The sequence below is a fragment of the Pseudomonas sp. TWR3-1-1 genome (assembly GCF_049896545.1).
In the GTDB taxonomy this organism is placed as follows: domain Bacteria; phylum Pseudomonadota; class Gammaproteobacteria; order Pseudomonadales; family Pseudomonadaceae; genus Aquipseudomonas; species Aquipseudomonas weihenstephanensis.
In genome coordinates, this window is record NZ_JAFCUO010000003.1 from 284838 (window position 1) to 399344 (window position 114507).

Annotated in this window: 104 protein-coding genes, 1 tRNA gene and 2 pseudogenes (2 of these 107 running past the window's edge); 47 read left to right on the forward strand and 60 right to left on the reverse strand. The window is 57.8% G+C overall.

Annotation, left to right across the window (positions count from 1 at the left end; genetic code table 11):
• From ACP7A4_RS09965 to ACP7A4_RS10010, 10 genes are all read left to right on the forward strand, one after another.
• Window positions 1–955, forward strand: partial view of an ornithine carbamoyltransferase gene (locus tag ACP7A4_RS09965; protein ID WP_059764681.1) — the 3' portion only. It extends 56 nt beyond the left edge of the window; 955 of the gene's 1011 nt are visible here — the last part of the coding sequence; its start codon lies beyond the left edge, outside the window; the stop codon is at window positions 953–955.
• Window positions 956–1038: 83 nt separating this feature from the next.
• The gene (arcC, locus tag ACP7A4_RS09970) at window positions 1039–1968 is read left to right on the forward strand and encodes a carbamate kinase (RefSeq protein ID WP_059764679.1); all 930 of its coding nucleotides are present in this window, start codon (window positions 1039–1041) and stop codon (window positions 1966–1968) included.
• Between the two features lie 55 nt (window positions 1969–2023).
• Window positions 2024–2383 carry a DUF5064 family protein gene (locus tag ACP7A4_RS09975; protein WP_203303204.1) on the forward strand — a complete coding sequence of 120 codons (360 nt, stop codon included), beginning with the start codon at window positions 2024–2026 and terminating at the stop codon, window positions 2381–2383.
• Between the two features lie 164 nt (window positions 2384–2547).
• Window positions 2548–4065, forward strand: a complete 1518-nt coding sequence (locus tag ACP7A4_RS09980) for a sigma-54-dependent transcriptional regulator (RefSeq protein ID WP_059764675.1) — start codon at window positions 2548–2550, stop codon at window positions 4063–4065.
• A 330-nt stretch (window positions 4066–4395) separates the two neighbouring features.
• Window positions 4396–4779, forward strand: coding sequence for a glycine cleavage system protein GcvH (gene gcvH, locus ACP7A4_RS09985; RefSeq protein WP_048399932.1), 384 nt, complete (start codon window positions 4396–4398; stop codon window positions 4777–4779).
• A 10-nt stretch (window positions 4780–4789) separates the two neighbouring features.
• Entirely contained in the window at window positions 4790–7648 is a 2859-nt protein-coding gene (gcvP, locus tag ACP7A4_RS09990; RefSeq protein ID WP_426246617.1) for an aminomethyl-transferring glycine dehydrogenase, read from the forward strand.
• A gap of 84 nt (window positions 7649–7732) precedes the next feature.
• Window positions 7733–9109, forward strand: a complete 1377-nt coding sequence (locus ACP7A4_RS09995; RefSeq protein ID WP_059764672.1) for an L-serine ammonia-lyase — start codon at window positions 7733–7735, stop codon at window positions 9107–9109.
• Window positions 9110–9126: 17 nt separating this feature from the next.
• The gene (gene gcvT, locus ACP7A4_RS10000) at window positions 9127–10251 is read left to right on the forward strand and encodes a glycine cleavage system aminomethyltransferase GcvT (RefSeq protein ID WP_059764670.1); all 1125 of its coding nucleotides are present in this window, start codon (window positions 9127–9129) and stop codon (window positions 10249–10251) included.
• Window positions 10252–10638: 387 nt separating this feature from the next.
• On the forward strand, window positions 10639–10851 hold the full coding sequence (locus ACP7A4_RS10005) for a cold-shock protein (protein ID WP_048363410.1): 213 nt from the start codon (window positions 10639–10641) through the stop codon (window positions 10849–10851).
• A gap of 96 nt (window positions 10852–10947) precedes the next feature.
• Complete coding sequence (locus ACP7A4_RS10010) at window positions 10948–11439, forward strand: RDD family protein (protein ID WP_048363409.1); 492 nt, start codon at window positions 10948–10950, stop codon at window positions 11437–11439.
• A 70-nt stretch (window positions 11440–11509) separates the two neighbouring features.
• On the opposite strand, the gene ACP7A4_RS10015 is transcribed toward ACP7A4_RS10010, so the two are convergent.
• The 4 genes from ACP7A4_RS10015 to rpoE all read right to left on the reverse strand — a co-directional run bounded on the left by ACP7A4_RS10015 (window position 11510) and on the right by rpoE (window position 15301).
• The gene (locus ACP7A4_RS10015) at window positions 11510–12946 is read right to left on the reverse strand and encodes a DegQ family serine endoprotease (RefSeq protein WP_048363408.1); all 1437 of its coding nucleotides are present in this window, start codon (window positions 12944–12946) and stop codon (window positions 11510–11512) included.
• Window positions 12947–13127: 181 nt separating this feature from the next.
• On the reverse strand, window positions 13128–14090 hold the full coding sequence (locus tag ACP7A4_RS10020) for a MucB/RseB C-terminal domain-containing protein (RefSeq protein WP_059764666.1): 963 nt from the start codon (window positions 14088–14090) through the stop codon (window positions 13128–13130).
• A gap of 7 nt (window positions 14091–14097) precedes the next feature.
• The gene (locus ACP7A4_RS10025; RefSeq protein ID WP_048363406.1) at window positions 14098–14688 is read right to left on the reverse strand and encodes a sigma-E factor negative regulatory protein; all 591 of its coding nucleotides are present in this window, start codon (window positions 14686–14688) and stop codon (window positions 14098–14100) included.
• 31 nt (window positions 14689–14719) lie between these two features.
• Entirely contained in the window at window positions 14720–15301 is a 582-nt protein-coding gene (rpoE, locus tag ACP7A4_RS10030; protein ID WP_047277106.1) for an RNA polymerase sigma factor RpoE, read from the reverse strand.
• Between the two features lie 518 nt (window positions 15302–15819).
• Here rpoE and nadB point away from each other — a divergent pair.
• The gene (nadB, locus tag ACP7A4_RS10035; protein WP_059764661.1) at window positions 15820–17436 is read left to right on the forward strand and encodes an L-aspartate oxidase; all 1617 of its coding nucleotides are present in this window, start codon (window positions 15820–15822) and stop codon (window positions 17434–17436) included.
• Here the strand turns inward: nadB and ACP7A4_RS10040 are convergent.
• Both ACP7A4_RS10040 and ACP7A4_RS10045 read right to left on the reverse strand, forming a co-directional pair.
• Window positions 17405–17857 (reverse strand): protein YgfX, encoded by a 453-nt coding sequence (locus ACP7A4_RS10040; RefSeq protein ID WP_426246622.1) that lies wholly within the window; start codon window positions 17855–17857, stop codon window positions 17405–17407. The genes nadB and ACP7A4_RS10040 overlap by 32 nt on opposite strands.
• Window positions 17841–18095 carry a succinate dehydrogenase assembly factor 2 gene (locus ACP7A4_RS10045; protein WP_048363403.1) on the reverse strand — a complete coding sequence of 85 codons (255 nt, stop codon included), beginning with the start codon at window positions 18093–18095 and terminating at the stop codon, window positions 17841–17843. Before ACP7A4_RS10045 ends, ACP7A4_RS10040 begins: the two co-directional genes overlap by 17 nt.
• 149 nt (window positions 18096–18244) lie before the next feature.
• Between ACP7A4_RS10045 and ACP7A4_RS10050 the strand changes: the two genes are divergently transcribed.
• Window positions 18245–19186, forward strand: coding sequence for a YgfZ/GcvT domain-containing protein (locus ACP7A4_RS10050; RefSeq protein WP_059764657.1), 942 nt, complete (start codon window positions 18245–18247; stop codon window positions 19184–19186).
• A 32-nt stretch (window positions 19187–19218) separates the two neighbouring features.
• The gene (locus tag ACP7A4_RS10055) at window positions 19219–20040 is read left to right on the forward strand and encodes an HDOD domain-containing protein (RefSeq protein WP_426246624.1); all 822 of its coding nucleotides are present in this window, start codon (window positions 19219–19221) and stop codon (window positions 20038–20040) included.
• On the opposite strand, the gene ACP7A4_RS10060 is transcribed toward ACP7A4_RS10055, so the two are convergent.
• Window positions 20033–21442 carry a sensor histidine kinase gene (locus tag ACP7A4_RS10060; protein ID WP_059764653.1) on the reverse strand — a complete coding sequence of 470 codons (1410 nt, stop codon included), beginning with the start codon at window positions 21440–21442 and terminating at the stop codon, window positions 20033–20035. The two genes, ACP7A4_RS10055 and ACP7A4_RS10060, sit on opposite strands and share 8 nt — an antisense overlap.
• Window positions 21435–22106: a response regulator gene (locus ACP7A4_RS10065; protein WP_059764650.1), complete on the reverse strand. Its 672-nt coding sequence runs from the start codon at window positions 22104–22106 to the stop codon at window positions 21435–21437. Before ACP7A4_RS10065 ends, ACP7A4_RS10060 begins: the two co-directional genes overlap by 8 nt.
• 490 nt (window positions 22107–22596) lie before the next feature.
• Here ACP7A4_RS10065 and ACP7A4_RS10070 point away from each other — a divergent pair, with 490 nt between their 5' ends.
• The 4 genes from ACP7A4_RS10070 to ACP7A4_RS10085 are packed head-to-tail and all read left to right on the forward strand — an operon-like array spanning window position 22597 to window position 26628.
• Entirely contained in the window at window positions 22597–23574 is a 978-nt protein-coding gene (locus ACP7A4_RS10070) for a Bug family tripartite tricarboxylate transporter substrate binding protein (protein WP_048363399.1), read from the forward strand.
• 55 nt (window positions 23575–23629) lie between these two features.
• The gene (locus tag ACP7A4_RS10075) at window positions 23630–24088 is read left to right on the forward strand and encodes a tripartite tricarboxylate transporter TctB family protein (protein ID WP_059764648.1); all 459 of its coding nucleotides are present in this window, start codon (window positions 23630–23632) and stop codon (window positions 24086–24088) included.
• 1 nt (window position 24089) lies between these two features.
• Window positions 24090–25604, forward strand: a complete 1515-nt coding sequence (locus ACP7A4_RS10080) for a tripartite tricarboxylate transporter permease (protein ID WP_426246628.1) — start codon at window positions 24090–24092, stop codon at window positions 25602–25604.
• Entirely contained in the window at window positions 25597–26628 is a 1032-nt protein-coding gene (locus ACP7A4_RS10085) for an AbrB family transcriptional regulator (protein ID WP_059764644.1), read from the forward strand. The genes ACP7A4_RS10080 and ACP7A4_RS10085 overlap by 8 nt, the downstream gene beginning before the upstream one ends.
• A 17-nt stretch (window positions 26629–26645) precedes the next feature.
• Here ACP7A4_RS10085 and ung read toward each other — a convergent pair whose 3' ends face one another.
• A complete protein-coding gene (gene ung / locus ACP7A4_RS10090) occupies window positions 26646–27338 on the reverse strand; it encodes a uracil-DNA glycosylase (RefSeq protein WP_203303211.1) in 693 nt (230 codons plus the stop codon).
• A gap of 149 nt (window positions 27339–27487) precedes the next feature.
• On the opposite strand from ung, the gene ACP7A4_RS10095 reads away from it, so the two are divergent.
• The 4 genes from ACP7A4_RS10095 to ACP7A4_RS10110 all read left to right on the forward strand — a co-directional run bounded on the left by ACP7A4_RS10095 (window position 27488) and on the right by ACP7A4_RS10110 (window position 29567).
• Complete coding sequence (locus ACP7A4_RS10095; protein ID WP_426246630.1) at window positions 27488–27712, forward strand: cysteine-rich CWC family protein; 225 nt, start codon at window positions 27488–27490, stop codon at window positions 27710–27712.
• A 33-nt stretch (window positions 27713–27745) separates the two neighbouring features.
• On the forward strand, window positions 27746–28438 hold the full coding sequence (locus tag ACP7A4_RS10100) for a pseudouridine synthase (RefSeq protein WP_426246632.1): 693 nt from the start codon (window positions 27746–27748) through the stop codon (window positions 28436–28438).
• A 103-nt stretch (window positions 28439–28541) separates the two neighbouring features.
• Window positions 28542–29426, forward strand: coding sequence for an alpha/beta fold hydrolase (locus tag ACP7A4_RS10105; RefSeq protein WP_426246634.1), 885 nt, complete (start codon window positions 28542–28544; stop codon window positions 29424–29426).
• Window positions 29427–29493: 67 nt separating this feature from the next.
• Window positions 29494–29567 (forward strand) — tRNA-Gly (locus ACP7A4_RS10110).
• A 304-nt stretch (window positions 29568–29871) separates the two neighbouring features.
• On the opposite strand, the gene ACP7A4_RS10115 is transcribed toward ACP7A4_RS10110, so the two are convergent.
• The 4 genes from ACP7A4_RS10115 to ACP7A4_RS10130 all read right to left on the reverse strand — a co-directional run bounded on the left by ACP7A4_RS10115 (window position 29872) and on the right by ACP7A4_RS10130 (window position 33760).
• Window positions 29872–31158, reverse strand: a complete 1287-nt coding sequence (locus tag ACP7A4_RS10115; RefSeq protein WP_426246636.1) for a diguanylate cyclase domain-containing protein — start codon at window positions 31156–31158, stop codon at window positions 29872–29874.
• An 82-nt stretch (window positions 31159–31240) separates the two neighbouring features.
• Complete coding sequence (locus ACP7A4_RS10120) at window positions 31241–31876, reverse strand: LysE family translocator (RefSeq protein ID WP_048399970.1); 636 nt, start codon at window positions 31874–31876, stop codon at window positions 31241–31243.
• Between the two features lie 137 nt (window positions 31877–32013).
• Window positions 32014–33168 carry a phospholipase D-like domain-containing protein gene (locus ACP7A4_RS10125; protein ID WP_059764582.1) on the reverse strand — a complete coding sequence of 385 codons (1155 nt, stop codon included), beginning with the start codon at window positions 33166–33168 and terminating at the stop codon, window positions 32014–32016.
• 1 nt (window position 33169) lies between these two features.
• The gene (locus ACP7A4_RS10130) at window positions 33170–33760 is read right to left on the reverse strand and encodes a YceI family protein (RefSeq protein WP_059764580.1); all 591 of its coding nucleotides are present in this window, start codon (window positions 33758–33760) and stop codon (window positions 33170–33172) included.
• A 263-nt stretch (window positions 33761–34023) separates the two neighbouring features.
• On the opposite strand from ACP7A4_RS10130, the gene olsB reads away from it, so the two are divergent.
• Together olsB and ACP7A4_RS10140 are read left to right on the forward strand one after the other, a co-directional pair.
• Window positions 34024–34779, forward strand: a complete 756-nt coding sequence (gene olsB / locus ACP7A4_RS10135; protein WP_426246639.1) for an L-ornithine N(alpha)-acyltransferase — start codon at window positions 34024–34026, stop codon at window positions 34777–34779.
• Complete coding sequence (locus ACP7A4_RS10140) at window positions 34779–35573, forward strand: lysophospholipid acyltransferase family protein (RefSeq protein WP_203303216.1); 795 nt, start codon at window positions 34779–34781, stop codon at window positions 35571–35573. Before olsB ends, ACP7A4_RS10140 begins: the two co-directional genes overlap by 1 nt.
• Here the strand turns inward: ACP7A4_RS10140 and ACP7A4_RS10145 are convergent.
• Window positions 35570–36166, reverse strand: a complete 597-nt coding sequence (locus ACP7A4_RS10145) for an ACP phosphodiesterase (protein ID WP_426246641.1) — start codon at window positions 36164–36166, stop codon at window positions 35570–35572. The two genes, ACP7A4_RS10140 and ACP7A4_RS10145, sit on opposite strands and share 4 nt — an antisense overlap.
• Window positions 36167–36322: 156 nt before the next feature.
• Between ACP7A4_RS10145 and ACP7A4_RS10150 the strand changes: the two genes are divergently transcribed.
• Genes ACP7A4_RS10150 through ACP7A4_RS10160 form a run of 3 tightly spaced genes read left to right on the forward strand, consistent with a single transcriptional unit; the run spans window position 36323 to window position 38873 of the window.
• Window positions 36323–36625 (forward strand): ArsR/SmtB family transcription factor, encoded by a 303-nt coding sequence (locus ACP7A4_RS10150; RefSeq protein ID WP_048363384.1) that lies wholly within the window; start codon window positions 36323–36325, stop codon window positions 36623–36625.
• An 11-nt stretch (window positions 36626–36636) separates the two neighbouring features.
• Window positions 36637–37803 carry an MFS transporter gene (locus tag ACP7A4_RS10155; RefSeq protein WP_426246644.1) on the forward strand — a complete coding sequence of 389 codons (1167 nt, stop codon included), beginning with the start codon at window positions 36637–36639 and terminating at the stop codon, window positions 37801–37803.
• Between the two features lie 20 nt (window positions 37804–37823).
• Complete coding sequence (locus ACP7A4_RS10160; protein ID WP_426246646.1) at window positions 37824–38873, forward strand: alkene reductase; 1050 nt, start codon at window positions 37824–37826, stop codon at window positions 38871–38873.
• A 601-nt stretch (window positions 38874–39474) separates the two neighbouring features.
• On the opposite strand, the gene rpoS is transcribed toward ACP7A4_RS10160, so the two are convergent.
• The 8 genes from rpoS to ACP7A4_RS10200 all read right to left on the reverse strand — a co-directional run bounded on the left by rpoS (window position 39475) and on the right by ACP7A4_RS10200 (window position 46628).
• Complete coding sequence (rpoS, locus tag ACP7A4_RS10165) at window positions 39475–40479, reverse strand: RNA polymerase sigma factor RpoS (protein ID WP_203303218.1); 1005 nt, start codon at window positions 40477–40479, stop codon at window positions 39475–39477.
• Between the two features lie 103 nt (window positions 40480–40582).
• Window positions 40583–41407, reverse strand: coding sequence for a peptidoglycan DD-metalloendopeptidase family protein (locus ACP7A4_RS10170; protein ID WP_059764567.1), 825 nt, complete (start codon window positions 41405–41407; stop codon window positions 40583–40585).
• 206 nt (window positions 41408–41613) lie between these two features.
• Window positions 41614–42249 (reverse strand): protein-L-isoaspartate(D-aspartate) O-methyltransferase, encoded by a 636-nt coding sequence (locus ACP7A4_RS10175; RefSeq protein WP_165599949.1) that lies wholly within the window; start codon window positions 42247–42249, stop codon window positions 41614–41616.
• A gap of 41 nt (window positions 42250–42290) precedes the next feature.
• Window positions 42291–43040 carry a 5'/3'-nucleotidase SurE gene (gene surE, locus ACP7A4_RS10180; RefSeq protein ID WP_426246648.1) on the reverse strand — a complete coding sequence of 250 codons (750 nt, stop codon included), beginning with the start codon at window positions 43038–43040 and terminating at the stop codon, window positions 42291–42293.
• Complete coding sequence (gene truD / locus ACP7A4_RS10185) at window positions 43028–44086, reverse strand: tRNA pseudouridine(13) synthase TruD (RefSeq protein WP_203303220.1); 1059 nt, start codon at window positions 44084–44086, stop codon at window positions 43028–43030. The genes surE and truD overlap by 13 nt, the downstream gene beginning before the upstream one ends.
• On the reverse strand, window positions 44083–44556 hold the full coding sequence (gene ispF, locus ACP7A4_RS10190; RefSeq protein WP_048363376.1) for a 2-C-methyl-D-erythritol 2,4-cyclodiphosphate synthase: 474 nt from the start codon (window positions 44554–44556) through the stop codon (window positions 44083–44085). The genes truD and ispF overlap by 4 nt, the downstream gene beginning before the upstream one ends.
• A gap of 62 nt (window positions 44557–44618) precedes the next feature.
• On the reverse strand, window positions 44619–45464 hold the full coding sequence (gene fghA, locus ACP7A4_RS10195) for an S-formylglutathione hydrolase (RefSeq protein WP_426246651.1): 846 nt from the start codon (window positions 45462–45464) through the stop codon (window positions 44619–44621).
• 51 nt (window positions 45465–45515) lie between these two features.
• Window positions 45516–46628 (reverse strand): S-(hydroxymethyl)glutathione dehydrogenase/class III alcohol dehydrogenase, encoded by a 1113-nt coding sequence (locus tag ACP7A4_RS10200; RefSeq protein ID WP_426246653.1) that lies wholly within the window; start codon window positions 46626–46628, stop codon window positions 45516–45518.
• A gap of 108 nt (window positions 46629–46736) precedes the next feature.
• Between ACP7A4_RS10200 and ACP7A4_RS10205 the strand changes: the two genes are divergently transcribed.
• Window positions 46737–47633, forward strand: a complete 897-nt coding sequence (locus ACP7A4_RS10205) for a LysR substrate-binding domain-containing protein (RefSeq protein ID WP_059764548.1) — start codon at window positions 46737–46739, stop codon at window positions 47631–47633.
• Window positions 47634–47713: 80 nt separating this feature from the next.
• On the opposite strand, the gene ispD is transcribed toward ACP7A4_RS10205, so the two are convergent.
• From ispD to rpsB, 23 genes and pseudogenes are all read right to left on the reverse strand, one after another.
• Window positions 47714–48424 (reverse strand): 2-C-methyl-D-erythritol 4-phosphate cytidylyltransferase, encoded by a 711-nt coding sequence (gene ispD / locus ACP7A4_RS10210; protein WP_048363372.1) that lies wholly within the window; start codon window positions 48422–48424, stop codon window positions 47714–47716.
• Entirely contained in the window at window positions 48421–48699 is a 279-nt protein-coding gene (gene ftsB, locus ACP7A4_RS10215) for a cell division protein FtsB (protein WP_048399993.1), read from the reverse strand. The genes ispD and ftsB overlap by 4 nt, the downstream gene beginning before the upstream one ends.
• Before the next feature lie 167 nt (window positions 48700–48866).
• Window positions 48867–50156, reverse strand: a complete 1290-nt coding sequence (eno, locus tag ACP7A4_RS10220; RefSeq protein WP_059764546.1) for a phosphopyruvate hydratase — start codon at window positions 50154–50156, stop codon at window positions 48867–48869.
• Window positions 50157–50309: 153 nt separating this feature from the next.
• Entirely contained in the window at window positions 50310–51155 is an 846-nt protein-coding gene (gene kdsA, locus ACP7A4_RS10225; RefSeq protein WP_048363369.1) for a 3-deoxy-8-phosphooctulonate synthase, read from the reverse strand.
• Between the two features lie 6 nt (window positions 51156–51161).
• Window positions 51162–52793, reverse strand: coding sequence for a CTP synthase (locus ACP7A4_RS10230; protein ID WP_059764544.1), 1632 nt, complete (start codon window positions 52791–52793; stop codon window positions 51162–51164).
• Window positions 52794–53065: 272 nt separating this feature from the next.
• Complete coding sequence (gene tilS, locus ACP7A4_RS10235; protein ID WP_426246658.1) at window positions 53066–54382, reverse strand: tRNA lysidine(34) synthetase TilS; 1317 nt, start codon at window positions 54380–54382, stop codon at window positions 53066–53068.
• A gap of 68 nt (window positions 54383–54450) precedes the next feature.
• A complete protein-coding gene (locus ACP7A4_RS10240; RefSeq protein WP_048400000.1) occupies window positions 54451–55398 on the reverse strand; it encodes an acetyl-CoA carboxylase carboxyltransferase subunit alpha in 948 nt (315 codons plus the stop codon).
• A gap of 184 nt (window positions 55399–55582) precedes the next feature.
• Window positions 55583–59104 (reverse strand): DNA polymerase III subunit alpha, encoded by a 3522-nt coding sequence (gene dnaE / locus ACP7A4_RS10245; protein WP_059764540.1) that lies wholly within the window; start codon window positions 59102–59104, stop codon window positions 55583–55585.
• A 78-nt stretch (window positions 59105–59182) separates the two neighbouring features.
• The gene (gene rnhB, locus ACP7A4_RS10250) at window positions 59183–59800 is read right to left on the reverse strand and encodes a ribonuclease HII (protein WP_203303223.1); all 618 of its coding nucleotides are present in this window, start codon (window positions 59798–59800) and stop codon (window positions 59183–59185) included.
• 11 nt (window positions 59801–59811) lie between these two features.
• Window positions 59812–60942 carry a lipid-A-disaccharide synthase gene (gene lpxB / locus ACP7A4_RS10255; protein ID WP_426246661.1) on the reverse strand — a complete coding sequence of 377 codons (1131 nt, stop codon included), beginning with the start codon at window positions 60940–60942 and terminating at the stop codon, window positions 59812–59814.
• 2 nt (window positions 60943–60944) lie between these two features.
• Window positions 60945–61721 (reverse strand): acyl-ACP--UDP-N-acetylglucosamine O-acyltransferase, encoded by a 777-nt coding sequence (gene lpxA / locus ACP7A4_RS10260; protein ID WP_059764536.1) that lies wholly within the window; start codon window positions 61719–61721, stop codon window positions 60945–60947.
• Window positions 61718–62158, reverse strand: coding sequence for a 3-hydroxyacyl-ACP dehydratase FabZ (fabZ, locus tag ACP7A4_RS10265; RefSeq protein WP_048363361.1), 441 nt, complete (start codon window positions 62156–62158; stop codon window positions 61718–61720). Before fabZ ends, lpxA begins: the two co-directional genes overlap by 4 nt.
• Before the next feature lie 109 nt (window positions 62159–62267).
• Window positions 62268–63322, reverse strand: a pseudogene (lpxD, locus tag ACP7A4_RS10270) (UDP-3-O-(3-hydroxymyristoyl)glucosamine N-acyltransferase).
• Window positions 63323–63324: 2 nt separating this feature from the next.
• Complete coding sequence (locus ACP7A4_RS10275; protein WP_003440444.1) at window positions 63325–63828, reverse strand: OmpH family outer membrane protein; 504 nt, start codon at window positions 63826–63828, stop codon at window positions 63325–63327.
• A 43-nt stretch (window positions 63829–63871) separates the two neighbouring features.
• The gene (gene bamA, locus ACP7A4_RS10280; protein ID WP_059764534.1) at window positions 63872–66217 is read right to left on the reverse strand and encodes an outer membrane protein assembly factor BamA; all 2346 of its coding nucleotides are present in this window, start codon (window positions 66215–66217) and stop codon (window positions 63872–63874) included.
• Window positions 66218–66292: 75 nt separating this feature from the next.
• Complete coding sequence (gene rseP, locus ACP7A4_RS10285; RefSeq protein ID WP_048363359.1) at window positions 66293–67645, reverse strand: RIP metalloprotease RseP; 1353 nt, start codon at window positions 67643–67645, stop codon at window positions 66293–66295.
• 44 nt (window positions 67646–67689) lie between these two features.
• On the reverse strand, window positions 67690–68877 hold the full coding sequence (gene ispC / locus ACP7A4_RS10290; protein ID WP_059764532.1) for a 1-deoxy-D-xylulose-5-phosphate reductoisomerase: 1188 nt from the start codon (window positions 68875–68877) through the stop codon (window positions 67690–67692).
• Window positions 68874–69680 carry a phosphatidate cytidylyltransferase gene (locus ACP7A4_RS10295; protein ID WP_203303226.1) on the reverse strand — a complete coding sequence of 269 codons (807 nt, stop codon included), beginning with the start codon at window positions 69678–69680 and terminating at the stop codon, window positions 68874–68876. Before ACP7A4_RS10295 ends, ispC begins: the two co-directional genes overlap by 4 nt.
• On the reverse strand, window positions 69680–70435 hold the full coding sequence (gene uppS / locus ACP7A4_RS10300) for a polyprenyl diphosphate synthase (RefSeq protein ID WP_059764527.1): 756 nt from the start codon (window positions 70433–70435) through the stop codon (window positions 69680–69682). The genes ACP7A4_RS10295 and uppS overlap by 1 nt, the downstream gene beginning before the upstream one ends.
• Window positions 70436–70450: 15 nt before the next feature.
• The gene (frr, locus tag ACP7A4_RS10305) at window positions 70451–71008 is read right to left on the reverse strand and encodes a ribosome recycling factor (protein WP_059764525.1); all 558 of its coding nucleotides are present in this window, start codon (window positions 71006–71008) and stop codon (window positions 70451–70453) included.
• Window positions 71005–71748: a UMP kinase gene (gene pyrH, locus ACP7A4_RS10310; protein WP_048363355.1), complete on the reverse strand. Its 744-nt coding sequence runs from the start codon at window positions 71746–71748 to the stop codon at window positions 71005–71007. Before pyrH ends, frr begins: the two co-directional genes overlap by 4 nt.
• 207 nt (window positions 71749–71955) lie before the next feature.
• Window positions 71956–72825 (reverse strand): translation elongation factor Ts, encoded by an 870-nt coding sequence (tsf, locus tag ACP7A4_RS10315; RefSeq protein ID WP_048363354.1) that lies wholly within the window; start codon window positions 72823–72825, stop codon window positions 71956–71958.
• A 206-nt stretch (window positions 72826–73031) separates the two neighbouring features.
• The gene (gene rpsB / locus ACP7A4_RS10320; protein ID WP_048363353.1) at window positions 73032–73772 is read right to left on the reverse strand and encodes a 30S ribosomal protein S2; all 741 of its coding nucleotides are present in this window, start codon (window positions 73770–73772) and stop codon (window positions 73032–73034) included.
• 338 nt (window positions 73773–74110) lie between these two features.
• On the opposite strand from rpsB, the pseudogene map reads away from it, so the two are divergent.
• The 3 genes and pseudogenes from map to dapC all read left to right on the forward strand — a co-directional run.
• Window positions 74111–74926 (forward strand): annotated as a pseudogene (gene map / locus ACP7A4_RS10325) (type I methionyl aminopeptidase); the annotation flags it as partial.
• Between the two features lie 56 nt (window positions 74927–74982).
• The gene (locus tag ACP7A4_RS10330) at window positions 74983–77685 is read left to right on the forward strand and encodes a [protein-PII] uridylyltransferase (RefSeq protein ID WP_203303228.1); all 2703 of its coding nucleotides are present in this window, start codon (window positions 74983–74985) and stop codon (window positions 77683–77685) included.
• Between the two features lie 26 nt (window positions 77686–77711).
• Window positions 77712–78911: a succinyldiaminopimelate transaminase gene (dapC, locus tag ACP7A4_RS10335; RefSeq protein ID WP_426246668.1), complete on the forward strand. Its 1200-nt coding sequence runs from the start codon at window positions 77712–77714 to the stop codon at window positions 78909–78911.
• 79 nt (window positions 78912–78990) lie between these two features.
• Here dapC and ACP7A4_RS10340 read toward each other — a convergent pair whose 3' ends face one another.
• Entirely contained in the window at window positions 78991–80637 is a 1647-nt protein-coding gene (locus ACP7A4_RS10340) for a Na+/H+ antiporter (protein WP_426246670.1), read from the reverse strand.
• 249 nt (window positions 80638–80886) lie between these two features.
• On the opposite strand from ACP7A4_RS10340, the gene ACP7A4_RS10345 reads away from it, so the two are divergent.
• Genes ACP7A4_RS10345 through ACP7A4_RS10360 form a run of 4 tightly spaced genes read left to right on the forward strand, consistent with a single transcriptional unit; the run spans window position 80887 to window position 84000 of the window.
• The gene (locus ACP7A4_RS10345; protein ID WP_059764516.1) at window positions 80887–81249 is read left to right on the forward strand and encodes an ArsC family reductase; all 363 of its coding nucleotides are present in this window, start codon (window positions 80887–80889) and stop codon (window positions 81247–81249) included.
• Window positions 81250–81297: 48 nt separating this feature from the next.
• Window positions 81298–82332 carry a 2,3,4,5-tetrahydropyridine-2,6-dicarboxylate N-succinyltransferase gene (gene dapD, locus ACP7A4_RS10350; protein ID WP_203303230.1) on the forward strand — a complete coding sequence of 345 codons (1035 nt, stop codon included), beginning with the start codon at window positions 81298–81300 and terminating at the stop codon, window positions 82330–82332.
• Between the two features lie 58 nt (window positions 82333–82390).
• Window positions 82391–83596: an aminotransferase class V-fold PLP-dependent enzyme gene (locus ACP7A4_RS10355; RefSeq protein WP_059764512.1), complete on the forward strand. Its 1206-nt coding sequence runs from the start codon at window positions 82391–82393 to the stop codon at window positions 83594–83596.
• Entirely contained in the window at window positions 83593–84000 is a 408-nt protein-coding gene (locus ACP7A4_RS10360) for a SufE family protein (protein ID WP_426246673.1), read from the forward strand. Before ACP7A4_RS10355 ends, ACP7A4_RS10360 begins: the two co-directional genes overlap by 4 nt.
• Window positions 84001–84090: 90 nt before the next feature.
• Here ACP7A4_RS10360 and tcdA read toward each other — a convergent pair whose 3' ends face one another.
• Window positions 84091–84972, reverse strand: coding sequence for a tRNA cyclic N6-threonylcarbamoyladenosine(37) synthase TcdA (gene tcdA / locus ACP7A4_RS10365; RefSeq protein ID WP_426246675.1), 882 nt, complete (start codon window positions 84970–84972; stop codon window positions 84091–84093).
• A 277-nt stretch (window positions 84973–85249) separates the two neighbouring features.
• On the opposite strand from tcdA, the gene ACP7A4_RS10370 reads away from it, so the two are divergent.
• The 4 genes from ACP7A4_RS10370 to ACP7A4_RS10385 all read left to right on the forward strand — a co-directional run bounded on the left by ACP7A4_RS10370 (window position 85250) and on the right by ACP7A4_RS10385 (window position 90394).
• On the forward strand, window positions 85250–87841 hold the full coding sequence (locus tag ACP7A4_RS10370) for a glycosyltransferase (RefSeq protein WP_048363344.1): 2592 nt from the start codon (window positions 85250–85252) through the stop codon (window positions 87839–87841).
• Window positions 87842–87975: 134 nt separating this feature from the next.
• On the forward strand, window positions 87976–89127 hold the full coding sequence (gene dapE, locus ACP7A4_RS10375) for a succinyl-diaminopimelate desuccinylase (protein WP_059764508.1): 1152 nt from the start codon (window positions 87976–87978) through the stop codon (window positions 89125–89127).
• Window positions 89127–89936: a putative RNA methyltransferase gene (locus ACP7A4_RS10380; RefSeq protein ID WP_426246677.1), complete on the forward strand. Its 810-nt coding sequence runs from the start codon at window positions 89127–89129 to the stop codon at window positions 89934–89936. The genes dapE and ACP7A4_RS10380 overlap by 1 nt, the downstream gene beginning before the upstream one ends.
• An 80-nt stretch (window positions 89937–90016) precedes the next feature.
• Complete coding sequence (locus tag ACP7A4_RS10385) at window positions 90017–90394, forward strand: hypothetical protein (RefSeq protein WP_203303232.1); 378 nt, start codon at window positions 90017–90019, stop codon at window positions 90392–90394.
• Window positions 90395–90514: 120 nt separating this feature from the next.
• Here the strand turns inward: ACP7A4_RS10385 and ACP7A4_RS10390 are convergent, their stop codons facing one another.
• Complete coding sequence (locus ACP7A4_RS10390) at window positions 90515–90724, reverse strand: cold-shock protein (protein ID WP_048363340.1); 210 nt, start codon at window positions 90722–90724, stop codon at window positions 90515–90517.
• A 241-nt stretch (window positions 90725–90965) separates the two neighbouring features.
• Here ACP7A4_RS10390 and plsB point away from each other — a divergent pair, with 241 nt between their 5' ends.
• The 3 genes from plsB (at window position 90966) to ACP7A4_RS10405 (ending at window position 94509) form a co-directional block, all read left to right on the forward strand.
• Window positions 90966–93461 (forward strand): glycerol-3-phosphate 1-O-acyltransferase PlsB, encoded by a 2496-nt coding sequence (gene plsB / locus ACP7A4_RS10395; RefSeq protein ID WP_059764503.1) that lies wholly within the window; start codon window positions 90966–90968, stop codon window positions 93459–93461.
• A 121-nt stretch (window positions 93462–93582) separates the two neighbouring features.
• Window positions 93583–93972 (forward strand): hypothetical protein, encoded by a 390-nt coding sequence (locus tag ACP7A4_RS10400; protein WP_426246681.1) that lies wholly within the window; start codon window positions 93583–93585, stop codon window positions 93970–93972.
• Window positions 93973–94104: 132 nt separating this feature from the next.
• Window positions 94105–94509, forward strand: a complete 405-nt coding sequence (locus tag ACP7A4_RS10405) for a YbaY family lipoprotein (RefSeq protein WP_059764499.1) — start codon at window positions 94105–94107, stop codon at window positions 94507–94509.
• A 69-nt stretch (window positions 94510–94578) separates the two neighbouring features.
• On the opposite strand, the gene ACP7A4_RS10410 is transcribed toward ACP7A4_RS10405, so the two are convergent.
• Together ACP7A4_RS10410 and ACP7A4_RS10415 are read right to left on the reverse strand one after the other, a co-directional pair.
• On the reverse strand, window positions 94579–97650 hold the full coding sequence (locus ACP7A4_RS10410; protein WP_059764497.1) for an efflux RND transporter permease subunit: 3072 nt from the start codon (window positions 97648–97650) through the stop codon (window positions 94579–94581).
• Between the two features lie 5 nt (window positions 97651–97655).
• Window positions 97656–98756, reverse strand: a complete 1101-nt coding sequence (locus tag ACP7A4_RS10415; RefSeq protein WP_426246683.1) for an efflux RND transporter periplasmic adaptor subunit — start codon at window positions 98754–98756, stop codon at window positions 97656–97658.
• A gap of 90 nt (window positions 98757–98846) precedes the next feature.
• Here ACP7A4_RS10415 and ACP7A4_RS10420 point away from each other — a divergent pair, with 90 nt between their 5' ends.
• Window positions 98847–99485 (forward strand): TetR/AcrR family transcriptional regulator, encoded by a 639-nt coding sequence (locus ACP7A4_RS10420; protein WP_426246685.1) that lies wholly within the window; start codon window positions 98847–98849, stop codon window positions 99483–99485.
• A 9-nt stretch (window positions 99486–99494) separates the two neighbouring features.
• On the opposite strand, the gene ACP7A4_RS10425 is transcribed toward ACP7A4_RS10420, so the two are convergent.
• Window positions 99495–100277 carry a class I SAM-dependent methyltransferase gene (locus tag ACP7A4_RS10425; protein WP_059764492.1) on the reverse strand — a complete coding sequence of 261 codons (783 nt, stop codon included), beginning with the start codon at window positions 100275–100277 and terminating at the stop codon, window positions 99495–99497.
• A gap of 93 nt (window positions 100278–100370) precedes the next feature.
• On the opposite strand from ACP7A4_RS10425, the gene ACP7A4_RS10430 reads away from it, so the two are divergent.
• Window positions 100371–100991, forward strand: a complete 621-nt coding sequence (locus tag ACP7A4_RS10430; protein ID WP_203303235.1) for an energy transducer TonB — start codon at window positions 100371–100373, stop codon at window positions 100989–100991.
• Here the strand turns inward: ACP7A4_RS10430 and ACP7A4_RS10435 are convergent.
• From ACP7A4_RS10435 to ppc, 5 genes are all read right to left on the reverse strand, one after another.
• A complete protein-coding gene (locus tag ACP7A4_RS10435; RefSeq protein ID WP_203303236.1) occupies window positions 100988–101857 on the reverse strand; it encodes a DUF72 domain-containing protein in 870 nt (289 codons plus the stop codon). The two genes, ACP7A4_RS10430 and ACP7A4_RS10435, sit on opposite strands and share 4 nt — an antisense overlap.
• 3 nt (window positions 101858–101860) lie before the next feature.
• Complete coding sequence (locus tag ACP7A4_RS10440; RefSeq protein WP_048363330.1) at window positions 101861–102157, reverse strand: hypothetical protein; 297 nt, start codon at window positions 102155–102157, stop codon at window positions 101861–101863.
• A gap of 209 nt (window positions 102158–102366) precedes the next feature.
• Window positions 102367–103053 carry a tRNA (adenosine(37)-N6)-threonylcarbamoyltransferase complex dimerization subunit type 1 TsaB gene (tsaB, locus tag ACP7A4_RS10445; protein ID WP_048400025.1) on the reverse strand — a complete coding sequence of 229 codons (687 nt, stop codon included), beginning with the start codon at window positions 103051–103053 and terminating at the stop codon, window positions 102367–102369.
• Window positions 103054–103145: 92 nt separating this feature from the next.
• Window positions 103146–103793, reverse strand: coding sequence for an adenylate kinase (adk, locus tag ACP7A4_RS10450; RefSeq protein ID WP_059764485.1), 648 nt, complete (start codon window positions 103791–103793; stop codon window positions 103146–103148).
• Window positions 103794–104080: 287 nt separating this feature from the next.
• Window positions 104081–106711: a phosphoenolpyruvate carboxylase gene (gene ppc, locus ACP7A4_RS10455; RefSeq protein WP_059764482.1), complete on the reverse strand. Its 2631-nt coding sequence runs from the start codon at window positions 106709–106711 to the stop codon at window positions 104081–104083.
• A 416-nt stretch (window positions 106712–107127) separates the two neighbouring features.
• Between ppc and ACP7A4_RS10460 the strand changes: the two genes are divergently transcribed.
• The 4 genes from ACP7A4_RS10460 (at window position 107128) to ACP7A4_RS10475 (ending at window position 111661) form a co-directional block, all read left to right on the forward strand.
• Entirely contained in the window at window positions 107128–107541 is a 414-nt protein-coding gene (locus ACP7A4_RS10460; protein ID WP_048363326.1) for a DUF4398 domain-containing protein, read from the forward strand.
• Window positions 107542–107606: 65 nt separating this feature from the next.
• Window positions 107607–108386 carry an OmpA family protein gene (locus ACP7A4_RS10465; protein WP_059764480.1) on the forward strand — a complete coding sequence of 260 codons (780 nt, stop codon included), beginning with the start codon at window positions 107607–107609 and terminating at the stop codon, window positions 108384–108386.
• Window positions 108387–108834: 448 nt separating this feature from the next.
• Window positions 108835–110226 carry a glycosyl hydrolase family 18 protein gene (locus ACP7A4_RS10470; RefSeq protein WP_426246690.1) on the forward strand — a complete coding sequence of 464 codons (1392 nt, stop codon included), beginning with the start codon at window positions 108835–108837 and terminating at the stop codon, window positions 110224–110226.
• Between the two features lie 46 nt (window positions 110227–110272).
• Window positions 110273–111661 (forward strand): lytic polysaccharide monooxygenase, encoded by a 1389-nt coding sequence (locus ACP7A4_RS10475; RefSeq protein ID WP_426246692.1) that lies wholly within the window; start codon window positions 110273–110275, stop codon window positions 111659–111661.
• A 46-nt stretch (window positions 111662–111707) separates the two neighbouring features.
• Here ACP7A4_RS10475 and ACP7A4_RS10480 read toward each other — a convergent pair whose 3' ends face one another.
• The 4 genes in view from ACP7A4_RS10480 to ACP7A4_RS10495 are tightly spaced (at most 52 nt apart) and all read right to left on the reverse strand, a layout consistent with a single transcriptional unit that may run on beyond the window.
• Window positions 111708–112034, reverse strand: a complete 327-nt coding sequence (locus tag ACP7A4_RS10480) for a hypothetical protein (RefSeq protein WP_059764474.1) — start codon at window positions 112032–112034, stop codon at window positions 111708–111710.
• Window positions 112031–112945: an alpha/beta hydrolase gene (locus ACP7A4_RS10485; protein ID WP_426246694.1), complete on the reverse strand. Its 915-nt coding sequence runs from the start codon at window positions 112943–112945 to the stop codon at window positions 112031–112033. Before ACP7A4_RS10485 ends, ACP7A4_RS10480 begins: the two co-directional genes overlap by 4 nt.
• 52 nt (window positions 112946–112997) lie before the next feature.
• Window positions 112998–114275 carry a flavohemoglobin expression-modulating QEGLA motif protein gene (locus tag ACP7A4_RS10490; RefSeq protein ID WP_203303239.1) on the reverse strand — a complete coding sequence of 426 codons (1278 nt, stop codon included), beginning with the start codon at window positions 114273–114275 and terminating at the stop codon, window positions 112998–113000.
• A 24-nt stretch (window positions 114276–114299) separates the two neighbouring features.
• Window positions 114300–114507 carry the final stretch of a hypothetical protein gene (locus tag ACP7A4_RS10495; protein WP_426246697.1) on the reverse strand. The gene runs 341 nt beyond the window's last position, so only the last 208 of its 549 coding nucleotides appear in the window; its start codon lies off the right edge, out of view; it ends in the stop codon at window positions 114300–114302.

Here is a 114507-nt window from a genome sequence, read left to right on the forward strand (position 1 = left end):
CGAGCTTCACTACCTGCTGGATCTGTCTCGCGATCTGAAGCGCGCCAAGTACACCGGTACTGAAGAGCCGCACCTGAAAGGCAAAAACATTGCGCTGATCTTCGAAAAAACCTCGACCCGCACCCGTTGCGCGTTTGAAGTGGCAGCTCACGATCAGGGCGCACACGTCACCTACATCGACCCGGTGTCTTCGCAAATCGGCCACAAAGAAAGCATGAAAGACACTGCCCGCGTTCTGGGTCGTATGTTTGATGCCATTGAATACCGTGGTTTTGCCCAGGAAATCGTCGAAGAACTGGCCAAGTTTGCAGGCGTGCCGGTGTTCAACGGCCTGACCGCCGAGTTCCACCCGACGCAAATGATCGCCGACGTGCTGACCATGCGCGAACACAGCGACAAGCCGCTGCACGACATCAGCTACGCCTACCTGGGCGACGCCCGTAACAACATGGGTAACTCGCTGCTGCTGATCGGCGCCAAACTGGGCATGGACGTGCGCATCGCCGCACCAAAAGCCCTGTGGCCTGAAGAGTCGTTCGTTAAACAATGTCAGGCATTCGCCAAGGAAAGCGGTGCCAAAATCACCCTGACCGAAGACCCGAAAGCTGCAGTCAAAGGCGTGGACTTCATCCACACCGACGTGTGGGTATCGATGGGCGAGCCGGTGGAAGCCTGGAACGATCGCATCAAGCTGCTGCTGCCTTATCAGGTCAACATGGACTTGATCAAAGCCGCCGAAAACATCCGTGTGAAGTTCATGCACTGCCTGCCTGCGTTCCACAACAGTGAAACCAAAGTCGGCAAAGACGTGGCCGAGCATCATCCAAACCTTAAAAACGGCATTGAAGTGACTGAGGAAGTGTTCGAATCGCCTTTCAACATCGCCTTCGAACAAGCGGAAAACCGCATGCACACCATCAAGGCCATCCTGGTAGCTGCGCTGGCTGATATCTAAGGCCGTGCACCTGTGGGAGCGAGCCTGCTGGCTCCCACAGAACCCGGTTGTTTGTGCCCTTCCCCTCTTTTAAGGAATGACCTATGCGTATCGTCGTTGCACTGGGCGGTAACGCCCTTCTGCGTCGCGGCCAACCCATGACCGCTGAAAATCAACGCGAAAACATCCGCACCGCCACCGCCCAAATCGCTCGCGTCGCTCCTGGCAACGAACTGGTCGTGGCCCACGGTAACGGCCCCCAAGTCGGCCTTCTGTCCCTGCAAGCCGCAGCCTACACCGACGTCAGCCCTTACCCGCTGGACGTGCTGGGCGCTGAAACCGAAGGCATGATCGGTTACATGATCGAGCAAGAGCTGGGCAACCTGTTGCCACCGGACGCACCGTTCGCCACCTTGCTGACCCAGGTTGAAGTTGACCCCAAAGACCCGGCTTTCCAGAACCCGACCAAGCCTATTGGCCCGGTCTACAGCGAATCTGAAGCCAAGAGCCTGGCCGCTGAAAAAGGCTGGAGCATTGCACCGGATGGCGACAAATTCCGCCGTGTGGTGGCCAGCCCAAAACCCAAACGCATCTTCGAAATCCGTCCGATTAAATGGCTGCTGGAAAAGGGCACCATCGTGATCTGTGCAGGCGGCGGCGGTATTCCGACCATGTACGACGAAGACGGCAAACTCAAAGGCATTGAGGCGGTGATCGACAAAGACCTGGCCTCCTCCCTGCTCGCGCAGCAACTGAACAGCGACCTGCTGGTCATTGCCACGGACGTGAATGCAGCCTTCATTGACTGGGGCAAACCTACCCAGAAGGGCATTGCCCAGGCGCACCCGGACGAGCTGGAAAAACTCGGTTTCGCCTCGGGTTCAATGGGTCCTAAAGTCGAAGCCGCGTGTGAGTTTGCCCGCAAGACCGGCAAGACCGCTGTGATCGGCGCACTGGCGGATATCGAAGCAATCGTTCAAGGTAAGGCCGGTACTCGAGTCAGCACCGAGAAATCGGGTATCACTTACTTCTGAACCCTGGGGCAGGCCTTGGGGTCTGCCCTTTTTTTTTGCATCAAGGAGTACGCCTATGGCCTCGTTCGAACCCGGTCACCTGCATATCCAACGCGAAGCGCTGCAACCCGGCGATTTCGGGTATGACATCAAGATTGATTACCAGGTCGTTCAGGATCCCAAGGAAGGCAAGTCGATGCAGTTTGATATGCACGGCCAGATCAACGGCAAGGACTTCAAGGACTCATTCACCCTGCCCAAGGACATGGCCTATAACTTCGCCCATGACGCGTTCCGGATTGCAGTGAAAAACGGCATTCCCAAAACCGCAGACATTCGCTCGATGCACGGTTTCTACGACAAAATGTTTGCCGACGTTTTAGCCCAGCTCAACCACAAGCCTGGCGACCCGATCAAACCTGAACACCTCGGATAACCAGCACCCCGTAGGAGCGAGCTTGCCTCGCGATCTTTTGATCCTTTAGAAGATCGCGAGGCAAGCTCGCTCCTACAGGTTGTCGGTAAACGACCTAAGTTTCACCATCCCTCCCTGCCAAGGCATACTGGCCGCCCCGCTGGCCAGAAGTGTTGCTCGTTCCCATGCGTATCCATGTCAGTTTTATCGACCGTGTCGGCATCACCCAGGAAGTACTGGCGTTGCTCGGCGCACGGAACCTCAATCTGGATGCCGTGGAGATGGTGCCGCCCAACGTCTACATCGACGCGCCGACGTTAAGCCCGCAAGTGCTCGACGAGTTGCGCGAAGCCTTGTTCCGCGTGCGGGGCGTGCAATCGGTGAAGATGGTGGACATCCTTCCCGGCCAGCGCCGGCACCTGCAACTCGACGCGCTGCTGGCGGCCATGACCGACCCGGTATTGGCACTCGACAGCGAAGGCCACGTGCTACTGGCCAACCCGGCGCTGGTGTCGCTGTACGGCCGCGAACCTGGTGGTGAAAGCATCAGCGCGTTGTTCAGCGACCCCGGCTTGCTGCCTGCGCTGCTGGAAAACGGCTTTCGCCTGCCACTGCGTGAAGTCACCCTCAACGGCCATCCGCTGATGCTCGACGCCACCCCCATCACTGATGCGGGGGCGCTGCTCACCCTGTACCAACCGAGCCGTATCGGCGAACGCCTGGCAGCCCTGCATCACGACCACGCTGAAGGCTTCGACGCCTTGCTCGGAGACTCACCCGCGATCCGCACCCTCAAAGCCCGCGCTCAACGCGTGGCGACCCTGGATGCACCGTTATTGATTCAAGGTGAAACCGGCACCGGTAAAGAACTGGTGGCCCGCGCCTGCCATGCCATCAGCGACCGCTTCGGCGCGCCTTTTCTGGCCCTCAACTGCGCCGCCCTGCCTGAGAACCTGGCCGAGAGCGAGCTGTTCGGCTACGCCCCCGGCGCTTTTACCGGCGCGCAACGCGGGGGTAAGCCGGGGTTGATGGAGCTGGCCAATCACGGCACGGTGTTCCTCGATGAAATCGCTGAAATGTCGCCTTACCTGCAAGCCAAGCTGCTGCGTTTTTTGAATGACGGCAGCTTTCGCCGCGTGGGCGGCGAACGCGAAGTGAAGGTCAATGTGCGCATCCTCAGCGCCACGCATCGCAACCTCGAAAAAATGGTCAACGACGGCACCTTTCGCGAAGACCTGTTCTATCGCCTGAATGTACTCAACATCGACGTCCCGCCGCTGCGTGAACGCGGGCAAGACATTCTGCTGCTGGCGCGCACCTTTATGCAGCAGGCCTGCACTCAAATCCAGCGCCCGGTGTGCCGCCTGGCGCCCGGCACCTACCCCGCCCTGCTGGGCAACCGCTGGCCGGGCAATGTGCGACAACTGCAAAACGTGATTTTTCGCGCCGCGGCCATTTGCGAAAGCAACGTGGTCGACATTGGCGATCTGGACATCGCCGGAACCTCAGTGGCACGGCAAAACGATGGCGAAGTGCTTACCCTGGAACACGCTGTCGCCTCGTTCGAAAAAGCCCTGCTGGAAAAGCTCTATGTCGACTACCCTTCCACCCGCCAGTTGGCCAACCGCCTGCAAACCAGCCACACCGCGATTGCACAGCGGCTGCGGAAATACGCAATCCCCGGCAAAAATCCTGCTTCGTAGGTGCTGCCCAAGTCTGCACACTTTTGGTCTGATCACCTGACACGACCAAACAACCGTATCGAATTCGATACACCGGAACGATTCCAATACGCACGTTGCCTGACGCACTGCTGCAAGGCTTTGATCCGCTTCGATTTTTTAAACCCATCATACCTGTAGCGATTTCGCTACAGCTAGCGTCATGCTGCCGCCTGTCGAAACCACCAATTCATTGATAAATATGGCCTTTTACAAATTGGCAGCCATCTTGCAATGCACTCCTCAAAGCGCTCGACCTTGCACGAGCAATCAACTGCGACTACCAGATGAGTCTGGCCCTGAGGAGTTTCCATGAGCGAATTGCGTTTTACTGAAGACCACGAGTGGCTGCGCGCCGAAGCCGACGGCAGCGTGACCGTGGGCATTACCGCATTTGCGCAAAACGCTCTGGGCGACGTGGTGTTTGTTCAATTGCCAGAACTACAGGCCTACGACAAAGGCGCAGAAGCCGCCACCGTTGAGTCGGTGAAAGCTGCCAGCGGTGTGTACATGCCACTGGACGGCGAGGTGCTGGAAGTCAACCCGGCGCTCGATAGCAGCCCGGAACTGGTCAACGAAGACCCGCTGGGTGAAGGCTGGTTCTTCCGCTTCAAACCCACCGATGCCAACGCAGTGAGCCAGTTGCTGGATCAGGACGCCTACGACCGCCTGATCAAAGCCAACGCTGACGCCTGAGGAACTCGCCATGACCACTAAACTCAGCACCGCCAATGAATTTATCGCGCGCCACATCGGCCCGCGCCAGGCCGATGAACAGGCCATGCTCGCCACCTTGGGCTTTGAGTCTCTCGATGCTCTGAGCGCCAGCGTGATCCCTGAAAGCATCAAGGGCACCAGCGTGCTCAACCTGCCAGCCGGACAAAGCGAGGCGGATGCGCTGGCCTCGATCAAAGCCATCGCCGCCAAAAACCAGCTGTGCAAAACCTACATTGGCCAAGGTTATTACAACTGCCATACGCCTTCGCCGATCTTGCGCAACCTGTTGGAAAACCCGGCCTGGTACACCGCGTACACGCCATATCAACCCGAGATTTCCCAAGGCCGCCTTGAAGCCCTGCTCAACTTCCAGACCCTGATCAGCGACCTCAGCGGCCTGCCGATTGCCAACGCCTCGCTGCTCGATGAAGCCACCGCCGCCGCGGAAGCCATGACCTTCTGCAAGCGCCTGAGCAAAAACAAGTCCAGCAACGCGTTCTTTGCTTCCCGTCACTGCCACCCGCAAACCCTCGATGTGTTGCGCACCCGCGCTGAGCCGCTGGGCATCGACGTGGTGGTGGGTGATGAACGTGGCCTTACGGACCTGTCGCCGTTCTTCGGCGCCCTCTTGCAATACCCGGCCAGCAATGGCGACGTGTTCGATTACCGCGAACTGGTTGAACGCTTCCACGCCGCCAATGCGCTGGTGGCCGTCGCAGCTGACTTGCTGGCGCTGACCCTGCTGACTCCGCCGGGCGAGTTCGGCGCCGACGTGGCCATCGGCAGCGCCCAGCGTTTTGGCGTGCCACTGGGTTTCGGTGGCCCGCACGCCGCTTACTTCGCCACCCGCGACGCGTTCAAACGCGACATGCCGGGGCGTCTGGTCGGCGTCTCGGTCGACCGCCATGGCAAACCGGCGTTGCGTCTGGCCATGCAAACCCGCGAGCAACACATTCGACGCGAAAAGGCCACGAGCAATATCTGCACCGCGCAGGTGCTGCTGGCCAACATTGCCAGCATGTACGCCGTGTACCACGGCCCTCACGGCCTGACGCAGATTGCTCAGCGCATTCATCAACTGACCGCGATTCTGGCCAAGGGCCTGACTGCACTGGGACTGAACGTCGAACAGAGCGAATTTTTCGACACCCTGACCCTGCACACCGCCGGCAAAACCCAAACCCTGCACGCCAACGCACACGCCAAACACATCAACCTGCGCGTGGTGGATGACGAGCGTGTGGGCGTGTCGTTGGACGAAACCTGTGGCCCGTCCGATGTGACCGCGCTGTGGGCCTTGCTGGCCGCCGACGGTCAAGCGCTGCCGGACTTCGATGCCCTGGCTCACACCGTGAGCGGCACCTTGCCGGCCGCGCTGCTGCGCCAGTCGCCGATCCTCAGCCACCCGGTGTTCAACCGTTACCACTCTGAAACCGAACTGATGCGTTACCTGCGTCGTTTGGCTGACAAAGACCTGGCACTGGATCGCACAATGATTCCGCTGGGTTCCTGCACCATGAAGCTCAACGCTGCCAGCGAAATGATCCCCATCACATGGGCCGAGTTCGGCAGCCTGCACCCCTTCGCACCGGTCGAACAAAGTCAGGGCTACCAGCAACTGACCCACGAGCTGGAGGCCATGCTCTGCGCCGCCACCGGTTACGACGCTATTTCGCTGCAACCCAATGCGGGCTCCCAGGGCGAGTACGCCGGGTTGCTGGCGATTCGCGCCTACCATCAAAGCCGTGGCGAAGAACGTCGCGACATTTGCCTGATCCCCTCTTCTGCACACGGCACCAACCCGGCCACCGCCAATATGGCGGGCATGCGCGTGGTGGTCACGGCCTGCGACGCACGCGGCAACGTCGACATTGAAGACCTGCGCGCCAAAGCCATCGAGCACAGCGAGCACCTGGCGGCATTGATGATCACCTACCCTTCGACCCACGGCGTGTTCGAAGAAGGCATTCGTGAAATCTGCGGCATCATTCACGACCACGGCGGCCAGGTGTACATCGACGGCGCCAACATGAACGCGATGGTGGGCTTGTGCGCACCCGGCAAGTTCGGCGGCGACGTTTCCCACCTCAACTTGCATAAAACCTTTTGCATTCCCCATGGCGGTGGTGGCCCGGGCGTGGGTCCGATTGGCGTCAAGTCGCACCTCACGCCGTTCCTGCCGGGCCACGCCAGCCTGCCACGCAAGCAGGGCGCGGTGTGCGCAGCGCCGTTCGGCAGCGCGAGCATTCTGCCCATCACCTGGATGTATATCCGCATGATGGGCGGCGAAGGCCTCAAACGTGCTTCACAAATGGCCATCCTCAACGCCAACTACATCGCCCGCCGCCTTGAAGAGCACTTCCCTGTGTTGTATTCGGGCAGCAACGGCCTGGTGGCACATGAATGCATCCTCGACCTGCGCCCTCTCAAGGACAGCAGCGGCATCAGCGTGGACGACGTGGCCAAGCGCCTGATCGACTTCGGCTTCCATGCCCCGACCATGTCGTTCCCGGTGGCAGGCACGCTGATGATCGAGCCGACCGAAAGCGAGTCCAAACAAGAGCTGGACCGCTTCTGCGACGCCATGATCCGCATCCGCGAAGAGATCCGCGCCGTGGAAAATGGCGCGCTGGACAAAGACGACAATCCGCTGAAAAACGCCCCGCACACGGCCGCAGAAATGGTCGGTGAATGGACCCATCCGTACAGCCGCGAACAAGCGGTGTACCCGGTTGAGTCGTTGATCGAAAGCAAGTACTGGCCACCAGTGGGTCGGGTCGACAATGTGTTTGGCGATCGCAATCTGGTGTGCGCGTGCCCCTCGATTGAGAACTATCAGGAGGCATAGACCACTAACCCCCCTGTAGGTGCGAACGTGCCTACAGGGCATCTGTATTTAATGCCAATAACCCATAAGAAACCGGAGAACCCCATGTCGTTAAGCGTGTTCGACCTGTTCAAAATTGGCATCGGTCCTTCAAGCTCTCATACCGTCGGCCCCATGCGGGCCGCCGCACGGTTTGTTGAAGGTCTACAGCGTGATGAGCTATTGCACACAACCGCCTGCGTCAAAGTGGAACTGTATGGCTCGCTCGGCGCCACCGGCAAAGGCCACGGCAGCGACAAAGCCGTGCTCCTGGGCCTGGAAGGCGAGCACCCGGACACCGTCAACACCGAAACCGTGGATCAGCGTCTGGCCGCGATCCGTAGCAGCGGGCAATTAAACCTGCTGGGCCAACACCCCATCGCGTTCAATGAAAAGCTGCACCTGGCAATGATCCGCAAACCCCTGCCCTACCACCCTAATGGCATGATTTTTCGTGCCCTCGATGCCGCTGGCATACAAATCCGCAGCCGCGAGTATTACTCGGTCGGTGGGGGGTTTGTGGTGGATGAAGGCGCCGCTGGCGCTGACCGCATCGTGGAGGACAGCACTGAACTGAAGTACCCGTTCAAGACCGCCAAGGACTTGCTGCGCCATTGCGTCACCCACCACCTGTCGATCAGCCAGGTGATGATGGCCAACGAAAGTGCATGGCGCCCGGAAGCCGAGACCCGTAGCGGTCTGCTCAACATCTGGCAAGTGATGCAGGATTGCGTCAGCGCCGGTTGCCGCCATGAAGGCATCCTGCCGGGCGGCCTGAAGGTCAAACGCCGCGCCGCGGCCCTGCATCGCCAGCTCTGCGCCAACCCCGAAGCCTCATTGCGCGACGCCCTGTCAGTGCTGGACTGGGTCAACCTGTACGCGTTGGCGGTCAATGAAGAAAACGCCAACGGTGGCCGCGTGGTAACAGCGCCCACCAATGGGGCCGCGGGGATTATTCCGGCCGTATTGCATTACTACATGCGCTTTATCGGCGGAGCCAATGAAGACGGCGTGGTGCGGTTTCTGCTGACAGCTGCGGCCATCGGAATTTTGTACAAAGAAAACGCCTCCATCTCTGGCGCCGAAGTGGGTTGCCAGGGCGAGGTCGGCGTGGCGTGCTCAATGGCGGCGGGCGCGTTGTGCGAGGTGCTGGGCGGTAGCGTGCAACAAGTCGAAAACGCCGCCGAGATCGGCATGGAACATAACTTGGGGCTGACCTGCGACCCGATTGGCGGGCTGGTGCAGGTGCCGTGCATCGAGCGCAATGCAATGGGCTCGGTCAAAGCGATCAACGCGGTGCGCATGGCGTTGCGCGGTGATGGGCAGCATTTTGTCTCTCTGGACAAAGTGATCCGCACCATGCGCCAGACCGGCGCCGACATGAAAAGCAAATACAAAGAAACCGCTCGCGGCGGTCTGGCCGTCAACATTATCGAGTGCTGATTTTTAAGGAGTCACGAATGTCCACCGAACAACTGCTTAAAACCCCGCTGCACGCGTTGCACCTGGAACTGGGTGCGCGCATGGTGCCGTTTGCCGGTTACGACATGCCCGTGCAGTACCCGCTGGGTGTCATGAAAGAGCATCAGCACACCCGTGAACACGCCGGGCTGTTTGATGTGTCGCACATGGGGCAAATTCGCCTGAGTGGCGCGCAGGCGGCCAAAGCCCTGGAAACCTTGGTGCCGGTCGACATCATCGACCTGCCAGTGGGCATGCAGCGTTATGCCATGTTCACCAACGAACAAGGCGGCATTCTGGATGACCTGATGGTCGCCAACCTGGGTAACGATGAACTGTTTCTGGTGGTCAACGCGGCCTGCAAAGAGCAGGACCTGGCGCATTTGCGTAAACACCTGAGTACCCATTGTCAGATTCAGCCGCTGTTTGAAGACCGCGCCCTGCTCGCCTTGCAAGGCCCTGAGGCGGTCAAGGTACTTGAACGCCTGGCGCCGGAAGTGGCGAAAATGACCTTTATGCAGTTTGCCCCGGTGACGTTGCTGGGCGTGGAATGCTATGTGAGTCGCTCCGGGTACACCGGTGAAGATGGCTTTGAGATCTCGGTGCCGGCAGAGCACGCAGAGGCTCTGGCACGTCACCTGCTGGCTCAACCTGAAGTGGAAGCGATTGGCTTGGGCGCGCGCGACTCGCTGCGCCTGGAAGCGGGTCTGTGCCTGTATGGGCATGACATGAACGAGAAAACCACGCCGATTGAAGCCAGCCTGTTATGGGCCATTTCTAAAGCTCGTCGGGCAGACGGGCCGCGGGCGGGCGGGTTCCCCGGCGCTGAAACGGTGTTTGCCCAACAGCAAAGCGGCGTTGCTCGTAAACGGGTCGGCCTGCTGCCCCAGGAGCGCACGCCGGTACGTGAGGGGGCCGAGGTTGTAAACGCGGACGGCAACGTGATCGGCAGTATCTGTAGTGGCGGTTTCGGTCCAACCCTGGGTGCGCCTTTGGCAATGGGCTACCTAGACACGGCCTATACACCCCTCGATACCGACGTATGGGCAATCGTTCGCGGTAAACGTGTACCCATGAAAGTGTCGAAACTGCCGTTTGTTGCGCAACGTTATTACAGAGGGTAAAGACGCCTGGTTTGAAACACAGTTGCATGTTCACGACACTTAAGTGTCATGCAACTGCCACAAAACAGTCCGCACTTTTCGAGCGTGAAAGTATCGAAAAGAACACGAACACAATTGAACATGCCTCTCCAAAAAACGCGGCTTAAATCGACGTTACATCCTTTAAAACACAGGGACAGACGGCGTATTGGCAGGGCTTGTTTTTACAACCTTGGTTGTCGTAGAGTTTGCGCACTGTGTTTGCATGGGTCGCTGGAATCGTGACCTGGGCAGTAGCTCTAAGTTTGCTACACCCGTTCGGCGTCTCTTACTTTCCTGCAACCCAGCACCAGTTCTCTTTCATAGCAAAGAGACTGTCATTAATTGTTAGCGTCAAGGAATTAAGAAATGTCCCAACGTCAAAGCGGTACCGTCAAGTGGTTTAACGATGAGAAAGGGTTTGGCTTTATTACCCCTGAAAGCGGTGCGGATCTATTCGTGCACTTCCGTGCCATCCAGGGCAACGGTTTCAAAAGCCTGAAAGAAGGCCAGAAAGTGACATTCGTCGCCGTACAAGGCCAAAAAGGCATGCAGGCTGACGAAGTACAAGCCGAAGCCTAATCTTTATTGCAGTGAAAAGCCTCTGATGGTGACATCAGAGGCTTTTTTATGGGCGCAATTCCGTAAGATGGCTTTTTTCCTTCACGAGACCCTGCCATGTCGAAACAACCACTAAGCCCTCAAGGCGCGTTTCCAGCCGCTGGCCTGGGGCGCCGCCTGGCAGCCATGTTCTACGATTTCTTGTTGTGCACAGCACTGATGATCGTCACCACCTTTATTTACAAACTGATTTTGATGGGCTTTATCGGTGAAGCCAAAATGCGCGCACTCTCGGAGTCCGGCGCACTGGACGGCGACCCGCTGTTGTCCACCCTCCTGTTTTTTGTGCTGTTCGGCTTCTTTGCCAAGTTCTGGACCCACTCAGGTCAAACTCTGGGCATGCAGGTATGGGGGGTGCGCGTACAGAACGCGGACGGTACGGCAATCAGCCTGTGGCAAGCGTTGCTGCGTTTTATCGTATCGATTGGTTCATGGCTGTGTTTCGGTCTGGGCTTTGTCTGGTCGCTCTTCGATAAACAAAAGCGCACCTGGCATGACATGTACTCCAACAGCCAATTGGTCAGAGTCCCCAAACAGAAGAAAAAATAAGCCGCACAAAAAAGCCCGTATCACTCGATACGGGCTTTCTCATTACCTCAACGTATTGCCTATACCAGCGTTACTCCGCCAGTTTGAAGGTAATAAAGCTGGCACGACCTTGACGCAGCACGCGCATCGACACCGAACGGTTTTTTGGCAGCGCCTTGGCAATGTCAGTGAACTGTTTGGCATCGGTAATCGCCTGGTTGTTCAAGTGTGTAATGACATCACCTGGTTGCAGGCCGATCAGGGCCGCAGGGCCGTCCTGAACATCCTTGATGATCACGCCACCCTTGATGTCGTTGGCTTTCTTCTGTTCCTCGCTCAGGTCCACCACAGAAACACCCAGACGGTTGCTGCTGCGCTCGGCACCGCTCGGCGAGTCCATCTCTTTGCCTTCGTCAGGAATCGCGCCCACGGTCAGGTCCAGGGTTTTACGCTTGCCGTCACGCACCACTTCAAGGCTTGCCTTGCTGCCCGCCTTGAGAGCACCCACCAGATGCGGCAGGTCGGCAGACATCACAATTGGCTGGCCATTCATGCTCAGGATCACGTCACCCACTTGCAGGCCGCCTTTGGCTGCCGGGCCGTCATCGAGCACTTGAGCCACCAGCGCACCGGCTGGCTTGTCCAGACCGAAGGATTCAGCCAGGTCTTTGTTGACCTCTTGAATCACCACACCCAACCAGCCACGGCTGACTTTGCCACCGCTTTTAAGCTGGTTGGACACGTCCATCGCTACGTCGATAGGGATGGCAAACGACACGCCCATGAAACCACCGGAGCGGGTGTAGATTTGCGAGTTGATACCCACAACCTCACCGGCCAGGTTGAACAGCGGGCCGCCGGAGTTACCCGGGTTGATCGGCACGTCAGTCTGGATAAAAGGCACGTAGCTTTCGTTCGGCAGGCTGCGGCCGATGGCGCTGATGATGCCCTGGGTCACGGTGTGGTCAAAACCGAACGGTGAACCGATCGCTACCACCCACTGCCCTGCTTTGAGGTCTTGCGACTTGCCCAGTTTCAGAACTGGCAGGTTTTTGCCTTCGATTTTCAGCAGCGCCACGTCAGAGCGTGGATCGGTGCCAACCAGCTTGGCTTTCATTTCGCTGCGGTCTGAGAGACGCACGATGATTTCATCTGCATCCGCCACGACGTGGTTGTTGGTCAGGACATAGCCATCAGGCGAAATGATAAAACCCGAACCCAACGATTGAGCTTCGCGCTGACGCCCGCCGCCGCTGCGTGGTGCTTGCGGCATGCTACGCTCGAAAAAGTCCCGCAAACCGGGCGGCAGCCCTTCCAGGTCTGGCATTTGCCCCATGCTTGACACACGGCGCTCAGGTAATTTTTGCGTGGTGCTGATGTTCACCACCGCCGGGGAGGCTTGTTCAACCAACTGCGTGAAGTCGGGCAACTGCACCAACGGCGCATCCGCCAAGGCCGGAACTGCCTGCCCGAGCATCATCACGGCCGCAAGAATGGGTAAGTAAGGTTTCAATCGAGGCATCGACATACAGCTCCCGTTAATAGCAAGCAGAGTTAAGCGGCTGGCATCCAAAAACCAAGCCCAAAGCATAGACCGTATTTTTGGACACCCACAAACAAACAAGGCCAGAGCCTTTAGGGCTCTGACCTATAGAAAAATATAAAACGTTTGGCAAATGAAAATCTTCACCAGACATGTCGGCGCACCACTAAGGCTTGACCTGCGGCTCGGCTTTACCGGTACGCATGGAAAGCGCAATGCGTTCTGCAGTGCCGATTGGAATCTCGCCCACCACGGTAGCCAGCATATCGCCGTCATTGGTCGTCAGGTGCCTTGAAACGGCAGCTGTAGGGCCCAGTTGAACTCGCGTGTCAGGTGCAGAGGCGCCATTGAGCGGCTCCAGGAAGACTGAAAAGCGGGCTAGACCGTCGTCATACAACAGGCTGGTGACTTCGGACTTGGTCTTCGGGTCTCGATTGACCGTGCTGTTGACCAGTTCAAACCCCGGAGGCAGCCAGTCTGAATGCCAGGCGTGAGTCACTGCGCCGGTTTGTTCGACAGGCGGCTGGAGCGAAACCGACTGACACTGTCCACTGGGTTTGAGCAGTGCACTGTCAGGCGTTTGAGTGTCCAGCTCAGTGAACTGAAAACGCTCCAGCAGTTGCGCCTTATCATTGAGCAGCAATGATTTAAGCGGCAAACCGGTGTCGCGATCCAGATACAACTCAACGCCGTAACGGTGCTGATCACGCGGCGTCAGGGAAATAATCACCGCCCGGCGACCCGCTACGCGTGAATCTCCGGTTTTGGTCACTGCGTACCAGTTGCTGAGTTTTTCGGTCTCCAGCGTTCTGACCGACGCTGCCGATGTACCGCGTAGCCCCGAAACCAGCTGGCCAGTGACACAGAGGGTGCGCCCATCGGCGCGGACAACCTCTTGAGCAGGGCCATCGAGTTGCAGCAGTCGTTCACGAACGTTCCCATCCTGCACGAGGTGCCAGATGCTGTGGGTAGAAAAACTACCGTTGCGTTCATAAACGAAGGTGCCTTGATAGCTTTGCTGCTGCTCCGCTTGCCCGAGGCGTTTGAGCCAATCCTGAGCTTCATCGGCATGGGCTGGCACTGCAAACCAGCCACTGAGCAAAAGCGGTAACAGAGGTAGGACGCGCATGATGGCCTTAACGGTTTTCCAGACTGGCGGCTCGAGCGTAAGGAAGAACACCCTCAGTGCTTTTCATCGCAGCTTGCTGGGCATGCTGACGCAGGTAACCCGGCAAACGTTGATCCTGCCAACCTGACTGACCTTGCAGAACACCGTTGGCCATAGGGCCCGGAGCCTGGTCAGCACTCTCTTTGTAGTTGGCCAGTACGGCAGGGCCTTTAACCATCGGCGCGGTCATGCTCGGCTGAGTACCTTGCTGAGCAAGCTGTGCACCGACGATGTCATCCTGGTTGTAGAGCCTTACACCGGCCAACACAGCGACAGTTACCGACGCTGCAACTGCCAGACGCCCAATGCTTTTCCAGGGGCTGGAGGCCACTTTGACCGGGGTTTGTTCCTCGGCCAATGCAGCCGATACAGCAGATGCGATGTCCAGGCGTGGAATCATCAAATCCTTGTGCATCGCAGCACGTGCCACTTGGTAACGAGACCAGGTGTCACGGGTGTGCGAATCGTCAAAGGCATTCAATACCCGACGTAGTTCCAGTTCGTCCGCTTCGTTATCCATCACCGCGGACAGCGATTCCTGCAGGGCTTCACGACTCATGGCGGTTCCTCTCTTGGCTGTCGCCGCTGTCTCAGGTTTCCTGCAACAAAGGTTGCAGGGCTTTATCAATGGCTTCCCGGGCGCGGAAAATCCGGGAGCGCACGGTACCCACCGGGCATTGCATGACGCTCGCAATGTCCTCGTAACTCAGACCATCAAACTCACGTAAAGTTAACGCCGTTCGTAGATCTTCTGGTAACAGCTGAATCGTGCGATGAACGGTACCTTCGATCTCATCGCGGAGCAAAGCACGCTCCGGCGATTCCAGATCTTTCAGACCGTGGTCACCATCGTAAAACTCAGCATCTTCAGAACTCACATCACTGTCTGGCGGACGTCGCCCCCGTGACACCAGGTAATTTTTAGCCGTGTTAATGGCGATGCGGTACAGCCATGTATAAAAGGCGCTGTCTCCGCGAAAATTACCGAGTGCCCGGTAAGCCTTGATGAAGGCTTCTTGTGCAACGTCTTGGGCTTCATGGGTGTCGTGCACAAACCGCACGATCAACCCGAGAATTTTGTGCTGGTATTTCAGCACTAGCAGATCGAATGCACGCTTGTCGCCACGCTGTACGCGCTCGACCAGCTGCTGATCCTCTTCCTGGGTTAGCATGAATACTCCTCATAAGACCGAGAGGGAGATTGCTGTGCTAATTGATCAGGCTTGCAAACATAGACTCGGGCTTTACGCAAAAGTTCTCTCCCCCCTGGTAAGTTTCCTGCGCACTCGGATTTGGCGCGCACGAAAACGCAGCTCGGCCTTGCCGGCTGCGTCAATAATCTTGTCGTCGAATTTACCTGCTGCAGGCCATATCTCAAGCCCGCCGGCGTTAAAGCCAACGCTGTCCCCCTTCATGATGGGCAACCCTCTATGGAACATTGGCCTATACGAAAAGTTCAATTAATCCGAGCGAGTTGCCATTCATTGCGCCACAGCCCCACGCGCGAGCCTCTGCACACGCTTGAACCCGGCCTGTACCGGCAAATTATTCTGCATACCGGCATACAGACCGCCTGCGAGTGAGGCACACTTCGTGCCCGCTGTAGTTTCACAATGCCATAAAGGCCCGGCTATTGTGCCGATCCCCCCCTCTATATACTAGTGGGCGCTTTTTTGCGGATGTCAGAAGAATGAGCCAACATTTTCAACATGATGTGCTGGTGATTGGCAGCGGTGCTGCCGGTTTGAGCCTGGCACTTACCTTGCCCGGCCACATGCGCATTGCAGTTCTGAGCAAGGGCGATCTGGCCAACGGCTCGACGTTCTGGGCACAAGGCGGTGTTGCCGCCGTGCTCGATGACACCGACACGGTGCAGTCCCACGTTGAAGACACCCTCAACGCCGGCGGTGGCCTGTGCCATGAAGATGCCGTGCGTTTCACTGTCGAGCACAGTCGCGAGGCCATTCAGTGGCTGATCGATCAAGGCGTACCCTTCACCCGCGATGAAGCCGTCGACCCGCAGCACCCGGGCTTTGAGTTCCACCTCACCCGCGAAGGCGGGCACAGCCACCGGCGCATCATCCACGCGGCCGACGCAACGGGGGCCGCGATTTTCAAAACCCTGCTCGAACAGGCTCGCCAACGCCCCAACATTGAATTGCTTGAACAACGGGTGGCCGTTGATCTGATTACCGAGCGCAGGCTGGGGCTGGACGGTGATCGCTGCCTGGGGGCCTATGTGCTCAATCGCGCCACAGGTGAAGTAGACACTTTCGGCTCGCGCTTTACGATTCTGGCCACCGGCGGCGCCGCCAAGGTCTACCTCTATACCAGCAATCCGGACGGCGCCTGCGGTGACGGCATTGCGATGGCGTGGCGCTCGGGCTGTCGCGTTGCGAACCTGGAATTCAACCAGTTCCACCCCACCTGCCTGTATCACCCGCAAGCCAAAAGCTTTTTGATCACCGAAGCCCTGCGTGGCGAAGGGGCACATTTAAAGCTGCCAAACGGCGAGCGCTTCATGCAGCGCTTTGACCCGCGCGGCGAATTGGCCCCGCGCGATATTGTCGCCCGGGCCATCGACCACGAAATGAAGCGTCTGGGCATTGATTGCGTGTACCTGGACATCAGCCATAAATCCGAAACGTTCATCAAGACCCATTTCCCGACGGTGTATGAGCGCTGCCTTGAGTTTTCCATCGACATCACCCGCCAGCCCATCCCCGTGGTGCCAGCCGCGCATTACACCTGCGGCGGGGTCATGGTCGACGCGCATGGGCGCACCGATGTACCCGGCCTATATGCCATCGGCGAGACCAGTTTCACCGGCCTGCACGGTGCCAATCGCATGGCCAGCAACTCCTTGCTGGAGTGTTTCGTGTATGGCCGCGCAGCTGCCACTGACATTTTGGCTCAATTGCAGCACATCGCCATTCCAGTGGCCTTACCCAGTTGGGATGCGAGCCAGGTGACCGATTCGGACGAAGACGTGATCATCGCCCACAACTGGGATGAGCTGCGGCGCTTCATGTGGGACTACGTGGGTATCGTGCGCACCAACAAGCGCCTGCAACGGGCACAGCACCGGGTTCGGCTATTGCTGGATGAAATTGACGAGTTCTACAGCAACTATAAAGTCAGCCGTGACTTGATCGAGTTGCGCAACCTGGCGCAAGTGGCCGAACTGATGATCCGCAGCGCGATGGCCAGAAAGGAGTCGCGCGGCCTGCATTACACACTCGACTACCCGCACATGCTGCCCGAGGCACTGGACACTATTCTGGTGCCAGCCACCTACGCCGACTGAACTTGAGCCGCACGCGCAGGCGCCGGTGCTGATCGGGCGCCAGCGCGTCGCAGGGTATGCAGGCAGCACGCACCCAACGCTCGCCTCGCAGACTAAAACGCACAATCACCAACGCAGGCCACGCGATACTGTCGCGACGCAGTTGAACAGCCTGCCAACCGTTGGCACGACTCCACAACTGCCAACCCTCAGCATTACGCCGCAAGCCGCTAATCGCCGTGGGATGGGTCAGGCGGATATGCCGTGGCCACACCCAAAACCCGTGGCTCAGACACACAAAAGCCCCCAGCACTTGAGCCCAGGCAGGGATTGAAAGAAGGCAGATTGCGATCAGCGCCAGTGTCTGGGCTGCAAGATACGCCGCCAGCAAGTGCCCGGAAGCACGCCAGCGGCATTCGAAAAAATTACTTGGGCTGGACACGATCCAGGATCATGCGAACCATGCGCTGCAACTCCGGGTCTTCGGACTCGCTGCGCTCCATAAACCAGCCGAACATGTCCTGGTCTTCGCACTCAAGCAGCTTGCGATAGCACTCGCGGTCTACGTCGTTCAGCGTGGCGTATACCTCTTTGACGAAAGGCACCAACAGCACGTCCAGTTCAAGCATGCCGCGGCGGCTGTGCCAGTAGAGACGATTGAGTTCAACATCTTCGACCATGGAGCGCTCCTCAAATAGTGCGCAAGTATACAGGCCGTTCTGCCAGAGACCAGTCGGCTTTGGTCGGCCTCCACCGGTCCTACGCGAACTATCCATTTGCAGAACGCACCTCTATGATGTGTCCCAGACTTTTTGACCTGCGATGAACCATGGCCGACTCTGCTTTTTTCTGCACCCTGACGCACGAAGGCGTGCTTGCTGTTCGCGGCAATGACGCGAGCAAGTTTTTACAGGGGCAGTTGACCTGCAACCTCAATTACTTGAGCGACACGCGCGCAAGCCTCGGCGCCCGCTGCACGCAAAAAGGCCGGATGCAATCAAGTTTCCGCATCGTCCTTCAGCCCGACGGCTGCTTGCTGGCGATGGCCCGCGAACTGGTAGAGCCACAATTGGCCGACCTGAAAAAGTACGCCGTGTTTTCAAAGTCCACGCTTACCGATGACAGCGCTAACTGGGTGCGTTTTGGCCTGGTACAGGCCGACCACGTACTTGAGAGCCTGGGCCTGCACCTGCCTGCCGACACCGACAGCGTAGCGCGCGCCAACGACTTGATCGCGGTTCGCGCCTCTGAAGGCCGTGCCGAACTGTGGGCGCCTGCCGATCAGGCGCACACCCTGACTCGCCAACTGGAGGCTCAATTGCCTCAAGCCGAGCTTAATGATTGGCTACTGGGCCAGATCCGCGCCGGTATCGGCCAAGTCATGGCGCAAACCCGCGAGCTGTTTATCCCGCAAATGATCAACCTGCAGGCAGTGGGCGGTGTGAGCTTCAAAAAAGGTTGCTACACGGGTCAGGAGATCGTTGCGCGCATGCAGTATCTGGGCAAGCTCAAACGCCACCTCTACCGCCTGTCGCTTACAGGCAATGAGGTGCCATTACCGGGAACTCCGCTGTTTGCCCCCACTCATAGCAGCGCCATTGGCGAAGTGGTGATCGGCGCCCGTAGCGAACACGGTGTTGAATTACTGGCCGTTCTGCAAGCCGAAGCGGCGCAGTCAGGCGATGTGCATGTCGGTGATTTACAAGGGCCTGCACTGTCGCTGATGGACCTGCCCTATCAACTGGACCGTGATCGCGAGATCCAGCGCTAATTGCCGTACCTTGAAACCCCCAGAGAACAGAAATGAGCACGTTGGCGCATAAAGTCCAAAAGGATTTGATTCAGGCTATTGATAAAGATGACCTGGTTCTGCCCACGCTACCCGAAGTAGCCTTGAACATCCGCAAGGCCGCTGAAAACCCTGATATCAGTGTCAGTCATTTAAGCAAAGTCATTGGCCGTGACACCGCGCTGTCTGCCCGCCTGATTAAAGTGGTCAACAGTCCGCTGTTGCGCGCCACTCAGGAAGTCACCGACCTGCACACAGCCATTACGCGCCTGGGGGTCAATTACAGCAGCAACCTGGCCATCGGGCTGGTCATGGAGCAAATCTTCCATGCACGCTCTGACGTGGTCGAACAGAAAATGCGCGAGGTGTGGCGTCAAAGCCTGGAAATCGCCGGCATCTGTTATGCCTTGTGCAGACGCTACACCCAACTGAAACCGGATCAGGCTGCACTGGGCGGTCTGGTTCATCAAATTGGGGTGCTGCCGATTCTGACCTACGCCGAAGAGCACAACGAACTGCTCTCGGACCCGGTGTCGCTCAATCACGTCATCGAAAACATCCACCCCTTGATCGGCGACAAACTGCTCAGCGTGTGGGAATTCCCTGAAATGCTGGTCAAGCTACCCGGCCAGTACCTGGACTTCATGCGCAATTCAGACAGCCTCGATTACATTGATCTGGTGCAAATCGCTACGGTGTTCACCCATCAAAATGGCCATTGCGCCATTGCCCAGGTTGAACTGAACGCATTGCCCGCCTTCAAGAAACTGGGCCTGGATGCCATGAGCACCAAGCTGCACGATGAATTGAACACCGCCCGCAGCATGTTTATCTGACGTCACCGCGCGCCACCGTCGCAGGCACAAAACTGACCCGCACTTTCAGCCCACCCTGCGCGCCATCGTGCAGGGTGATCTGCGCCACATGTGCGCGACAGATCTCCCCCACAATCGCCAACCCCAGCCCCGAGCCTGCAACCATCGGGTTGCGGCGATAAAACCGCTCAAATACGCGCTCGCGGTCTTCATAGGGAATGCCCGGCCCATCGTCTTCAACTTCCAGCACCGCCGGCTCAATGACGCGCAATATCACATTGCCGCCGACCGGGGTGTGGGCCAATGCGTTGTCCATCAGGTTGCTGAGTAACTCATTGAGCAATGTCGGCTCACCGTGCATCCACACCGGGTGTTCGGCCTCAAGTGCCAACGCCACGCCACGCGCATGGGCCAACGGCGCCATCGCCATGCCCAGTTCGCGTGCCAGTTGACTGAGGTCCAGTAATTGCGCACCCCCTTCTGCAATCGCCCGCGCCCCGTTCTCAATACGCGCCAGCGACAGTAATTGATTGGCCAAATGCGTGAGCCGATCGGTGCCTTGCACCGCCTGCGCCAAGGTGCTGCGCCACGTATCCGGCTCATGGGCACGCAAGCCCAACTCCAACTGAGCCTTGAGCACGGCCAACGGTGTCCGTAACTCATGGGATGCATCGGCGATGAATTGCGCCTGACGCTCAAACTGACCGCGCAGACGCTCAGTGAAATGATTGAGGGCTTGTACCAGCGGCCACAACTCGCGCTGCACCGGGACCCGTGGCAAGGGCCGCAAATCATCCGGCTCGCGCTCCTCCACAGCGGTGCGCAAACGCTCCAGTGGCCGCAGCGCCGCACTGACCGCAAACCACACCACCAGCAAAGCGCCCAGCCCCAGCATGCCCAGGCGCAACAAGGTGTCGGCCATCAGGCTGCGCGCCATCGATACGCGCGCCTCGTCGGTTTCAGCCACCCGAATCTCGGCCATGCCGTTCATGTTGGGCTCGCTCACCGCCTTGAGCAAGCTGACCACGCGCACGTTCTGCCCCAAATATTGAGCGTCATAAAAACGCGCCAGCGCCGGGTAATCATCTGTGCGTAAAGTACCCGGCGGGGGGCCGGGCAAATGCTCGTAGCCGGAGATCAGGCGCTGATGAATATCGTTGACCTGGTAATAGATACGTCCCGCACTGTCGTAGGCAAACGTATCGAGTGCAACGTAAGGCACGTCCGCACTCAGGCTGCCATCGCGCTGCGACAGCCCCGCCGCAATGGTGCGCGCAGACGCCAGCAGCGTTCGATCATAGGCGGTGTCAGCGGCTTCGCGGCCATTGAAGTAGGCACTCAAACTGCTCGCCAGCATCAACACCACCAACAGCAACGTCAGGTGCCACAGCAGTCGCCAGCGCAAGCTGTCGAGTTTACGCATCACGGCTTTCCAGCAAGTAACCCAGGCCACGGAAGGTCACAATCGCGACTTTCTGGGCATCCAGTTTTTTACGCAGCCGATGCACATAGATTTCAATCGCGTCGGGGCTGGCCTCTTCATCCAGGCCAAACACCTGGGCGGCCAATTGCTCCTTGCTCATGACCCGCCCGGGACGCGCAATCAGCGCCTCCAGCACTGCCTGCTCGCGCGACGTCAGGGTCACAAGCTCATCGCCCAGCGTGAAGCGCCGCGTCTCAAGGTCGTAGACCAGCGCGCCACACCGCTGCTGACGCTCGCCGCCCAATACGCTGCGGCGCAGCAACGCCTTGACCCGCGCCTCAAGCTCAGTCAGCTCAAAGGGTTTGGCCAGATAATCATCCGCCCCTAAATTAAGCCCGTGCACGCGGTCCTTGACGTCGCTGCGCGCGGTCAGCATCAACACGGGAAGGGTTTTACCGCGCGCGCGCAAACGGGCAAGCACCTCGAAACCATCCATGCGTGGCAACCCTACATCCAGAATCACCACGGCATATTCTTCGCTGGCCAGCGCCAAATCGGCCGCCACACCATCGTGCAAAACATCCACCGTCAAACCGGTACTTTTCAACGCTTGAGCAACACTGTCGGCCAGCTGTGGCTGGTCTTCGACCAAAAGCACGCGCATGGGATCATCCTCATTATTTTTATTGGGACCTGCCCACGTGCCGCCTCTTTTAAGTACGGCTGAACAGCATCAGGCCCTGCGTTTCTTTGCGCGGAGTGTACAGACGCCTGCAAGGCTGTGAAGTCAGAAAAAGGATGAAACGGGATGAAAGGCGGTTGAAAGGTTGGCGAAAGGTTCGCCCACTAGGATCTTGAAATGGGCAGTTACAACTACCTGCGCCCTGAATGCCGTAGCGACCCGAAAAACGCCTCGAAGCGTTTTCGCCAATAAGAACAATAATGGAGCACCTCTTCATGCCGGCTTTACAGCCTCGGGCCACCTGGCCTGTCCGTTTACTTCGTATTTGCCAATTCACCTCGATCGGCGCAGTCATGGGCCTGATCCACAGGCTCTGTCGCCCCGCGTTTAGCGTGCGCGTCGGTCAAATCCGGCTGCTCGTGCGATAGGGCACCGCCCTTCTTCTAAAAACAACAACTCCCCTGGAGACAACATGAATCCATCACTGCGCGCCGTTGCTCTTGCTGCCAGCTGCCTGTTGTTCGCTGGCCCCTCCATCGCCGAACCCAAACGCCCGGAGTGCATTGCCCCAGCCTCCCCCGGTGGCGGTTTTGACTTGACCTGCAAGCTGGCGCAAAGCGCGCTGGTGAACGAAAAACTGCTCAGCAAACCCATGCGCGTCACCTACATGCCGGGCGGCGTGGGCGCGGTGGCTTACAACGCCGTGGTTGCCCAACGACCCGGCGATGCAGGCACGCTGGTAGCGTGGTCCAGTGGCTCGTTGCTCAATTTGGCCCAAGGCAAATTTGGGCGCTTTGATGAGGGCGCCGTGCGCTGGCTTGCAGCCGTCGGCACCAGCTACGGCGCGATTGCCGTGAAAAGCGACTCGCCGTACAAGAACCTCGACGATCTGGTTAAGGCCCTCAAAGCAGACCCGAGCAAAGTGGTCATCGGCTCCGGCGGTACCGTCGGCAGCCAGGACTGGATGCAAACTGCGCTTATCGCCAAAGCCGCCGGGATCAACCCGCGCGACTTGCGCTACGTCGCGCTCGAAGGCGGTGGTGAAATCGCCACGGCGTTGTTGGGCGGGCACATTCAAGTGGGTAGTACGGATATTTCCGACTCCATGCCGCACATCCAAAGCGGTGATATGCGCATCCTCGCCGTGTTCTCCAAAGAGCGCCTGGACGAACCGGAGATGAAAAACATCCCGACCGCCAAAGAGCAGGGCTACGACATCGTGTGGCCTGTGGTGCGCGGTTTCTATCTGGGGCCAAAAGTCAGCGACGAAGACTACGCGTGGTGGAAAAACGCCTTCGACACACTGTTGGCCTCTGAAGAGTTCGCCACCTTGCGCGATCAGCGCGAACTCTTTCCGTTCGCCATGACCGGCCCCGAGCTGGATACCTACGTCAAACAGCAGGTGAGCGACTACAAAGTGCTGGCCAAAGAGTTCGGCCTGATCCAGTAACCGCCACTGCCAAAGAGCTGCGCTGCACACCCGCAGCGCGGCGCAGGAGTGAACCATGCTCTTACAACGCATTTTTGCCTCAGTGCTGCTATTGGCCTGCGTCGGCCTGGCGCTGATGGCCTGGCCGTATCAGGCGGCTTTTTCGTACGAACCCGTCGGCCCGCGCGCCTTTCCGCTGCTGATGCTGGGCCTGATGGGGCTGGGCCTGATCTACATGATCGTTCGCCCAACCCCGGTGGTGCACAGCGAAGACGACCCGCAACTGGACCGCGACACCCTGATCAAGATCGGCGTGTGCGTCGTGCTGTTGCTGATCTTTGCCGGCACCTTTGAGCCGCTGGGTTTCATCCTCAGCAGCATCCTGATTGGCATCCCGATGGCACGCCTGTACGGCGGGCGCTGGCTGCCCAGCGTGGTGATCATCAGCTTGATGAGCGTGGGGCTTTATCTGTTGTTCGATAAAGCGATGGATGTTCCGCTGCCCCTCGGCCTGCTCGACGTTCTGGAGAACTGATATGGATACTTTTGGCTATCTGGGCCAGGGCTTCGGCGTCGCGCTCAGCCCGTACAACCTGATCACGGCACTGTGCGGCACGTTGATCGGCACCGTGGTGGGGTTGCTGCCGGGGTTGGGCCCGATCAACGGGGTCGCGTTGCTGATTCCGATTGCCTTTGCGCTGGGGCTGCCGCCCGAATCCGCGCTGATTTTGCTGGCCGCGGTGTACCTGGGTTGTGAGTACGGCGGGCGGATCAGCTCGATCCTGCTGAACATTCCCGGCGAAGCGTCTACCGTAATGACCACTCTGGACGGTTATCCGATGGCCCGCAAAGGGTTGGCAGGTGTGGCGCTGTCGCTGTCGGCCTGGAGTTCGTTTATCGGCGCTTTTATCGCCACCTGCGGCATGGTGCTGTTTGCGCCGCTGCTGGCCAAATGGGCGATCGCCTTCGGACCCGCCGAGTATTTCGTGCTGATGGTGTTTGCGATCGTGTGCCTGGGCGGTATGGCAGGTGATCGACCGCTCAAAACCTTTATCGCCGCACTGATCGGCTTGTTTTTGTCGTGCGTGGGGATCGACGCCAACAGCGGTGTGTACCGCTTTACCGGCGATAACATCCACCTGACTGACGGCATTCAGTTCGTCGTGCTGGTGTTGGGGTTGTTCTCCATCAGCGAGATTCTCTTGCTGCTGGAAAAAACCCATCGCGGCCAGGAGGCGGTCAAGGCCACGGGCCGCATGATGTTCAACGTCAAAGAAGCGGCAGCGGTATTTGCCGTGAATATTCGCTGCGGCCTGCTCGGTTTCATCATGGGCGTGCTGCCCGGTGCGGGCGCGACATTGGCCAGCGCCGTGGCCTACATGACCGAAAAGCGTCTGGCGGGCACCACGGGTAAATTCGGTGAAGGCGACATGCGCGGACTGGCGGCCCCTGAAACCGCGATTGGTGCGTCGGCCTGTGGCGCTATGGTGCCAATGCTGACGCTGGGTGTACCGGGTTCGGGCACCACCGCCGTGATGATCGGTGCGTTGTCGCTGTACAACATCACGCCCGGCCCCCTGTTGTTTCAACAACAGCCCGACATCGTCTGGGGCCTGATTGCGTCGTTGTTCATCGCCAACATCATGCTGGTGATCCTCAACATTCCGATGATCCGCATATTCACCCGCATTCTTGCCGTGCCGAACTGGGCGCTGGTGCCGGTGATCGCGATCATTACCGCCATTGGTGTGTATGCGGTGCATGCCACCACCTTCGACCTGTTCCTGATGATCGGCATTGGCATCTTCGGTTACATCCTGCGCAAGCTCGACTTCCCGCTGTCGCCGGTGCTGCTGGGCTTCATTCTGGGTGGCCTGATGGAGCAGAACCTGCGCCGTGCGCTGTCGATTTCCAACGGTGCGCTGGACATTCTGTGGTCCAGCCCTATCACGTTGGGGGTGTGGGTGCTGACCAGCCTCATGTTGCTGCTGCCGATTGTGCGCATCTGGCGCAAACGCAGTGCTCAACGTCGTGCACTGGCCAATGCCTGAGGCCAGGTTCAAGCAGTGGTGGGCAACACCGCTGGTCGGTCTGGCTGGCGGTTACCTCGCCAGCCTGATCGGCTGGCCCCTGCCGTGGATGGTGGGGTCGTTGTTGGCAATCATCCTGGTGCGCTGCCTTAGCCCGTGGCAACTGGCCGAGATCCCGGGCGGCCGAAAGTGCGGGCAATGGATTGTCGGCATTGGTATCGGTCTGCATTTCACACCCGTGGTGATGGAACAGGTGCTCGCGCACTTCTGGCTGATTTTTTTTGGGGCGTTACTGACCAGCGTGTCGAGCATCATCAGCGTGTGGATCATGCGGCGCAGCGGCGAAGACCGAGCCACCGCGTTTTTCTCCAGCATGCCAGGCGGTTCTGGCGAAATGGTCAACCTTGGCGCACGCAACGGTGCGGTGCTGAGCCGAGTGGCTGCGGGCCAGAGTCTGCGGGTGCTGGCCGTGGTGCTGTGTGTGCCCGCCGCGTTCAAATACATGTTGGGTGGCGGCACACCGGCCTTGCACCCCGCCCCGGTTGATGTTTTTTGGCTGGCCGTGCTGTTTCCGGCGGGCGCCTTGCTGGCCTGGCTGTGGCAACGCTTGCGTCAGCCCAACCCGTGGTTGTTCGGACCACTGCTGATCAGCGCCAGCGTCAGTATCCTGTTCGACTTGCACACCGGCTTGCCCGAAGGCAGTAGTCAGGCAGGCCAATGGCTGATCGGCAGTGGTCTGGGTTGTCACTTCAATCGCGCGTTCTTTCGGCGCGCACCGTCGTTCATCGGGCGCACGCTGCTCGGTACAGCGCTGACAATGCTGATCGCCAGTGCCTGCGCCGTGGGTTTAAGTGCCCTCACCCAGCTGGACCTGCGCTCCATGACACTGGGCATGATGCCGGGCGGGATCGCGGAAATGAGCCTCACCGCCGAAGTGTTGCAGCTGTCCGTGCCGTTGGTCACGGCGCTGCAAGTCATGCGTTTGCTGTTTGTATTGTTTCTCGCCGAACCCCTCTACCAATACTGGGTGCGACTTAAAGCCTGAAGGCGTGCTGCCCTGCCTCAAGCGTCAGGTAACTTCCAATCAATAGGCGTCAGGCCGTTTTGCTCAAGAAACTTGTTGGTGCGGCTGAAGTGCCCGTTGCCGATAAATCCGCGATAGGCGGAAAGCGGCGACGGGTGCACCGACGTCAGCACCAGATGTTTGGTGGCATCGATCAGTTTCTGTTTGCTCTGGGCATGGGCGCCCCACAACAAAAACACCAGTTTGGGCTGTTGCTCACTTACCACCTGAATAATCCGGTCGGTGAAGTGTTCCCAGCCTTTTTTGGCATGGGAGGCGGCATTGGCGCGCTCCACCGTCATGGTCGTGTTAAGCAGCAAAACCCCCTGCTGCGCCCATGACTGCAAACAGCCGTGCGGGGCGATGTCGATATTCAAGTCGCGCTTGAGTTCTTTATAAATGTTGACCAGCGACGGTGGTGCGGGCACGCCGGGTTGCACCGAAAAACACAGCCCGTGCGCCTGACCGGGACCGTGATAGGGGTCCTGTCCCAAAATGACCACCTTGACCTGATCAAGCGGGGTCGAGTTCAGCGCGTTGAAAATCAGTGGGCCAGGCGGGTAGATCTCTTTGCCCGCCGCGTGCTCCTGGCGCAGGAACTCACGCAGATCGCCCATGTAGGGTTTTTCGAACTCCTCACGTAATGCCTGCTTCCAGAGGGGTTCGATTTTTATACGGTCGTCCAGCGTCATGGCTATTACTCGAAAAACTAGGGTGCGGACACTAAAAAAGCGCGTCTGGCTTGTCAATGCAATCAGGGACGTGTGGTCGCCGCACATCATGGTTACGGCTTAAATGTTGTATAAAGATCGGCCTGAACCCTACGCGTTATGGCCCTCCCATGTCGACACCCAGCCTGTGCCCTGCCTGCGGCGCCAGCAACCAATGCGCGATGGTCGGCAATGATGAGCCATCCGCCAGCCCGTGCTGGTGCTTTAAGGTCACGATTGACCCCAATGTCATTGAGGCGCTAGCTCCCGAACTGCGCAATGCGACGTGCCTTTGCCCGCGCTGCGCCGGGGTGCTCAAGCAACTTGCTGCATCGAATGCAGGCGTCAGCCGTTAAGATGCGCTCCTGACTTTCATGTGATCGAAGGCTATGCGTTTAGACCGTTTCCTGAGCAATCTGCCGCAATTGAACCGCCAGCAAGTTCGCCTGTTGCTGATCGAAAAGCGCATTCAGGTGGATGGGCAGATCATCAGCGACCCGCATTATGAAGTGCGTGCGTTCAATCGCATCGAACTCGACGGGCAGACCCTGCAAGCCGGTAAAGCGGCGCGGTACTTCATGCTGCACAAACCACCCGGCTGCGTCAGCGCCACCCACGACCCGGAACACCCAACGGTGCTCGATCTATTGAACGAGCCGGACAAGGAAGACCTGCACCTTGCCGGGCGACTGGATTTCAACACCAGCGGGTTGATGCTCATTACCAACGATGGCCACTGGTCACGCCACGTGACCCAGCCAGAAACCAAGCTGCCCAAGGTGTATTACGTCGAAACGGAACAAACGATCAGCAGCGCGTATGCAGCCACGTTCAAACAAGGCATTTACTTCGCCTACGAAGACCTCACTACCCTGCCCGCTGAGCTGCATGTGCTCAGTGCGCACAGCGCCCGGTTGAGCATCGTTGAAGGCCGCTACCACCAGGTCAAACGCATGTTTGGTTACTTCAATAACAAAGTGCTGCGCCTGCACCGCGAAAGCATTGGAGCATTGATACTCGATGAAGGGCTGGCACCCGGTGAGTATCGAGCGCTCAGCCCGCAAGAAATCGCCTTGTTTTAAACGTTGGGCCGTCTATCGCACCGTTGGCACCGCCACCATCGACTGTCACATTCGAGGTTCATCGTCAGGCTAACCGACACTCGGCTCGCTGGAGTATGCCGCCATGACGCCTGAAATCGCTGTGCTCGACATTCAAGGTCAGTATCGAATTCACACTGAGTTGTATCGCAGTGAAACGGCTCAAAGCACGATCATCCTGGTCAACGGGTCGATGGCCACCACCGCGTCATTTGCCAAAACCTTAAAAAACCTGCACCCCGCGCTGAATGTCGTCCTGTACGACCAGCCGTATGCGGGCCAGTCAAAACAGCACAACCGCCATCAAACGCTGCTGACCAATGAGCTTGAAGCGCAGGTGCTGCTCGAATTGATCGAGCACTTTGATGCCCGATTTTTGCTGTCGTTTTCATGGGGCGGGCTGGTCGCACTTACGGCGCTGGCCAACACGCCCCGACGCATCGAAAAAGCCGTCATCAGCTCGTTCTCACCCCGCGTGAACCACGCGATGTACGACTATCTGGAACGCGGTCGCCAGGGCCTGGCTGCGGGCAACCGAACGCTGCTCGGCAACCTGGTGAATGACACACTGGGCAAACACTTGCCGCACCTGTTCAAACGCTTCAACTTTCGCCATATCAGCAACCTTGCCGATCACGAATACGCACAAATGCACTTTCACATCGAACAACTGCTGAGCGCCGGCGGCCTGAACACCCTGGGTGACGCCTATGGCATTGCAATCCCTGTGCTGTTCATCAATGGCGCCTGGGACGAATACACCGCCGCCAGTGATGCGCGCCACTTTGCACACGCTATTGCGAACAGCCAGTTCATTGCCGTACAAAACACCGGGCATTTTCTGGACATGGAGCACGCCAGCGCCAGCCAACACTGTAAAAACGCCCTGCTCAACTTTTTGCAACCGATGGCTGTATCTGCATTCATACAGAGCAAACCTTCACACACGCCCTGTTGCATGAGCGCGTAAGTCACCGATTTCTGGAATTAAAACTTCTCAAACAGGCCGGGTTCTGGTACAAAGTCAGCCGCTCTGAGCGGGTGTCGTATAATGGCATTACTCCAGCTTCCCAAGCTGATAACGAGGGTTCGATTCCCTTCACCCGCTCCACTTTTCTCCAAACTCATTGATTTCACTTAAATCAACTGAGCAAGTCTCCAGAGAGTCACGTAGTCCTCCTACACAGGACTCCCACAACGTGACGCCACGCAACAACCTCCACTGCCGTTCGAGCGCAATCCACGCCCTTCGCATCACTGTCCCCGCTCGCTAGCGCGTTCAATTGGGCAAACGCACAATTCACCTGCCTATAGCGATCCCCTGAATGGCCATCCAGCACGGCCGCCGGTACTACGATCAAGCCGGCCTCCAAAGCCCGGACGCGTCACATCGAAATAATGCACTGCAACCTCCCTCATACCGTGCGTCCCTGCCTTTTCACGCTGTACATGGCCGTGTCGGCATGATGGAGCAATTGCGGCACCTGGTCGCCGTGCTCGGGGTAGATCGCCACGCCGATACTGGGCAGTACATTGAGCGTGTGTCCTTCGATCAATAGCGGCAGGCTGAGATTAAGGCGGACTTTTTCCGCTACGATCAGCGCATGTTCTGGCAGCTTGAGGTTATCCAGCACCAGCACGAATTCATCGCCGCTCATCCTCGCTACGGTGTCGCTTTCGCGCACGCAATGCTGCAAGCGCCTGGCAATGTGTTGCAGCAAGGTATCGCCAAAACCATGCCCATAACGATCATTGATCTGTTTGAAATGGTCCAGGTCGACATACAGCACTGCCAGAAAGCCCTTATCCCGTTTGGCTTTGGCCAATGCGCCGTGCAGGCGCTCATACAACGACTCGCGATTGAGCAGGTGGGTCAAGGCATCGTACTGGGCCAAGTACTGCAAGCGGGTATGCAGTTGTTTTCGCTCTATGGCCGCCGCCACTTGTGTGGACACGTATTGCAGTAACTCTTTGTGCTGCTCGGTGTACCGCTCGCTCCCCAGAGAACTCTTGACCAACACCGCGCCAATAATGCCTTTGTGGGTGGCCAAGGGCACACCCAGCCATGAGGCCGTATCGTGCGCATTGTGCAGCAGGGGTTGGCCACCGCGAATGACTAATTCACTGAAATGGCTGACCTCGGACTTCTCTCGTTGCGGGTGATCATCAACGTGATAAGGAAAACTCAATTCACCTTGAGAGGTGTCGCACAGCGCTATTGAGAAATTCAACGCGGGCAGCCATTGCCCGATCAACTGATGCACCCGCTTGAAGAGCTGCATCAAGTCTTCGGCGTTATGCGCCGCTTCAGAGATATCAAACAACGCCTGCTGGCGAGACTCCGCGTGCTTTCGCTCGGTGATGTCGCGAGCCACCGCGATGCGCATCTGCCAGTTCTCAGACCAGCGTGCCGACCATAGGATATGAGCCACCTGCCCATCTTTGCGCGCATAACGGTTCTCGAAATTGAGCTTGGGTTCACCGCCCATGATTTCCTTGGCCGCCTGAAGGGTGCGCTCACGGTCGGCGGGGAGCACCAGGTCAATCATGTGGGTGCCAATCAATTCGTCCTGCGCATAACCAAAAATGCGTTCGCAGGCGGCACTTATATAAATGAAGCGCCCCTGGCGATCGACCACACATACGGCATCGAGCAACAAATCAATAAAGCTGGATTGAGACAGGTAGCTTTTAATATCCATTGGGCAGCTCTAAGCCAGAAGGTGGAACCTCATACGCCATCCTTTTACGTAATACCCGCCGAGTGAATCCTTGCCACTCAGTTCATCCAAGACTCAACCACAACCCGGGCAATGCATGGCCCAAGGCACTGATGGCAAAGCCTATAAACATGACGCCGCACAAGCGTGTAATCAGTAATTCATGGCGCTGATACACAGCCCGCACCTGGCTGGCCCCCACCACCGCGACCAAAATGGCGTAAGCCAGCGCGCCGCCCACAAAGCTGAGCGCAATCAGCCAGGGCAACATCGCCCACGTCAAAAGCTCTGCCCGACTGGAAAGCAAAGCGGTAAAAGTGGCCACTGCCACGGGATAGGCTTTGGGGTTGGTCAGGCCAAAAAAAATACCGTGGGCAAACGGTTGGCGGGCCGGACCTTGTTGCGCTCCGCTGTTACGTTGCGCACGGACGGCACGCAGCCCTAGCCAGAACAAGTACAGCCCGCTCAACAAACCAAGCACGTTAAATGCGGTGCTGCCGAACTCCCGCGCACCCACGATGGCAATCAATGCCGTACTGCACCAAATCACATCACCGAGTAAGTGCCCGCACAAAAAACCGGCGCCCGCGCGACGCCCACGTGCCGCACCAATCCCAAAAACGGCCAACACCCCGGGCCCCGGTGTGATGCCATAAATAAAGCCTGAGGCCAGTACTGCCAACAACAACGAAAGTGTCATGCAAAAACGCTCCAGAAATCGTGCTCACGCTCTCCAATTGGCCGTCGAGCGCCTCGATTCTGCACGTTCTTGAACACTATGTAACCGCATGTTGAATTAAAACCGCTTATCGCCGCCTCAAACAAACCGGGCACGCGTTAGCGACGCCCCACTATGTTGACCACCAAGCGGTCAACCCAGCCCCAGATGCGCTGTTTGACCCGCCGCCAAAGAGGACGCGATTGCCAGGCGTACAAGCTGACCGGCTGGCTCTGTTTGAAGTCACTGACAAAGCTGGTAGCCACCGCTTGAGTCAAGGCCGGGTCCAGCGCTTCGAGATTGGCCTCAAGGTTGAAGTGCAAGTTCCAGTGATCGAAGTTGCACGAACCAATACTCACCCAGTCATCGATCAGCACCATTTTGAGGTGCAAAAAACACGGCTGATACTCAAAAATCTGCACCCCCGCCTTAAGCAAGCGCGGATAGTAGCGATGACCGGCGTACCGCACGGAGGGATGATCGGTACGAGGACCGGTGAGCAGCAAGCGCACATCAACCCCACGGCTCGCCGCGCGACGCAACGAGCGGCGCACTTGCCAGGTCGGCAGAAAATAAGGCGTGGCCAACCAGATTCGCTGTTTGGCGCTGTTAATTGCCCTGACCAGCGACTGCAAAATATCGCGGTGTTGATGCGCATCGGCATACGCCACCCGCCCCATCCCCGCCCCTTGCTCGGGCACCCTGGGCAAATGGGACAACCCGAAGTGCGTGGCGGGTTTCCAGGCTTTGCGGCTGATATTGGCGCGCCATTGCCGGTCAAACAGCATCTGCCAGTCCTGCACCAACGGCCCTTGAATCTCGACCATCACTTCATGCCAGTCGCAGGTATTGGTACCCGGCTGCCAAAATTCATCGGTCACGCCCGTGCCACCGACCACAGCCAATTGCTGATCCACCAACAACAACTTGCGGTGATCGCGGTACAGATTATTCAACCCCTTGCGCCAACTGATGCGGTTGTAAAAGCGCAGCTCCACGCCAGCGTCGATCAAGCGGCGACGTAACCCCACGGAAAACGCCAAGCTGCCGTAACCGTCAAACAGGCACCGCACGCGCACTTCGCGTTCGGCTGCATGCTCCAGGGCCTGCACGATCGCGTCTGCACAGGCCCCGCTTTCGACCAAATACAGCTCCAGGTCGATATGGTCCTGTGCCTGGGCAATGGCGGCGAGCATACGCGGGAAAAACTGCGGACCGTCGATCAACAGTTCGAAGCGATTGGCACTGCGCCATGGGAATACGGCCCCTGCCATCTCAGCGCGCCGTGAAAATCAGCACCGCACCCACCGGCACTGAAAAGCTGATCGCCGACAAACCGGCCAATTTACGCAAGGTTTGCAGCTCGGGTTGCAACCCGAAATCCTCGGCCTGCACCACCAGCGGCTCCAGGGTCACCACTTGAAAGCGATGCTCGTCCAGGCGCGTGGCCAATAACTCGGCATCATAGGTGTGCTGCTTACCGCGCAGGCTGACTGTGACCGGTAAGCGCAACTCAAATTGGGCACCAGGCGCCAGATCATTGATGGGTTGTAGGTCGATTTGCGCCGTGATCTGCGCTTCGGGGTAGTGCTTGAAGTCGAACAACACATCACGCATGCGTTCGTCGCGCAACGGCACCGCGCTGTTGACCGAATCCATCTCGATACGCAATTGCGCTTGCCCCTTGCGGTCCACTTTGCCGTGCAACACCAAAAATCGATGCACATCTGCAACGTTGGCGTTTTGCGTGGTGATAAACGACAAACGCGACGATTCACCATCCAGATACCAATTGGCCTGCGCAGGCAGGCTCACGCCGAGCGTCAGTAACACCGCGCCAACAGAAGATAAACACGCTTTAAACATAAGGACTCTTTAGCCAGTAGACGTGGGCGAACATTACCCCTAGTCCGGGTACATGCAAGCCGTGCGGTAGGTTTTTTTCGCGCACCGTGTAGGACGTTAACTTAACCCGACAGTTCATCTGGCCTCAAACGCCCGCTGCGTCTGTCATGCAAGCATCATCCAACTGTCATGGCGATGACATTGCGCCTGCCTAGCCTGAGGTTGCACACCTCAGTCGATTGGCAGCAACCCTAAGCGGGCAAAGGCCTGCATGGAGATTGGCAATGTCTCAGATCGCCCGCATTCGCGACACTGTTCACGCACGACGCCTGTTGGCAGAGCGTCTGGTCGACCCCCAAGGGTTGCGCGAGGCGCAAGCGCTGCGCTTTCGGGTGTTCAGCGATGAACTCAACGCCACGCTCAAAGGCGGCGAAAGTGGGCTGGACCAAGACGCATTCGACACGCACTGCGCGCACATCGGTGTACGCGACTTAAGCAGCGGCCAACTGGTCGCCACCACGCGTCTGCTGGATCACGCTGCCGCACGCAGCATTGGCCACTTTTACAGCGAAGAAGAATTCAACCTGCACGGGCTGGCGCATCTGCAAGGACCGATCCTGGAGATTGGCCGCACCTGTGTGGACCCGGCCTACCGCAATGGCGGCACGATTGCGGTGTTGTGGGCGGAATTGGCCGAGGTGCTCAACCAGGGCAACTATCGCTACCTGATGGGCTGCGCCAGCATCCCGATGCAGGATGGTGGCGTGCAAGCACAGGCGATCATGCAGCGCCTGCGTGAACGATATTTATGTACCGAGCACTTACGCGCCGAACCGAAAAAACCGTTACCGCCGCGCGACGTGCCCCTCAACCTCATCGCGCAAATGCCCCCGCTGCTCAAAGCCTACATGCGCCTGGGTGCCAAGGTGTGCGGCGAACCGTGCTGGGACGAAGACTTTCAAGTCGCCGATGTTTTTATCCTGCTCAAGCGTGACGAACTCTGCCCGCGCTATGCACGCCACTTCAAGGCGGCCATGTAATGCGCCGGTTGCGTCGCTATGGCCGAGTAGCCCGCGTGCTGCTGGTGGTCGCGCTGGGGCTGGGCATGGCCAGTGTGTTTGGGCTGATGGAGCGTCTAAAACTCAACAGCACCATGAACCGGCGCCAGCGTTGGTCACAATTTTTCATGAGCCGTTTGAGCAATGCCCTGCCCTATCGCATCCAAGTGTTCGGGCAACTGCCTCAAACCCCCATGCTATGGGTTAGCAATCATGTGTCATGGACTGACATTGCGCTGCTGGGGCAATTGACCCCTTTGTCGTTTTTGTCCAAAGCCGAGGTTCGCGGCTGGCCCGTGGCGGGTTGGCTGGCCGCCAAGGCTGGCAGTCTGTTCATTCGCCGTGGCGCGGGCGACAGCCAGCGGATTCGCGAGCACATGACCCGGCACTTGCAGCAGCCGCTGCCGCTATTGATGTTTCCCGAGGGCACGACCACTGACGGGCGCTCGGTGCGTACCTTTCACGGGCGCCTGTTGTCGGCGGCCATCGACAGTCATGTGCCTGTGCAACCGGTTGCCATCCGCTATGTCCGTGATGGCGAGCCAGACACCATCGCGCCGTTTATCGGGGATGACGATTTGGTGTCGCACTTGTTGCGCTTGTTCAGCCACGCCCAGGCGGACGTCGAGATTCACCTGCTGGAACCGATTGCCAGCGATCAGCAAGAGCGCGCAGTGCTGGCATTCAGAGCCCAGGAGGCTATCAGCCGTGTGTTGATGGGCACTCCCGTTTCGGCGGCTGAGCCTGCCTGCGAGACTGGCGTGCTATCACACTAAAGGGGACGGGCTTGGCAAGCGTGCAATTGCTGCGCCGCGTAAGCCTGTAACTGCGGGTAGAAAGCACGAAAGTCTTCGCTCAACGGCGCGTACAAAGACGACAGGTCTTGCATGGCGCCCGCCAGCTCTTGCGGGCGAGACAAACGCCGGGAGATACCGACAAACACCTGCTCAAGCGTTTCGAAATGCTGATATGAACCCAGCCAATCGTGGGCTGCCATGTGGGGAGCAATGCGTGCGAGACGACTCGGCAAATGCGCCTGGGCCTTCAGCACGCGATAAAAGTCAGCTGTAAAGCGCTCCAGCGGCTGCTCGGCGTAGCGGCTCCAGTCCCGGGCAAGGCAATGATCGAAAAACACATCGAGCACGATCCCTGCATAGCGGCGACGGGTATGGCTAAAACGCGCCAGCGCCTGATCAACCAGCGGATGATGGTCGGTGAACACATCAATGCTGCGGTGCAGTTGAATACCCGACTCGATATCCGGCCGAAATTGCCCTTGCAGGCGTCCTTTCACGAAGTCGCCGTACAGGCTGCCGAGTAATTCTTCAGGGCGCTGGCCGCCCAGGTGCAGATGTGCGAGATAATTCATGCCGCGCAGTTTAGCACTGCTCTCCCAATATCGTTATAACCCGATATACCGTTTCGAGCTGATCTCAGATCGAAATCATATTTGTATATCGCGATATAACGATTTAAAGTTCGCCTCATCGCGATATAACGTTGTACCTCATTGAGCACTGCCACCATGACGATCGACCTCGACGAAATAATAAAAGCGCTGGCACACCCAGTACGCCGAGAAATCCTCAATCTGCTGAAAGATCCGCAGACCTCGTTCCCCGACCAGCTGCACTCCACCGAGCACGGCGTTTGCGCCGGGCAGTTTGACCAGCACTGCGGCCTGTCGCAGTCCACGGTGTCGGCCCATCTGGCGACGCTGCAACGCGCGGGGCTGATTACCAGCCAAAAGCACGGTCAATGGCACTTTTTCAAACGCAACGAAGACACCATTCAAGCCTTCCTCGCCAAACTTAACCAAGCGCTTTAACAAGGATTTCCATGCCCCTCTCGCTCCTCATTCTGGCGCTCAGCGCCTTCGCCATCGGCACCACCGAGTTCGTGATCATGGGCTTGCTGCCTGATGTCGCGACCGACCTTGGCGTGTCAATACCCGGCGCTGGCTGGCTGGTGACGGGCTATGCACTGGGCGTGGCCATTGGTGCACCGTTCATGGCACTGGCCACGGCAAAATTACCGCGCAAGGCTGCGCTGGTAGCGTTGATGGGCATTTTTATCGTTGGCAATTTGCTGTGTGCATTGGCCAGCGATTACAACGTACTGATGTTTGCCCGCGTGGTGACAGCCCTGTGCCACGGTGCCTTCTTCGGGATTGGCTCGGTGGTCGCCGCAGGCCTGGTGCCCGCCAACAAGCGTGCTTCTGCCGTAGCATTGATGTTTACCGGGCTGACCCTGGCTAACGTGTTGGGCGTGCCACTGGGCACCGCACTGGGGCAGGCCGCTGGCTGGCGCTCGACATTTTTTGCCGTCACCGTTATTGGCGTAGTGGCATTGATTGGCCTGATTCGCTTCCTGCCAGCCAAGCGCGACGAAGAAAAACTCGACATGCGCGCTGAGCTGGCCGCCCTCAAAGGTGCAGGCATCTGGCTTTCACTGAGCATGACGGCATTGTTTGCAGCATCCATGTTCACCCTGTTCACCTATGTGGCGCCCCTGTTGGGCGATGTCACGGGCGTTTCGCCGCGTGGCGTGACCTGGACCCTGCTACTGATCGGCCTAGGCCTGACCGTGGGTAACATCATCGGCGGCAAATTGGCAGACAAGCGCCTGGCCGCAACCCTGATCGGCGTGTTCATTGCCATGGCGGTGATTTCCACCGTACTGACGTGGACCAGCGTGGCGATCATTCCGACCGAGGTCACCCTGTTCCTGTGGGCAACCGCGTCGTTCGCCGCCGTACCGGCGCTGCAAGTCAACGTCGTCACATTCGGCAAAGCGGCCCCCAATCTGGTGTCGACCCTGAACATTGGCGCTTTCAACCTGGGCAACGCACTTGGGGCCTGGGTAGGCGGCAGCGTAATTGCCCACGGTTTCGGCCTTACCAGCGTGCCACTGGCGGCAGCCGCCCTGGCGGTACTGGCTTTGCTGGTGACCCTGATTACATTTCGCCAGGGCGGTAACACCGAACTGGCCACTGCCACACACTGATCTTTGAGAGGGCTACAGACATGACCACGATTTTCGATCCAATCACACTGGGCGACCTCCAACTGCCCAACCGCATCATCATGGCGCCGCTGACCCGCTGTCGCGCCGATGAAGGACGAGTTCCTAACGCGTTAATGGCTGAATACTACGTACAGCGGGCATCGGCCGGCCTGATCCTTAGCGAAGCTACTTCGGTCACCCCGCTTGGCGTGGGCTACCCCGACACTCCGGGGATCTGGTCCGACGATCAAGTTCGCGGCTGGAGCAATGTCACCAAAGCGCTGCACGCGGCCGGAGGTCGAATCTTCTTGCAACTGTGGCACGTGGGTCGCATTTCCCATCCGATTTACCTCAATGGCGAAGCGCCTGTCGCTCCAAGCGCCATTGCGGCTCAAGGCCATGTGAGCCTGGTACGTCCAAAGGTTGATTTCCTCACCCCGCGTGCACTGGAAACGGCCGAAATCGCCGACATCGTTGAGGCCTATCGCACCGGCGCAGAGAACGCCAAAGCCGCAGGTTTTGACGGTGTAGAGATTCACGGCGCCAATGGCTATCTGCTTGACCAGTTCCTGCAAAGCGGCACCAATCAGCGCACCGATCAATACGGTGGCAGCATCGAAAACCGTGCTCGCTTGCTGCTGGAAGTCACTGACGCTGCAATCGACGTCTGGGGCGCAGGCCGCGTAGGCGTGCACCTGTCGCCACGGGCTGACCTGCACGACATGGGCGATGAAAACCTGGCTGAAACCTTTGGCTACGTGGCCCGTGAACTGGGTAAGCGCGGCATTGCCTTTATTTGCTCACGCGAAGCAGAAGGCCCGGACAGCATCGGCCCGCAGTTGAAAGAAGCCTTTGGCGGCCCTTACATCGTTAATGAGGGTTTCACCAAGGACAGCGCCAACGCATGGCTGGCGGCGGGTAAAGCAGATGCGGTGGCCTTTGGTGTGCCCTTTATCGCCAACCCAGACCTGCCTGCACGCCTCAAAGTTGATGCACCACTCAATGAAGCGCACCCAGAAACGTTTTACTCGAAAGGCGCTGTCGGCTACATCGACTACCCTGCCCTGTAAACGCCACACGCTCTGAATGCGTGTGACACAAAACAAAACGCCCACGGTCATCGACCTTGGGCGTTTTGCTGTTAAGAGGGGGTCACGCGCTGCCGAAAAAATATCATGCAGACTTCGGACAGTCCCTGGCAGTTATCTGAAAAAAAGGGGCGGTTTGACCCGCCCACATTTATTCCTTAATCCCTTTTTTCCCTTTCATCATCCTGATGAATCGCATCCTGCGATGTCCTTCAACGTCCATCCTTGAACGCTGTATCGATCCGTCGATACAGTTGTGATATTAAAGATTTCCAAAGCAGCTGCAACCACACCAGTTATAGATTTTTATTACATCTCAGAACCGTAGTTATTATTAAAAAGCTTACTAATCAATAAGTTATAAAATAAGCAACGTAAGAAAAAGCCACAAACAAAACACTTAACTACCATTTGCTTACAACAAGAGTAAGTAATGACTTACAAAACGATGAAGCAAAAGTTCAATTGTGTTCGTGACATTCCATTTCAACCGCTGCCTTGAAGCGGGGCGAGGTCGAAATATCGTGCTTGGCTGATGTAAAAAACCCGGCACATGGCCGGGTTTTTTAAAGGCTCAAATTGCTTACTGGAACAACGACTCACTCGAAAGGCCGTTCTTTTCCAAGATCTCACGCAAGCGCTTCAGACCCTCAACCTGGATCTGGCGGACACGCTCACGCGTCAGACCAATTTCCAGCCCTACATCTTCCAGCGTGCTGCTTTCATGTCCACGCAACCCAAAGCGGCGAATCACCACCTCACGTTGCTTGTCCGTCAGCTCCGATAACCACTGATCAATACTCTGCGACAAATCATCGTCTTGCAGCAGCTCACAAGGATCTGTTGGACGATCATCGGTCAGGGTATCAAGCAGGGTCTTATCGGAATCAGGGCCTAAAGAAACATCGACCGAGGACACTCGCTCGTTGAGACCCAGCATGCGCTTGACCTCAGCCACGGGTTTTTCGAGCAGATTGGCGATTTCTTCAGGGGAGGGTTCGTGATCGAGCTTTTGGGTCAGTTCACGTGCAGCTCGCAAGTAAACGTTCAGCTCTTTTACAACGTGGATCGGTAAACGAATGGTACGGGTCTGGTTCATGATCGCCCGCTCAATCGTTTGGCGGATCCACCAGGTGGCATATGTCGAGAAGCGGAACCCACGTTCAGGGTCAAATTTCTCGACCGCCCGGATGAGGCCCAGGTTGCCCTCTTCAATCAGGTCCAGCAGCGAAAGCCCGCGATTGACGTAGCGTCGGGCGATTTTAACCACCAATCGCAAGTTGCTTTCAATCATGCGCTTACGCCCGGCCGGATCTCCTTTTTGCGACAAGCGCGCAAAATGGACTTCCTCTTCGGGAGAGAGTAACGGGGAAAAGCCAATTTCATTGAGGTACAACTGAGTCGCATCGAGCGCTCGGGTGTAGTCAATGTACTTGTGCTGTTTTAAAGCAGATGAGCTTTTAGATTTGGTACGAACTGCAGGGGGTGAAGCATCATCTTCTGACATCGAGTCCGCGACGGTGTAAGCGTCCATAAGGAGCACCTCATCGTCGATGTCAAACCCCGGCGCTTCTTTGTTGAGAGCCATTTTATAGTCCTTTGGTGAGTTCGACCTCAAGCTCTAGCGTCACCGATCCTTGGCAATGCTGGAGCCCATTCCTTTGCTACATCAGGAACAGGCTGGTAACTGATCAACGGCGTGGAAGGAATTGCAGTGGATCTACAGGCTTACCTTGACGGCGAATTTCAAAGTGAAGTTTCACCCGGTCTGTACCAGTTGACCCCATTTCGGCAATTGTCTGTCCAACCTTGACCTGCTGCCCCTCCCGAACCAACAACCTGCGGTTATGACCGTAGGCACTGACATAGGTATCGCTGTGTTTAATGATGACTAACTCGCCGTAGCCCCTCAATCCACTCCCGGCATAAACAACTGAGCCATCAGACGCAGCTAAAACAGGCTGTCCCAAATCCCCGGCGATATCAATACCTTTATTCAAACTACCGTTTGAAGAGAATTTACCGATCAAAATACCGTTAGCAGGCCAGCCCCAGCCCTTGGGCGCGGGGCCTGCGGGTAGAGGCGCAGTGACCACAGGCGTCTTGGCCGTGGTTGCCGGGCGCTTGATCACAGTGGTCTTGCTGCCCGAAGAAGGCGAGGTAACGGTGGTCGCAACTGCCGCCGGTCGAGTGCCCGCACGGCCATCAAAACGGATGGTCTGACCCGGAACAATGGTGAACGGCGCACCAATATTGTTGCGTGCGGCCAATGCCTTCCAATCCCAACCGTAGCGAAACGCAATCGAGAATAGCGTATCGCCACGTCGCACAACGTACTGCCCGGTGGTCACTGCGGGACGTTGTGCCACACCGTTGCGGTCAACGACCCGCACACCGTTTTTAGGCGTGCTGGAGCATGCCGCCAACAAGGCGAGTGTGGCACTCAGGAATAGACCGACCACCAGTCTTTGATAGCTTTTGGTATTCATACGCTGCGCAATGACTGTGAGACTCACCCGCCGCTCCCTTTGATGGTGGCTAAATATTAGAAGGCCAGTGGCGGCCAAAAGTGGCGCAGTATAACTGGCAACATCGCTTTTACAGACAGTAAAGCTGAACTGTAAACGCGCCGTATAAAACATAAACATCGCTGAGCAGAGCCTTGCCTCTGGGCTGTATGACCCTTACCCGGCCCTATAATTCAGCGCCTGCGGGCAAAGCCTCAGGCCAACGGCCCGTTGAGCAGCGGCACAAAACGCACATTGCCGATGACCCGACGCGCAAAGCCGTGCTCTTCGCGCACGATCAGCATCAGTTGCTGAACCTCACCCGCACCCACCGGGATGACCAAACGCCCACCGGGGGCCAATTGATCGAGCAACGCCTGAGGCACATCAGTGGCGACGGCCGTTACGATAATACCGTTGTAAGGCGCCAAGGCCGGCCAGCCTTCCCAGCCGTCGCCCCAACGAAACACGACGTTGCGCAAGTTCAGTGCCAGTAGACGCTCTTTGGCCCGATCCTGAAGCACCTTGATTCGCTCAACCGAAAAAATCCGTTCAACCAACTGCGAAAGCACCGCTGTCTGATAGCCAGAACCGGTGCCGATTTCCATGACCTTGTCCAGCGGGCCGTCTTCAAGCAACAACTCGCTCATGCGCGCAACCATGTAAGGCTGGGAGATGGTCTGGTTATTGCCAATCGGCAGCGCGGTGTCCTCGTAGGCACGGTGTGCCAGGGCTTCATCTACAAACAGATGGCGCGGTGTACGCCGGATGACCTCAAGCACATTGTGATTAACGATGCCCTCTTCACGCAGACGCTGAATCAACCGCTCCCGTGTCCGCTGCGACGTCATGCCAATGCCGCGATGCATCAGGCCATCCTGCTCACGCCCCATCAGTCCAGGCCCTCAAGCCAACCACTAAGGCTCTTGAAGCCATCCGCGAATGTGCGGTCCAGTTGCAGTGGCGTGATCGACACATAGCCCTGCATGAGCGCATGAAAATCAGTGCCCGGCCCTCCGTCCTCAACATCACCTGCGGCGGCAATCCAGTAACCGGCTTTGCCGCGCGGGTCGACCACATGGACCGGCGCCGCCGCCCGCGCCCGATGACCGAGGCGCGTGAGCTGAATGCCGCGGATTTTGTCCAAAGGCAAATTGGGAATATTCACGTTAAGCACGGTGCGCGGCGCCAGGTCCAGTTGATCATGGGCCTGCACCAGCTTGCGTGCAAAATAGGCGGCCGTTGGCAGGTTGTCGACTTGGCGCGAGGCCAACGAAAACGCAAAGGAAGGTCGCTGCAAAAAACGCCCCTCCAAAGCCGCCGCCACCGTGCCGGAATACAGCACATCATCCCCCAGGTTGGCACCCAGATTAATCCCCGAAACCACCATGTCGGGTTGCGGGTCGAGCAAGCCGTGGATACCCAGATGCACACAATCGGTGGGCGTGCCGTTGATGCTGACAAAGCCATTGGCGAGCGTGTGCGGGTGCAAGGGTCGGTCCAGCGTCAGCGAACTGCTGGCGCCACTTTTATCCTGCTCGGGAGCAATCACCACGCACTCGGCGTAATCGGCCAGCGCAGCGTGAAGCGCTGCAAGGCCCGGAGCGCTTACCCCATCATCGTTTGAAATCAGAATACGCATAGGCTGTCCGTTTGACCCAGCGGCACCAGATCAACAAGCTCGCGCACCAGAACAGTGGCAAAGCATCCGGCCGGCAGTACAAATTCCAGTTGCAGAATGTCAGGCTCCGGATAATGCCACGTCAACCGGCCAATGGGCAGCCGCAGAATGCGTCGTTCATGGCTCATGCCTGCCCGAACCAGCCAATCACGCAGAGCAGCTTCGCGCTCGGCAATGGATTGTTCCAGGAGATGGGTTGCGCCTTGCGTGGGCGAGTCACCCTCCCCCCACAGCGGCCCCGTCGGGTGCAGGTCCAGAATCGCCAGGCGCGGATCACTGCATTCAGCCTCCCCGGCCGGGAAAAAACTGCGGCTGTCGGTGAACGCCAGCAGGTCGCCTACTTGGGCATGCTGCCATGTACCCTCGGCGACGCGTGCCGCCAGCACTTGGTTGAACAGGTAGCTGCGAGCTGTCGACAATAACCGCGAGCGCACATTGCGTTGCTCCGGCAATGCGTTGCGCGCGGCATAGTCGCGCGCTTCGCCCAGATTGCCGCCCTGCCAGCCAAACCGCTGCGTGCCAAAGTAATTGGGAATCCCCTGCTTGGCGATCAGCTCTAGACGCTGTTGCAGCGCGTCCTTGTCACCGGCCAGTTGCGTCAAACGCAAGGTAAAACCGTTTGCCGCGTGCGCACCGCGCTGCAACTTACGTTTATGGCGCGAAGTCTGGAGAATTTTCAGCGTGTCATTTTCAGCACTTGACAGGTCCGGATCAGCTTTGCCCGGCAACTGCACGCTGAACCACTGACGGGTCAGCGCCTGACGATCCTTCAAGCCGGCGTAACTCACCGTACGCAGGGGCACCCCCGCCGCCTTGGCGATGCGGCGGGCAGCTTCTTCGGTATTCAGGCCACGTTTCTCAACCCACAACCATAAGTGCTCGCCATCACCGGACAACGGGATGTCCAGCACTTCGTCGACCTGAAAGTCTTCAGCCACGGCCTTGAGTACAGCGCTCCCCAAAGCGTCGCCATAAGCCCGTGGGCCGAGCAGATCAAAATCGTTCATGCGCGAACCAACAACGCAATGGCATGCACAGCGATACCTTCTTCACGTCCGACAAACCCGAGCTTTTCGGTGGTAGTGGCTTTAACGTTCACTTGGTCCAAATCAACCTCAAGATCCGCGGCAATCAGCGCGCGCATCGTTTCAATATGCGGCGCCATTTTTGGCGCCTGAGCAATGATGGTGTTGTCGACATTGCCGACCTTCCAGCCTTTGGCGTGGATCAGGCCCACCACATGACGCAGCAGCACGCGACTGTCCGCACCTTTGAAGGTCGGGTCGGTGTCCGGGAAATGCTTGCCGATATCGCCCAGCGCCGCGGCGCCGAGCAACGCATCACTGAGCGCATGCAGCAGCACGTCGCCATCAGAATGGGCCAGCAAACCAAATTTATGTGGGATTCGCACACCGCCCAAGGTAATAAAATCGCCCTCAGCAAAACAGTGCACATCATAGCCGTGGCCAATACGCATAAAAAAACGCCCCGATTAAGTCAGGGCGTGATTCTACCTACTTTGTCCCGCATTGGGCGCTATTAGGCGCATAGCACGTCGGCGTGATGACGCAAATGGTCGTCGATGAAACTGGCGATGAAGAAATAGCTATGGTCGTAACCCGGTTGCAGACGCAAGGTGAGCGGGTAATCGGCCAACTGCGCTGCTTTTTGCAACACCTCAGGCTTGAGCTGCACGGTCAAAAAGTCATCCCGATCACCTTGATCGATCAACAGGGGCAATCGTTCGCGCGCCTCACCCAGCAGCACGCTGGCGTCCCACTCACGCCAGCGCGAACGTTCCTCACCCAAATAGTGAGTGAACGCTTTTTGCCCCCACGGGCAGTCCATCGGGTTGCTGATGGGGGCAAACGCCGAAACCGACTGATAGCGCCCAGGATTGCGCAATGCGCAGACCAGCGCCCCGTGCCCACCCATTGAATGGCCACTGATGCCACGCTTTTGAGAGGCCGGAAAATGCGCTTCAACCAATGCAGGTAATTCCTGCACCACATAATCGTGCATCTGATAATGCTGCGCCCAGGGCTGCTGCGTAGCGTTCAGGTAAAAGCCGGCACCCAGCCCGAAGTCCCACGCCCCGTTCGGGTCATCCGGCACGCCCTCGCCACGGGGGCTGGTATCGGGCGCCACAATGATCAGCCCCAACTCGGCGGCCATTTTCAATGCACCCGCTTTGTGCATGAAGTTTTCATCTGTGCAGGTCAAACCCGACAGCCAATACAGCACAGGCAATTTGGCGCCGTGTTCAGCCTGGGGTGGCAAATACACGGCAAATACCATGTCGCAACCGAGCACATCAGAACGGTGCTTGTAACGCTTGTGCCAACCGCCAAAGCTTTTCTGGCAGGAAATATTTTCCAGTGTCATGGGAAAACTCCCGGTGGCCAGCCGCAAATACTTGAGGCTGGCCACTGTCGATTAGAAATGGATGACGGTGCGGATGCTTTTGCCTTCATGCATCAGGTCGAAAGCCTTATTGATATCTTCCAGGCCCATCGTGTGGGTGATGAACGTGTCCAGCGGGATTTCGCCAGCCTGCGCCATGTCGACATAGCTCGGCAGTTCGGTGCGACCGCGTACACCACCGAATGCCGAACCGCGCCAGACGCGACCAGTCACCAACTGGAATGGACGTGTCGAGATCTCTTGACCGGCACCGGCCACGCCGATAATCACAGACTCGCCCCACCCCTTGTGGCAGCTTTCCAACGCCGACCGCATCAATTGCACATTACCGATGCACTCGAAGGAGAAATCCACGCCGCCGTCCGTCATGTCGACAATCACGTCCTGAATCGGGCGATCGAAGTCTTTGGGGTTGACGCAGTCAGTCGCGCCCAATTGCTTGGCGATTTCAAACTTGGCCGGGTTGATGTCGATGGCAATGATGCGCGCAGCCTTGGCTTTCACCGCACCGATGACGGCTGACAAGCCAATGCCGCCCAGACCGAAGATGGCCACGGTGTCGCCGGGCTTGACCTTGGCCGTATTAAGCACCGCGCCGATCCCGGTGGTCACGCCACAGCCCAGCAGGCAGACTTTTTCCAGTGGCGCGTCTTTAGCAATCTTGGCCACCGAGATTTCTGGCAACACGGTGTACTCGGAGAACGTCGATGTCCCCATGTAGTGGAAAATGGGCTGTCCTTTGTAGGAGAAACGCGTAGTGCCATCAGGCATCAGACCTTTGCCCTGGGTTGAGCGAATCGCCTGACACAGGTTGGTTTTCCCCGACAGACAGAATTTGCACTGACGGCATTCCGGGGTGTACAGCGGGATGACGTGATCGCCGACAGCAACCGATGTCACGCCTTCGCCGATAGCTTCGACAATAGCGCCACCTTCGTGGCCCAAAATCGACGGAAAAATGCCTTCCGGGTCGGCGCCGGACAAGGTGTAGGCATCGGTATGACAAACGCCAGAAGCCACAACGCGCAGCAATACTTCGCCGGCTTTGGGCATGGCAACGTCCACTTCAACGATTTCCAGCGGTTTTTTGGCCTCAAAGGCTACGGCAGCACGTGACTTGATCATCAATCGTCTCCAACAAAGTAAAAACAAGACATGAAGTGTAAAACAGCGCTGACTGATTAATAATCCAGCCAAAAGCAAAACATTATTGCCAGACAGGGACAATCACTCATGACCGAGAACCGCTGGGAAGGTATAGACGAATTTGTCGCGGTTGCTGAGTGTGGTCAATTCACCGCTGCCGCAGAACGACTCGGTGTGTCGTCGTCACACATCAGCCGTCAAGTCGCCCGGCTGGAAGAGCGCCTGCAAACACGTTTGTTTTATCGCAGTACGCGGCGTGTGACCCTGACAGAGGCCGGACAAACCTTTCTGCAACATTGCCAGCGCCTGCAAGACGGACGCGAAGAAGCGCTGCGCGCGATAGGCGATCTGGCCAGCGAACCCAAAGGGTTACTGCGCATGACCTGCGCCGTGGCCTACGGGGAGCGTTTTATCGTGCCGCTGGTGACGCGATACATGGCGCTTTATCCCCAACTGCGGGTGGACATCGAACTGAGCAACCGAGCTTTGGACCTGGTGCACGAAAGTCTCGATCTGGCCATTCGCCTGGGTCGCCTCCAGGATTCACGACTGGTTGCCACGCGACTGGCCCCACGACGCATGTATCTGTGTGGCTCGCCGTCCTATCTGGAACGTTATGGTCGCCCCCACAGCGTGTCTGAATTGAGTCGCCACAACTGCTTGATTGGCAGTTCGGATATGTGGCAATTGCAGCAAGACGGACGTGAATTTTCGCAACGCGTGCAAGGCAACTGGCGCTGCAACAGTGGACAGGCGGTATTGGATGCAGCGCTATTTGGCACGGGGTTATGCCAATTGCCGGACTACTACGTGCTGGAACACCTGAAAACGGGGGCGCTGGTGTCACTGCTTGAATCGCATCAACCGCCCAATACCGCCGTCTGGGCGCTGTATCCGCAACAACGGCACTTATCGCCCAAAGTCAGAAAATTGGTGGACTACTTGAAGGAAGGGTTGGCGCAGCGCGAGGAGTATTTGAGCTAGGCACTGCGCAAGGTTTCTGTCGTCGCTGTCGAGGTACGAAGACTGCGATAGATTGCGCAGCGATCGTACCTCGCCAGCAACTACGGGTGCGTGCGACCCCAACGCAAACGCAGCCATTCAAGGTCTTCAGGGCGAGTGACTTTGATGTTGTCCGAGCGCCCTTCGATCAAGCGCGGAGCAAGTCCGGCCCACTCCATCGCTGACGACTCATCGGTAACCGTGGCATCCGCCACCAGGCTATCGGCCAAGGCACGGTGCAACATGCCAAGGCGAAACATCTGCGGCGTGTACGCCTGCCAAATCAGGCTTCGATCAACCGTTTCCACCACGCGGCCGTTCTTATTGACACGCTTGAGCGTGTCCCGAGCGGGCACCGCCAGCAAACCGCCGACGGGATCATCAGCCAGTTCACTCAGCAATTTATCCAGGTCTTCGCGGGACAGGTTGGGCCGCGCAGCGTCGTGCACCAGCACCCAGTCATCGTCAGAGGCGCCTTGTGCATGCAAGTGCAGCAGCGCATTGAGCACCGAGTCGGCACGCTCACGTCCACCGTCAACCCGAACAATACGCGGGTCAGCCACGCACTGTAGGGACGGCCAAAAAGGATCATCACACGCCACACTGACCACCAGCCCCTTAAGGCCCGGATGATCAAGGAAACAGCCAAGGCTGTGTTCGAGAATACTGCGCCCGCCCAACTGCAAATACTGTTTGGGACGGTCCGCGGCCATACGGGCTCCGACGCCCGCGGCAGGAATCACGGCCCAGAAGGCCGTAGTTGAAACACTCATTGAGCCAACTGGTAGAGGGTTTCGCCCTCTTTAACCATGCCCAATTCATGGCGAGCACGTTCTTCAACGGTCTCCATGCCTTTTTTCAGCTCAAGCACTTCCGCATCCAGTACGCGATTACGCTCCAGCAATATTTCGTTTTCAGCACGCTGATCGGCGATTTGCTGAGTCAGGTCGGTAACCTGCGCCAAACTGCCATTCCCCACCCACAGGCGATACTGTAGGCCAGCCAGCAGCAAGAGCAAGATAAGGAACAACCAATTGGGACTGCGCATCGAATATCAGGTATCCAGTGAAAAGACAGCCATGCCGACAAACATAAACAACGAATAGTACAAAGCCTGGACGAACCAGGCTTGTATACAGAAGCATCAGATTAGTGTCAAAAAACTCACAGTGGCGAATTTTCCGACACAACCTGCTGTTTTTTTACGCCAGACGCTTAACCGCGGAACTCGCTGCGACCGTTGTACTTGGCTTTCGCCCCCAACTGCTCTTCGATACGCAGCAATTGGTTGTACTTGGACACGCGATCCGAACGGCACAGAGAGCCGGTCTTGATCTGACCCGCCGACGTGCCCACAGCCAGATCGGCAATGGTGGAGTCTTCGGTTTCGCCGGAACGGTGCGAGATCACAGCGGTGTAACCTGCCGCCTTGGCCATCTGGATGGCTTCCAGTGTTTCGGTCAGGGTGCCGATCTGGTTGAACTTGATCAGGATCGAGTTGGCGATCTTTTTATCGATGCCTTCTTTCAAGATTTTGGTATTGGTCACGAACAAATCGTCACCTACCAGTTGCACTTTCTCACCGATCTTGTCGGTCAGGATTTTCCAGCCATCCCAGTCAGACTCGTCCAGGCCGTCTTCAATGGAGATGATCGGGTAGCGCTGAGTCAGCCCCTTCAGGTATTCAGCAAAGCCTTCGGAGTTGAAGACTTGACCTTCGCCCGACAGGTTGTACTTGCCGTCTTCGTAGAATTCGCTGGCTGCGCAATCCAGTGCCAGGGTCACGTCGGTGCCCAAGGTATAACCGGCATTGGCGACTGCCTCGGAGATCACTTTCAGTGCATCTTCGTTGGAGGCCAGGTTGGGTGCGAAACCACCCTCGTCGCCCACTGCGGTGTTCAGGCCACGGGCCTTGAGCACAGCTTTGAGGTGATGGAAGATTTCGGTGCCCATGCGCAACGCGTCAGAGAAGGTCTTGGCGCCGACTGGCTGAACCATGAACTCTTGAATGTCGACGTTGTTATCGGCGTGCTCACCACCGTTGATGATGTTCATCATCGGAACCGGCATCGAGTAAACACCCGGTGTGCCGTTCAGGTTGGCGATGTGAGCGTACAGCGGCAGGTCCTGGTCCTGAGCAGCCGCTTTGGCAGCTGCCAACGAGACGGCCAGGATCGCGTTAGCACCCAGCGAGCCTTTGTTTTCAGTACCGTCCAGCGCGATCATCGCGTGGTCCAGTGCTTTTTGATCAACCGGGTCTTTACCCAGCAGCAAATCACGAATAGGGCCGTTAATGTTGGCAACGGCTTTCAGCACGCCTTTGCCCAAGTAACGGCTCTTGTCGCCATCACGCAACTCCAGTGCTTCACGGGAGCCGGTAGAAGCACCGGACGGCGCGCACGCGCTGCCGATGATGCCGTTGTCGAGAAGCACGTCCGCTTCCACAGTGGGATTGCCACGGGAGTCGAGAACTTCACGACCTTTGATGTCGACGATTTTTGCCATTGTTGTAAATACTCCAAAGTTGACGAAAACGACGCAGCTGAGGGAAATTTGGTCATCGCCGGCAAGGGTCGAGTAACAGGCAGCCTTGCGGACGATAAGGCTCGGACCCTGAGGCCCGAGAAATCGTGCGGTACTTTACCGGAGAATCGAGGGTTACGCGGTTTCTATTGCAGGAAAACTCTTAACCAACTCATCCAGCGACTTCAACTGGGCCAGGAACGGCTCCAGTTTGTCCAGACGCAAGGCGCAAGGGCCATCACATTTGGCGTTGTCCGGGTCCGGGTGCGCCTCAAGGAACAGGCCCGCCAGGCCCTGGCTGATACCGGCCTTGGCCAGGTCAGTGACCTGGGCACGGCGACCACCGGCTGAATCGGCACGACCACCAGGCATTTGCAGCGCGTGGGTCACGTCGAAAAAGACCGGGTATTCGAACTGTTTCATGATACCGAAGCCCAGCATGTCGACCACAAGGTTGTTGTAGCCAAAGCTGGAACCACGTTCACAGAGAATCAACTGATCATTACCCGCTTCTTCGCACTTGCTCAGGATGTGTTTCATTTCCTGTGGGGCGAGGAACTGGGCTTTTTTGATGTTGATCACGGCGCCGGTTTTGGCCATGGCCACCACCAGATCGGTCTGGCGCGACAAGAACGCCGGCAATTGGATGATGTCGCAAACCTCGGCGACCACGGCTGCTTGCGCAGGCTCGTGGACGTCGGTAATCAGCGGCACACCAAAGGCTGCCTTGATGTCCTGGAAAATCCGCATGCCCTCTTCCAGGCCGGGGCCACGGTAAGAGCTGACAGAGGAGCGATTGGCCTTGTCGAAACTGGCCTTGAACACGTAAGGAATACCGAGCTTTTCGGTAACCCGCACGTACTCTTCGCACACCTGCATGGCCATATCACGGCTTTCCAGCACGTTCATGCCACCGAACAAGACCATTGGCTTGTCGTTTGCAATTTCGATATTGCCTACACGAATAATCTTTTGCGCCATGCTCAATTACGCCTTTTTCTCGTGTTGCGTCAGTGCCGCTTTGACGAAACCGGTGAACAGTGGGTGGCCATCACGTGGCGTCGAGGTGAACTCCGGGTGGAACTGGCACGCCACGAACCAAGGATGATCCGGGGCTTCAACCACTTCTACCAGCGCGCCGTCGCCAGAACGACCGGTGACTTTCAAGCCAGCTTCCATCAACTGAGGCAGCAGGTTGTTGTTCACTTCGTAACGGTGACGGTGACGCTCAACGATTACGTCTTTGGCGTAGCAATCGTGCACCTTGGAGCCGGCTGCAAGCTGGCAATCCTGCGCACCCAGGCGCATGGTGCCGCCCAGATCCGAGGTTTCGGTACGGGTTTCAACAGCGCCCGTGGCGTCTTCCCACTCAGTGATCAAGCCGACAACCGGGTGGCCGCTGCTGCGATCGAACTCAGTGGAGTTGGCGTCTTTCCAGCCCAGCACATTACGTGCGAACTCGATAACCGCTACCTGCATGCCCAGGCAGATACCCAGGTAAGGCACCTTGTTTTCGCGTGCATATTGAACCGCCGTGATCTTGCCTTCGACGCCGCGCAGACCGAAGCCGCCCGGAACCAGAATGGCATCACAGCCTTCAAGCAGTTCAGTGCCTTTGTTTTCGATGTCTTCGGAGTCGATGTAACGCAGGTTGACCTTGGTACGGTTGGAAATACCGGCGTGACTCATCGCTTCAATCAGCGATTTGTAGGCATCCAGCAGTTCCATGTACTTGCCGACCATTGCGATGGTCACTTCGTGCTCCGGATTAAGCTTGGCGTCGACCACTTTGTCCCATTCGGACAGGTCAGCGCTGTTGCATTCGAGGCCGAAACGCTCAATGACAAAATCATCCAGACCCTGAGCGTGCAGCATGCCCGGGATCTTGTAGATGGTGTCGGCGTCTTCCAGCGAAATCACCGCGCGCTCTTCAACGTTGGTGAACAGCGCGATCTTGCGACGCGAGGACACATCAACGTGGTGATCGGAGCGGCAGATCAGTACATCTGGCTGCAAGCCGATAGAACGCAGTTCTTTAACCGAGTGTTGCGTAGGTTTGGTTTTCGTTTCGCCAGCGGTGGCGATGTACGGAACCAGTGTCAGGTGCATCAGCATGGCGCGCTTGGCGCCTACTTCGATGCGCAGTTGACGGATAGCTTCGAGGAACGGTTGCGACTCAATGTCACCCACAGTGCCGCCAATCTCAACCATCGCTACGTCGGCATCGCCGGCGCCCTTGATGATTCGACGCTTGATTTCGTCAGTGATGTGCGGAATTACCTGGATAGTTGCCCCCAGGTAATCACCACGGCGCTCCTTGCGCAGAACGTGTTCGTAAACACGGCCCGTGGTGAAGTTGTTGTTCTGGGTCATGGTCGTGCGGATAAACCGCTCGTAGTGACCCAAGTCCAGGTCGGTCTCGGCGCCGTCGTGTGTGACGAACACTTCACCGTGCTGGAACGGGCTCATGGTGCCCGGATCAACGTTGATGTAGGGGTCCAGCTTCAGCATGGTGACCTTAAGTCCCCGCGCCTCCAGGATGGCTGCCAATGAAGCCGAGGCAATGCCTTTCCCCAATGAAGAAACAACACCGCCCGTGACGAAGATGTAGCGCGTCATGAAAAACCCTAGAAGTCTGCGTTAAAGCGGTCAGAGCCGCCGGGGAAAGCGAAGGAAGGCCGAAGCCCCCAATCACCAGCATTAGTCACAGTGCACCTTTCGAAAAACTGCTGCGTTGAAACAGACCGATGGCAACCATCGGTTCGATACAAGCCACACATTTTTTTAAAATCGCCCAGCAAAGACTGCTTGGTAATCGGCAGCTTCTGTAATTCCGGTGAATCTACAGAAGCTGTATCAAGAAGGGAGCGTAGTCTACCGGAAAGCCCCTTTCAGCTCAAACCTTGATCGCTTGAAGTTGGCAACCACTGCAATTGCCAGCGCCCACAGGGGCCGGAGTCCAGTCCACTGACGTTTGCCACGGCCAATAACTGCTCATTACAGTACACAAGCGGCAATCTGCCACGGGCGAAGAGCGGCACTCCCCGCTCGTTGAGCAAGCGTTTGAGATCACGACGGCCGCGTTGCGCCAACGTCATCACTTCGCCTCCCAAACGATAGTTCACCTGCAAGGGACCCTGCGGGGCATCTCCAATCAAACGTAACTGACCATTTCCAGGCAACGCTAAAGGCGCTTCTGGATGCAGCCATTGGAGTGGCGCGCACGGGGATTGCAACCACTCGCCGGACAACCACCAGATTCGACCGCCTGCCCGATGCAGCTCGCCATCGGCCAGACGCCAGATCGGCTGCGCATCGTCACGCGCATCGCGCATGACCTCCCAACCCGCCCAATGCTCGGTATCAGGCATACGACTCAAATGAGCCAGCCAATGACGCAAAGCATTGCGTTGGCGGGCAGGCGACAAACGGGCAATGGGCGCAAGTTCCAACGAAGGCAGGCCAAGCCATGCAAATGCGGTGTCGGTACGGGCGCCGCCCAGGTCCTGCCCGGCCAGTTCATCCAGCAAACCTTGCGCCTCGGCACAGTGTGCTGCGCTGCGCGCCAATGTCGCGGCAGCTTGCGGCCAGCGTCGGGTCAGGATCGGCAGCACTTCATGGCGTAAGTAATTGCGGGAAAAGTCGCTGTGCGCATTGGAAGGATCTTCAACCCAGTTCAAGCCATGGGCGTGTGCATATTTCTCAAGCGCTGTACGACTTACATCCAGCAGCGGTCGGCACATATCCCCGTCACCCAGACGGCGTTGACGCGGCATGCCCGCCAACCCACTCACACCCGCCCCGCGCAGCAAGCGAAACAGCATGGTTTCAGCCTGATCGTCACGGTGCTGGCCTGTCAGTAGCACTTCGTCGGCCTGGGTGAGCGCCGCAAACTCCTGATAACGCGCCTCCCGCGCCGCGCGCTCGATACTGGACCCTGCGCGCACCTGTACGCGAACAACCTGCAACGGCACGCCCAGCCCGTCACACAGCGCCTGGCAATGTGCTGGCCACGCGTCAGCGATTGCCTGTAAGCCATGATGAACATGGATCGCAGTCAGCGCAGGAAGTGCATGGGTTTTACGCAGTTGGACGAGCAGGTGCAGCAGAACAGTGGAGTCGAGGCCACCGGAGAGCGCGACATGCCAGGCCTTGGCCTTACGCCAGGGGTTGAGGGCATGTACAAGCAAAGCCGAGATGTCAGACATTAAAGCCCCCTCACCTTGGCCCTCTCCCCGAGGGAGAGGCCAGGGTGGGGGCCGACCTTAATCAGAGATCAGAGACCGTAGCTCATCAAACGGTCATAACGACGCTTGAGCAGCGTTTCGTGATCCAGCTTTTTCAGCATATCCAGCTGAGAAATCAGATCTGCACGAATGCTGGCAGACGCGGCCACAGGATCACGGTGAGCGCCACCCAAAGGCTCGCCAATCACCTTGTCGACAATGCCCAGGCCTTTCAAGCGCTCAGCGGTAATGCCCATTGCTTCGGCTGCATCCGGCGCTTTTTCGGCGGTTTTCCACAGAATCGACGCGCAGCCTTCTGGCGAAATCACGGCGTAAGTGGAGTACTGCAACATGTTCAACTGATCGCACACACCAATCGCCAGCGCACCGCCTGAACCGCCTTCACCGATAACAGTGGCGATGATCGGGGTTTTCAAGCGCGCCATGACACGCAGGTTCCAGGCAATGGCTTCGCTCTGGTTGCGCTCTTCAGCATCGATACCCGGATACGCGCCCGGCGTGTCGATAAAGGTCAGGATCGGCATCTTGAAGCGCTCGGCCATTTCCATCAAACGGCAAGCTTTACGGTAGCCTTCAGGGCGCGGCATGCCGAAGTTACGGCGCACCTTTTCACGTACTTCGCGGCCCTTCTGATGACCGATCACCATCACCGGCTGATCGTCCAGACGCGCAATGCCGCCCACAATGGCCGCATCGTCCGAGAAGTGACGGTCGCCGTGCAGCTCATCGAACTCAGTGAAGATGTGGTCGATGTAGTCCAGTGTGTAAGGGCGGCGCGGGTGACGGGCCAGGCGGGCAATCTGCCAACTGGTCAGCTTGCCGAAAATATCTTCAGTCAGCGTTTTGCTTTTGTCTTGCAGGCGAGAGATTTCATCGCTGATGTTCAGCGAATTGTCATTACCGACCAGGCGCAACTCTTCGATTTTGGCTTGCAGGTCAGCAATCGGCTGTTCGAAATCAAGAAAATTCGGGTTCATAAGCATCCGTCTTGGGTCGGCGGCAAAGCATGCCAGAAGGTCTGAGGCCCAGCATTTGCTGGTGCATCCAAACAGACTGGGGCAGCCGGTTGATCTGTATCGCGCCTACCTTAAGGGACAGGCGCTCTCAGGTCGAGATTAAAAATTAGGGTCGAGGTCAGGGCGCGTGTCACGCCCCTGGCCGTCAACGGTATTGGAGGAAGACGTTGTCTCGCCCAAACTGGTCACGCAGGGCTTGAATCAAGCTGTCTGCCGGATCGATTCTCCAGCTCTCTCCGAACTGCAACATCGTCTTGGCATCGCCCCCGGTGTATTCCATGGTAATCGGGCAAGCCCCACGGTGCTTCTTCAGCAAATCGCCCAACTGACGTAACTGATCACCTTTGAGGGCGGCGTGGTTGACTTTCAGGCGCAAGCTTTCGGCCAAACTGGTACGCGCATCTTCCATGCTCATCACCCGCTTGACCCGCAGACGCAAGCCGCCGGAGAAGTCGTCATTACTGACCTCCCCTTCGACGACCACCATCGCATCGGTCTGCAACAGCGATTGCGCAGAATGGAACGCTTCGGCAAACAAGGAGGCTTCTATGCGGCCCGAACGGTCATCAAGCGTGATGAAGCCCATCTTGTCGCCTTTTTTGTTCTTCATGACGCGCAGAGCGATGATCATGCCGGCAACCGTCTGCGTATCGCGAGCAGGCTTGAGGTCGATAATGCGCTGGCGGGCAAAACGACGGATTTCGCCTTCGTATTCATCGATCGGGTGGCCGGTCAGGTAAAGGCCCAGCGTGTCTTTCTCACCCTTGAGTCGCTCTTTGAGCGTCAGCTCCTTGGCTTTGCGATGGTTGACATACACGTCGGCATCTTCTGCGACAAACACGCCACCAAACAGGTCATCGTGGCCACTGTCATGGGTACGCGCGGTTTGCTCTGCCGCCTTGATCGCGCCTTCCAGAGCGGCCAGCAGAATTGCACGGTTCTGATCGATGCTGGCCTGATAAGCCTTGGGTTCGTCATGGAAGCAAGGCCCCAGACGGTCCAGTGCCCCACTGCGGATCAAGCCATCAAGGGTGCGCTTATTGATGCGCTTGAGGTCAACCCGGGCACAGAAATCGAACAGATCCTTGAAGGGCCCCTCCTGTCGCGCCTCGGTAATTGCCTCGACCGGGCCTTCACCCACGCCCTTGATAGCGCCCAAACCGTAAATAATCCGACCTTCGTCGTTTACCGTGAACTTGTATTCGGAGGCATTCACGTCCGGTGCGTCGAGACGCAACTTCATCGTGCGCACTTCTTCGATCAAGGTCACAACCTTGTCGGTGTTGTGCATGTCCGCCGAAAGTACCGCCGCCATGAACGGCGCCGGGTAGTGCGTCTTCAGCCATGCGGTCTGATACGAAACCAGGCCATATGCCGCCGAGTGAGATTTGTTAAAGCCATAACCGGCGAACTTCTCCACCAGGTCAAAAATGTTACCGGCAAGGTCAGCATCAATGTTGTTGTTGGCACAACCTTCAATGAAACCACCGCGCTGCTTGGCCATTTCTTCGGGTTTTTTCTTACCCATGGCGCGACGCAACATATCAGCCCCGCCGAGGGTATAACCGGCCATGACCTGTGCAATCTGCATCACCTGTTCTTGATACAGAATGATGCCGTAGGTCGGGGCCAATACCGGCTTGAGGCCTTCGTACTGGTAATCCGAGTGCGGATACGCCAATTCGGCGCGACCGTGTTTACGGTTGATAAAGTCGTCAACCATGCCTGATTGCAGCGGGCCCGGACGGAACAGGGCCACCAGTGCGATCAAGTCTTCCAGGCAGTCGGGCTTGAGCTTTTTGATCAGCTCTTTCATGCCGCGCGACTCAAGCTGGAACACCGCCGTGGTCTCAGCCTTTTGCAGCAATTGATACGTCGGCTTGTCGTCCAGCGGGATAAAGGCGATATCCAGCGCCGGCTCGTCGATCTTGGCACGCTCGCGGTTAATGGTTTTGAGCGCCCAATCGATGATCGTCAGCGTGCGCAAGCCCAGGAAGTCGAACTTCACCAGACCGGCGGCCTCGACGTCATCCTTGTCGAACTGGGTGACCAGACCACCGCCCTCTTCGTCGCAATAAATCGGCGAGAAGTCGGTCAGTTTGGTCGGCGCAATGACCACACCACCCGCGTGCTTACCGACGTTACGCACAACGCCTTCAAGCTTGCGCGCCATGTCCCAGATTTCGGCGGCTTCTTCATCGACCTTGATAAAGTCGCGCAGGATTTCTTCCTGCTCATAGGCTTTTTCAAGTGTCATGCCGACTTCAAACGGAATCATCTTAGACAGACGATCTGCCAGGCCGTAAGACTTGCCCTGCACCCGCGCCACGTCTCGAATAACGGCTTTGGCCGCCATCGAACCAAAGGTAATGATCTGGCTTACCGCATTGCGGCCGTACTTCTCGGCCACGTATTCAATGACCCGGTCCCGACCATCCATGCAGAAGTCGACGTCGAAGTCGGGCATCGATACCCGTTCCGGGTTCAGGAATCGTTCGAACAGCAGGTCATATTCAAGCGGGTCAAGGTCCGTGATCTTTTGAACATAGGCCACCAGAGACCCGGCACCCGACCCACGGCCCGGCCCCACTGGTACGCCATTGCTTTTGGCCCACTGGATGAAGTCCATTACGATCAGGAAGTAACCTGGAAACCCCATCTGGATGATGATATCCAGCTCGAAATTCAGTCGATCGACGTACACCTGACGCTTGGCGTCGTAATCTTCAGTGGTGTCTCTGGGCAGCAAGACGCTCAGGCGCTCTTCCAGGCCATCGAACGACACTTTGCGGAAGTACTCATCGATGGTCATGCCATCGGGAATCGGGAAGTTAGGCAAAAAGTGCTTACCCAGCTTCACTTCGATATTGCAGCGCTTGGCGATTTCGACCGTGTTTTCTAGTGCTTCGGGCAGATCGCTGAACAGCTCAGCCATTTCCTCGGCGCTTTTCAGGTATTGCTGATCGCTGTAGTTTTTTGAGCGACGCGGGTCATCAAGCGCACGCCCTTCACCAATGCACACGCGCGTTTCATGCGCCTCAAAATCCTGTTGCTTGATGAAGCGCACATCGTTGGTGGCCACCAGCGGTGCACCGATCTTGTCGGCCAGTGCCACCGCAGCATGCAGGTGCTCTTCATCATTGGGACGCTTGGTGCGTTGCACTTCCAGATAAAAACGATCCGCAAATACATCCATCCATTCGCGGGCCAGGGTCTCGGCCTCTTCAGTGTTACCACTGATCAGCGCGACACCGATCTCGCCCTCTTTGGCGGCCGACAACATAATCAGGCCTTCAGACGCCTCAGCCACCCATTCGCGCTCAATGATGACCTGACCGTTGCGCTGACCATCAATAAAACCACGGGAAATCAGTTCAGTCAGGTTGCGATAACCCACGCCGTTCATCGCCAACAGGCTGATGCGACTCAAGGGGTTTTCCGGATCTTTGTTCGACAGCCACAAATCCGCGCCGCTGATTGGCTTGATTCCGCCGCCCATGGCCGCTTTATAGAACTTGACCAATGAACACATATTGTTCTGATCAGTTACCGCCACAGCAGGCATGTTCATGCCCGCAAGGGTTTTGATCAGCGGCTTGATCCGCACCAGGCCATCGACCAGGGAGTATTCAGTGTGCAGGCGCAGGTGAACGAATGAAGCCGGCATGGTGATCCTGTCTATAAGCTTTGAGAAACAACAAGGCCCGGATTGTACCGGGCCTTGGCAAAAACATCAGCCTTGAGGCTAAACCTCGGTCAGACCTTCGCGCGTCTCGTAGGCTCGCCGCACCGGACCAAAAGAACGTCGGTGAATAGGCGTAGGACCAAGACGCTCAAGGGCCTCAAGGTGAACTGCTGTCGGGTAGCCCTTGTGACCGCCGATGCCATAACCCGGATATTGCAGTTCAAAAGCGGCCATCTCGCGGTCACGACTGACCTTGGCCAAAATCGACGCTGCGGCAATCGCCGGTACTTTGCTATCGCCTTTTACAACGGCCTCAGCAGGCATGGTCAACACAGGGCAACGATTGCCGTCGATCATTGCCAGTTTCGGGGTGATGCTCAACCCTTCTACGGCACGCTGCATGGCCAGCATGGTGGCATGCAGAATATTCAACTCGTCAATCTCTTCAACTTCTGCGCGTGCAATGCACCAGCTCAGGGCTTTTTCGCAGATTTCGTCATAGAGCTTTTCGCGACGCGCTTCGGTCAGTTTTTTCGAGTCATTAAGGCCCGCGATCGGGCGCGCGGGGTCGAGGATCACCGCCGCGGTCACGACCGCTCCGCACAACGGGCCGCGACCGACTTCATCAACGCCGGCCACAAGGTCTTCGACCAGATTGAAGTCCAATCCGATTTGCATAGTCACTTTACTCATTTGGATTGTGCAATCAGTTCCAACACGGCCTTGGCCGCCTGATTGGAGGCGTCGAGGCGCAATGTGCGATGTATGGCGTCAAACCCCTGCGTTTGCTCATCACCATTGTCCAGGAGCGGCAACAGGGTTTGCGCCAGTGCGTCAGGGGTGGCTGCGTCCTGTAATAACTCCGGCACCAACATGCGCTGGGCCAACAAGTTAGGCAAAGACACGTAAGGACTTTTGACCAGACGCTTGAGAATCCAGAACGTGAGCCGCGCAAGGCGGTACGCCACGACCATCGGCCGCTTGTACAACAACGCCTCAAGGGTTGCCGTCCCAGAGGCAATCAACACTGCATCACACGCCGCCAATGCCAAGTGCGATCGGCCGTCCAGCAGCTTCAGCGGCAAGTCGCGCCCAATCAGCAACTGCTCGATTTGTTCGCGCCGTGCGGCATTGGCGCACGGCAGCACAAAGCGTACTTCAGGGCGGACTTCGTGGATTTTCTGCGCAGCATCGAGGAATAACCCTCCCAGCTTGCCCACCTCCCCCCCACGACTGCCTGGCATCAAAGCGACCAACGGCCCCTCTGCCAACCCTAGCTCAGCGCGTGCTGCGGCTTTATCCGCGTGCAGCGGGATGGTGTCAGCCAGCGAATGCCCGACAAAACGTACCGGCACGCCGTGCTCTTCGTAGAATTTGGCTTCAAAAGGCAACAACGTGAGCATCAAGTCGCAGCCTTCGCGAATTTTAAGCACACGCTTCTGACGCCATGCCCAAACCGACGGGCTGACGTAATGCACGGTTTTGATCCCGGCACGACGTAATTGAAGTTCGATATTGAGGGTGAAGTCCGGCGCATCAATGCCGATGAACACGTCAGGCTTTTCGGCAATAAGTGTCTGAACCAGCTCCTTGCGACGCTTGAGCAGTTCACGCAAGCGACCCAGCACTTCAACCAGCCCCATGACAGAGAGACGTTCCATCGGGAAGTAAGAGCGCATGCCCTCGGCCTCCATCAACGGACCACCGACCCCGATAAATTCAACATCAGGGTGCTGGGCTTTGAGTGCCCGCATCAAACCCGAACCCAAAATATCGCCCGAGGCTTCCCCCGCCACCAGCGCAATACGCAATCTGGCCATGATCAGCGGGTGATGCCACGTGTAGAAGAACGGATGGAGTCGACAAACAGGGCAACTTCGGGGAATTGCGCGGCAGGATCAGCCAGCTCGACAAGCGCTTGCTCCACCGTCAGCCCCTGGCGGTAAACCACTTTGTAAGCGCGGCGCAGTGCATGGATGGCATCTTCGCTGAAACCGCGACGGCGCATGCCTTCAAAGTTCATGCTGCGCGCTTCGGCAGGGCTGCCGAACACGGTTACAAACGCAGGAACATCCTTGCCTATCGCCGTGCCCATGCCGGAAAAGCTGTGGGCGCCGATGTGGCAAAACTGATGAACCAACGTGAAACCGGACAAAATCGCCCAATCCCCCATATGCACATGGCCCGCCAATGCGGCGTTGTTGACCAGAATGCAGTGGTTACCAATCACGCTGTCATGCCCGATATGGGCATACGCCATGATCAGGTTGTGATCGCCCAACGTGGTCTCGGCACGGTCCTGAACCGTACCGCGATGGATGGTGACACCTTCACGAATCACATTGTGATCACCGATCACCAGCCGTGTTTCTTCGCCCTTGTACTTCAAGTCGGGGGTGTCTTCGCCTACCGAGGAGAACTGGTAGATGCGATTGTGTTTACCGATTTTGGTTGGGCCTTTGAGAATCACATGCGGCCCAATCACTGTCCCCTCGCCGATTTCCACACCTGCGCCGATGATCGACCAAGGGCCGACCTCGACGTCGTCGGCCAAAATGGCCGTCGGATCGATGATTGCGCGAGGGTCAATCAAACTCATAGTTTGCGTTCCGCACAGATAATTTCAGCCGAGCAGACCGGCTTGCCATCAACCGACGCCTGGCACTCGAACTTCCAGATTTGACGCTTGCAGCTCAAGAACTTGGCCTCAAGGATCAATTGGTCGCCCGGCGTGACTGGCTGGCGGAAACGCAGCTTGTCGGAGCCTACGAAATAGTAAAGCGTGCCGTCAGCAGGCTTCAGGTCGAGCATTTTAAAACCAAGAATGCCCGCAGCCTGAGCCATCGCCTCAATGATCAAAACACCGGGCATGATTGGATGCGCCGGGAAGTGACCATTGAAAAAAGGCTCGTTGATGCTGACATTCTTGTAGGCACGAATGCGTTTGTTCTCGACATCCAGATCCACCACTCGGTCCACCAGCAGGAACGGGTAACGGTGAGGCAGATATTCGCGAATCTCGTTGATGTCCATCATTTCGTGGGGAAGCCTGTAATAAAGATTGGGCGCGCGCGACAAAGGCACGCTCCTCTAGCAAATCAAGCGCACAAACCAGTGGTTCTGCGCACCTGATATGGAAATAGTATTAGCTTTCAGATGAAGCGATACCGTCAGGGGTCACTTCTCGACGCGCTTTTCCAGTTGTTTCAACCTTCTTGCGATGTCGTCCAGCTGGCGAATACGTGCTGCACTCTTGCGCCACTCAGCCGCTGGTTGCATCGCCGTACCGGAAGAATAGGCGCCTGGCTCGGTAATCGAATGCGTCACCATGGTCATGCCGGTGAGAAAAACGTTATCGCAGACCTCGATATGCCCCACCAGCCCCACACCGCCGGCCAACATGCAGTGTTTGCCGATTTTAGTGCTTCCCGAAATCCCGACACACGCGGCCATCGCCGTATGGTCACCGATCTGCACGTTGTGCGCGATCTGAATCTGGTTATCGAGCTTGACGCCATTGCCAATGACCGTATCTGCCAGTGCACCGCGGTCGATAGCCGTGTTGACGCCAATTTCAACGTCATCACCAATGGACACGCCACCGATCTGGGCAATTTTTTGCCACACACCTTTCTCATTGGCAAAACCGAAGCCTTCACCCCCCAGCACCGCACCCGATTGAATCACCACCCGCTTGCCGATGCGAACATCGTGATAAAGCGTCACGCGGGGTGCCAGCCAGCCACCTTCGCCGATTTCGCAGCGAGCGCCGATAAAGCAATGAGGGCCAACCGTAACGCCGGCTGCAATCCGCGCACCGCTTTCAATGACCGCAAACGCACCAATGCTTGCCGCAGGATCAATCACCGCGTCAGCCGCAATCACTGCGCTGGCATGAACTCCGGCCGCGGCTTTGGGCTTGGGATCAAATAGGTGGGAAATACGGGCATACGCCAGATAAGGGTCGGGCACAATCAACGCATCACCGACATACCCTTCGGCATCGGCTGACTTGAGCAATACAGCTCCAGCCTGACAATCCACCAGATATTTTCGGTATTGAGGGTTGGCCAGAAAGCTCAACTGAGATGGGCCAGCCTCTTGTAAAGTGGCTAGCCCAGTGATTTCTTTCTCCGCGCTGCCACGCAAGGTGGCACCGAGGAACTCGGCCAAATGGCCGAGTTTTATAGTCGCAGTCATAATTACTTCAGCTGATTCATGCGCTCAATGACTTGGCGAGTGATGTCGTACTGAGGTTTTACATCAATCACAGCACCACGCTCGAACACCAGGTCAAATGCACCTTTCTTGATGACTTCTTCAACAGCGCTGTCCAGTTTTGGCTTCAGCTGTTTCAGCATTTCACGGTCAGCAACAGCTTTGGCTTCGTTCAGTTCCTTGGACTGGAACTGGAAATCGCGGGCCTTTTGCTTGAATTCAAGCTCCAGACGCTCACGCTCGCCTTGCTGCATTTTGTCGCCGCCTTTGACCAAACGGTCCTGAATGCCTTTGGCACTGCTTTCCAGGGACTTGAGTTTGGTCAGTTGCGGACCGAATTTCTTCTCGGCATCGACGGCGTAACGCTTGGCAGCGTCCGATTCGAGCAGCGCCATCTGATAGTTCAGCACGGCGATTTTCATGTCGGCGAACGCCGGACCTGCTACCAGAACCGAAGCCAGGAGAACCAATTGAGTCAACTTACGCACGATGCACTCCTACAAAATCGTTGTGTTATCTGAAGTCAGGCTTTTAGAAAGTCTGGCCGAGAGAGAATTGGAACACCTGTGTATCGGCATCATCCGGTTTCTTGATTGGCATCGCCAAGCTGAAGCTCAACGGGCCAAGTGCAGTCACCCAAGTCACGCCAACACCCACAGAGCTGGCCAGGTTGCTAAAGCCGATATCGCAATCTTTGGTATCGCCTTTGCAGTTGGTGTCGAACACGTTACCCACATCCCAGAACACGGAGGTGCGCAGGGAGCGTTGATCTTTCACAAACGGCATCGGGAACAGTACTTCAACACCACCCTGGATCAGCACGTTACCACCGAATGGCAGTGCATCCTGGTCCGGGTCGACCAAGGTACCGTTCTTACCTGTACTTGGCGTACTGCGAGGACCCAAGGCACTGTCTTTAAAGCCACGTACCGAGTTGAAACCACCTGCGTAGTAATTCTCGTAGAACGGAAGCCCTGAGGTTGAACCATAACCATCACCATAGCCCAGCTCAGTGTGCAGGCGCATGGTGTAGGTATCAGTCAACGGCTGGAACAGCTGTGCACGGTAATCCAGTTTGTAGAATTGCAGGTCGCTGCCCGGAATAGTGGTCTCAAGCGTCAGGCTTTGCGAGCTACCGCGGGTTGGCAACACACCTTTGTTCAGCGTCGACTCGGACCAGCCCACCGATGCCTTGAAGTTGAGGTACTTGTCACCTTCACGGTTTACGAAGTCGAAAATCTCGTCGACGGTGTAATCACCTGTGCTGATTTCATCCTGCTGCACGCTCAGGCCATAGGTCAGACGTGACGTATCGCTGATCGGGTAGCCCATGGTGATGCCTGCACCCAGGCTGTCCACCGAATAGTTTGCAACATCAACGTCGAGTTCTTTGTAGTCAGTGGTGCGATAGAACGCGTTGTAGCCCAGGCTCACGCCATCGGCAGTCCAGTAAGGATCGACGTAGCTGAAGTTGTAACGGCTCTGGTACTCGCTGCGGGTCAAGCCGACGCTGACGCGGTTACCGGTACCCAGGAAGTTGTTCTGAGTGATCGAGCCACCGAGGATCAAACCGGCGCTCTGGGCAAAGCCGACGCTGGCGGTGATCGAACCGGAGGCTTGTTCTTCTACGGCGTAGTTAACGTCAACCATGTCGTCAGTGCCTGGCACTGCCGGGGTTTCTACGTTCACTTCCTTGAAGAAGCCCAGACGCTCAAGACGCACCTTGGACTGATCAATCAGGTAAGTCGACGCCCAGCCACCTTCCATTTGACGCATTTCGCGGCGCAGCACCTGGTCTTCGGATTTGGTGTTGCCACGGAAGTTGATGCGGTTAACGTAAGCACGCTTGCCCGGATCAACCACAAACGTAATGGCTACGGTGTGATCTTCAGGGTTTGGCTGCGGCACGCCGTTAACGTTGGCAAACGTATAGCCTTCGTTACCCAGACGACGGGTAATCAGCTCAGAGGTGGTGGTCATCAGCTTGCGCGAGAACACCTGGCCCGGCTGAACCAGCAGCAGCGATTTGATCTGGTCTTCTGGGACCTTGAGGTCACCGCTCAGCTTGACTTCACCCACATTGAATTTTTCGCCTTCGTTCACGTTGACCGTGATGTAGACGTTTTTCTTGTCGGGCGTGATCGAGACCTGAGTCGAAGCAATATCCATATTGATATAGCCGCGATCGAGGTAGTAAGAACGCAGACGCTCAAGGTCGCCCGAGAGTTTTTCACGCGCATACTTGTCGTCGTTCTTGAAGAACGACAACCAGTTGGTGGTTTTCAGTTCGAACAGATCAACGAGGTCGTCTTCCGGGAAAACAGTATTACCCACCACGTTGATGTGCTGGATGGCTGCCACCGTGCCTTCGTTGATATTGACCTTCAAGGCAACCCGGTTGCGCGGCTCGGACACCACTTCGGTGTCTACCGTAGCCGAGTAGCGGCCCTGGGCAACGTACTGACGTTGCAGCTCGTTACGCACACCTTCAAGGGTGGCGCGCTGGAAGATTTCGCCTTCGGCAAGACCCGACTGTTTAAGACCTTTCATCAGGTCGTCAGTGGAGATCGCCTTGTTACCGTCAATGGTGATGCTGGAGACGGAAGGACGTTCGACAACCGTAATGACAAGCACATTGCCATCACGACCCAGTTGGATGTCCTGAAAGAACCCGGTTTTGAACAACGCACGAGTGGATTCCACCAAACGGCGGTCATCCGCTACCTCACCCACGTTCAGCGGCAACGCGCCAAACACGCTACCAGCGGAAACCCGCTGCAGCCCGTTGACACGAATATCAGAGATAGTGAAGGACTCGGCGTGAACTTCGGCGATCATCAGTACGGCGAGAACCGCAGTTAGCAGCAGACGTTTCATGAAGTCCTTTCTTATTCCAACTGGCAATAAACAAACTGCCGCAAAATGCGGCAGATTCGCAATTCAGCGAAGCGTTTACAGACGACCCAGATCGTTGACCAGAGCAAGTAACATCACCCCGATCACCAAACTGATACCGATCTGCATTCCCCAACCCTGCACCCGATCCGACAAGGGACGACCACGCGCCCACTCGATCAGATAAAACAACAAATGTCCCCCATCCAATACTGGTATGGGCAACAAGTTCAGAACCCCAAGACTGATACTCAGATAAGCCAGGAAATTCAGGAAATCCGCGACACCCGACTGGGCAGAAGCGCCCGCCACTTTAGCAATGGTTATCGGTCCACTCAAGTTTTTTACCGAGAGCTCGCCGAACAACATTTTCTTAAGTGAGTCGAGCGTCAATACGCTCATGGTCCAAGTGCGTTTTGCGCCCTCGCCAATTGCGGCGAGCGGGCCGTAACTGACCTCGCGAATCATCTCGGGCGGCCAGTCCACACCCTTGACCCCTGCCCCCAGATAACCCGTGGCAGCCTTGCCTTCACCGCGCGCGGCCAAGGTGACAGGCACCTCAAGGGGCACACCATCACGCGCTACACGCAATACGATCTGCGCACCCGGGCGCTCACGAACCCAATCCACCACTTGCTGCCAGTCCTTGACCGGCTGATCGTTCATGGCCAGCAGCGTGTCGGCTGTCTTGAGCCCGGCAGCATGCGCAGGGCCCTTTGGGTCCAGCTCGGCCAAAACAGCCGGCAACTCGGGGCGCCAGGGGCGAATACCCAAAGAACTGATAGGGTCCGGCTCGTTGGCGCCTTTTAGCCAATCATGCAACACCACCTGATGCGCGGACTCTGAAGTCGAACCGGCATCTCGCACGGCTACTTGGATCGTCCCGCTCTCCCCCAGGCGACGCACCAACTGCAAATTGACGTTGGACCAGCCGGTCGTCGGCTCGCCATCAATGGCGACGATTTCCTGACCGGCCACCAGACCGGCCTGCGCAGCCAGGCTACCGCTTTCAACGGCACCAATGACCGGGCGCACTTGCTGGCTGCCCAGCATGGCCAAAATCCAGAAAAACAGCATCGCCAACATGAAGTTCGCAATCGGGCCTGCGGCAACGATCGCAATACGCTGCCCAACGGTTTTGCGGTTAAAGGACTGATCCAACTGATCGACAGGGACGTCGCCCTCCCGCTCATCAAGCATTTTTACGTAGCCACCCAACGGAATGGCTGCCACCACAAATTCAGTGCCCTGGCGATCACGCCAACGCAGTAACGGCGTGCCGAAGCCCACAGAGAAACGCAGAACCTTGACGCCGCAACGGCGCGCCACCCAAAAGTGACCGAATTCATGAAAAGTGACCAGCACCCCCAATGCCACCAGGGTGCCAACAATCATATAAAGCGCACTCATCTACTTTCTCCGCGATCCTTTCCGGTTCCGGCAAGCAGCCCTGATCAACCCTTACGGCTCAACCATTGTTCAGCCGACACACGCGCCTTGGCATCAGCGGCAAATACTGCCTCCAATTCGTCGACGGCTACCACAGGCTCTTTATTTAGAACGTCTTCAATCAACTGAGCAATCTGCGGATAGCGAATCCGACCACCTAAAAACGCCGCCACCGCCACTTCATTGGCCGCGTTGAGCATGGCTGGCGCACTGTGGCCAGCCGCTGCGGCCTCGCGCGCCAGGCGCAAGCATGGAAAACGCTGCTCATCCGGGCGCTGGAAGTCCAGCCGCGCCACGGAAAAGAGGTCCAGGGGCGCGACCCCCGAATCAATACGCTCTGGCCAGGCCAATGCATTGGCAATCGGGGTTCGCATGTCCGGGTTACCCAACTGCGCCAACACCGAGCCATCTATATAGTCCACCAGCGAGTGAATCACGCTTTGCGGATGAATCACCACTTCAACCTGACTTGGCTTGGCGTCGAACAGCCAGCACGCCTCAATCAGCTCAAGCCCTTTGTTCATCATGCTGGCTGAGTCGACGGAAATTTTGCGTCCCATCGACCAATTGGGATGAGCGCACGCCTGATCAGGGGTCACCCGCTCCAGGTCAGCCAATGGCGTTTCACGGAAAGGACCGCCCGAGGCAGTCAGCAAAATACGCCGAACACCCACATGCCCCAAACCGCGCGCAAAATCCTGCGGCAAGCACTGAAAGATCGCGTTGTGCTCACTGTCAATGGGTAACAACACCGAGCCACTGCGGCGCACTGCCTGCATGAACAAAGCGCCTGTCATTACCAACGCTTCTTTATTCGCCAGCAGTATTTTCTTGCCCGCATTGACCGCAGCCAGAGTAGGACGCAGCCCTGCTGCACCGACAATCGCCGCCATCACGGCATCGACTTGCGGCGCCGACGAAATATCACACAAGCCTTGCTCGCCGACCAACACCTCGGTACTCAGGCCCGCAGCGCGCAAACCGGCTTGCAACTCAAGCGCGGCCTGCGCATGTGGCACCACCGCGACCTGCGGTCTGTGCTGCACGCACAGGGCCAGCAGTTCATTGAGGCGACTATAGCCACTCAAGCCAAACACCTGATAACGATCTGGGTGACGCGCAATCACGTCCAGGGTACTCAGGCCAATAGAACCTGTTGCACCCAGCACCGTGATGAGTTGAGGACGACTCATGATGCCGCCATCCACAGCAACACCGCGAATACAGGGATCGCCGCCGTCAGGCTGTCAATGCGATCCAGCACACCGCCATGGCCCGGCAATAGATTGCTGCTGTCTTTGATGCCCGCCTGACGCTTGAACATGCTTTCTGTGAGGTCGCCCACCACCGAAATCAACACCACAACCGCCGCACCCACCAACGCAGCAACCATCTCGCCAACGCTCCAGCCGCGCACAATGCCAACCACAAGCGTGATCAGCAGGCTCAGGACCAAGCCACCGAACACGCCTTCCCAGCTTTTACCGGGACTGACTTTAGGGGCGAGTTTGCGCTTGCCAAATTTACGCCCTGAAAAGTAGGCGCCGATGTCTGCCCCCCACACCAACACCATCACCGCCATGATCAGCCAATTGCCCAGCGCCATGGCCTTGATCATGACCAACCCCTGCCAGGCAGGCAGCAGGATCAGCAGACCGATCACCAGCTTTGCCGCCGTGCTCGACCAGCGCGAAGCCGACTCGGGGAACGTCAGCACCAAAAAGGTAGCCGCCGCCCACCACACCACCGCGGCCGCCAGCACCCAGGGCGCGAGGTCAGGCAATAAGTGCAGGCAAAACAGCAGGAGCGCAACGATGACGGCGAAGCCAACACGGGCAGCTTGAGCGGTAAAACCGGCCAACCGTGCCCATTCCCACGCGCCAAGCGTCACAACCAGCCCTATAAAGAGTGCAAAGTTCGACCCTTCAAGCAGGAAAAAACCGCACAAGGCGATTGGCAGCAAGATAAGTGCAGTAATGATGCGTTGTTTAAGCATTAAACCCGGGCTCCAGCCTCAACCTGCTCGCTCGTTTTACCGAAGCGACGCTGGCGAGAAGCGAAATCAGCCAATGCATGACGCATGGCTTCGTGTTTGAAGTCCGGCCAGAACAGGTCGGAGAAGTAGAGTTCGGAATAGGCCAACTGCCACAGCAAGAAATTACTGATGCGATGTTCGCCACCGGTGCGGATGCACAAATCAGGCAACGGCAGATCGCCAGTTACCAGACAGGTTTGCAGCAAATCGGGCGTGATGTCTTCAGGTTGCAAATGACCCGCCTGAACCTCACGCGCCAAGCGCTGAGCGGCCTGGGCAATGTCCCACTGACCGCCGTAATTAGCGGCAATTTGCAGTACAAAGCGTCCAGACCCGGCAGTGATCGCCTCCGCTTCACGCATCGCCGCTTGCAGCTCGGGATGGAAACGTGAGCGATCACCAATAATGCGCAGACTGATGTTGTTTTCGTTGAGGCGCTTGGCCTCACGACGCAACGCCTTGAAGAATAAATCCATCAAGGCGCTGACCTCAGCCGCAGGTCGCTGCCAGTTTTCGCTGGAAAAAGCGAACAAAGTGAGCACCTCGACCTTAGCCTCGGCGCACACCTCAATCACTGCACGGACAGCATCCACGCCCGCTTTATGCCCGGCAACCCCCGGCATGAAGCGCTTTTTCGCCCAGCGATTATTGCCATCCATGATGATCGCGACATGTCGCGGCACCGATGGCGACACAGCCTGCTTGGTCTTTTCCATAAAACGCCCAGACCCTTATACGGCCATCAGGTCCGCTTCTTTCTGCTTGGTCGCCGTTTCAATATCAGCAACAGCCTTGTCGGTCAGCTTCTGGATATCATCAGCAGCACGGCGCTCTTCGTCTTCGCTGATTTCTTTTTCTTTGACCAGGTCTTTCAACTGGCTCAAGGCATCACGACGGATGTTACGCACAGCAATACGCGCATCTTCTGCAGCGTCACGCGCTTTCTTGGCAAAAACCTTACGGGTTTCTTCCGTCAGGGCCGGCATGGAGATCAGCAGCAACTCGCCCAGATTGGTCGGATTGAGGTTCAGGTCAGCGCTCTGGATTGCCTTGTCGATTGCGCCGAGCATGTTGCGCTCGAACGCCACCACTTGCAGGGTGCGAGAGTCTTTAACGGTAACGTTGGCCACTTGGCTAATCGGAGTATCCGAGCCGTAGTAAGGCACCATCACGCTACCCAGAATGCTTGGGTGAGCCTTGCCGGTACGGATCTGGCCAAATGCATGGCTCAGCGATTCCAGCGACTTTTGCATGCGCGTCTGTGCGTCTTTTTTGATTTCGTTAATCATTGTTGACCTTCCTCGATCAGAGTGCCTTCAGCACCGCCGTGAACAATGTTAAGCAGGGCGCCTGGCTTGTTCATGTTAAATACGCGTAATGGCATTTTGTGGTCGCGGCACAGACAGATAGCCGTCAGGTCCATAACGCCCAGCTTGCGATCCAGCACTTCATCGTAAGTCAGATGATCGAACTTCTCGGCATGCGGGTCTTTGAATGGATCTGCGGTGTATACGCCGTCAACCTTGGTGGCTTTAAGCACCACATCAGCGTCGATTTCAATGGCTCGCAAGCAGGCGGCAGAATCCGTTGTGAAGAATGGATTGCCCGTACCCGCAGCGAAAATCACCACTTCTTTCGCGTTCAAGTGGCGCATTGCCTTGCGACGGTCATAGTGATCCGTCACGCCGACCATGGAAATGGCCGACATTACGATGGCGGAGATATTCGCACGTTCCAGCGCATCGCGCATGGCCAAGGCGTTCATCACGGTTGCCAGCATGCCCATGTGGTCGCCGGTGACACGATCCATACCAGCAGCACTCAGCGCAGCGCCGCGGAACAGGTTGCCACCACCAATCACCAAACCTACCTGAACGCCGATGCCAACCAATTGGCCAACTTCCAGCGCCATGCGATCGAGGACCTTGGGGTCGATCCCGAAATCTTCAGAGCCCATCAGGGCCTCGCCGCTTAGCTTGAGTAGAATGCGTTTATAGCGAGCTTGATAACCACTGCCCTGCTGAGCCATTGCGAATCTCTCCTGCCGCGTTTTATAAAAAATCTGTGCGAGGCTGGTTTCAGCCTGCGCTTACTCTAGCTTGGCGCTGCACAACAGCACCATCGGATCACGATTTTGCAAACCGGTTCCGCCGGGAAAGGTAAAACCCTCACCCATTTGAAAAGAGGCTGCGCGCGTGAGCGGGCAGCCTCTTCGGGTCGACAGTTGAAAACCGTCTTATTGCTTGCTTGCAGCCACTTGAGCAGCTACTTCAGCAGCGAAGTCGTCAACTGGCTTCTCGATACCGTCACCTACTTTGTAGTAAGTGAAGGAAACGATTTCAGCACCGGCTTTCTTGGCCAGCTCACCGACCTTGATTTCAGGGTTCTTAACGAACGCCTGCTCAACCAGGCTGGCTTCAGCCAGGAACTTGCTGATACGACCGGCAACCATTTTTTCAACGATTTCTGCTGGCTTGCCTTTGATCTTGTCTTCGTTGAGGCTCATGAACACGGTTTTTTCGCGTTCGATTGCGTCAGCGGAAACCTGCGATGGCAGCAGGAATTCTGGGTTGCTGGCAGCAACGTGCATTGCGATGTCGCGAGCCAGTTCAGCGTTACCGCCTTTCAGAGCAACAACAACACCGATTTTGTTGCCGTGCAGGTAAGCATCAACAACATCACCTTCAACGCGGGTCAGACGACGAATGTTAACGTTTTCGCCTACTTTGCCTACCAGAACCAGACGATCAGCTTCTTGAGCAGCGATCAGCGGAGCGGCTTCGGTCAGCTTGTCTGCGAACGCTTTTTCAACGCTGTCAGCTACGAATTTCTTGAAGTCGTCTTGCAGAGCCAGGAAGTCGGTTTGCGAGTTAACTTCCAGAATTACGGCCGACTTGTTGTCATCCGCAACTTTAACTGCGATAGCGCCTTCAGCAGCAACGTTGCCTGCTTTTTTGGCGGCCTTGATGGCGCCCGAAGCACGCATGTCGTCGATGGCTTTTTCGATGTCGCCGCCAGCCTTGGTCAAGGCTTTCTTGCAATCCATCATGCCTTCGCCAGTACGCTCACGAAGCTCTTTAACCAACGCTGCAGTAATCTCTGCCATTTCAAAATTCCTCTTGGATAGGTTTTCAACCATTCCACCCGACCAAACGGGCGTTCAATTCGTGTGAAGCCTGCCTCGATGCAACCCTGCCAGCCGCAATTTGATACAGCAACGACAGAGGCGTGTCCAACAAATGGATTTCGAGGTGGCAAAAAGGGGGCCAAGCCCCCTTTTTGCGTACTGAGTAAACGCTAGGCGTTAATTACTCAGCCTTCAACCGCTGCAGCTGGAGCGTCTTCGACGAATACGTCGGTGCCGCCAGCAACGTGGTTACGGCCACGGATTACAGCATCAGCCATCGCGCCCATGTACAGCTGGATAGCGCGGATTGCGTCATCGTTACCCGGGATGATGTAGTCAACACCTTCTGGGCTGCTGTTGGTATCGACAACGCCGATAACCGGGATACCCAACTTGTTAGCTTCGGTGATCGCGATACGCTCGTGGTCAACGTCGATAACGAACAGAGCGTCTGGCAGACCGCCCATGTCCTTGATACCACCCAGGCTACGATCCAGCTTTTCCAGATCGCGAGTGCGCATCAGCGCCTCTTTCTTGGTCAGCTTGGCGAAGGTACCGTCTTCGGCCTGGATTTCAAGGTCACGCAGACGCTTGATGGAAGCACGGATGGTTTTGAAGTTGGTGAGCATGCCGCCCAACCAGCGGTGATCCACGTACGGCGAACCGCAACGTGCTGCTTCTTCAGCAACGATCTTGCCAGCGGAACGCTTGGTGCCGACGAACAGAATCTTGTTTTTGCCCTGGGCCAGACGCTCTACGAAAGTCAGAGCTTCGTTGAACATTGGCAGGGTTTTTTCAAGGTTGATGATGTGAATCTTGTTACGCGCGCCAAAGATGTATTTACCCATCTTCGGGTTCCAGTAACGGGTTTGGTGACCGAAGTGCACACCGGCCTTCAGCATATCGCGCATGTTGACTTGGGACATGATAGTTCCTTAATAAGTCGGGTTAGGCCTCCACGTATCCCAATGACCAACCAGCAGCTTCGAGCTGAAGGCACCCAGGTCATCGTGTCGACACGTGTGTGGGTTTGTGCTCAGCGGGCTATACCCGCAAAGCGGCGCATTTTATAACACAAGACGGCCAAAAAACGAAACACGGATTCTGACTTTCTTCCATGCGCTTTTGCGCAAGGCGCGCAATAGAGCCAGAATGCCCCATTCCATCAAGAGAAACGATGGCAAGCGGCCCATGATTAACGCCGGTCGTCTGTTAGAATCGCGTTTTTACGTCAGGGTGTTGCCGAACACGCACCCGCAAACCCGTTGATGAGCGCCAACGCGCGAAGAGAGCCTGTATGACCGTCACCCTCAAAACCCCCGAGGACATCGCAAAAATGCGTGTCGCCGGCAAACTGGCCGCCGAAGTCCTGGAAATGATCGCCGAGTACGTCAAGCCCGGCGTGACCACCGAAGAGCTGGACCGCATCTGCCACGATTACATCGTCAATGTGCAAAAGGCCATTCCGGCCCCGCTCAACTATAAAGGCTTTCCTAAGTCGATCTGCACCTCGATCAACCACGTCGTCTGCCACGGCATTCCCGGCGACAAGGCGTTGAAGGAAGGCGACACCCTGAACATCGACGTTACGGTGATCAAGGACGGCTACCACGGCGATACCAGCCGTATGTTCCATGTTGGCAAAGTGCCAGTCTGGGCTGAGCGCCTGTCGCAAGTGACACAAGAATGCATGTACAAAGCCATTGAGATCGTCAAACCGGGCTGCCGCCTGGGCGATATCGGTGAAGTGATCCAGAAGCACGCTGAAAAGAACGGCTTTTCGGTGGTACGCGAGTTCTGCGGTCACGGCATCGGCAAGGTGTTCCACGAAGAACCGCAAATCCTGCACTACGGCCGCGCGGGCACCGGCATGGAACTCAAAGCCGGCATGACCTTCACCATCGAGCCGATGATCAACCAGGGCAAAGCCGACACCAAAGTGCTGGGCGATGGCTGGACCGCAATCACCAAGGACCGCAAGTTGTCGGCGCAGTGGGAACACACGCTGCTGGTCACCGATACCGGCTACGAAATCTTCACCCTGCGCAGCGATGACACCATCGCGCGCGTTTCGGCCTGATGTTTGCAGTCGCTTCTTTATAGATAGCCACAACCCAGCCACAGGAAAGCCAATCAATGCCGCAGGTGGATCCCGAACTTTTTGACCGTGGCCAGTTCCAGGCCGAACTGGCGTTAAAGGCAAGCCCCATTGCCGCTTTCAAAAAGGCGATCCGCCAGGCACGTGAGGTGCTCGACGACCGCTTTCGCACAGGGCGCGACATTCGACGTTTGATCGAGGATCGCGCCTGGTTCGTTGACTGCATCCTCAATCAGGCCTGGGACCAGTTCAACTGGAGCGCCGAAGCCGATATCGCGCTGGTGGCGGTAGGCGGCTACGGCCGTGGCGAACTGCACCCCTACTCTGACATTGACCTGCTGATCTTGCTGGACAACGCCGATCACGAAATTTTTCGCGACTCAATTGAGCGCTTTTTGACGTTACTTTGGGACATTGGCCTGGAAGTCGGTCAGAGCGTGCGCTCAGTGGAGGAGTGTGCCGAGCAAGCCCGCGCCGACCTGACCATCATCACCAACCTGATGGAAAGCCGCACCGTCGCCGGCCCCGAACACTTACGCCAGCGCATGCTGGATGTCACCAGCACCGCACACATGTGGCCCAGCAAAGACTTCTTTCTGGCCAAGCACGCCGAACAAAAAGCCCGGCACCACAAGTACAACGACACGGAATACAACCTGGAACCCAACGTCAAAGGTTCTCCTGGCGGCCTGCGCGACATCCAGACCATCTTGTGGGTTGCCCGTCGTCAATACGGCACCCTCAACCTGCGCGCATTGGCAGGCGAAGGTTTTCTGGTCGAGAGCGAACACGCCCTGCTCGCCTCCTCCCAAGAGTTTTTATGGAAGGTGCGATACGCGCTGCATATGCTGGCCGGGCGCGCGGAAGATCGCCTGTTGTTCGATCACCAGCGCAGCATCGCCGAGCTACTGGGCTTTGCGGGCGAAGACACCAAACAGACCATCGAAAACTTCATGCAACAGTACTATCGGGTAGTCATGAGCATCGCTCAGCTCAGCGACCTGATCATTCAGCACTTCGAAGAGGTCATTCTGGCCCCCGAAGACGAAGCACCGCCTACGCCCATCAACTCGCGCTTTCAGCTGCACGACGGCTATATAGAAGCCACCAGTGACCAGGTGTTCAAGCGCACGCCGTTTGCCATGCTGGAAATTTTCCTGCTGATGGCCCAACACCCGGAAATCAAAGGCGTACGCGCCGACACCATTCGCTTGTTGCGTGAGCACCGTTACCTGATCGACGACGATTTCCGTAATGACATTCGCAATACCAGCCTGTTTATTGAGCTGTTCAAGTGCAAGAACGGTATTCATCGCAACCTGCGACGGATGAACCGCTACGGCATTTTGGGACGTTACCTGCCCGAATTCGGGTTTATCGTCGGCCAGATGCAGCACGACCTGTTCCACATTTATACGGTCGACGCGCACACGCTGAACCTGATCAAGCACCTGCGCAAATTGCAGTACACCCAGGTGTCCGAGAAATTCCCGTTGGCCAGCAAACTGATGGCCAAACTGCCCAAACCGGAACTGATCTATCTGGCGGGCCTGTACCACGACATCGGCAAGGGCCGTCACGGCGACCATTCCGAAATCGGCGCCGTGGATGCCGAAGCCTTCTGCATTCGCCATCAGTTGCCGCAGTGGGACACCCGGCTGATTGTGTGGCTGGTGCAAAACCATCTCGTGATGTCGACCACCGCCCAGCGCAAGGACTTGTCCGACCCGCAAGTGATCCATGACTTCGCACAGGCGGTGGGCGATGAGACCCACCTCGACTACCTTTATGTACTGACCGTCGCCGACATCAACGCCACCAACCCGACGCTCTGGAACTCCTGGCGCGCCAGCCTGTTGCGCCAGCTCTATACCGAGACCAAGCGGGCCTTGCGGCGCGGCCTGGAAAACCCGGTAGACCGTGAAGAGCAGATCCGTCAGACCCAAAGCGCGGCGCTGGACACGTTGGTACGCAACGGCAACGACCAGGACGATGTCGAGCAACTGTGGTCGCAACTGGGGGACGACTACTTCCTGCGTCACACCTCGGCTGATGTCGCCCTGCACACCGAAGCCATCCTGCAACAGCCTGCCGACGGCGGCCCGCTGGTGTTGATCAAAGAGACCACCCAGCGCGACTTTGAAGGCGGCACCCAGATCTTCATCTACGCCCCCGACCAACACGACTTCTTCGCAGTGACGGTCGCGGCCATGGACCAACTCAACCTCAACATCCATGACGCGCGCATCATCACCTCCAGCAGCCAGTTCACCCTCGACACCTACATCGTGCTCGACAACGACGGCGACTCGATTGGCAACAACCCCGAGCGCATCGAAAAAATCCGCAAAGGCCTGACCGAAGCCCTGCGCAACCCGGATGACTACCCGACCATCATCCAGCGCCGCGTGCCGCGCCAGCTCAAACACTTTGCCTTCGCGCCGCAGGTCACGATCCATAACGATGCGCAGCGCCCTGTAACGGTGCTCGAACTCAGCGCTCCCGACCGCCCCGGCTTACTGGCCCGCATCGGGATGATCTTTCTGGAATTCGATCTGTCGCTGCAAAACGCCAAGATCGCCACCTTGGGCGAGCGCGTAGAAGACGTCTTTTTCATCACCGATGAAAACAACCAACCCTTGTCTGACCCGCAACTGTGCATGCGCCTGCAGGAAGCAATCGTCGAGCAATTAACGGTCAATAAAGATTCCACCCCAGAACCGTGGCGCCTGAGCATTTAAGCGCCGCCGAGTGAGACCCGCACCCGATGAACAACGCTCTGAACCAGTTGCAGCCTTACCCGTTCGAAAAACTGCGCGCCCTGCTTGGCAGCGTGCAGCCCAACGCAAACAAACGCCCGATTGCACTGTCGATTGGCGAGCCGAAACACCGCTCGCCCGATTTCGTGGCCAAGGCGCTGGCCGATAACCTCGACCAAATGGCGGTCTACCCGACCACGCTGGGCATCCCCCTGTTGCGCGAAACCATTGGCCACTGGGCCGAGCGCCGTTTCAACGTGCCAGTTGGCTGGCTCGACCCGGCGCGCAACATCCTGCCGGTCAACGGCACGCGTGAAGCGCTGTTTGCCTTCACCCAGACCGTGGTCAACCGTGGCGACGACGCGCTGGTGATCAGCCCCAACCCGTTCTATCAAATCTATGAAGGCGCAGCCTTTCTGGCCGGTGCCACACCGCATTACCTGCCATGCCTGGCCGAACATGGCTTCAACCCCGATTTTGATGCCGTAAGCCCCGACACCTGGAAGCGCTGCCAAATTCTGTTTCTGTGCTCACCGGGCAACCCGACCGGCGCACTGATCCCGCTTGAAACCCTGAAAAAGCTGATTGCCTTGGCAGACGAGTACGACTTCGTGATTGCCGCGGACGAGTGCTACAGCGAACTGTATTTCGACGAGCACACCCCACCGGTCGGCCTGCTCAGCGCCTGCGTTGCCTTGGGCCGTGAAGACTTCAAACGTTGCGTGGTGTTCCACAGCCTGTCCAAGCGTTCAAACCTGCCGGGGCTGCGTTCCGGTTTCGTGGCGGGCGATGCACAGATCCTCAAGGCATTCTTGCTCTATCGCACCTACCACGGCTGTGCCATGCCGGTGCAAACGCAACTGGCGAGCATTGCGGCATGGAACGACGAAGCCCACGTGCGCACCAACCGCGACCTGTACCGCGAGAAATTCGACGCGGTACTGGAGATTTTGAGCCCGGTGCTGGATGTGCAACGCCCTGATGGCGGTTTTTACCTGTGGCCCCTGGTGGAAGGTGACGACGCTGCATTCTGCCGCGACCTGTTCGCCCAAGAACACGTCACCGTCGTACCGGGTTCCTACCTGTCGCGCGAAGTCGAGGGGTTCAATCCTGGCGCAGGCCGGGTGCGCATGGCGCTGGTGGCCCCACTGGCCGAATGCGTAGAGGCCGCCGAGCGAATCCGCGACTTCATCCAGCGCCGCCGCTAACCCGCCCTCATAGGCGCTGTCGCAGGCTGCGATCTTTCATCCACAAAGATCGCAGCCGGTGGATCGAGGTACGGGGGGGCTACTTGACCTGACCCAGATTCGCCTCGCTCATGTCCAGATCCTTGAGGATCTCGCTCAGTACGTCATCGCCAATCTCGTGATGACGACGCATGCTGTACAGCTCCAATCGCTGCGCCCTGAGCGCCTTGATCCGCAGGCGACTCTCCAGCAGGTCCATTTGCGAGGCCAGCGCCTGCGCTTCCGCCGAATCGTTGTAGACCTCCAACTGATGCCGATACTCGGACATGATCCGCGCCTTCAATTCAGCTGCCAGGGCAGCCTGAGCGGCATCCTGCTGGGTTTGCGGCTCCACCAGCTCTTCAGCCTCCAGCGCGTGAATCGCCGCTTCTGCCGTGCGCCGCCACGCCTCGCGCACTTCTTTGCGCATGGCGTCGTCAGGGCTTTTTTCGATCCCGCGCAGCAGGAACGGCAAGGCAATACACGCCGCAATCAAGGACAGCAGAATCACCCCGGCCGCGATGAAAATCAGCAAATCACGCTCAGGGAAGTCAACACCTTTACTGATCAACAGCGGCACCGACATTACACCCGCCAGCGTTACCGCCCCGCGTACACCGCCGACCGTGAGCAACCAGCACGAACGCGCCGTCGGCACCATCGTCAGTTCGCCCTTGCCGCGCCAGCGTCGCAGCAGACCCGACAAACGCCAGATGCTCTGCACCCAGATAAAACGCAACGCCAGCAACACCAAAAACACCGCCACCACATCCAGGCAGCGGTACATCAGTGTCGGCCACAGTGTGGTTTCGTGACTGACCACCGCCTTGATGATGTCTGGCAGTTGCAGGCCCAGCAGCAGGAAGATCAGGCCGTTGAACGTAAACTCCAGCAGCCCCCACACACTGCGGTTAAGCAAGCGCGTGCTGGTCTGGCGCGGCAACAGGTCCAGCCAGCTCTGCATCATGCCCGCCGCCACGGCGGACAAAATACCCGAAGCACCCAGGCGCTCGGCCAGCACATAGGCTGCAAATGGCAGCAACAACATAAACACCACGTGGGTCGCCGGGTCGTCCCAGCCGCGCGCAATCATCCAGGCACGCATGCGCCCCACCAGCCAGCTCAATGCCACACCGATGGCCAAGCCGCCACACGCCACCAACAGGAACGTGACACTGGCATTGGTCAACGAAAACACACCCGTAATGGCCGCCACCAGCGCGAACTTGAAGGTCACCAGGCCCGTTGCATCATTCATCAACGCCTCGCCCTGCAACATATGCATCAAGGGCGCCGGCAAGCGATTCTGCGCAATGGCCGACACAGCCACCGCATCGGTCGGCGACAGCACCGCGGCCAGCGCAAAGGCGACAGGTAACGGAATGGTCGGCAAGATCCAGTGGATGAAATACCCCGCCCCCACCACGGTGAACAGCACCAGGCCCACGGCCAAGGTCAGAATCGGCCCACGCAAACGCCAAAACTCACGCTTGGGCATGCGCCAACCATCGGAGAACAACAGCGGCGGTAAAAACAGAAACAGAAACAGCTCAGGGTCCAGCGCCACATGCAGGCCCAGTGTTGGCCAGGCCAGCAAAGCGCCAGCGGCAATTTGCACCAAGGGTAATGGCAACGGGATCAAACGCCCCAATAGACGCGAGACACCCACCAGCATCAGCAGGATGAGGACGGTATAGGCGGTTTGCATATCAGCAGGGTTCCCGAGCGGGCCGCTTCAAACTGAACGGCTTTTAACTAAACATAAGTGGCAACACTTTTCCATCCCGAGCCATAGTAGCCTTTAATGGCAAACGCTGACCGCTCAACAAAAGTCGCAGTGGCGTGATGATATGTCACAACACCATGCCAACCTCCACGCCTGGCGCACCCAGCGCGCCGCTCGTGGCATAATCCGCGACCGCTCATTTTAAGCATCTCCAAAGGAGGGGCAATTTCCGTGACCGATTCGAGCAAGACCTTGCACCTTTATGGCATCAAAGCCTGCGACACCATGAAAAAGGCGCGCACCTGGCTGGATGAAAATGGGCTGCACTACGATTTTCACGACTACAAAAGCACGGGCATCGACCGCGAACACCTCAACCAGTGGTGCACTGAGCACGGCTGGCAAGTGGTGCTCAATCGCGCCGGTACAACCTTTCGCAAGCTCGACGACGAACAAAAAGCCGATCTCGACCAAGCCAAAGCCGTTGCACTGATGCTCGCTCAACCCTCGATGATCAAGCGCCCGGTGCTCGATCTCGGTGACAAAACCCTGATTGGCTTCAAGCCAGATCTTTATGCGGCAGCCCTTCTTTAAGCCCAAGTGCTTATCGTGCGCCCATTTATTTTTGTAAGAGGTAATTGCATGTCTACTACCCTGTTCAGCGCAGCCTTCGGCGTCGGCACTCAAAACCGTCAAGGCGCATGGCTGGAAGTGTTCTACGCACAACCCCTGCTCAACCCGTCGGCCGAACTGATTGCAGCCATCGCCCCGATCCTGGGTTACACCGGTGGCAATCAGGCAATCACCTTCACCACCGCGCAAGCGGCGCAAATGGCTGAAGCGGCCAAACCACTGGACGCCGCGCAAGCCGCGTTGCTGACCCGCCTGGCTGAAAGCCACAAGCCGCTGGTTGCCACCTTGCTGGCCGAAGACGCAGCCCTGACGTCCACGCCCGAGGCTTACCTCAAGCTGCACCTGCTGTCCCATCGCCTGGTCAAGCCGCACGGCCTGAACCTGGCGGGCGTGTTCCCGCTACTGCCAAACGTGGCCTGGACCAGCCAGGGCGCCATCGACCTCGGCGAATTGGCTGAACGTCAACTCGAAGCCCGTCTGCGTGGCGATCTGCTGGAAGTGTTCTCGGTCGACAAGTTCCCGAAAATGACTGACTACGTAGTACCGGCGGGCGTGCGTATCGCTGACGCGGCACGTCTGCGTCTGGGCGCTTACATCGGCGAAGGCACCACCGTGATGCACGAAGGCTTTGTCAACTTCAACGCGGGCACCGAAGGCCCGGGCATGATCGAAGGCCGCGTCTCGGCGGGCGTATTCGTCGGCAAGGGTTCGGATTTGGGTGGCGGTTGCTCCACCATGGGCACCCTGTCGGGCGGCGGCAACATCGTGATCAAAGTCGGCGAAGGCTGCCTGATCGGCGCCAATGCCGGTATCGGCATCCCGCTGGGCGACCGCAACACCGTCGAGTCTGGCCTGTACGTCACGGCGGGTACCAAAGTGGCACTGCTCGATGAAAACAACCAACTGGTCAAAGTGGTGAAAGCCCGTGAACTGGCGGGCCAGTCCGACCTGCTGTTCCGTCGCAACTCGCAAACCGGCGCGGTGGAATGCAAAACCCACAAGTCGGCCATCGAGCTGAACGAAGCCCTGCACGCGCACAACTAAGCGTCTGTCTGCCACTGACGGGGCCAGTTTCTGGCCTCGTCAACAGAGCCACAACACCATGCTTTTGCCTTCTCCCTGGCGCGCTGACTTCCCAGCCATCGCCGCCTTGCAACGTCAAGACCAGACCTATCTGGACAACGCTGCCACCACGCAAAAACCCCAGGCCCTGCTCGACGCACTGACGCACTACTACGCCAGTGGCGCCGCCAACGTGCACCGGGCCCAACACTTGCCGGGCGCCCACGCGACCCAGGCCTTTGAGAACAGCCGCGCCAAAGTCGCCCACTGGCTCAATGCCGGCGACAGCGCAACCATCGTTTTCACCCACGGTGCCACCTCGGCGCTGAACTTGCTGGCCTACGGGCTGGAACACCAATTTGAGGCCGGTGACGAAATCGTCATCAGCGCCCTGGAACACCATGCCAACCTGCTGCCCTGGCAACAGTTGGCCCAGCGCAAACACCTCAAACTGGTGGTGTTGCCACTCGACAGCGATGGCGTGATTGACCTTGTCGCCGCTGCCCAACTGATCACCCCGCGTACCCGACTGTTGGCGGTGAGCCAACTGTCCAACGTGCTGGGCGTGTGGCAACCCCTGCCCGCCCTGTTGGCGCTGGCCAAAGCGCACAACGCGCTGACCGTGGTCGACGGCGCTCAAGGCGTCGTGCATGGCCGTCATGACGTACAAGCGTTGGGGTGCGACTTCTACGTATTTTCCAGCCACAAACTGTACGGCCCTGACGGGTTGGGCGTGCTGTGCGGGCGTAACGAAGCCCTCGCTCGCTTGCAGCACTGGCAGTTTGGCGGGGAGATGGTGCAAGACGCCGACTACCAGCACGCGACCTTTCGCCCGGCGCCCCTGGGTTTTGAGGCTGGCACCCCGCCGATTGCCAGCGTGATCGGCCTGGGCGCCACCCTGAGTTATTTGGCGAGCCTGGATCAACACGCCGTCGAGGCCCACGAAGCCGCCCTGCATGCGCTGCTGGTAAAAGGTTTGCAGCAGCGTCCAGGCATTCGCCTGCTGGGCACTGCGCAACTGGCACTGGTGAGTTTTGTCGTCGAAGACGTGCACAACGCTGACCTTGCGCACCTGCTGACGGAGCAAGGCATTGCGGTGCGTGCCGGTCACCACTGCGCTATGCCGTTGCTGAAAAGCCTGGGGCTGGCGGGCGCTATACGCGTGTCATTGGCGCTGTACAACGATTCGCAAGATCTTGAGCGATTCTTCACGGCACTTGATCAGGCGCTGGAGTTACTGCAATGAGCTTGCCCGCTGAAGCACACGTTGCCCTCGACAGTTTTAAGCAGTGTGCGGGTTGGGAGTCGCGCGCGCGCTTGCTGATGCAGTGGGGCCAACGCTTACCGGCCCTGCCCGAGACCGAAAAAACCGACGCCAACCTCGTGCAGGGCTGTGAAAGCCTGGTGTGGTTGGTGGGCGAATTGAAAGACGGGCATTGGCAGTTTGCGGCCAGCACTGATGCACGCTTGATTCGCGGGCTGGTGGCATTGTTGCTGGCGCGGGTGAACGGTTTGAGCGCAGAACAACTGGTGCAAGTGGACTTGCCGGGATGGTTCGAGCAGTTGGGCTTGAGCCGCCAATTGTCGCCGTCACGCAGCAATGGCTTAAATGCCGTTTTAGTGCGGATGCGGGAATTGGCGCTCGGCTAAAATCCCCTCATCCTGACCCACTCCCAACGGCAGACGGACGGATTGGTGCGTGCTTGAGAAATACTGCACGCCTGCATTCATCGCGCAACTTCAGGCCGCCGGTTTATGCGACTCCACGCGTTCACTCCCCTCTCCCTTTGGGAGAGGGGCAGGGTGAGGGCTTTGTTTTTGCTTGAGCTTTTCCGAAGGCCGACGCATACCCGCCACGATTTTGTCGACCGCCTTGGTCGCCGCCACCATGCCAAAGGTTGCCGTAACCATCATCACCGCGCCAAACCCACCGGCGCAGTCAAGCTTGACCCCATCCCCCACAAAACTTTTCTGCAAACAAATGCTGCCATCGGGCTTGGGGTAGCGCAGCTGCTCGGTCGAGAACACGCACGGCACGCTGTAATGACGCGTCACGGTACGAGAAAAACCATAATCACGACGCAACGTGGAGCGCACTTTGGAGGCCAGCGGGTCATTAAAGGTACGGTTCAAATCACACACCTGGATCAACGTGGGGTCGATTTGCCCGCCCGCGCCACCCGTGGTGATGATTTGGATCTTGCGTCGCTTGCACCAGGCAATCAGCGCCGCCTTGGCATTCACGCTGTCGATGCAGTCGATCACGCAGTCGATGTCGGGGGTGATGTACTCGGCCATGGTTTCGCGGGTTACGAAATCCGCCACCGCGTGCACCGTGCAATCCGGGTTGATCTGACGCAGGCGCTCGGCCATCACCTCAACCTTGTCCCGACCAACGGTCGAACTTAATGCATGCAGCTGGCGGTTGGTGTTGCTGACGCAGACATCATCCAAATCAAACAGCGAAATTTCACCCACACCACAACGCGCAATCGCTTCGGCGGCCCATGACCCCACGCCACCTACACCGATGATCGCCACATGCGCCGCACGCAGACGGTCCATGCCTTCCAGACCATATAACCGGGCTACACCGGCAAACCGCGGATCTTCTGTACTCATAACCAACACCCCAAAAACCGGCGCGCATTATAGGGTGGTCTTAACGATGCTGAGTACATTTCCTACGGATCATCCGACCAAGCCTGCTTTAATAGCCGACCTAGTAGCAAGATAAGAGCTACAAGTAATAAAGAAAGAACTTAAGCTGGCGATCGCTGCCAAACGCCAAGCCGTTTTCCATGCGCTGTACGTCAAGTTAAATCCCAGTGTAGGATGCGCGCCGTTTGGCACCTGCCGAGCGATCTTCGTTCCACTCCTTTTGGAACCCGAAATAGTTATGTCATCGCGTAAATTTGGACTCAATCTGGTGGTGGTGTTGGCCATCGCCGCTCTCTTCACCGGTTTCTGGGCGCTGATCAATCGCCCGGTCTCGGCGCCCAACTGGCCAGAGCAAATCTCCGGTTTTTCGTATTCGCCGTTTCAACAAGGCCAATACCCGCAGAAAGACCAATATCCGTCCGACGATGAAATGCGTCGTGACCTGGAGATCATGAGCAAGCTGACCGACAACATTCGTACCTACTCAGTCGATGGCACCTTGGGTGATATTCCCAAGTTGGCCGAAGAGTTCGGTTTGCGCGTGACCATCGGGATCTGGATCAGCCCTGACCTGGAGCGCAACGAGAGGGAAATCCAGAAAGCCATTGAGCTGGCCAATAACTCGCGCAGCATCGTGCGGGTCGTGGTGGGTAACGAAGCGCTGTTCCGCGAAGAAATCACACCCGAAGAGCTGATCGTACTGCTGGACCGGGTGCGCGCCGCGGTCAAGGTGCCCGTCACCACGTCCGAGCAATGGCATATCTGGGAGAAATACCCGCAACTGGCCAAGCACGTTGACCTGATTGCCGCGCACATTTTGCCCTACTGGGAATTTATCCCGGTGGACAAGGCTGGCGAATTTGTACTGGACCGTGCCCGGGATCTGAAAAAGATGTTCCCGAAAAAGCCTTTGCTGCTGTCGGAGGTTGGCTGGCCGAGTAACGGCCGCATGCGCGGTGGTGCTGACGCGACCCCGGCTGACCAGGCGATTTACCTGCGTAACCTGGTCAATACCCTGAACCGCCGGGGTTACAACTACTTCGTGATCGAAGCGTTCGACCAGCCGTGGAAGGCCAGCGACGAAGGCTCGGTGGGGGCGTACTGGGGCGTGTACAACGCCGCACGCCAGCAAAAATTCAACTTCGAAGGCCCAGTGGTCGCGATCCCGCAGTGGCGCGTACTGGCCATCGGTTCGGTGGTGATGGGCCTGCTGTCGCTGGCGTTGCTGCTCATTGATGGTTCTGCACTGCGTCAGCGCGGGCGAACGTTCCTCACGTTCACCGCCTTTTTATGCGGTTCGGTGCTGGTGTGGATCGCTTACGACTACAGCCAGCAATACAGCACCTGGTTCAGCCTCACGGTAGGGTTCTTACTGGGTTTGGGCGCCCTCGGGGTGTTTATCGTGTTGCTGACCGAAGCCCACGAACTGGCCGAAGCGGTATGGGTTCGCAAGCGCCGACGGGAGTTTTTACCGGTCGAAGCCGACGACGCCTACCGCCCGAAAGTCTCGATCCATGTGCCGTGCTACAACGAGCCACCCGCGATGGTGAAACAGACCCTCGACGCGCTGGCCAATCTGGATTACCCGGATTTCGAAGTGTTGATCATCGACAACAACACCAAAGATCCGGCGGTCTGGGAGCCGGTGCGCGATTACTGCGCCACCCTCGGTCCGCGTTTCAAGTTTTTCCACGTTGCCCCGCTGGCCGGTTTCAAGGGCGGCGCACTCAATTACCTGATCCCGCACACCGCGCCGGATGCCGAAGTCATCGCGGTCATCGACTCGGACTACTGCGTAGACCGCAACTGGCTCAAGCACATGGTGCCGCACTTTGCCGACCCTAAAATCGCCATCGTGCAATCGCCCCAGGACTACCGCGACCAGAACGAAAGCACCTTTAAAAAGCTCTGCTATTCCGAGTACAAGGGCTTCTTCCATATCGGCATGGTCACCCGTAACGACCGCGACGCGATTATTCAGCACGGCACCATGACCATGACCCGCCGTTCGGTACTCGAAGAGCTGGGCTGGGCCGACTGGTGTATTTGTGAGGATGCCGAGTTGGGCCTGCGGATCTTTGAGAAAGGCTATTCCGCAGCCTATTCCCACAACAGCTACGGCAAAGGGCTGATGCCCGATACCTTCATCGACTTCAAGAAACAGCGATTCCGCTGGGCCTACGGAGCGATTCAGATTATCAAGCGTCACGCCTCAAGCCTGCTGCGTGGCAAGGACTCGCAACTGACCCGTGGCCAGCGTTATCACTTCCTGGCGGGCTGGTTGCCGTGGGTCGCTGACGGCATGAACATCTTCTTCACCGTGGGCGCGCTGCTGTGGTCGGCCGCGATGATTATTGTGCCGACGCGGGTCGATCCACCTCTGCTGATTTTTGCGATCCCGCCGCTGGCGTTGTTTGTATTCAAGGTGGGCAAGATCATCTTCCTGTACCGCCGTACCGTGGGGGTCAACCTCAAGGATGCATTTGCTGCGGCTCTGGCCGGGCTGGCGTTGTCGCACACCATTGCCAAGGCGGTGTTGTATGGCTTTTTCACCACCAGCATTCCGTTCTTCCGTACGCCTAAAAACGCCGACAACCACGGTTTTTGGGTCGCGCTCTCCGAGGCACGGGAAGAAGTCTTCATCATGCTGTTGCTCTGGGGCGCAGCCTTGGGGATCTGCTTCGTACAAGGGTTGCCGAGCAACGACATGCGCTTTTGGGTGGTGATGTTGCTGGTGCAATCGCTGCCGTATCTGGCAGCGCTGGTGATGGCCTTTATGTCATCTCTGCCTAAACCGGTGGACGCACCGAAAGAGCAGCCTGCGGCATAAATTGACCGCAACCACTAAACGGCGGCCTCTGGCCGCCGTTTTGCTTTAAGATAACCGCCCTTTTGCGCCCAGCCTTACAGGCGCGAGCGTTCAAAGTTTGCTTCCCTACACGCCCAGCTTCGGAGTCCACCACCATGACGGCCCACGCCGACCTCTCGCCGACCCTGCAACTTGCCTGCGATCTGATCCGTCGCCCTTCCGTGACGCCAATCGACGCCGATTGCCAGAAGCTGATGATGCAGCGCTTGGGTGATGCAGGCTTTGCACTGGAGCCTATGCGCATCGAAGACGTGGACAACTTCTGGGCCACCCACGGCAAACACGACGGCCCGGTGCTGTGCTTCGCCGGTCATACCGACGTGGTGCCAACCGGCCCGGTACAAGCGTGGCAGAACGACCCGTTCGATGCGCTGATCGACGAACACGGCATGCTCTGCGGGCGTGGCGCTGCCGACATGAAAGGCAGCCTGGCCGCAATGCTGGTGGCCGCCGAACGTTTTGTCGCTGACTACCCGGACCACAAGGGTTCGGTCGCATTTCTGATCACCAGCGACGAAGAAGGCCCGGCGCATCACGGCACCAAAGCGGTGGTTGAGCGTTTCGCCGCCCGCAAGGAGCGTCTGGACTGGTGCATCGTGGGTGAACCATCGAGCACCACGCTGGTGGGTGACGTGGTGAAAAACGGCCGCCGCGGCTCCCTCGGCGCCAAGCTCACGGTGCGCGGGGTTCAAGGTCACGTGGCGTACCCGCACCTGGCAAAAAACCCGATTCACCTGGCGGCCCCGGCGCTGGCTGAGCTGGCCGCCGAACATTGGGACAACGGTAACGACTTCTTCCCGCCTACCAGCTTCCAGATTTCCAACCTCAACTCGGGCACCGGCGCGACCAACGTCATTCCCGGTGATCTGGTGGCGGTGTTCAACTTCCGCTTCTCGACCGAATCTACGGTCGAAGGCTTGCAACAGCGCGTGGCGGATATCCTCGACAAGCATGGTCTGGACTGGCACATCGAGTGGGCGCTGTCGGGCCTGCCGTTTTTGACCGAGCCGGGCGCATTGCTCGATGCCGTCGCCTCAAGCATCAAACAAGTGACCGGTCGCCAAACCAAGGCGTCCACCAGCGGCGGCACCTCTGACGGGCGCTTTATCGCCACATTGGGCACCCAGGTGGTGGAGCTGGGGCCGGTCAACGCGACCATTCACCAGGTCAACGAACGCGTACTGGCCAGCGACCTCGATGTGCTGACCGAGATCTACTACCAAACCCTGATCAAGTTGCTCGCCTGATGCTCGCCTGCCCTATTTGCTCTGAGCCGCTGAGTGCGGTCGATAATGGCGTGGTCTGCCCGGCAGGCCACCGTTTTGACCGTGCGCGTCAGGGCTACCTGAACCTGTTGCCCGTGCAACACAAAAACAGCCGTGACCCTGGCGACAATCAGGCAATGGTTGAAGCCCGTCGCGACTTTCTCAACGCCGGTCATTACGCGCCTGTGGCCAAGCGCCTGGCGGAGCTGGCTGCCGAGCGCGCCCCGCAGCGCTGGCTGGACATCGGTTGTGGCGAGGGTTACTACACCGCACAAATCGCCGACGCCCTGCCCCATGCCGATGGCTACGCCCTCGATATCTCCCGCGAGGCGGTCAAGCGGGCCTGCAAGCGCAATCCGCAATTGACCTGGTTGATCGCCAGCATGGCCCGAGTGCCTTTGGCTGACGGCAGCTGCCAGTTTTTGGCCAGCGTGTTCAGCCCGCTCGACTGGCTTGAGGCCAAGCGCTTGCTCACCCCCGGCGGCGGGCTGATGCGTGTCGGCCCCACTCGCGGGCACCTGATGGAGTTGCGCGAACGCCTGTACGACGAAGTGCGTGAATACGCAGACGACAAGCATCTGGCGCTGATACCTGAAGGCATGCAGCTGCAACACAGTGAAACACTGGAATTCAAACTGCGCTTGAGCGAACCGCAAGATCGCGCCAACTTGCTGGCCATGACCCCGCACGGCTGGCGCGCCAGCGCCGAACGTCGCGCCGAAGTCATCGAACACCCCGAGCCTTTAATCGTGACGGTGTCCATGCGCTACGATTACTTCGTGCTTCAATAACCCACTTTACGGCCAGGGGCACACGCCCCGGGCCCGACTAATCCGCGAATGGATTTTTCAGACCCGCAGTGAGGACATCCATGCGCCAACCCGACATTGAGATTTACCTGAAAGAAACCGTCACCTACAAAGACGTAGAAGTCTGGCTTTCAGAGGTTCTGGGCCCCTGCTCGGAATGGAAAAAGAAAGGCGAAACCTGGAAATGTACCGCAGGCAACGTTCCCGTGACCTGGATGCCAAAAGCCGTAGGCAAATGGAACAGTTTGTACCTGGACAGCGATCAAACGCCTTGGGAAGACGACATCGCCTGTGCCCACGCCGCCTTCAAGGCACTGAACATCGAAGTGCGCTGTGCGCCGGGTAGCTGGGTTGAAGAGCAAGGCGAAGCCGACGCTGACCGCTGGGTGCGCATCAGCGAAGACGGCGAAGAAGAAATCACCTGGAAAACCGGCTCCTGACTCACAGGCCTTGTAGCCGCTGCCGCAGGCCGCGATGGGTTGCACAGTAACCCATCGCCTGAAAAGCGAAGGCCCTTGGGACCTTATCCCAGCCTTGGGCAGCAGCTACAGGTTTTACCGTTACAGCCCTACCACATCCTCAGCCTGCAAGCCTTTGTCACCCGTCACCTGGTTGTATTCGACCTGCTGACCTTCAGCCAGGCTGCGATGGCCTTCACCGCGAATTGCGCGGTAGTGCACAAACACATCCTTGCCCTCTTCGCCCTGAATAAACCCGTAGCCTTTGGCGTCGTTGAACCATTTCACGTTGCCTGTAAACCGCGTTGTCATGCGTGCATCCCCTTTATTGTTTTTGAGCGGGCTTGCTGATTCAGCCCATTGAGCACTTTCGCTCGAACTTATAGTTTGCTGAAAACGTCTTACACTTGATGGCGAAAGAGCATCGAGTATAAGACAGCGCGAAAAACACTCAATCAATATTAGTTCGCAGCTTTTTTGCCGATTTTCCAGAGATACGGCACACTACCCGGCCGAGTAAACACTCGTTTTAATCCACTCATGCAGAAGCCGTATGACCCGTTCCCCGTTCCGTCGTCTAGTGTTTGGCGCCCTGCGTCGCTTGCTGTACCTGTGGGTACGCTCGGAGACCATCAATCAGTCGTCCTTCACCCTTAATCTGGACCGCAGCCGGCCGGTGTTCTACGTCCTGCAATCGCCCTCCGTGACTGAACTGGCGGTGGTCGACGCCGAATGCACCAAGGCGGGCCTGCCGCGTCCGGTATTACCAGTGGCCGTGGGGCAAATGGTTGAACCTGCCGCCTTCTTTTACCTGACCCCAGAACCCGATTGGCTAGGGCGCCAGGACAAACGCGGTGCCCCGCCGACGCTGACCCGCTTGGTGGACAGCCTGACCGTCAACCCCGGCGAAGACGCGCAAATCATCCCCGTCAGTGTGTTCTGGGGCCAATCCCCTGACAGCGAGTCCAGCCCGTGGAAGTTGCTGTTTGCTGACAGCTGGGCGGTGACCGGGCGTCTGCGTCGCCTGCTGCGCATTCTTATTCTGGGCCGCAAGACCCGCGTGCAGTTCTCGGCGCCCATTCATTTGCGTGAACTGCTCGACCATAACAAAGGCCATGAACGCACCGTGCGCATGGCTCAGCGCATCTTGCGCGTACACTTTCGCAACCTTAAAACCGCGGTCATCGGCCCCGACCTGTCGCACCGGCGCAATCTGGTCAAAGGCCTGGTCAATGAGCCAACCGTGCGTCAGGCGATTCTCGACGAAGCCGAGCGCGAGAACATCTCGCCCGATAAGGCCAAGGCACAAGCCCTGCGCTATGCCAACGAAATCGCCTCGGACTACACCTACACCGCCATTCGCTTTCTGGAAGTGGTACTGAGCTGGTTTTGGAACAAGATTTACGACGGGATCAAGGTCAACCACATCGAAGGTGTGCAAGACGTCGCGCAAGGCCACGAAATTATTTACGTGCCGTGCCACCGCAGCCATATCGACTACCTGCTGCTTTCCTACCTGCTGTTTCGCAACGGTCTGACTCCGCCGCACATCGCCGCCGGGATCAACCTCAACATGCCGGTCATCGGCAGTTTGTTGCGCCGTGGCGGGGCATTTTTCATGCGCCGTACCTTCAAGGGCAATCCGCTCTACACCTCTGTATTCAACGAATACCTGCACACCTTGTTCACCAAAGGCTTCCCGGTCGAGTACTTCGTTGAGGGCGGGCGCTCGCGTACCGGCCGTATGCTGCAACCCAAAACCGGAATGTTGGCCATTACCTTGCGCAGCTTTTTGCGCTCCTCGCGCATGCCCATCGTGTTCGTGCCGGTGTATATCGGCTATGAGCGTGTGCTTGAAGGCCGTACATACCTGGGTGAATTGCGCGGTGCGAGCAAGAAGAAAGAGTCGATTTTCGACATTTTCAAAGTCATTGGCGCGCTCAAACAGCGTTTTGGTCAGGTGGCGGTCAACTTTGGCGAACCGATCAAACTGGCGGAGTTTCTCGACACCGAACAACCGAACTGGCGCCAACAGGAACTCGCACCGTCGTACCGTCCTGAATGGTTGAACGCCACCACTCATCGTTTGGGTGAGAAAGTGGCTCAGCACTTGAACGAAGCTGCCGCCATCAACCCGGTGAATCTGGTGGCACTGGCGTTGTTGTCCACCAGCAAGCTGGCGCTGGATGATCGCGCCATGGCCCGCGTGCTCGACCTCTATCTGGCGCTGCTGCGCCGCGTGCCGTATTCACCGCACACCACCTTGCCTGAAGGGGATGGCCGCGCGCTGATCGAGCATGTAAAGGACATGGACTTGTTGTCCGAGCAAAGCGATGCATTGGGCAAAATTCTGTATCTGGATGAGCAGAACGCCGTCCTGATGACTTACTACCGCAACAACGTGCTGCACATCTTCGCGCTGCCTTCGTTACTGGCCAGCTTCTTCCAGAGCGCTTCGCGGATGACGCGTGAGCAGATCCTGCGCTACACCCGCGCCTTGTATCCGTACCTGCAATCGGAATTGTTCATCCGCTGGACGCTGGACGAACTGGATGGCGTCGTCGATCAATGGCTGGAGGCTTTTGTCGAGCAAGGTTTGCTGCGTTTCGAAAACGAGGTGTACCTGCGCCCCGCTCCTAGCTCGCGCCACTTTGTGCTGCTGACACTGTTGTCCAAGAGCATTGCGCAAACCCTGCAACGCTTTTACATGGCGATTTCACTGCTGCTCAACAGCGGTCAAAACACCTTGAGCGCCGAAGAACTGGAAGACTTGTGCACCATGATGGCTCAACGCCTGTCCATTTTGCATGGCCTCAATGCCCCGGAGTTCTTCGACAAGAGCTTGTTCCGCCACTTTATCCAGACGCTGCTTGAAGAAGAGGTACTGCGCCGCGATGCCAACGGCAAGTTGAGTTACCACGAACTGTTGGGGGAACTGGCCGAAGGCGCAGCCAAACGCGTATTGCCGGCAGAGATTCGCCTGTCGATTCGTCAGGTGGCCCTGCACCGTGCAGAAGATGCCGCTGACACACCGCAGAGCGTAGGGTAAGTCTTCAAAACAACACAGAAAGCTCTCGATCATTTTTCGACGACTTATAAGCAACTAGCCTTGGCATGTACCGAATGAATCGGCACATACCCAGGCTAGTCAACCTATAAGAACATCAAACATGACTCAAGAAAATGAATGCACTCACGTAGAACATAACGCTCAAAACCGCGGCCGACCTGATCTTGGCGGCGATGCCGAAACCCGAGGCCGCCCTGACCTTGGCGGCGATACCGAAACCCGAGGCCGTCCTGACCTTGGCGGCGATACCGAAACCCGAGGCCGTCCTGACCTTGGCGGCGATACCGAGACCCGAGGCCGCCCAGACCCTGGCAACGATGCTGAAAACCGAGGCCGCCCAGACCCTGGCAACGATGCCGAAACCCGAGGCCGCCCAGACCCTGGCAACGGCGCAGACACCCAAGGCGTACCGGACAAACAAACCCCTCCTGGCACCCCTTGGCGCATCGACCATCCGGACGGTGGCGTTCACGGCGGCAACAACGGCTAAGGCCACATCCTGCACCGTGGTCACAGCGATGTTGGCCACCCACTACCGCCCAGGCCGCTTTTCATTGTTAGAATCCCTTCAACTTCCCTGAGTGAAATCACTTGCTCAGGGATAGAAACGGAGTTTTCTGCCATGAAAAAACTGCTTGTGCTCGGCCTTGCTGCACTACTTGGAGCCTGTAGCTCAATGAACTCAACCCCACACGCCACACTCGACGGCGAAGTGTTCTACCTGCAACGTATCGCCTTGCCGCCAACCGCCACTCTGGAAGTCAGCCTGCAAGATATTTCACTGGCTGACGCCCCGGCCGTGACCCTGGCCAAACAAAGTGGCCAGATCAAAGGCCAGGTTCCGTTGCCGTTTCACTTGAGCTACGACCCTGCTCAAGTCAAGCCCGGCCATACCTACGCCGTCAGCGCCCGCATTGAAGACAACGGCCAATTGCTGTTCATCACCACCGAACGCAATAGCGTTGACCTCAACGACAAAACGCCGCAACCGCTGCGTCTGCGAGTCGATCAAGTTCCAGCTTCATAACGAACCCTGTAGGCGCTACCGCAGGCTGCGATCTTTTGCACCCACACAGCTCGCATCCTGCGCCAGCACCTACACACTCGGCTTCTTCACCTTGAACCACGCGGCATACAACGCGGGCAAAAACAGCAACGTGAGTGCGGTCGCGACAATCAGCCCGCCCATGATCGCCACTGCCATCGGCCCAAAAAACACGCTGCGTGACAGCGGAATCATTGCCAGCACCGCCGCCAGCGCGGTCAGCACAATCGGACGAAAACGGCGCACGGTCGCTTCGATGATTGCCTGCCAGGCATCCAGCCCCGCCGCTTTGTCCTGCTCGATCTGGTCCACCAAAATCACCGAGTTGCGCATGATCATCCCTGACAGCGCAATGGTGCCCAGCATGGCCACAAAACCAAACGGCTGGTTGAACACCAGCAAAAACAACGTCACGCCGATCAACCCCAACGGCGCGGTCAAAAACACCATCGCCACGCGCGAAAAGCTGCGCAGTTGCACCATCAGTAAGGTCAGCACCACCACGATAAACAGCGGCACTCCGGCCTTGACCGAATTCTGACCACGGGCAGAGTCTTCCACCGTGCCCCCGACTTCCAGCAAATAACCATCTGGCAGTTCGGCACGCACCCCTTCAAGCGTCGGCAAGATCTGCTGTACCAGCGAAGCGGGTTGCTCCTTGCCGTAAATATCAGCCCGCACGGTCACGTTGGGCAGACGGTTGCGGTGCCAGATAATCCCTTCTTCGAACCCGTATTCAAGCGTGGCGATCTGCGACAAGGCAACGCTCTGGCCGTTATCGGTCGGCACGGCCAGGCTCGGCAGCAACGTCAATTGCGTACGTTCTTGGGGCGTGCCGCGCAGCAGGATTTCGATCAATTCGTTGTCTTCGCGATATTGGCTGACCGTCGAACCCAGCAGCGTACTTTGCAAGAACCGCGACACGTTAGCGGTGCTCACGCCCAAGGCCCGTGCACGGTCCTGGTCAATATTGAGATACACCACTTTGCTCGGTTCTTCCCAATCCAGATGCACGTTCACCACATGAGGGTTTTCACGCACCTTGGCCGCGACTTTACGCGCCAGTGCCCGTACGTCCTCGATGTGCTCACCCGTGACCCGAAACTGCACCGGGTAGCCCACAGGCGGGCCGTTTTCCAGGCGCGTCACCCGCGAGCGTACCGTCGGGAATTGCTCGTTCAAGGTGTCGATCAGCCAGCTTCGCAGGCGCTCGCGGTCTTCAATACTGCTGGCCAGCACCACAAACTGCGCGAAGCTGGCCGCAGGCAATTGTTGGTCCAGCGGCAAGTAGTAACGCGGCGAACCGGTCCCGGCGTAGGCCACGTAGTTGACGATGCCGGGATGGTCTTTGAGCAAGGCTTCCAAGCGCTCAACCTGCTCCGTGGTATTGCTCAAAGACGCGCCTTCGGCCAGCTTCAAGTCCACCATCAGTTCCAGACGGCTCGATGCCGGAAAGAATTGCTGGGGCACGTACTTGAACAACACCACCGAACCGATAAACAACAGCACGGTCAGCGTAATCACGGTTTTGCGCCGCCGCACACACCACGCAACCAAACGCCGGATACGTTGATAAAACGGCGTGCCGTAAGGGTCCGTTGCGCCATCACCGGTGCCATGCCTGGCGGCATGGCGCTTGGCCAAATCCGGCAACAGCAAGGCGCCCAGATAAGGCACAAAGACCACCGCCGCAATCCACGATGCCAGCAGCGCAATGGTCACCACTTGAAAGATCGAGCGGGTGTATTCACCCGTACTCGACTGCGCCAGGGCGATGGGTAAAAAACCGGCGGCGGTTATCAGCGTGCCCGTGAGCATCGGGAAGGCAGTGCTGGTCCATGCAAAGCTCGCCGCCTTGAAGCGGTCGTAGCCTTGCTCCATTTTGATCGCCATCATTTCCACTGCGATGATGGCGTCATCGACCAACAACCCCAGGGCCAGCACCAACGCGCCCAGCGAGATCTTATGCAGGCCGATGCCGTAGTAATGCATGGCGGCAAACGTCATGGCCAGCACCAGCGGAATGGTCAACGCCACCACCATGCCAGTGCGCACGCCGAGCGAGAAGAAACTCACCAGCAACACAATCGCCAGGGCTTCGACCAACACCTGTACAAATTCGCCGACACTGGTTTTAACCGCTGCCGGCTGATCGGACACCTTGCTCAGGTGCATGCCGGCCGGCAGGTTTTTCTGGATACGGGAAAACTCGGTCTCCAGCGCCTTGCCCAAGGCCAGAATGTCACCACCGTCTTTCATGGCCACGGCCAGACCCAGGGCGTCCTGGCCCATAAAGCGCATACGCGGCGCAGGCGGATCATTGAAACCACGGCGTACATCCGCAACGTCTTCAATGCGCAAGGTGCGCTCACCGACACGAATCGGGAAGCGCTCGATCTCTTCGACAGTCTTGAAGTTGCCGCTGACACGCAGTTGCACACGCTCGGTCGGGGTCTCAAAGAAACCGGCGGTCGAGACCGCGTTTTGCTCCTCCAGGGCCTTTTGCACCGCCTCCAGCGGCAAACCCAGCGTAGCCAGTTTGAGGTTGGACAGTTCGATCCAGATTTTTTCGTCTTGCAGGCCCAGCAGCTCGACCTTGCCTACATCCTTGACCCGCTGCAGCTGGATCTGGATGCGATCGGCGTAGTCCTTGAGCACTGCGTAGTCGTAACCTTCGCCGCTCAGGCTGTAGATATTGCCAAATGTGGTGCCAAATTCGTCGTTGAAGAAAGGTCCCTGAATGGCGGGCGGCAAGGTGTGGCGGATATCGCTGATCTTTTTGCGAACCTGATACCACAGCGCCGGGACTTCATCGGAGTGCATGGAATCGCGCGCCATAAACGTCACTTGCGATTCACCGGGGCGCGAGAACGACACGATGCGTTCGTACTCGCCGGTTTCCATCAGTTTTTTCTCGATGCGCTCAGTGACCTGACGTGAGACCTCTTCAGCCGTGGCGCCGGGCCATAGCGTGCGGATCACCATGGCTTTGAACGTAAACGGTGGGTCTTCGCTTTGGCCCAATTTGGTGTAGGAAAGCCCACCGACGATGGCCAGCAACAGCATCAGGAACAGGACGATCTGGCGGTTGCGCAACGCCCATGCAGACAGGTTGAAACCCATGGCAATTACTCCTTCGCCATGACATTGATCGTTCGGTTGGAACGATCAATAGGCCGTACCTCCTGCCCTTGATGCAGCACATGCGCCCCGGCGGCGACGACCCAATCCACAGACGTGAGGCCTTCCAGCACCGGCACTGTTTTCTCGCCATACGGGCCAACACGCACAGGCACTTGCTCCAGCTTGTTGCCAAGGCCAACCCGCCACACATAGGCCGCGCCGTTTTCAGCACTCAGTGCCGACAGCGGCACCGACAACGAACTCACGCCCTCGTTTTGGATAAAGACTCGCGCACTTTGACCCAACTCGGCAGGCACTTTGCCAGCCGTGAAGGCGATACGGGCTGCAAAGGTTCGCGACTTGGGATCGGCCGATGGCGACAACTCACGAATCCGCCCGCTAAACCGCTGATCGGGCTGGGACCACAGCTCAACCGACACCGGCTGGCCAATCTTGAACCGCGCGAACGCCTGCTCGGGCACGCTGATCAACACTTCACGCTCACCGTCGGCAGCGAGCGTAAAAACGGTCTGACCTGCGGCCACGACCTGTCCGACTTCCACTTGGCGTTGGGCAATGACGCCATCTTGCGGCGCGCGTAATACGGCATAGCTGGCCTGGTTGCTGGCGACGTTTTGCTCGGCTTGCAACTGCTGCCATTTGGCCTCGCCTGCGCGATAAAGGTTTTCGGCGTTATCGAACTGGGAACGGCTGACCATCTGACGGTCGAGCAACGTTTTGTAACGATCACGTTCGGAGCGCACCAGGTTGAGGTTGGCCTGTGCAGCCGCCACTTGAGCGCGGGTCGCGTCCAGTTGCAGGCGAACGTCTTGCGGGTCCAGCTCAGCCAACGGCTGGTTGGCCTTGACCCGCTCACCTTCGTCGACCAACCGGCGCGTGACTTTGCCGCCGATGCGAAAGGCCAGCTGCGGGTCAAACCGTGCGCGTACTTCGCCTGGATAGCTTTGGGTCGCCAGCGCCGAAGGTTGGGGTTGCACCACAATCGCCGGGCTGATGCTGACCTGAGCAGGCTCTTCATGCCCGCACGCAGCTAACAAAAACACCAAACAGACAGGCACAGCGCGGGGCAAGGCATGACGCAACATGGAGACGACCTTTCGCTTATAGGGCTTGGAATATTTATACTGGGCGGCATGTTATTAATACTAAACTCACCAGTCCAGTAATAAACGGAAATGTCTGACCAACCTTTAGTCCCTAATGCCCCAGGCCGCCCCAAAGATCTGGCAAAACGCCAGTCGATCCTGGATGCCGCCAAAATTCTATTTCTGAGCAAGGGATTTGCCAGCACCAGCATGGACGCCGTTGCCAACTTGGCTGGCGTGTCAAAACTGACGGTCTACAGCCATTTCACCGACAAGGAGACCTTGTTCTCGGCCGCCGTAATGGCCAAGTGCACCGAGCAGTTGCCGGAGTTGTTTTTTGCTTTGCCCCACGGCGTGCCGATTGAAACGGTGCTGTTAAACATCGGGCGCGGGTTTCACACGCTGATCAACAGTGAGGAGTCGTTAAACCTGCACCGGTTGATGATCACCTTGGGCAGCCAGGACCCGAAGCTGTCGCAGATATTCTTCGAAGCCGGGCCGCACCATGTGGTACTGGAGATGGAGCGCCTGCTGGATCGCATTCACCAGCAAGGCACACTGCGGATCAACAACACCCACCATGCGGCCGAGCACTTTTTTTGCCTGCTCAAGGGCGCACCCAACTTTCGCCTGCTGCATGGCTGCGGCGAACCGTTGAGCGCGCAAGAAGCCGAGGCCCATGTGCGTGAGGTCGTGACATTGTTTATGCGCGCCTACAAGGCGGATTAACCCGGCGGCTCAGGGCTTGAGGGCTTTTTTGGGGTAGATGTCGTAGCGGCTCGATTTGCCGTCCAGTGCATGGCTTGGTTTGGGGCCTGCTATGCACGGGGCCTTGCGCGGGCGCTTGACCACGACGCGGTGGCTTGCCAGCGCCAACGCCGCTTCGAGCAATGCCGGCGCATCGTTGTCATCGCCTACCAAGGGGCGGAACAAGCGCATTTCTTTTTTTACCAGCGCCGTTTTTTCTCGGTGCGGGAACATCGGATCGAGGTAGATCACCTGCGGCGGCTCGCCTTCCCAGTGCCGCATCACCTCAATCGAATTGCCTTTGAGCAACTTCATGCGTGACACGATTGGCGCCACCTCATGGTCCTCCAGACCACGGGCCAGGCCGTCTTCCAGCAACGCACCGATCAACGGCTGACGTTCGATCAGGCTCATTTCACAGCCCAGGCTGGCCAGCACAAACGCGTCTTTGCCCAACCCTGCGGTGGCGTCCAGCACCCGTGGGCGCACGCCCTGCTGGATGCCCACAGCCTTGGCAATCATTTGCCCGGTGCCGCCGCCAAACAAACGCCGGTGCGCAGCGCCACCTTCTACAAAGTCGACACGCACCGGCCCCGGTGCATCGGCGCCCAACTGCTGCAATTGCAGACCGTGCGCACTGACTTGCAAGGCGAACTCGGCATCCGCCTCGTCCATCGGCAGGCCAAGGCGCTCGGCCCACTGCTCGGCCAAGGCTTGGTACGCCTCGTCCAGTGCCTGGACGTTGATTCGACAGCCTGCTGTTTGCTCACTCATTTAAAAACACGCTCAAAAATTTAATGATCGGCAAACGCTGCCGATAAATGAAATATCCGGCATTTTGCCAGAGCTGGGCGTCGACCGAGAGCTATGTCAGACATTCATTCCACATCGATAGGCTTTATCGCGCCAATTGGCGATTTTGGCCGTCACAATTCGCAGATCACGGGCAGTGTCAATCACCTGTGGAAGGACTTCTACGCCCAGGCATTAGTCGAGCAGTCCGGTACTGACGAATTCTCACCGCTCGACATCGAGCCGGTAGAGCGCGATGAAAACGTCGAACCGCGCGGCGGCAGTGATTTGCTGAGCAGCATCGTGACCCAGCGCCATTGCGACGTGATAGACACCGAGCTGCGCCCGCCCGAAGCGCTGTTTTTGCCCATTGCCGAGTTCGAACTGGACTTGTTGCCCCCCATTGCCAAGCCTTACCCGCCGGATGAGCTGTTCGCCCAACAGCACCAGCAAGATTTCGACAGCCATTGGGTGCGCCCGATCGTAATGGCCGCCGGTCACCCGCTGCCTGAACCAGGCCCAGCGCCTGAGCCGCGGTCTTTGCACCTGCCCATAGCAGAGTTCGAAATGGACTTGCTGGACAAACCTGCCGAGCCGTTCGATGCCATGACGTTGATTGAGCAGCAGCGCGCAATGGACTTTGATTTGGGCTGGGCACGCCCGCTGATCGTCAATAACCTGCGTCTGGCGGCTTAAAGCAGCCCCAGTTGTTCGCTCGTCTGCGGGGTGTGCAGCACGGGCAATGCCGGCATTCCCGGTAACCGTTCACTTAATTGCGCATGAAAACGCCGCGCCAACTCGGGTGCCAAGTGATTATCCGGGGTGTGTAAAAACACATACGGCGTGCGCCCTTCTTCGATCCAGCCCGCAACCTTTTCCACCCACGCCAGCAAATACGCATCGTTGGCTTCTAATTCCGGCCGACCGATAAAGCGCACCTGTGGAAACAAGGTAAAGGCCGCAGGACGCGGCGGCACTCGAGGTTTTTTTTCCTGGGCATGCAGCACTGCGGGTGCTGTGGAGGTGCAACTGAACAGTGCACGCGAGTCCAGACAGATGCGTTCGACACCGCGATCCCTCAGCACGCGATTCAACAGGCGCTCGGCATCGCCTTTGGCAAAGAAGGCCGGGTGGCGCACTTCAACGGCCAACGGGCGCTCCAGGGCGTCTATAAAGCTCACCAGCTCTGCAAGACGCTGAGGGCCGAAGCTCGCAGGCAGTTGCAGCCACAACGGCGCTACGCGCGCACCTAACGGGCGCAGCAACTGAAGAAAGCTCTCCACGGCTGGCCCTTGGCTACGCAAATCACCGCCGTGGCTGATTTCTCGCGCGAACTTGGCGGTGAAACGAAAATGTTGGGGCAGGCTCTGCGCCCAGCGCTCGACCGTGGCCAGAGCAGGCTTGGCGTGGAACGTGGTGTTGCCTTCGACCGCATTGAACACTTGCGCATACAGGCTCAGAAACTCGGTGGACCGCGCGTTTTGCGGGTACAAGCCTTCGCGCCAGGCGTTTTCACTCCAGGCGGGGCAACCGAGGTAATACGGGAGAGGATTTTGCGTCATGGCTCAAATGTACAGGTCTAGCCCCAGTACTTCAGCGTCCCAGTCGACGAAGCCTGCCGTGGTCAGGTAACTGGTCAGGGCACTGGCGACTTTTTTGCTCATGACACGTTGGAAAATCATGTCTTGCTGACGGGCGGGCACTTGGCTGATGCGCTCACCGGAGGGAGGCGTACGTGCGGCTTGCGGGGCGTTTTCGAAGACGATTTCGCTGTCTTCCACCGACTCGTCAACCAGCGCCTGGCCTTTACGCGGCTTGCGCTTGATCGGGTAAGACTGTGAGGAAAAGCCGTCGATGCGCATAGCGATAAGCTCGGTTGCAATGATGGCAATTTAGCGGCACCGGCCGAACTAAGCAATTGCCCAAGTGAAGACTAGACTGCAAAAAAGCAAAAAGGTTTAAAGCCCTGCCCATAACTGTAGTCGCTGGCGCAGGCGGCGTCCGAGGGTGCTGGCATCGTGGCGTGAAGCTTTACCATGGCGACGCCGCCGCACGCAGGCTTCGTCAACTGCTACGGGGCCAGAACAGGGTGCTTGGGGGTGGCAACTTTGTCTCGCAGGTACACCGGCTGGGCTTCGTCGGCCACGATGGCTTCGCCGCGTGCCCAGGCAAATCGGGCCAGGGTCAGTAAGTCTTCAGCGTGCGGCAGCATGCCCGCGTCCATTGCGTACGGCTTAGGGCTCAAACGTTCGGCATAGCCCCAGCCAGTACCCGCCCCAAACCATTGGCCCGTGGCGTCGTCCGGCAGTTGCGCGGCTTCAGGCGCCAATACGGCTTCAGCCCCGACCAGGCGCATTTCACCGGCCACTTCGCGGTAGCAACCCCAATACACTTCGTCCATGCGCGCATCAATTGCAGCGGCCACCTGAGTCGCGCCGTGCTCGCGGTAGGCTCGCTGGGCCAGTACCGCGAGGTTGGAGACGGGCAATACCGGGCGCTCCAGCGCAAACGCCAACCCTTGCACCACGCCGATGGCGATGCGCACACCCGTGAACGCGCCCGGCCCGCGGCCAAATGCAATGGCCTCAACGTCCGACAGTTTGACTCCGGCCTCGGCCAGCAAGGTTTGAATCATGGGCAACAGCTTTTGCGCATGCAGGCGCGGGATGACCTCGTAGTGGCTTGTAACCTTGCCATCGTGCAGCAAGGCAACAGAGCAAGCTTCAGTCGCGGTATCCAGGGCCAGCAAGGTGCTCATCGGTGTTCCCGTCAGAATCAGAATTTAAAAAGTGCAGCAGTATAAACAACAACAGCCCGCAAGCGGGCTGTTGTATCAGGGCAAATCGACGATCAGTTCAGGGCAGCCAGCACCTTGGCGGTGATGTCCTGTACTGAGCCAACGCCTTCAACGTGGCTGTACTTTGGCTTGCCTTGAGCAGCGGCCAGCTTCTGGTAGAAATCCACCAACGGCTTGGTCTGCGAGTGGTAAACCGAAAGACGGTGACGCACGGTTTCTTCGGTGTCGTCTTTACGTTGCACCAGCGCTTCGCCGGTCACGTCGTCTTTGCCTTCTACCTTAGGCGGGTTGTAGACGATGTGGTAAACGCGGCCCGACGCTTCGTGCACGCGACGGCCAGCAATGCGCTGGACAATTTCTTCGTCTTCTACGGCGATTTCCAGTACGTGGTCCAGCTCGACACCGGCTTTGACCAGGGCTTCAGCTTGCGGAATGGTGCGCGGGAAGCCGTCGAACAGGAAACCGTTTTTGCAGTCGTCCTGGCTGATGCGTTCCTTGACCAGATTGATGATCAGGTCATCGGAAACCAGACCGCCGCTGTCCATGACGCTTTTAGCGATCAGGCCCAGCTCGGTGCCTGCCTTGACGGCGGCTCGCAACATGTCACCGGTGGAGATTTGCGGGATACCAAATTTTTCGGTGATGAACTTTGCCTGAGTACCTTTACCGGCCCCGGGAGCTCCCAGCAGAATGACGCGCATCGATGTGCTCCTAAAATTTTTTATTTAAATGACAACAGACTCGCCTCTTTGGGCCAATCTCAGAATCGGGTGATGGCCATCAAAATGGCCAAGGGCTGACCAAGATACACAGCAGGCCCGAGCCACACAAGACGGCAAAAGTAGGAATAATCAGAGGCTGACAGGCCCGTGCGACGGGGTGTCACAGCGCGCAGCCTTGCAATAAAGTGGTGTGCCCACGCAGCCAGTGCAGGTGTTGATGCACAGGCTGCGTCATGAGGGGCACGGTCACTGAGCCGGTTTTTCCGTTAACCGGTGTTACGCAAGCCGGCCGCAATTCCGGCCACAGTGACCAACAATGCTTGTTCCAGAGGGCTGTCTTGCGCCGCTTCCTGGCGCCGGGAACGGGCCAGCAATTCGGCCTGCAATAAATGAAGCGGATCAAGGTAGGTGTTGCGCAAACGTATGAATTCCAAGGTTTCAGGGCTGTGCGCCATGAGTTGCGTCTGCCCGGTCAAGCCCAGTACAACCGCACACGCCTGCGACAATAAGTCGCGCAAGTGCGCACCCAATGGCAGCAGTTCGGGCGTCACCAGGCGCTCGTCGTACAAACGCGCAATGTCGGCATCGGCTTTGGCCAGCACCATTTCCAGCATGTCGATGCGAGTGCGGAAAAACGGCCATTGTTCGCGCATCTGCCCTAACACTTCGCCTTCTCCACGCTCCAGCGCGTTGTTCAAGGCCGTTTCCCACCCCAACCATGCCGGCAGCATCAGACGCGTTTGGGTCCAGCCGAAGATCCACGGAATGGCTCGCAGGCTTTCGATGCCGCCCGCCCTGCGTTTGGCCGGGCGACTGCCCAGCGGCAAGCGCCCCAACTCTTGCTCCGGGGTGGATTGGCGGAAGTACTCCACAAATTGCGGGTTATCGCGCACCACGCTGCGGTACGCCTTGACGCCATCGGCGGCCAACTCGTCCATCAGCACGCGCCAGCCCGGTTCAGGCAAGGGCGGTGGCAGCAACGTGGCCTCCAGCACCGCCGCCAGATACAAGTTGAGGTTTTGCTCGGCGATCTGGGGCAGACCAAACTTGAAGCGGATCATTTCGCCTTGTTCGGTGGTGCGAAAACGCCCCGCCACCGACCCCGGCGGCTGAGACAAGATGGCCGCATGCGCCGGACCGCCGCCTCGACCCACGGTGCCACCACGGCCATGAAACAGCAGTAGTTCGACTTGCTGATCGCGGCAGATATTGACCAGTGTTTCCTGTGCCCGGTATTGCGCCCACGCGGCGGCGGTGGTGCCTGCATCTTTGGCGGAATCGGAGTATCCGATCATCACTTCTTGCGGCCCGTGCAGTCGCGCGCGATAACCGGGCAACAGCAGCAGGCGTTCAATGACCGGGCCTGCGTTGTCGAGGTCGGCCAGGGTTTCAAACAACGGCACCACGCGCATCGGTCGTTCCAGCCCCGCCTCTTTAAGCAGCAATTGCACCGCCAGTACATCGGAGGCGGCACCTGCCATCGAAATCACGTACGAACCCAATGAGGCTTGTGGCGCTGCGCCAACCTCACGGCATGTGGCGAGTACTTCTGCGGTGTCTGCGCCGGGTTTGAAATAACCCGGCAACAGCGGCCGACGGTTGGCCAGTTCGCGCATCAGGAAGGTCAAGCGCGTGTCTTCATCCCACTCTTCGTAGCGCCCCAGGCCCAGATAATCGGTAATTTCGGTCATCGCCGAGGCGTGACGCGCCGCGTCCTGACGCACATCGAGGCGTACCAGAAACAAGCCGAAGGTCACCGCGCGGCGTAGGAAATCAAGCAATGGGCCGTCCGCAATCACCCCCATGCCGCAAGCGTGCAGCGACTGATAACACAACTGCAACGGCGCCAGCAGGTCGCGGTTGTCATGCAATACGCCTTCAGGCGCAGGCTGGGTCACGCTCAGCGAGCTGTGCGCCCAATTGCGGGTAATGCGCAGGCGCTCACGCAATTGTTTAAGTACGCCACGATAAGGTTCGACGCTGTCCCCGGCTGCGGCCAACAACGCCGGTGTGCCTTGCTGCATCGACAAGTCAGCCGCCAGTTTATCGAGGTCGCGCAGGTACAGATCCGCCGCCATCCAGCGTGCCAACAACAACACTTCACGGGTGACGCTGGCGGTCACATTGGGGTTGCCATCGCGGTCACCGCCCATCCACGACGCAAAGCGAATCGGCGCGGCCTCCAGTGGCAAATGCAGCCCGGTGGCGGCGTACAGCGCCTCATCGGCCTTGCGCATCATGTTCGGCAAGGCATGCCACAGGGAATGCTCTATCACGGCAAAGCCCCACTTGGCTTCATCAATGGGCGTGGGGCGCGTGCGGCGGATTTCTTCGGTGTGCCACGCTTCGGCAATCAAGCGTTGCAGGCGTTGTTCGATGTGTGTTTTTTCGCTGAGCGTGAGATCGCGGTGGTCTTGTGCAGCCAACTGCGCGGCAATGGCGTCGTATTTTTGAATCAACGTGCGACGGGTCACTTCGGTCGGGTGCGCGGTCAGTACCAGCTCGATCTGCAGGCGCGCAACCTGTCGCGCCAAAGATTCAGCGCTATGCCCTTCAGCCAGCAAACGCGCCAGCAACGTGGGCAATACCAGCGATTCAAACGGCTCGGGCTGCCCCTCTTCACGGCGGTGGATGAGTTCGTACTGTTCGGCGATGTTGGCCAGGTTTAAAAACTGGTTAAACGCTCGCGCCACCGGCAGCACTTCGTCATCGTTCAAATCCCCCAGAATGGTGCTCAACTCCTCGCCAGTGGTGCCACGCCGGTCATCCTTGGCGCCTTGACGAATGCGTTCGATTTTGGCGAGAAACGCTTCGCCGTACTGGTCACGGATTGTATTACCCAACAGTTCACCCAGCAGGTGAACATCATCGCGCAAGCGTGCAGCAATATCGGTCATCAGCAATTTCTCCAGCAGTATCCGGGGACAGCTCGTGGCCCAAGAGTGCGTCGCAATCGTTGTGCATGGCAAGCCGCACGTGCGATTAAAAAAACCTGCACGCTGACGCGTTTCAGCAAGGACCGCACGCTGGCTTTTTAAGGTTACTGCCTGCCCGCAAACCCTTATAGAACCCGGCGCGCCCTCTAAATCAGGGCTTGGCAACGCTTTGATCGGGGCAAAATGGCGTGACTGATCGGTCACGAATAATTAGGCCATTAGCCATCTTTTTTTTTGAACTATTCAAAAATCGTTTCGGTCACACCCATTAACCATCACTGCCGGGGCAGGGATATCAACACTCCGGGTGACATCACAGGCAATCCTGTTTGACGCCACAGACGTGATGGAATTTGAAGTTTTTCAGGAGTTACCTAATGGAGTTGAAGACCATGATGACCCGCACTGTCAAAACCACCTCACCTCGCCTGCGCGGGCTAAAACTGGCTGCGTTGGCAATCGGTACCAGCTTCGTTTTGGCCGGTTGTGCTGGCAACCCGCCGTCCGAGCAATACGCAGTGACTCAATCGGCGGTCAACAACGCCGTGAGCGCTGGCGGTACTGAATACGCCCCGGTGGAAATGAAGTCGGCGCAAGACAAGCTCAAGCAAGCCGAGCTGGCCATGCACGACAAAAACTACAAGGACGCCAAGCGTCTGGCTGAACAAGCCGAGTGGGATGCTCGCGTAGCAGAACGCAAAGCCCAGGCCGCTAAAGCCGAGAAGGCCGTTCAGGATGCTCAGAAAGCCGTTCAGGAACTGCGTCAGGAAGGCATGCGCAGCGTTAAGTAAACGCCGCCCCTTTTTGCCTGTCTCTGCGACTTCGCATTCCTAATCGTTAGAAAGGACTAAATATTATGCGTAACACAGTACTGATCCCTGCCCTGTTGGCCCTCAGCGTTGGCTTGGCGGCGTGCTCGCACCAGCCAAACATCAACCTGGAAAACGCCAAGACCAACTTCTCGGCGCTGCAAACCAACCCGGAAGCCACCAAGGTCGCCGCCCTGGAAACCAAAGACGCCAGCGAGTGGCTGGACAAGGCGCAAAAGGCTTACCTGGACAAAGAAGACGAGTCCAAGGTTGACCAACTGGCGTACCTGACCAACCAGCGTGTTGAAGTGGCCAAGCAGACCATCGCGCTGCGCACCGCTGAAAACCAGCTGAAAAACTCCGCTGCCGCCCGTGCTCAAGCCCTGCTTGAAGCTCGTGACGCGCAAATCCGTCAGTTGCAGAGCCTCAATGCCAAGCAAACCGAGCGTGGCACCCTGGTCACCTTCGGTGATGTGCTGTTTGATTTCGATCGTGCAGACCTCAAATCCAACAGCCGTGACAGCATCACCACGCTGGCCAACTACCTGATCAAAAACCCGGATCGCAAAGTGATCGTTGAAGGGTATACCGACAGCAAAGGTTCGGCTTCCTACAACCAGGGCCTGTCTGAGCGCCGTGCCAACGCGGTTAAAAACGCACTGGTACATGCCGGTGTTGATCCATCACGCATCGTGGCTCAAGGCTATGGCAAGGAATACCCGGTGGCCAGCAATGCCACCAACTCCGGTCGTGCCCAGAACCGCCGCGTTGAAGTGACTATCTCCAACGACAACCAGCCCGTAGCGCCGCGTTCGTCGATGCAGTAAACGCGTCGTAAAAGCCGCGTAGTACACAACACCCCGGCATCGGACATCCGTCCTGATGCCGGGGTGTTTTTTTATCCGACACCTACGCTGAGCAATTCATGCGTACGCCGGGGCTAGCCTGGCTGGTTGCGCACTGTGAAGACGTCTTGACGCGCCTTTAGCGGTACGCAAGTCACTGCCCTGCAAACAGGGCCGCTTTGTATAAACACACTGCCCCCACGTTAAATATTCCAATTGAGCTTAATGAACTGTCAGTTCTGACAGTACCCACCGCCCGGTTCTGCCTCTATACATAACACTCTGATTATAAAAAGCAGACCTGCACGGGCCACGGCGAACTCACGTCCCCCCGGGCACTTGCGCACCCATCAATGCACACTCGTAGAGCTGGGAAACCCATATGGTTCAATCACGCAAAACACCTCGCCTTGCTTGCTCCACGTTAGACATGCCCGATATCAGTAACAAAAAAATAGTCATGGGCTTTTGGCATAACTGGGCAGAGGGGGAATGGAGCGGCAGCGGTTATCGACAGGGTTTCTTCAAGAATATGGAGCTCATTGATATACCCGAGCAGTACAACGTCGTGGCCGTGGCATTCATGAAGGTTTCACCCGGCAGTGCGGATCACATCCCCACCTTTACCCCCTATAACCAATCGGATGCAGAGTTTCGCCGGCAAGTGGATATGCTGAACGCTCAAGGCCGTTCAGTGCTGATATCCCTGGGCGGTGCCGATGCACACATTGAATTGTCGAGCGGCGATGAAAACGCCCTCGTGCAACGGATTATTGACCTGGTAGAAACGTATGGTTTCGACGGTCTGGATATCGACCTGGAACAAGCCGCCATTACGGCTGAGGACAATCAAACGGTTATTCCGGCGGCGCTAAAACGGGTCAAACAGTTTTACCGCGAGCAAGGCAAACATTTCATCATCAGCATGGCGCCCGAGTTTCCCTATCTACGCACCGGGGCAAGTTATGTGCCGTACATTACTTCACTGGAGGGCGAGTACGACTTCATTGCCCCGCAGTTTTATAATCAGGGCACTGATGGCGTATGGGTCGAAGGTTTCGGCAACCTGAAACAAAACGACAATGCCGTGAAGGAGGACTTTCTGTACTTCTTGACCCACAGCATCGTCACTGGCTCTCGCGGTTTTATTCACATCCCGCCTGAAAAATTTGTGATTGGCCTGCCCAGTAACAATGATGCCGCCGACAACGGCTATGTGGTTGACCCCCAAGCAGTGACACAGGCACTGCTGCGACTGGAACAGGCGCAGCTGGCGATTAAAGGCCTGATGACGTGGTCGATCAATTGGGACAACGGTCGCCCAAAATCGGGGGAGGCTTATAACTGGGAGTTTATTACGCGTTACGGGTATGTCTCGGGGGGTGAAACACCGCAGCCACAACAACCGTCCACACCGCGCAATTTCAACTCAACGGCTCAGACTGCCTCGTCCGTCACACTCAATTGGCAACCCTCCTCAGGCCCTCACCCGATCAAACACTATTGGCTGTACCGCGATGGCAAACCTTGCGGGCAAGTCGACGCCCTCACGTTTGTCGATAAGGGGCTAGGCCCTGACATCACTTACAGCTATCAAATACTCGCCAAAGACACCCAAGGCAACAGCTCCGATTTAAGCCCCGTTTTGACGGTGCGTACGCCGGGCAATGGCGAGACCGACCCGGCGTGGATAAACGCAACCTGGTATGCAGACAACGCGCGCGTGAGTTACCTGGGCCACGTGTACCGGTGTGCCATGCAGCACACCTCAACGCTGTTCTGGACGCCGGACAAAGCCACCTCTGTGTGGCAGCGCGTCTGATTTAAAGGCTGCTTTATCAAAGTACTCACTGCACCCGAGGCATACCATGTCCAACGTTCGAACAAACAATGTCATCAGCAAAAGCAAAAACCTGCGCCACGGTCATATTTTCTCACCGGCATCGCGTGCCTACTTTGCATGGCTTGCGGGCGATTTGGATGAGGGCGATTTGGATGAGGGCGCTTTGAACCAGCGCGAGAGCGGCAAGTTCTTCCCAAGTCTTGGCGCCGGCATCCTCGACGCCTACGCCCCGGACGATATCGCCAACGCGGCTGCACCACCGGACGGCAAGATCGCCAGCGCTAACCAGCTCACCGGCCTGATGCTCGATGAGCCGGGCACGCACTGGAGAAAACATGAGGTTCGGGGCGGGGATGTTTTAGACATTTCCTGGAACTTCACTGCCAACCACCCCACACGGCGCTGGAACTACTTTATAACGACCGCCGACTGGGACCCTCAGCGAGCATTGGCACGCGATCAATTTGAAGCAGAACCCTTTTACACCGTACAGAACAACCTGCAGCCGTTTTGGGCACACCCTAATGCATTGAGACCGCCATCACCGACCCACCATCAGCTCCCTCTGCCTGAACGTGTGGGCTACCACGTGTTGCTGGCGGTTTGGGAAGTGGCAGACACCCCCATGGCGTTTTACCAGGTGCTGGACCTGGACTTCGTGGACACCGGGTCCGATGAGCGCCCCACCACGCCAGCGGATCTGGCGACCACTGAGGTGACTGACAAACAAGTGGCCTTGTCGTGGAGTGCGTCGAGCGGCACTTACCCTATCGCTTACTATCGACTGACCCGTAACGGCATCACGACCGTCGACATTGAAGCCCCCCTGCTCAACTGGACTGACAACAGCGTCGCTGCGCAAACGCTTTACACCTACTTCATCAGCGCCATCGATGAGAACGGCAATCTTTCGGCCCCCAGCCGTGCCATTGAAGTCAATACGCTGAGTGAAGGAGGAGAAGACGCACCCCCTACACCGCCCAAAAACCTGCACAGCATGGTACAAACCGCGACAGGTGTGAGCCTGATGTGGGGAGCATCCACCAGCCACAGCCCGATAACCCACTACGTCATTTACCGTGACGGGCACGAGATCAAACGGGTGAGCGCAAGCCAGACAACGTTTGAAGACACCGGGCTGACACCGATCACTCAATACCGCTACTTCGTGGCGGCCTTGGATCAACGCGCGCAATGGTCAGTGCCCAGCAATGTGCTGACGGTCAAAACCGACACAGACGAGGGAGGCTCGCAGTACCCGGCCTGGTCACTCAATACGTCCTATAAAAACAACGACCTGGTTAGCCACGAAAAGAAAAACTGGAAGTGCCTGCAAGCGCATATTTCGTACGTTCCAGACTGGGCCCCTGGTAATACGGATACGCTGTGGACTGAAGTCACCAAGCGCACCTGATCACCAGGCGCCAGGCACGATGCCCACTCGCGCCTGGCACAGGGCTTTACTGCTCCAGGCGTGGCGTTTCCTGGCCCAGGCAACGCACGGCTTGTTTCTTGTTGTTCACCAACACACCGGTCAGGCCTTTCTGCTCGGTGTCGAACAGCACGATGATGCCATCGACGCACTGCGCCACTTGGTTGGCCGGGGTCAGCGACACTTTGTAATCTTCACCGGGAATGGTTTTGAGCATCGTGAAGTCGCTGAGCAACAGGGCATCTTCGGGCTTGGCGAAATGCAAATAACCGTAATACCACAGCACACCCACGGTGCCGATGATGGTGCAAATACCGGTGATGATTAGCGGGATGGCGTTACGTTCTTCACTCATGGTTGGCTCTCTGGTTCAACGTTTTTCGAATTCGGGGTGGCGGGGTAATTGGGGATTTCACCCAGGCGCCGCACGCCATTGAAGTGTTGCGGGTCTTGCAGATAACGCAGCATCACGAGACGCCAGGTCGGGTCGGCAAACGTCTGCACATGCCCGCCGCGCGTTAATTGCAGCACCTTGGGCGGGGGCGCAGCTTGATACAACCGGATGCCGTTGGAAAGCGGCACGACCGGGTCATCCACACTGTGGAAGATCAGCATCGGCAGATTACCCATGTCCGGTATCGCGTACAGCGCGCTGTCAGCGTCCGGCACCAGCCACGACAGCGGGACTTGCAGCGGCCACGTCAGCCACCAAGTGCTCAAGGCAAACTGCCCGACCTCACGGTAACTGGCCGGTACGCCGTCAAGCACCAGCGCTGTGACGCGCGCCCGCTGCTGCGGGTGTTTGCTCAAATAGTGAACCCCCATCGCGCCGCCCAGGCTTTGCCCCAGCACAATCAACGGCACACCTTGGGCTTGCGGTTGGTGTTGCAACCAGTCGAACGCCGCGTCGATGTCTTGATACACCTCGGGTAAACGGGCCAAGCCTTGTGACAGGCCGTAACCCCGGTAATCAAGCATCAACACCTGATAGCCCTCGGCGGGTAACCACGCGGCAGCCCCCAAGTGATAAGCCAGGTTGCCACCATTGCCGTGCAAGTGCAGCACCGTGCCCTTGAGCGGCACACCGGGTTTGGCCGGCAACCACCAGCCGTGCAGGCGGGTGCCGTCGCTGGCGGTCAACGTGACGTCGCGGTACGCCAGCCCCGCCGCCGTCGGCGTAACGGGCTGGCCGGGTTCGGGGTAAAACAGCAGCGAGCTGCATCCGCTGAGGGCAAGCAGCAGGCAGAGTGCAGCCAGGGCTTTCATGGAGCAATCCTATTAAAGAGGGGCCTGTCACCCCGCGGGCGCTACCGAAGCGTTACAGGATGTTGGAATAATCCGCTTCGATCCGGTCCAGGCTCAAATGATTGAGGAAGTTGGAGAAGCACATCCAGGCCGCCAGCGCGTTCATGTCACGAAACTGCTCAGGCAAGTATTTGGGCGCCACCACCAGCCCTTCATCCACCAACTGGCGCAGGGTGCGCATGTCTTCCAGCGTGGTCTTGCCACAAAACAACAGCGGCACTTGCTCCAGCTTGCCTTTACGCACGGCCAACTGAATGTAGTTGTAAACCATGATGAAGCCCTTGAGGTAGGACAAGTCTTTGGTGAATGGCAGGCCATTGGGCACTGACCCACGGAATACCCGGCTCGCATTGCCATAGCTTTCAGGCATTTCAAAGCCTTGCTCACGGAAGAACTCATACACCTGCATAAAGTCTGCGCCCTCCTCCACCATGTGAATGGCGCGGGTGCGGTTGGTCAATTTGCGCAAGCGGCTGGGGTAGGAGGCAAAGGTGATGATTTCCATCAAAATTGCCAGCCCCTCCTGCGTCACCGTCGAAGACGGCGGGCCTTTGGCCAGAAAAGTGCAGATCGGTTGGTTCAACCCGTTGAGCGTGGTGCCGACATGCACCAGCCCTTCGTGAACTTCCAGCGCCCGCACATCGCGTTCGTTGAACATCGCATCGGTGCGAATCTTGATGTAGTCCGCACCCGCCGCCGCATCGGCCACGATGCCGTCAGACTCAAAAACGCGGATGGTCTCCTCGGCCTCACCGAACACCTTGTTCAGTCGGCTTTGCAGCATGTTCACCGCGTCTTTTGCGGTCAGGGTTTTGGCTTCGTCTTTAAGCGCGCCGCGATCATCGATGTTGTCCAGATAGTCCGACATCATCAGCCCCAGATCGGCCAGCGTCGGGTCGCCCGCGTGGAACGCATCGGAGGCCGCGCCGTAGAGTTCCTGCGAGATCAGCCCGAAATCTTCAGTGCCACGCGCTTCGAGCATGCGCACCACCATTCGGTACTCTTTGCACATGCGGCGCATGATCTGCCCCACCGGGTTGAACTGACCCAACTGGCGGGTAATATCACGTTCGATGTTCTGAAACTCCAGCTTCACCGCGCCCGAATCAAACGACAGCGGCCGCCCCAGGTAGTAATCGCGGTCCACGGCTGGCATTTGCTTGCCCTTGGCCTTGAGAAACCCCTGACGGATGCTGTCATCCCACTTCACCGCATCCAGCACGCGGATCGGGGTTTGGGCCAGCACGATGCGGTCTGACAAGGTACGAATCGTGCGTTGATAATCGTCCACCCGGTGCTCCTTAGATGTGGGCTGTTACTTGGCCACGCGCTGATAGCGGGCGATTTCGACAAACACGTCGGAGTTCGCCGGGTCATCCAGATAAGCAAACACTTTAGCCGATGGGCTGTTGATCTGTACGCCAGTCCCCTCGGCGGTTTCCACCGTGTCGCCGCTCAACGCGGACTGACCGATGGCCTGACGGATCTGCTCAAGGTCAAGGTCATACACCACCAGTTCGCCT

What these genes read in the sequence shown, in the direction of transcription:
- olsB (WP_426246639.1), top strand. Translation starts at nt 34,024, where the DNA reads ATGTCTCAGATCGCCCGCATTCGCGACACTGTTCACGCACGACGCCTG.
- ACP7A4_RS10405 (WP_059764499.1), top strand. Translation starts at nt 94,105, where the DNA reads ATGAAAAAACTGCTTGTGCTCGGCCTTGCTGCACTACTTGGAGCCTGT.
- tsaB (WP_048400025.1), bottom strand. Translation starts at nt 103,053, where the DNA reads ATGAGCACCTTGCTGGCCCTGGATACCGCGACTGAAGCTTGCTCTGTT.
- ACP7A4_RS10060 (WP_059764653.1), bottom strand. Translation starts at nt 21,442, where the DNA reads ATGCGTAAACTCGACAGCTTGCGCTGGCGACTGCTGTGGCACCTGACG.
- ACP7A4_RS09980 (WP_059764675.1), top strand. Translation starts at nt 2,548, where the DNA reads ATGCGTATCCATGTCAGTTTTATCGACCGTGTCGGCATCACCCAGGAA.
- tcdA (WP_426246675.1), bottom strand. Translation starts at nt 84,972, where the DNA reads ATGAGTACAGAAGATCCGCGGTTTGCCGGTGTAGCCCGGTTATATGGT.
- ACP7A4_RS10010 (WP_048363409.1), top strand. Translation starts at nt 10,948, where the DNA reads ATGTCGAAACAACCACTAAGCCCTCAAGGCGCGTTTCCAGCCGCTGGC.
- ACP7A4_RS10370 (WP_048363344.1), top strand. Translation starts at nt 85,250, where the DNA reads ATGTCATCGCGTAAATTTGGACTCAATCTGGTGGTGGTGTTGGCCATC.
- ACP7A4_RS10055 (WP_426246624.1), top strand. Translation starts at nt 19,219, where the DNA reads ATGAGCACGTTGGCGCATAAAGTCCAAAAGGATTTGATTCAGGCTATT.
- ACP7A4_RS10025 (WP_048363406.1), bottom strand. Translation starts at nt 14,688, where the DNA reads ATGAGTCGTGAAGCCCTGCAGGAATCGCTGTCCGCGGTGATGGATAAC.
- ACP7A4_RS10045 (WP_048363403.1), bottom strand. Translation starts at nt 18,095, where the DNA reads ATGGTCGAAGATGTTGAACTCAATCGTCTCTACTGGCACAGCCGCCGC.
- ACP7A4_RS10440 (WP_048363330.1), bottom strand. Translation starts at nt 102,157, where the DNA reads ATGCGCATCGACGGCTTTTCCTCACAGTCTTACCCGATCAAGCGCAAG.
- lpxA (WP_059764536.1), bottom strand. Translation starts at nt 61,721, where the DNA reads ATGAGTTTGATTGACCCTCGCGCAATCATCGATCCGACGGCCATTTTG.
- ACP7A4_RS10155 (WP_426246644.1), top strand. Translation starts at nt 36,637, where the DNA reads ATGCCCCTCTCGCTCCTCATTCTGGCGCTCAGCGCCTTCGCCATCGGC.
- gcvP (WP_426246617.1), top strand. Translation starts at nt 4,790, where the DNA reads ATGACCACTAAACTCAGCACCGCCAATGAATTTATCGCGCGCCACATC.
- ACP7A4_RS10140 (WP_203303216.1), top strand. Translation starts at nt 34,779, where the DNA reads ATGCGCCGGTTGCGTCGCTATGGCCGAGTAGCCCGCGTGCTGCTGGTG.
- ACP7A4_RS10160 (WP_426246646.1), top strand. Translation starts at nt 37,824, where the DNA reads ATGACCACGATTTTCGATCCAATCACACTGGGCGACCTCCAACTGCCC.
- ACP7A4_RS10475 (WP_426246692.1), top strand. Translation starts at nt 110,273, where the DNA reads ATGTCCAACGTTCGAACAAACAATGTCATCAGCAAAAGCAAAAACCTG.
- ACP7A4_RS10470 (WP_426246690.1), top strand. Translation starts at nt 108,835, where the DNA reads ATGCCCGATATCAGTAACAAAAAAATAGTCATGGGCTTTTGGCATAAC.
- ACP7A4_RS10150 (WP_048363384.1), top strand. Translation starts at nt 36,323, where the DNA reads ATGACGATCGACCTCGACGAAATAATAAAAGCGCTGGCACACCCAGTA.
- ACP7A4_RS10425 (WP_059764492.1), bottom strand. Translation starts at nt 100,277, where the DNA reads ATGAGTGAGCAAACAGCAGGCTGTCGAATCAACGTCCAGGCACTGGAC.
- tsf (WP_048363354.1), bottom strand. Translation starts at nt 72,825, where the DNA reads ATGGCAGAGATTACTGCAGCGTTGGTTAAAGAGCTTCGTGAGCGTACT.
- adk (WP_059764485.1), bottom strand. Translation starts at nt 103,793, where the DNA reads ATGCGCGTCATTCTGCTGGGAGCTCCCGGGGCCGGTAAAGGTACTCAG.
- ACP7A4_RS10020 (WP_059764666.1), bottom strand. Translation starts at nt 14,090, where the DNA reads ATGCGCGTCCTACCTCTGTTACCGCTTTTGCTCAGTGGCTGGTTTGCA.
- ACP7A4_RS10125 (WP_059764582.1), bottom strand. Translation starts at nt 33,168, where the DNA reads ATGGCAGGGGCCGTATTCCCATGGCGCAGTGCCAATCGCTTCGAACTG.
- ACP7A4_RS10360 (WP_426246673.1), top strand. Translation starts at nt 83,593, where the DNA reads ATGAGCTTGCCCGCTGAAGCACACGTTGCCCTCGACAGTTTTAAGCAG.
- ACP7A4_RS10205 (WP_059764548.1), top strand. Translation starts at nt 46,737, where the DNA reads ATGACCGAGAACCGCTGGGAAGGTATAGACGAATTTGTCGCGGTTGCT.
- ftsB (WP_048399993.1), bottom strand. Translation starts at nt 48,699, where the DNA reads ATGCGCAGTCCCAATTGGTTGTTCCTTATCTTGCTCTTGCTGCTGGCT.
- ACP7A4_RS09995 (WP_059764672.1), top strand. Translation starts at nt 7,733, where the DNA reads ATGTCGTTAAGCGTGTTCGACCTGTTCAAAATTGGCATCGGTCCTTCA.
- rpoS (WP_203303218.1), bottom strand. Translation starts at nt 40,479, where the DNA reads ATGGCTCTCAACAAAGAAGCGCCGGGGTTTGACATCGACGATGAGGTG.
- ACP7A4_RS10175 (WP_165599949.1), bottom strand. Translation starts at nt 42,249, where the DNA reads ATGACGTCGCAGCGGACACGGGAGCGGTTGATTCAGCGTCTGCGTGAA.
- ACP7A4_RS10295 (WP_203303226.1), bottom strand. Translation starts at nt 69,680, where the DNA reads ATGCTTAAACAACGCATCATTACTGCACTTATCTTGCTGCCAATCGCC.
- frr (WP_059764525.1), bottom strand. Translation starts at nt 71,008, where the DNA reads ATGATTAACGAAATCAAAAAAGACGCACAGACGCGCATGCAAAAGTCG.
- bamA (WP_059764534.1), bottom strand. Translation starts at nt 66,217, where the DNA reads ATGAAACGTCTGCTGCTAACTGCGGTTCTCGCCGTACTGATGATCGCC.
- ispF (WP_048363376.1), bottom strand. Translation starts at nt 44,556, where the DNA reads ATGCGTATTGGCCACGGCTATGATGTGCACTGTTTTGCTGAGGGCGAT.
- ppc (WP_059764482.1), bottom strand. Translation starts at nt 106,711, where the DNA reads ATGACCGATATTGCTGCACGCTTGCGCGATGATGTTCACCTGCTGGGT.
- kdsA (WP_048363369.1), bottom strand. Translation starts at nt 51,155, where the DNA reads ATGGCGCAAAAGATTATTCGTGTAGGCAATATCGAAATTGCAAACGAC.
- dapE (WP_059764508.1), top strand. Translation starts at nt 87,976, where the DNA reads ATGACGGCCCACGCCGACCTCTCGCCGACCCTGCAACTTGCCTGCGAT.
- ACP7A4_RS10230 (WP_059764544.1), bottom strand. Translation starts at nt 52,793, where the DNA reads ATGACGCGCTACATCTTCGTCACGGGCGGTGTTGTTTCTTCATTGGGG.
- ACP7A4_RS10015 (WP_048363408.1), bottom strand. Translation starts at nt 12,946, where the DNA reads ATGTCGATGCCTCGATTGAAACCTTACTTACCCATTCTTGCGGCCGTG.
- ACP7A4_RS10240 (WP_048400000.1), bottom strand. Translation starts at nt 55,398, where the DNA reads ATGAACCCGAATTTTCTTGATTTCGAACAGCCGATTGCTGACCTGCAA.
- ACP7A4_RS10480 (WP_059764474.1), bottom strand. Translation starts at nt 112,034, where the DNA reads ATGAGTGAAGAACGTAACGCCATCCCGCTAATCATCACCGGTATTTGC.
- nadB (WP_059764661.1), top strand. Translation starts at nt 15,820, where the DNA reads ATGAGCCAACATTTTCAACATGATGTGCTGGTGATTGGCAGCGGTGCT.
- rseP (WP_048363359.1), bottom strand. Translation starts at nt 67,645, where the DNA reads ATGAGTGCGCTTTATATGATTGTTGGCACCCTGGTGGCATTGGGGGTG.
- rnhB (WP_203303223.1), bottom strand. Translation starts at nt 59,800, where the DNA reads ATGCAAATCGGATTGGACTTCAATCTGGTCGAAGACCTTGTGGCCGGC.
- ispC (WP_059764532.1), bottom strand. Translation starts at nt 68,877, where the DNA reads ATGAGTCGTCCTCAACTCATCACGGTGCTGGGTGCAACAGGTTCTATT.
- pyrH (WP_048363355.1), bottom strand. Translation starts at nt 71,748, where the DNA reads ATGGCTCAGCAGGGCAGTGGTTATCAAGCTCGCTATAAACGCATTCTA.
- ACP7A4_RS10420 (WP_426246685.1), top strand. Translation starts at nt 98,847, where the DNA reads ATGTCTGACCAACCTTTAGTCCCTAATGCCCCAGGCCGCCCCAAAGAT.
- ACP7A4_RS10130 (WP_059764580.1), bottom strand. Translation starts at nt 33,760, where the DNA reads ATGTTTAAAGCGTGTTTATCTTCTGTTGGCGCGGTGTTACTGACGCTC.
- ACP7A4_RS09975 (WP_203303204.1), top strand. Translation starts at nt 2,024, where the DNA reads ATGGCCTCGTTCGAACCCGGTCACCTGCATATCCAACGCGAAGCGCTG.
- ACP7A4_RS10050 (WP_059764657.1), top strand. Translation starts at nt 18,245, where the DNA reads ATGGCCGACTCTGCTTTTTTCTGCACCCTGACGCACGAAGGCGTGCTT.
- ACP7A4_RS10095 (WP_426246630.1), top strand. Translation starts at nt 27,488, where the DNA reads ATGTCGACACCCAGCCTGTGCCCTGCCTGCGGCGCCAGCAACCAATGC.
- ACP7A4_RS10120 (WP_048399970.1), bottom strand. Translation starts at nt 31,876, where the DNA reads ATGACACTTTCGTTGTTGTTGGCAGTACTGGCCTCAGGCTTTATTTAT.
- arcC (WP_059764679.1), top strand. Translation starts at nt 1,039, where the DNA reads ATGCGTATCGTCGTTGCACTGGGCGGTAACGCCCTTCTGCGTCGCGGC.
- ACP7A4_RS10485 (WP_426246694.1), bottom strand. Translation starts at nt 112,945, where the DNA reads ATGAAAGCCCTGGCTGCACTCTGCCTGCTGCTTGCCCTCAGCGGATGC.
- ACP7A4_RS10390 (WP_048363340.1), bottom strand. Translation starts at nt 90,724, where the DNA reads ATGACAACGCGGTTTACAGGCAACGTGAAATGGTTCAACGACGCCAAA.
- rpsB (WP_048363353.1), bottom strand. Translation starts at nt 73,772, where the DNA reads ATGTCCCAAGTCAACATGCGCGATATGCTGAAGGCCGGTGTGCACTTC.
- lpxB (WP_426246661.1), bottom strand. Translation starts at nt 60,942, where the DNA reads ATGGCCAGATTGCGTATTGCGCTGGTGGCGGGGGAAGCCTCGGGCGAT.
- ACP7A4_RS10410 (WP_059764497.1), bottom strand. Translation starts at nt 97,650, where the DNA reads ATGGGTTTCAACCTGTCTGCATGGGCGTTGCGCAACCGCCAGATCGTC.
- rpoE (WP_047277106.1), bottom strand. Translation starts at nt 15,301, where the DNA reads ATGCTAACCCAGGAAGAGGATCAGCAGCTGGTCGAGCGCGTACAGCGT.
- ACP7A4_RS10005 (WP_048363410.1), top strand. Translation starts at nt 10,639, where the DNA reads ATGTCCCAACGTCAAAGCGGTACCGTCAAGTGGTTTAACGATGAGAAA.
- eno (WP_059764546.1), bottom strand. Translation starts at nt 50,156, where the DNA reads ATGGCAAAAATCGTCGACATCAAAGGTCGTGAAGTTCTCGACTCCCGT.
- ACP7A4_RS10435 (WP_203303236.1), bottom strand. Translation starts at nt 101,857, where the DNA reads ATGACGCAAAATCCTCTCCCGTATTACCTCGGTTGCCCCGCCTGGAGT.
- dapC (WP_426246668.1), top strand. Translation starts at nt 77,712, where the DNA reads ATGAACAACGCTCTGAACCAGTTGCAGCCTTACCCGTTCGAAAAACTG.
- gcvH (WP_048399932.1), top strand. Translation starts at nt 4,396, where the DNA reads ATGAGCGAATTGCGTTTTACTGAAGACCACGAGTGGCTGCGCGCCGAA.
- ACP7A4_RS10460 (WP_048363326.1), top strand. Translation starts at nt 107,128, where the DNA reads ATGGAGTTGAAGACCATGATGACCCGCACTGTCAAAACCACCTCACCT.
- ACP7A4_RS10100 (WP_426246632.1), top strand. Translation starts at nt 27,746, where the DNA reads ATGCGTTTAGACCGTTTCCTGAGCAATCTGCCGCAATTGAACCGCCAG.
- ACP7A4_RS10340 (WP_426246670.1), bottom strand. Translation starts at nt 80,637, where the DNA reads ATGCAAACCGCCTATACCGTCCTCATCCTGCTGATGCTGGTGGGTGTC.
- ACP7A4_RS10105 (WP_426246634.1), top strand. Translation starts at nt 28,542, where the DNA reads ATGACGCCTGAAATCGCTGTGCTCGACATTCAAGGTCAGTATCGAATT.
- ACP7A4_RS10355 (WP_059764512.1), top strand. Translation starts at nt 82,391, where the DNA reads ATGCTTTTGCCTTCTCCCTGGCGCGCTGACTTCCCAGCCATCGCCGCC.
- ACP7A4_RS10465 (WP_059764480.1), top strand. Translation starts at nt 107,607, where the DNA reads ATGCGTAACACAGTACTGATCCCTGCCCTGTTGGCCCTCAGCGTTGGC.
- ACP7A4_RS10070 (WP_048363399.1), top strand. Translation starts at nt 22,597, where the DNA reads ATGAATCCATCACTGCGCGCCGTTGCTCTTGCTGCCAGCTGCCTGTTG.
- plsB (WP_059764503.1), top strand. Translation starts at nt 90,966, where the DNA reads ATGACCCGTTCCCCGTTCCGTCGTCTAGTGTTTGGCGCCCTGCGTCGC.
- dapD (WP_203303230.1), top strand. Translation starts at nt 81,298, where the DNA reads ATGTCTACTACCCTGTTCAGCGCAGCCTTCGGCGTCGGCACTCAAAAC.
- ACP7A4_RS10085 (WP_059764644.1), top strand. Translation starts at nt 25,597, where the DNA reads ATGCCTGAGGCCAGGTTCAAGCAGTGGTGGGCAACACCGCTGGTCGGT.
- ACP7A4_RS10200 (WP_426246653.1), bottom strand. Translation starts at nt 46,628, where the DNA reads ATGATCAAGTCACGTGCTGCCGTAGCCTTTGAGGCCAAAAAACCGCTG.
- ACP7A4_RS10380 (WP_426246677.1), top strand. Translation starts at nt 89,127, where the DNA reads ATGCTCGCCTGCCCTATTTGCTCTGAGCCGCTGAGTGCGGTCGATAAT.
- ung (WP_203303211.1), bottom strand. Translation starts at nt 27,338, where the DNA reads ATGACGCTGGACGACCGTATAAAAATCGAACCCCTCTGGAAGCAGGCA.
- uppS (WP_059764527.1), bottom strand. Translation starts at nt 70,435, where the DNA reads ATGGAAAAGACCAAGCAGGCTGTGTCGCCATCGGTGCCGCGACATGTC.
- ACP7A4_RS10330 (WP_203303228.1), top strand. Translation starts at nt 74,983, where the DNA reads ATGCCGCAGGTGGATCCCGAACTTTTTGACCGTGGCCAGTTCCAGGCC.
- fabZ (WP_048363361.1), bottom strand. Translation starts at nt 62,158, where the DNA reads ATGATGGACATCAACGAGATTCGCGAATATCTGCCTCACCGTTACCCG.
- ACP7A4_RS10115 (WP_426246636.1), bottom strand. Translation starts at nt 31,158, where the DNA reads ATGGATATTAAAAGCTACCTGTCTCAATCCAGCTTTATTGATTTGTTG.
- ACP7A4_RS10385 (WP_203303232.1), top strand. Translation starts at nt 90,017, where the DNA reads ATGCGCCAACCCGACATTGAGATTTACCTGAAAGAAACCGTCACCTAC.
- fghA (WP_426246651.1), bottom strand. Translation starts at nt 45,464, where the DNA reads ATGACACTGGAAAATATTTCCTGCCAGAAAAGCTTTGGCGGTTGGCAC.
- ACP7A4_RS10145 (WP_426246641.1), bottom strand. Translation starts at nt 36,166, where the DNA reads ATGAATTATCTCGCACATCTGCACCTGGGCGGCCAGCGCCCTGAAGAA.
- tilS (WP_426246658.1), bottom strand. Translation starts at nt 54,382, where the DNA reads ATGTCTGACATCTCGGCTTTGCTTGTACATGCCCTCAACCCCTGGCGT.
- ACP7A4_RS10080 (WP_426246628.1), top strand. Translation starts at nt 24,090, where the DNA reads ATGGATACTTTTGGCTATCTGGGCCAGGGCTTCGGCGTCGCGCTCAGC.
- truD (WP_203303220.1), bottom strand. Translation starts at nt 44,086, where the DNA reads ATGAACGATTTTGATCTGCTCGGCCCACGGGCTTATGGCGACGCTTTG.
- ACP7A4_RS10400 (WP_426246681.1), top strand. Translation starts at nt 93,583, where the DNA reads ATGACTCAAGAAAATGAATGCACTCACGTAGAACATAACGCTCAAAAC.
- ACP7A4_RS10065 (WP_059764650.1), bottom strand. Translation starts at nt 22,106, where the DNA reads ATGCGCGTGCTTTTGGTCGAAGACCAGCCACAGCTGGCCGACAGTGTT.
- ispD (WP_048363372.1), bottom strand. Translation starts at nt 48,424, where the DNA reads ATGAGTGTTTCAACTACGGCCTTCTGGGCCGTGATTCCTGCCGCGGGC.
- gcvT (WP_059764670.1), top strand. Translation starts at nt 9,127, where the DNA reads ATGTCCACCGAACAACTGCTTAAAACCCCGCTGCACGCGTTGCACCTG.
- ACP7A4_RS10430 (WP_203303235.1), top strand. Translation starts at nt 100,371, where the DNA reads ATGTCAGACATTCATTCCACATCGATAGGCTTTATCGCGCCAATTGGC.
- surE (WP_426246648.1), bottom strand. Translation starts at nt 43,040, where the DNA reads ATGCGTATTCTGATTTCAAACGATGATGGGGTAAGCGCTCCGGGCCTT.
- dnaE (WP_059764540.1), bottom strand. Translation starts at nt 59,104, where the DNA reads ATGCCGGCTTCATTCGTTCACCTGCGCCTGCACACTGAATACTCCCTG.
- ACP7A4_RS10075 (WP_059764648.1), top strand. Translation starts at nt 23,630, where the DNA reads ATGCTCTTACAACGCATTTTTGCCTCAGTGCTGCTATTGGCCTGCGTC.
- ACP7A4_RS10415 (WP_426246683.1), bottom strand. Translation starts at nt 98,756, where the DNA reads ATGTTGCGTCATGCCTTGCCCCGCGCTGTGCCTGTCTGTTTGGTGTTT.